General features: G+C 64.2%; 91 protein-coding genes, 4 tRNA genes, 2 pseudogenes and 2 CRISPR repeat arrays. Of the genes and pseudogenes, 54 read left to right on the top strand and 43 right to left on the bottom strand.

The window, feature by feature from the left end; genetic code table 11:
- The 3 genes from ACY3GB_RS20790 to ACY3GB_RS20780 form a co-directional block, all read left to right on the top strand.
- On the top strand, positions 1-3,246 hold a 3,246-nt coding region (locus ACY3GB_RS20790), incomplete at its 5' end, for a DUF748 domain-containing protein (RefSeq protein WP_463090400.1).
- Positions 3,247-3,411: 165 nt separating this feature from the next.
- The gene (locus tag ACY3GB_RS20785) at positions 3,412-6,267 is read left to right on the top strand and encodes an adenosylcobalamin-dependent ribonucleoside-diphosphate reductase (protein WP_463090399.1); all 2,856 of its coding nucleotides are present in this window, start codon (positions 3,412-3,414) and stop codon (positions 6,265-6,267) included.
- Between the two features lie 254 nt (positions 6,268-6,521).
- The gene (locus tag ACY3GB_RS20780) at positions 6,522-7,397 is read left to right on the top strand and encodes a hypothetical protein (RefSeq protein WP_463090398.1); all 876 of its coding nucleotides are present in this window, start codon (positions 6,522-6,524) and stop codon (positions 7,395-7,397) included.
- Positions 7,398-7,605: 208 nt separating this feature from the next.
- On the opposite strand, the gene ACY3GB_RS20775 is transcribed toward ACY3GB_RS20780, so the two are convergent.
- Positions 7,606-7,848 (bottom strand): hypothetical protein, encoded by a 243-nt coding sequence (locus ACY3GB_RS20775; RefSeq protein WP_463090397.1) that lies wholly within the window; start codon positions 7,846-7,848, stop codon positions 7,606-7,608.
- 107 nt (positions 7,849-7,955) lie between these two features.
- On the opposite strand from ACY3GB_RS20775, the gene ACY3GB_RS20770 reads away from it, so the two are divergent.
- Entirely contained in the window at positions 7,956-8,396 is a 441-nt protein-coding gene (locus ACY3GB_RS20770) for a hypothetical protein (RefSeq protein ID WP_463090396.1), read from the top strand.
- Positions 8,397-8,469: 73 nt separating this feature from the next.
- Here the strand turns inward: ACY3GB_RS20770 and ACY3GB_RS20765 are convergent, their stop codons facing one another.
- Positions 8,470-9,030 carry a murein L,D-transpeptidase catalytic domain-containing protein gene (locus ACY3GB_RS20765; protein WP_463090395.1) on the bottom strand — a complete coding sequence of 187 codons (561 nt, stop codon included), beginning with the start codon at positions 9,028-9,030 and terminating at the stop codon, positions 8,470-8,472.
- 258 nt (positions 9,031-9,288) lie between these two features.
- On the opposite strand from ACY3GB_RS20765, the gene ACY3GB_RS20760 reads away from it, so the two are divergent.
- Positions 9,289-10,413, top strand: a complete 1,125-nt coding sequence (locus tag ACY3GB_RS20760) for an MBL fold metallo-hydrolase (protein ID WP_463090394.1) — start codon at positions 9,289-9,291, stop codon at positions 10,411-10,413.
- A 229-nt stretch (positions 10,414-10,642) separates the two neighbouring features.
- On the top strand, positions 10,643-11,995 hold the full coding sequence (locus ACY3GB_RS20755; protein ID WP_463090393.1) for a chitinase: 1,353 nt from the start codon (positions 10,643-10,645) through the stop codon (positions 11,993-11,995).
- A gap of 60 nt (positions 11,996-12,055) precedes the next feature.
- On the opposite strand, the gene ACY3GB_RS20750 is transcribed toward ACY3GB_RS20755, so the two are convergent.
- From ACY3GB_RS20750 to aptA, 4 genes are all read right to left on the bottom strand, one after another.
- Positions 12,056-12,499, bottom strand: coding sequence for an SRPBCC family protein (locus ACY3GB_RS20750; RefSeq protein ID WP_463090392.1), 444 nt, complete (start codon positions 12,497-12,499; stop codon positions 12,056-12,058).
- Positions 12,500-12,554: 55 nt separating this feature from the next.
- Positions 12,555-13,127 carry a GNAT family N-acetyltransferase gene (locus ACY3GB_RS20745; RefSeq protein WP_463090391.1) on the bottom strand — a complete coding sequence of 191 codons (573 nt, stop codon included), beginning with the start codon at positions 13,125-13,127 and terminating at the stop codon, positions 12,555-12,557.
- Positions 13,128-13,211: 84 nt separating this feature from the next.
- Positions 13,212-14,705, bottom strand: coding sequence for a CoA-acylating methylmalonate-semialdehyde dehydrogenase (locus ACY3GB_RS20740; RefSeq protein ID WP_463090390.1), 1,494 nt, complete (start codon positions 14,703-14,705; stop codon positions 13,212-13,214).
- Between the two features lie 32 nt (positions 14,706-14,737).
- A complete protein-coding gene (gene aptA, locus ACY3GB_RS20735) occupies positions 14,738-16,078 on the bottom strand; it encodes an omega-aminotransferase AptA (RefSeq protein ID WP_463090389.1) in 1,341 nt (446 codons plus the stop codon).
- A gap of 98 nt (positions 16,079-16,176) precedes the next feature.
- Here aptA and ACY3GB_RS20730 point away from each other — a divergent pair, with 98 nt between their 5' ends.
- Complete coding sequence (locus ACY3GB_RS20730; protein WP_463090388.1) at positions 16,177-17,091, top strand: LysR family transcriptional regulator; 915 nt, start codon at positions 16,177-16,179, stop codon at positions 17,089-17,091.
- A gap of 307 nt (positions 17,092-17,398) precedes the next feature.
- On the opposite strand, the gene ACY3GB_RS20725 is transcribed toward ACY3GB_RS20730, so the two are convergent.
- A complete protein-coding gene (locus ACY3GB_RS20725) occupies positions 17,399-17,758 on the bottom strand; it encodes a DUF1304 domain-containing protein (RefSeq protein ID WP_463090387.1) in 360 nt (119 codons plus the stop codon).
- A gap of 128 nt (positions 17,759-17,886) precedes the next feature.
- On the bottom strand, positions 17,887-19,167 hold the full coding sequence (locus tag ACY3GB_RS20720) for a hypothetical protein (protein WP_463090386.1): 1,281 nt from the start codon (positions 19,165-19,167) through the stop codon (positions 17,887-17,889).
- A 525-nt stretch (positions 19,168-19,692) separates the two neighbouring features.
- On the opposite strand from ACY3GB_RS20720, the gene ACY3GB_RS20715 reads away from it, so the two are divergent.
- The 6 genes and pseudogenes from ACY3GB_RS20715 to ACY3GB_RS20690 all read left to right on the top strand — a co-directional run bounded on the left by ACY3GB_RS20715 (position 19,693) and on the right by ACY3GB_RS20690 (position 30,040).
- Positions 19,693-22,668, top strand: coding sequence for a type VI secretion system Vgr family protein (locus tag ACY3GB_RS20715; protein ID WP_463090385.1), 2,976 nt, complete (start codon positions 19,693-19,695; stop codon positions 22,666-22,668).
- A 49-nt stretch (positions 22,669-22,717) separates the two neighbouring features.
- Positions 22,718-24,004 (top strand): annotated as a pseudogene (locus ACY3GB_RS20710) (DUF6531 domain-containing protein); the annotation flags it as partial.
- An 87-nt stretch (positions 24,005-24,091) separates the two neighbouring features.
- Positions 24,092-27,256: an RHS repeat-associated core domain-containing protein gene (locus tag ACY3GB_RS20705; protein WP_463090969.1), complete on the top strand. Its 3,165-nt coding sequence runs from the start codon at positions 24,092-24,094 to the stop codon at positions 27,254-27,256.
- The gene (locus ACY3GB_RS20700; RefSeq protein WP_463090384.1) at positions 27,253-27,849 is read left to right on the top strand and encodes a hypothetical protein; all 597 of its coding nucleotides are present in this window, start codon (positions 27,253-27,255) and stop codon (positions 27,847-27,849) included. Before ACY3GB_RS20705 ends, ACY3GB_RS20700 begins: the two co-directional genes overlap by 4 nt.
- Before the next feature lie 166 nt (positions 27,850-28,015).
- On the top strand, positions 28,016-29,545 hold the full coding sequence (locus ACY3GB_RS20695; protein WP_463090383.1) for an RHS repeat-associated core domain-containing protein: 1,530 nt from the start codon (positions 28,016-28,018) through the stop codon (positions 29,543-29,545).
- Entirely contained in the window at positions 29,546-30,040 is a 495-nt protein-coding gene (locus ACY3GB_RS20690; RefSeq protein ID WP_463090382.1) for a hypothetical protein, read from the top strand.
- Positions 30,041-30,099: 59 nt separating this feature from the next.
- On the opposite strand, the pseudogene ACY3GB_RS20685 reads toward ACY3GB_RS20690, so the two are convergent.
- Positions 30,100-30,822 (bottom strand): annotated as a pseudogene (locus tag ACY3GB_RS20685) (IS3 family transposase); the annotation flags it as partial.
- Here ACY3GB_RS20685 and ACY3GB_RS20680 point away from each other — a divergent pair.
- The 10 genes from ACY3GB_RS20680 (at position 30,807) to ACY3GB_RS20635 (ending at position 39,958) form a co-directional block, all read left to right on the top strand.
- Positions 30,807-31,025, top strand: coding sequence for an RHS repeat-associated core domain-containing protein (locus ACY3GB_RS20680; protein ID WP_463090968.1), 219 nt, complete (start codon positions 30,807-30,809; stop codon positions 31,023-31,025). The pseudogene ACY3GB_RS20685 and the gene ACY3GB_RS20680 overlap by 16 nt on opposite strands.
- Positions 31,026-31,038: 13 nt before the next feature.
- The gene (locus tag ACY3GB_RS20675) at positions 31,039-31,338 is read left to right on the top strand and encodes a hypothetical protein (RefSeq protein WP_463090381.1); all 300 of its coding nucleotides are present in this window, start codon (positions 31,039-31,041) and stop codon (positions 31,336-31,338) included.
- 311 nt (positions 31,339-31,649) lie between these two features.
- Positions 31,650-33,041 carry an RtcB family protein gene (locus ACY3GB_RS20670; protein ID WP_463090380.1) on the top strand — a complete coding sequence of 464 codons (1,392 nt, stop codon included), beginning with the start codon at positions 31,650-31,652 and terminating at the stop codon, positions 33,039-33,041.
- Positions 33,042-33,212: 171 nt separating this feature from the next.
- Positions 33,213-34,130: a carbohydrate kinase family protein gene (locus tag ACY3GB_RS20665; protein ID WP_463090379.1), complete on the top strand. Its 918-nt coding sequence runs from the start codon at positions 33,213-33,215 to the stop codon at positions 34,128-34,130.
- 66 nt (positions 34,131-34,196) lie between these two features.
- Complete coding sequence (locus tag ACY3GB_RS20660; RefSeq protein WP_463090378.1) at positions 34,197-34,706, top strand: methylated-DNA--[protein]-cysteine S-methyltransferase; 510 nt, start codon at positions 34,197-34,199, stop codon at positions 34,704-34,706.
- A gap of 62 nt (positions 34,707-34,768) precedes the next feature.
- Positions 34,769-35,767: a DUF1176 domain-containing protein gene (locus tag ACY3GB_RS20655; RefSeq protein WP_463090377.1), complete on the top strand. Its 999-nt coding sequence runs from the start codon at positions 34,769-34,771 to the stop codon at positions 35,765-35,767.
- A 366-nt stretch (positions 35,768-36,133) separates the two neighbouring features.
- Positions 36,134-37,846 carry an ABC-F family ATP-binding cassette domain-containing protein gene (locus ACY3GB_RS20650; protein WP_463090376.1) on the top strand — a complete coding sequence of 571 codons (1,713 nt, stop codon included), beginning with the start codon at positions 36,134-36,136 and terminating at the stop codon, positions 37,844-37,846.
- 179 nt (positions 37,847-38,025) lie between these two features.
- A complete protein-coding gene (locus tag ACY3GB_RS20645) occupies positions 38,026-38,298 on the top strand; it encodes a hypothetical protein (protein WP_463090375.1) in 273 nt (90 codons plus the stop codon).
- The gene (locus ACY3GB_RS20640) at positions 38,291-39,199 is read left to right on the top strand and encodes a sensor histidine kinase (RefSeq protein ID WP_463090374.1); all 909 of its coding nucleotides are present in this window, start codon (positions 38,291-38,293) and stop codon (positions 39,197-39,199) included. Before ACY3GB_RS20645 ends, ACY3GB_RS20640 begins: the two co-directional genes overlap by 8 nt.
- Before the next feature lie 9 nt (positions 39,200-39,208).
- On the top strand, positions 39,209-39,958 hold the full coding sequence (locus ACY3GB_RS20635; protein WP_463090373.1) for a LytR/AlgR family response regulator transcription factor: 750 nt from the start codon (positions 39,209-39,211) through the stop codon (positions 39,956-39,958).
- Positions 39,959-40,075: 117 nt separating this feature from the next.
- On the opposite strand, the gene ACY3GB_RS20630 is transcribed toward ACY3GB_RS20635, so the two are convergent.
- The 7 genes from ACY3GB_RS20630 to ACY3GB_RS20600 all read right to left on the bottom strand — a co-directional run bounded on the left by ACY3GB_RS20630 (position 40,076) and on the right by ACY3GB_RS20600 (position 49,233).
- Positions 40,076-41,725, bottom strand: coding sequence for a methyl-accepting chemotaxis protein (locus tag ACY3GB_RS20630; RefSeq protein WP_463090372.1), 1,650 nt, complete (start codon positions 41,723-41,725; stop codon positions 40,076-40,078).
- A 119-nt stretch (positions 41,726-41,844) separates the two neighbouring features.
- Positions 41,845-42,276, bottom strand: coding sequence for a GNAT family N-acetyltransferase (locus ACY3GB_RS20625; protein WP_463090371.1), 432 nt, complete (start codon positions 42,274-42,276; stop codon positions 41,845-41,847).
- Between the two features lie 35 nt (positions 42,277-42,311).
- The gene (gene ggt / locus ACY3GB_RS20620) at positions 42,312-43,976 is read right to left on the bottom strand and encodes a gamma-glutamyltransferase (RefSeq protein WP_463090370.1); all 1,665 of its coding nucleotides are present in this window, start codon (positions 43,974-43,976) and stop codon (positions 42,312-42,314) included.
- Between the two features lie 119 nt (positions 43,977-44,095).
- Positions 44,096-44,839 carry a copper homeostasis protein CutC gene (locus tag ACY3GB_RS20615; RefSeq protein ID WP_463090369.1) on the bottom strand — a complete coding sequence of 248 codons (744 nt, stop codon included), beginning with the start codon at positions 44,837-44,839 and terminating at the stop codon, positions 44,096-44,098.
- 112 nt (positions 44,840-44,951) lie between these two features.
- Complete coding sequence (gene pflA / locus ACY3GB_RS20610) at positions 44,952-45,731, bottom strand: pyruvate formate-lyase-activating protein (RefSeq protein ID WP_463090368.1); 780 nt, start codon at positions 45,729-45,731, stop codon at positions 44,952-44,954.
- A gap of 121 nt (positions 45,732-45,852) precedes the next feature.
- The gene (pflB, locus tag ACY3GB_RS20605; RefSeq protein WP_463090367.1) at positions 45,853-48,180 is read right to left on the bottom strand and encodes a formate C-acetyltransferase; all 2,328 of its coding nucleotides are present in this window, start codon (positions 48,178-48,180) and stop codon (positions 45,853-45,855) included.
- Positions 48,181-48,450: 270 nt separating this feature from the next.
- On the bottom strand, positions 48,451-49,233 hold the full coding sequence (locus ACY3GB_RS20600; RefSeq protein ID WP_463090366.1) for a formate transporter FocA: 783 nt from the start codon (positions 49,231-49,233) through the stop codon (positions 48,451-48,453).
- Positions 49,234-49,323: 90 nt separating this feature from the next.
- On the opposite strand from ACY3GB_RS20600, the gene ACY3GB_RS20595 reads away from it, so the two are divergent.
- From ACY3GB_RS20595 to ACY3GB_RS20515, 17 genes are all read left to right on the top strand, one after another.
- Positions 49,324-49,623 carry a hypothetical protein gene (locus ACY3GB_RS20595; protein ID WP_463090365.1) on the top strand — a complete coding sequence of 100 codons (300 nt, stop codon included), beginning with the start codon at positions 49,324-49,326 and terminating at the stop codon, positions 49,621-49,623.
- A 711-nt stretch (positions 49,624-50,334) separates the two neighbouring features.
- Positions 50,335-51,633, top strand: coding sequence for an HAAAP family serine/threonine permease (locus ACY3GB_RS20590; protein ID WP_463090364.1), 1,299 nt, complete (start codon positions 50,335-50,337; stop codon positions 51,631-51,633).
- Between the two features lie 234 nt (positions 51,634-51,867).
- Complete coding sequence (locus ACY3GB_RS20585; protein ID WP_463090363.1) at positions 51,868-53,268, top strand: L-serine ammonia-lyase; 1,401 nt, start codon at positions 51,868-51,870, stop codon at positions 53,266-53,268.
- Between the two features lie 438 nt (positions 53,269-53,706).
- Entirely contained in the window at positions 53,707-54,759 is a 1,053-nt protein-coding gene (locus tag ACY3GB_RS20580; RefSeq protein ID WP_463090362.1) for a Gfo/Idh/MocA family protein, read from the top strand.
- Between the two features lie 17 nt (positions 54,760-54,776).
- Positions 54,777-55,892 carry a DegT/DnrJ/EryC1/StrS family aminotransferase gene (locus ACY3GB_RS20575; RefSeq protein WP_463090361.1) on the top strand — a complete coding sequence of 372 codons (1,116 nt, stop codon included), beginning with the start codon at positions 54,777-54,779 and terminating at the stop codon, positions 55,890-55,892.
- Complete coding sequence (locus ACY3GB_RS20570; RefSeq protein WP_463090360.1) at positions 55,889-56,404, top strand: NUDIX hydrolase; 516 nt, start codon at positions 55,889-55,891, stop codon at positions 56,402-56,404. The genes ACY3GB_RS20575 and ACY3GB_RS20570 overlap by 4 nt, the downstream gene beginning before the upstream one ends.
- On the top strand, positions 56,401-57,507 hold the full coding sequence (locus ACY3GB_RS20565; RefSeq protein ID WP_463090359.1) for a DegT/DnrJ/EryC1/StrS family aminotransferase: 1,107 nt from the start codon (positions 56,401-56,403) through the stop codon (positions 57,505-57,507). The genes ACY3GB_RS20570 and ACY3GB_RS20565 overlap by 4 nt, the downstream gene beginning before the upstream one ends.
- Entirely contained in the window at positions 57,488-58,846 is a 1,359-nt protein-coding gene (locus tag ACY3GB_RS20560) for an NAD(P)/FAD-dependent oxidoreductase (protein ID WP_463090358.1), read from the top strand. The genes ACY3GB_RS20565 and ACY3GB_RS20560 overlap by 20 nt, the downstream gene beginning before the upstream one ends.
- A complete protein-coding gene (locus tag ACY3GB_RS20555; RefSeq protein WP_463090357.1) occupies positions 58,843-59,529 on the top strand; it encodes an HAD family hydrolase in 687 nt (228 codons plus the stop codon). Before ACY3GB_RS20560 ends, ACY3GB_RS20555 begins: the two co-directional genes overlap by 4 nt.
- Positions 59,526-60,635: a fatty acid desaturase family protein gene (locus ACY3GB_RS20550; RefSeq protein WP_463090356.1), complete on the top strand. Its 1,110-nt coding sequence runs from the start codon at positions 59,526-59,528 to the stop codon at positions 60,633-60,635. The genes ACY3GB_RS20555 and ACY3GB_RS20550 overlap by 4 nt, the downstream gene beginning before the upstream one ends.
- Positions 60,628-61,521 (top strand): S-methyl-5'-thioadenosine phosphorylase, encoded by an 894-nt coding sequence (gene mtnP / locus ACY3GB_RS20545; protein WP_463090355.1) that lies wholly within the window; start codon positions 60,628-60,630, stop codon positions 61,519-61,521. Before ACY3GB_RS20550 ends, mtnP begins: the two co-directional genes overlap by 8 nt.
- Positions 61,522-61,534: 13 nt before the next feature.
- A complete protein-coding gene (locus ACY3GB_RS20540) occupies positions 61,535-62,131 on the top strand; it encodes an NUDIX domain-containing protein (protein ID WP_463090354.1) in 597 nt (198 codons plus the stop codon).
- 173 nt (positions 62,132-62,304) lie between these two features.
- A complete protein-coding gene (locus tag ACY3GB_RS20535; protein WP_463090353.1) occupies positions 62,305-63,483 on the top strand; it encodes an MFS transporter in 1,179 nt (392 codons plus the stop codon).
- 21 nt (positions 63,484-63,504) lie between these two features.
- Positions 63,505-64,200, top strand: a complete 696-nt coding sequence (locus ACY3GB_RS20530; RefSeq protein WP_463090352.1) for an HAD family hydrolase — start codon at positions 63,505-63,507, stop codon at positions 64,198-64,200.
- Positions 64,197-65,168 carry an ABC transporter substrate-binding protein gene (locus ACY3GB_RS20525; RefSeq protein WP_463090351.1) on the top strand — a complete coding sequence of 324 codons (972 nt, stop codon included), beginning with the start codon at positions 64,197-64,199 and terminating at the stop codon, positions 65,166-65,168. The genes ACY3GB_RS20530 and ACY3GB_RS20525 overlap by 4 nt, the downstream gene beginning before the upstream one ends.
- Positions 65,165-66,238, top strand: a complete 1,074-nt coding sequence (locus ACY3GB_RS20520; protein ID WP_463090350.1) for an aldose epimerase family protein — start codon at positions 65,165-65,167, stop codon at positions 66,236-66,238. Before ACY3GB_RS20525 ends, ACY3GB_RS20520 begins: the two co-directional genes overlap by 4 nt.
- Before the next feature lie 87 nt (positions 66,239-66,325).
- Positions 66,326-67,003, top strand: a complete 678-nt coding sequence (locus ACY3GB_RS20515) for an HAD family hydrolase (RefSeq protein ID WP_463090349.1) — start codon at positions 66,326-66,328, stop codon at positions 67,001-67,003.
- A gap of 194 nt (positions 67,004-67,197) precedes the next feature.
- On the opposite strand, the gene ACY3GB_RS20510 is transcribed toward ACY3GB_RS20515, so the two are convergent.
- Both ACY3GB_RS20510 and ACY3GB_RS20505 read right to left on the bottom strand, forming a co-directional pair.
- Positions 67,198-67,776, bottom strand: coding sequence for a LysE family translocator (locus ACY3GB_RS20510; RefSeq protein ID WP_463090348.1), 579 nt, complete (start codon positions 67,774-67,776; stop codon positions 67,198-67,200).
- A gap of 9 nt (positions 67,777-67,785) precedes the next feature.
- Positions 67,786-68,193 carry a DUF2000 domain-containing protein gene (locus ACY3GB_RS20505; RefSeq protein ID WP_463090347.1) on the bottom strand — a complete coding sequence of 136 codons (408 nt, stop codon included), beginning with the start codon at positions 68,191-68,193 and terminating at the stop codon, positions 67,786-67,788.
- Between the two features lie 101 nt (positions 68,194-68,294).
- Between ACY3GB_RS20505 and ACY3GB_RS20500 the strand changes: the two genes are divergently transcribed.
- Together ACY3GB_RS20500 and ACY3GB_RS20495 are read left to right on the top strand one after the other, a co-directional pair.
- Entirely contained in the window at positions 68,295-69,182 is an 888-nt protein-coding gene (locus ACY3GB_RS20500; protein WP_463090346.1) for a LysR family transcriptional regulator, read from the top strand.
- Positions 69,183-69,213: 31 nt separating this feature from the next.
- A complete protein-coding gene (locus ACY3GB_RS20495) occupies positions 69,214-69,534 on the top strand; it encodes a DnaJ family domain-containing protein (protein WP_463090345.1) in 321 nt (106 codons plus the stop codon).
- Positions 69,535-69,553: 19 nt separating this feature from the next.
- Here the strand turns inward: ACY3GB_RS20495 and ACY3GB_RS20490 are convergent, their stop codons facing one another.
- The 9 genes from ACY3GB_RS20490 to ACY3GB_RS20450 all read right to left on the bottom strand — a co-directional run bounded on the left by ACY3GB_RS20490 (position 69,554) and on the right by ACY3GB_RS20450 (position 79,916).
- Positions 69,554-69,862 (bottom strand): hypothetical protein, encoded by a 309-nt coding sequence (locus ACY3GB_RS20490; RefSeq protein ID WP_463090344.1) that lies wholly within the window; start codon positions 69,860-69,862, stop codon positions 69,554-69,556.
- A 2-nt stretch (positions 69,863-69,864) separates the two neighbouring features.
- A complete protein-coding gene (locus ACY3GB_RS20485) occupies positions 69,865-70,323 on the bottom strand; it encodes a hypothetical protein (protein WP_463090343.1) in 459 nt (152 codons plus the stop codon).
- 245 nt (positions 70,324-70,568) lie between these two features.
- Positions 70,569-70,847, bottom strand: coding sequence for a RebB family R body protein (locus tag ACY3GB_RS20480; protein WP_463090342.1), 279 nt, complete (start codon positions 70,845-70,847; stop codon positions 70,569-70,571).
- Between the two features lie 182 nt (positions 70,848-71,029).
- Positions 71,030-72,508: an acyl-CoA-binding protein gene (locus ACY3GB_RS20475; protein WP_463090341.1), complete on the bottom strand. Its 1,479-nt coding sequence runs from the start codon at positions 72,506-72,508 to the stop codon at positions 71,030-71,032.
- Complete coding sequence (locus tag ACY3GB_RS20470) at positions 72,501-73,775, bottom strand: MASE1 domain-containing protein (protein WP_463090340.1); 1,275 nt, start codon at positions 73,773-73,775, stop codon at positions 72,501-72,503. Before ACY3GB_RS20470 ends, ACY3GB_RS20475 begins: the two co-directional genes overlap by 8 nt.
- 498 nt (positions 73,776-74,273) lie before the next feature.
- A CRISPR array of direct repeats spans positions 74,274-74,608; the repeat unit is 29 nt; unit sequence CGGTTCATCCCCACACGCGTGGGGAACAC.
- 167 nt (positions 74,609-74,775) lie between these two features.
- A complete protein-coding gene (locus ACY3GB_RS20465; protein ID WP_463090339.1) occupies positions 74,776-77,028 on the bottom strand; it encodes a glycoside hydrolase in 2,253 nt (750 codons plus the stop codon).
- 75 nt (positions 77,029-77,103) lie between these two features.
- Positions 77,104-77,889, bottom strand: a complete 786-nt coding sequence (locus ACY3GB_RS20460; RefSeq protein WP_463090967.1) for a DUF2861 family protein — start codon at positions 77,887-77,889, stop codon at positions 77,104-77,106.
- Between the two features lie 25 nt (positions 77,890-77,914).
- Entirely contained in the window at positions 77,915-78,562 is a 648-nt protein-coding gene (locus ACY3GB_RS20455; RefSeq protein WP_345892752.1) for a response regulator transcription factor, read from the bottom strand.
- Positions 78,543-79,916 (bottom strand): ATP-binding protein, encoded by a 1,374-nt coding sequence (locus ACY3GB_RS20450; protein WP_463090338.1) that lies wholly within the window; start codon positions 79,914-79,916, stop codon positions 78,543-78,545. Before ACY3GB_RS20450 ends, ACY3GB_RS20455 begins: the two co-directional genes overlap by 20 nt.
- A 90-nt stretch (positions 79,917-80,006) precedes the next feature.
- On the opposite strand from ACY3GB_RS20450, the gene earP reads away from it, so the two are divergent.
- From earP to serS, 4 genes are all read left to right on the top strand, one after another.
- The gene (gene earP / locus ACY3GB_RS20445; RefSeq protein ID WP_463090337.1) at positions 80,007-81,152 is read left to right on the top strand and encodes an elongation factor P maturation arginine rhamnosyltransferase EarP; all 1,146 of its coding nucleotides are present in this window, start codon (positions 80,007-80,009) and stop codon (positions 81,150-81,152) included.
- A 62-nt stretch (positions 81,153-81,214) separates the two neighbouring features.
- Complete coding sequence (gene efp / locus ACY3GB_RS20440) at positions 81,215-81,778, top strand: elongation factor P (protein WP_463090336.1); 564 nt, start codon at positions 81,215-81,217, stop codon at positions 81,776-81,778.
- Positions 81,779-81,961: 183 nt separating this feature from the next.
- Positions 81,962-82,418: a CRISPR direct-repeat array (repeat unit 29 nt; unit sequence CGGTTCATCCCCACATGCGTGGGGAACAC).
- A gap of 320 nt (positions 82,419-82,738) precedes the next feature.
- Positions 82,739-84,070: a replication-associated recombination protein A gene (locus ACY3GB_RS20435; RefSeq protein ID WP_463090335.1), complete on the top strand. Its 1,332-nt coding sequence runs from the start codon at positions 82,739-82,741 to the stop codon at positions 84,068-84,070.
- Positions 84,071-84,072: 2 nt separating this feature from the next.
- Positions 84,073-85,356 carry a serine--tRNA ligase gene (gene serS / locus ACY3GB_RS20430; RefSeq protein ID WP_463090334.1) on the top strand — a complete coding sequence of 428 codons (1,284 nt, stop codon included), beginning with the start codon at positions 84,073-84,075 and terminating at the stop codon, positions 85,354-85,356.
- A gap of 48 nt (positions 85,357-85,404) precedes the next feature.
- Here serS and ACY3GB_RS20425 read toward each other — a convergent pair whose 3' ends face one another.
- The 6 genes from ACY3GB_RS20425 to phaR all read right to left on the bottom strand — a co-directional run bounded on the left by ACY3GB_RS20425 (position 85,405) and on the right by phaR (position 93,928).
- Positions 85,405-87,918, bottom strand: coding sequence for an EAL domain-containing protein (locus ACY3GB_RS20425; RefSeq protein ID WP_463090333.1), 2,514 nt, complete (start codon positions 87,916-87,918; stop codon positions 85,405-85,407).
- Positions 87,919-88,066: 148 nt separating this feature from the next.
- A complete protein-coding gene (rimO, locus tag ACY3GB_RS20420; protein WP_463090332.1) occupies positions 88,067-89,383 on the bottom strand; it encodes a 30S ribosomal protein S12 methylthiotransferase RimO in 1,317 nt (438 codons plus the stop codon).
- Positions 89,384-89,523: 140 nt separating this feature from the next.
- Positions 89,524-90,252, bottom strand: coding sequence for a class I SAM-dependent methyltransferase (locus tag ACY3GB_RS20415; protein ID WP_463090331.1), 729 nt, complete (start codon positions 90,250-90,252; stop codon positions 89,524-89,526).
- A gap of 478 nt (positions 90,253-90,730) precedes the next feature.
- Entirely contained in the window at positions 90,731-91,816 is a 1,086-nt protein-coding gene (locus ACY3GB_RS20410) for an RICIN domain-containing protein (protein ID WP_463090330.1), read from the bottom strand.
- A 165-nt stretch (positions 91,817-91,981) separates the two neighbouring features.
- Positions 91,982-93,274: a class I SAM-dependent DNA methyltransferase gene (locus ACY3GB_RS20405; protein ID WP_463090329.1), complete on the bottom strand. Its 1,293-nt coding sequence runs from the start codon at positions 93,272-93,274 to the stop codon at positions 91,982-91,984.
- A 93-nt stretch (positions 93,275-93,367) separates the two neighbouring features.
- Positions 93,368-93,928: a polyhydroxyalkanoate synthesis repressor PhaR gene (gene phaR, locus ACY3GB_RS20400; protein WP_463090328.1), complete on the bottom strand. Its 561-nt coding sequence runs from the start codon at positions 93,926-93,928 to the stop codon at positions 93,368-93,370.
- 188 nt (positions 93,929-94,116) lie between these two features.
- Here phaR and ACY3GB_RS20395 point away from each other — a divergent pair, with 188 nt between their 5' ends.
- Positions 94,117-94,671 carry a phasin family protein gene (locus ACY3GB_RS20395; protein WP_463090327.1) on the top strand — a complete coding sequence of 185 codons (555 nt, stop codon included), beginning with the start codon at positions 94,117-94,119 and terminating at the stop codon, positions 94,669-94,671.
- 133 nt (positions 94,672-94,804) lie between these two features.
- Entirely contained in the window at positions 94,805-95,941 is a 1,137-nt protein-coding gene (locus tag ACY3GB_RS20390) for a M14 family metallopeptidase (RefSeq protein WP_463090326.1), read from the top strand.
- Positions 95,942-95,999: 58 nt separating this feature from the next.
- On the opposite strand, the gene ACY3GB_RS20385 is transcribed toward ACY3GB_RS20390, so the two are convergent.
- The 3 genes from ACY3GB_RS20385 to ygfZ form a co-directional block, all read right to left on the bottom strand.
- On the bottom strand, positions 96,000-97,721 hold the full coding sequence (locus ACY3GB_RS20385; RefSeq protein WP_463090325.1) for a hypothetical protein: 1,722 nt from the start codon (positions 97,719-97,721) through the stop codon (positions 96,000-96,002).
- A gap of 162 nt (positions 97,722-97,883) precedes the next feature.
- A complete protein-coding gene (locus ACY3GB_RS20380; protein ID WP_021477061.1) occupies positions 97,884-98,189 on the bottom strand; it encodes an H-NS histone family protein in 306 nt (101 codons plus the stop codon).
- A gap of 98 nt (positions 98,190-98,287) precedes the next feature.
- The gene (ygfZ, locus tag ACY3GB_RS20375) at positions 98,288-99,322 is read right to left on the bottom strand and encodes a CAF17-like 4Fe-4S cluster assembly/insertion protein YgfZ (protein ID WP_463090324.1); all 1,035 of its coding nucleotides are present in this window, start codon (positions 99,320-99,322) and stop codon (positions 98,288-98,290) included.
- Positions 99,323-99,534: 212 nt separating this feature from the next.
- Here ygfZ and ACY3GB_RS20370 point away from each other — a divergent pair.
- The 6 genes from ACY3GB_RS20370 (at position 99,535) to ACY3GB_RS20345 (ending at position 102,104) form a co-directional block, all read left to right on the top strand.
- Positions 99,535-99,610: transfer RNA gene (locus ACY3GB_RS20370), tRNA-Asn, on the top strand.
- 33 nt (positions 99,611-99,643) lie between these two features.
- A tRNA-Asn gene (locus tag ACY3GB_RS20365) sits at positions 99,644-99,719 on the top strand.
- A 32-nt stretch (positions 99,720-99,751) separates the two neighbouring features.
- Positions 99,752-99,827 (top strand) — tRNA-Asn (locus ACY3GB_RS20360).
- A gap of 83 nt (positions 99,828-99,910) precedes the next feature.
- The gene (locus ACY3GB_RS20355; RefSeq protein WP_463090323.1) at positions 99,911-100,768 is read left to right on the top strand and encodes a DMT family transporter; all 858 of its coding nucleotides are present in this window, start codon (positions 99,911-99,913) and stop codon (positions 100,766-100,768) included.
- A 59-nt stretch (positions 100,769-100,827) separates the two neighbouring features.
- Positions 100,828-101,289 (top strand): large conductance mechanosensitive channel protein MscL, encoded by a 462-nt coding sequence (mscL, locus tag ACY3GB_RS20350; RefSeq protein ID WP_021477058.1) that lies wholly within the window; start codon positions 100,828-100,830, stop codon positions 101,287-101,289.
- 245 nt (positions 101,290-101,534) lie between these two features.
- Positions 101,535-102,104 carry a TMEM165/GDT1 family protein gene (locus ACY3GB_RS20345; RefSeq protein WP_070981002.1) on the top strand — a complete coding sequence of 190 codons (570 nt, stop codon included), beginning with the start codon at positions 101,535-101,537 and terminating at the stop codon, positions 102,102-102,104.
- Positions 102,105-102,155: 51 nt separating this feature from the next.
- Here the strand turns inward: ACY3GB_RS20345 and ACY3GB_RS20340 are convergent, their stop codons facing one another.
- From ACY3GB_RS20340 to ACY3GB_RS20310, 7 genes are all read right to left on the bottom strand, one after another.
- Entirely contained in the window at positions 102,156-103,955 is a 1,800-nt protein-coding gene (locus ACY3GB_RS20340) for a methyl-accepting chemotaxis protein (protein ID WP_463090322.1), read from the bottom strand.
- An 86-nt stretch (positions 103,956-104,041) separates the two neighbouring features.
- Positions 104,042-104,758 (bottom strand): methyltransferase domain-containing protein, encoded by a 717-nt coding sequence (locus ACY3GB_RS20335; protein WP_463090319.1) that lies wholly within the window; start codon positions 104,756-104,758, stop codon positions 104,042-104,044.
- Positions 104,659-105,036 (bottom strand): DUF1289 domain-containing protein, encoded by a 378-nt coding sequence (locus ACY3GB_RS20330; protein ID WP_463090318.1) that lies wholly within the window; start codon positions 105,034-105,036, stop codon positions 104,659-104,661. Before ACY3GB_RS20330 ends, ACY3GB_RS20335 begins: the two co-directional genes overlap by 100 nt.
- A 217-nt stretch (positions 105,037-105,253) precedes the next feature.
- A tRNA-Pro gene (locus ACY3GB_RS20325) sits at positions 105,254-105,330 on the bottom strand.
- A gap of 30 nt (positions 105,331-105,360) precedes the next feature.
- The gene (locus tag ACY3GB_RS20320; RefSeq protein ID WP_463090317.1) at positions 105,361-105,726 is read right to left on the bottom strand and encodes a MerR family transcriptional regulator; all 366 of its coding nucleotides are present in this window, start codon (positions 105,724-105,726) and stop codon (positions 105,361-105,363) included.
- Positions 105,695-105,997 carry an integration host factor subunit alpha gene (locus tag ACY3GB_RS20315; protein ID WP_011134908.1) on the bottom strand — a complete coding sequence of 101 codons (303 nt, stop codon included), beginning with the start codon at positions 105,995-105,997 and terminating at the stop codon, positions 105,695-105,697. Before ACY3GB_RS20315 ends, ACY3GB_RS20320 begins: the two co-directional genes overlap by 32 nt.
- 71 nt (positions 105,998-106,068) lie before the next feature.
- On the bottom strand, positions 106,069-107,205 hold a 1,137-nt coding region (locus ACY3GB_RS20310), incomplete at its 5' end, for a phenylalanine--tRNA ligase subunit beta (RefSeq protein ID WP_463090321.1).

Genomic DNA, 107,205 nt, shown 5'->3' with positions numbered 1-107,205 from the left:
CGCCGACCCCGCCGCTGGCTGCGCTGGCTCGCCGCCGCCTGCGCGCTGGTGCTGGCTTTCTGGGCCTTTCTCGGCCTGATTGCGCCGCACTTGCTGCAAAAGGCCGCCGCAGACTGGGCGCGCAAGCATGGCCGCCAGCTGGCGATCGCCGAAGTCCGCATCGTGCCGTGGAGCATGGAGCTGACGATGAACGGCGTGGCCTTGCGCGAGGGCGACGGCAAACCCTTGTTCCAGGCCCGCCGCGTCTACCTGAACGCCGCGCTGTACGCGGTGCTGATGGGCCGCTGGCAAGCCAGCGAGTTTCTGCTGGACAGCCCCGAGCTGTGGCTGGAGCGTAACAAAGACGGCGTGTGGAACTGGGCCCGCTTCGTCGCCGACGTTTCCGGCCCGCCCAAGCTGGAAGACGGCACCGCGCCGGAAAAGTTGCCGCGCCTCAAACTGGACGCGATCAATCTGCGCAACGGCCAGATCAGTATCAGCGATCACCTGGCCGGCCAGCATGGCAACTTCCGCCTGATGCCGATCAATCTCAGCCTGAACGACCTGACCACGCTGGAAGAAAACGGCCGCTACACGCTGCACGCCGAGATGGAAGGCGGCGGCCGCTTCGACTGGCAAGGCAGCATGCGGCTGCAGCCGCTGCAATCTAGCGGCGAGGCCCGCATGCAGGGCCTGCCGCTGGCATCGGTCTGGGACTATGTCCGCCCCCACTTCGCCACCGCCAAGCCTGAAGGCGAGCTGTCGGTCAATGCCCGCTACCAGTTCGACATGAGCGGCGCCTCGCCCGACCTCACCGTGTCCTCGCTGAGCGCCACGCTCAAGGGGCTGAAGCTGCGCGCGCCGGCCGGCGACGGCATGCTGGATCTGCCCGAGCTGCGCGTGGACGGCGGCGCGCTGGACCTGTCCCGCTCGCTGCTGACCGTGGCCAAGGTGGAGTTGAACCATGGCAAGCTGTCCGTCAGCCGCGACGCCGCCGGCCAACTGGACTGGCTGCGCGCGCTGCCGCCGGCGCCTGCCGAGGCCAAGCCGGCCCAGCCGGCCAAACCCTCGCCGTGGATCGTCAAGATAGACAATCTGCGCTTCAACGACTGGCACGCCGCCTGGCACGACCAGACCTTTGTTCGGCCGATGCAACTGGAAACCGCGGTGCCGCGGCTGCAAGGCAAGCTATCGCTGGATCCCGACCACGGCCTGAGGCTGGATGAAACCGGGCTTTCCCTCGCCGATCTCAAGCTCGCCGCCGCCGGCGGCATGCCCTGGCTCAGTCTTGCCAAGGCTGAGCTTAAGCCCACGCTGATCGACGTGAAGCGGCGCAGCGTCCAGCCCGGCGACATCTCGCTGGACGGCCTGCAAGTCGCCTTGCAGCGCGAGCGCAACGGCCAACTGCAACTGCAGCAGCTGTTGGCCCAGCGCCCGCGTCCCGCGGCGCCGCGCGCCCCCGGGAACGAAGGTCCGGGCTGGAAGCTGTCCTACCCGGAAGTTTCGCTGGAAAACGGCGCGGTCGGCTGGCGCGATCTCAGCCTGGGCAAGCCGCTGGAATACAGTCTGAAGCAGCTGGACGGCACGCTGGAGCTGAAGAGCGGCGACCAGCTGGCGCTGGACCTCTCCGGCCGCGCCGGCGCCGGCAAGCTCGCCGCCAAGCTGGACATCGACGCCGCCTCGCCCGCCGCCCGCGGCTCGATAAGGCTGGAGGCGCTACCGGTCACCCCGCTGGCGCCGTACGCGCTGGCCGGCACCCCGCTGAAACTGTCCGGCGGCGCGCTCAGCGCCGATCTCAAGCTCAATGCCGCCTCCGCCAGCCGCTGGAGCCTGGGCGGCCAGCTGAAAGTGGCGAAGATGGCCTTGCAGGAGCCCGGCGAGCCGCTGCCGCTGCTGGGCTGGAACACGCTCGCGCTCAGCCAGCTGCAGGCGCAAGGCATGCCGCTGAAGGTTTCCATCAACGACGTGCGCCTCGACCAGCCGCGCGCGCGGCTGATCCTGGACGCGCAGCGCAGCCTGAACTGGCAGAAGATCTTCGCCAAGCAGCCGTCCAAACCCGCTGGCGGCAAGAGCGCGCCGCTGCCGCAGGTGGACGTGCACAGCATCCACGTGCAGAACGGCGCGGTCGAATTCGCCGACCACGGCATGGCACCCGACTTCGCCACCCGCATGCATCATCTGCGCGGCAGCATCCAGAACCTGTCCACCCGCGCCGGCGGCCGCGGCCGCATCACGCTGGACGGCGCGGTGGACCAGTACGGCGAAGTCAAGGTCCGCGGCGCGCTATCGCCGATGTCGCCCACCGACAGCACCGACATCCTGCTGGATTTCCACAATCTAGCGCTGAACAACCTGAATCCGTACTCGATGAACTTCGCCGGCTGGCAGGTGAAGGACGGCAAGCTGTCGCTTGAACTGCGCTACTTGCTGGACCATCGCCAGTTGAAGGGCGAAAACCGCATCGTGATCGACTCCATCCAGCTGGGCGACGAGTTGAAGGGCGACAAGTCGCCGCACCTGCCGCTGAAGCTGGCGGTGGCGCTGCTGGAAGACAGCGACGGCCGCATCGACCTGGATCTGCCGGTGGCCGGCAGCCTGGACGATCCGCAGTTCAGCTACGGCCAGCTGGTATGGAAGGCCATCGTCAACGTCGTCACCAAGGTGGTCACCGCGCCGTTCCGCGCGCTGGGCGCGCTGCTGGGCGGCGACGGCTTCGACGACATCCGCTTCGTCGCCGGCGAGGCCCATGTCAGCCCGCCCGAGCGCGAGAAGCTGGACAAGGTGGCGGCGCTGATGGCCAAGCGGCCGAAAATGCAGCTGGCCATCTCCGGCGGCTACGCCGACGAGGACGCCAGGCAGCTGGCGCGCGCGCGCGTCGACGCCGCGGTGCTGGCCGCCGCCGGCCACCCGCCGATGGACGACGAGCCGCTGGCCACGCTGGACCTGAAAGACGCGCAGACCCAGTCGGCGATCAAGTCGGTCTACGGCCAGCGCATCGGCCGGCTGAAGCTGCTGGGCCACACGCTGAAGCCGGGCGGCCCGTCCGGTGAAGCGCTGGCCAAGCTGCTGCGCGATGAAATGCTGGCGGCGGAGAAAGTCGGCGCGGCCGACCTGGTCAAGCTGGCCAAGTTGCGCGGCGACAACGCCCGCAAGGTGATGCTGCGGCATCAGCCGGAACTGGCGGACCGCATCGCGCTGGACGAGCCGAAGAAGACCTCAGCCAACCGCGACGGCGTGGAGCTGGCCGTGAAAATCAGCGCGAAATGACCCGCCGGCGCCGTGTCGGGAGTACAATCAAAAACGGCGCCGGAACACAACAACTTGCGTTTCACCCCATAACGGCGTAACAACATATAGTGTGCTACGCCGTTTTTCATGCGCAGCCGGCCATGCCATCGTCGTTGAACACCGTTTCAGAAGGATGAGCGTTCCATGCAGCAGGAAAACATCGCCGCCATGGCGGAACAAGACATCTCCCGCGAGGTGTTGCTGGAGAAATACGCCAAGAACGGCGAACAAAGCGTCAGCGAAGTCCGCCGCCGCGTCGCCCGCGCGCTGGCGGAGCTGGAAAAAGATCCGGCGCGTTTCGAGCCGCTGTTCTTCGAGGCGCTGGACCACGGCTTCATCCCCGGCGGCCGCATCAACTCCGCCGCCGGCACCGACCTCAGGGCCACGCTGATCAACTGCTTCGTCCAGCCGGTGGGCGACTCGGTGTCCGAAACCGAGAACGGCAAGGTCGGCATCTACCAGGCATTGCTGCAGGCGGCGGAAACCATGCGCCGCGGCGGCGGCGTCGGCTACAACTTCTCGCGCATCCGCCCGCGCGGCGCGCGGGTCAAGGGCACCAACAGCCGCGCCTCCGGCCCCGTCTCCTACATGCGCGTGTTCGACCGCAGCTGCGAAACGGTGGAGTCCGCCGGCGCGCGCCGCGGCGCGCAGATGGGCGTGCTGGACGTCAGCCATCCGGACGTGGAAGACTTCATCCACGCCAAGGACCAGGGCGATCTGCGCAACTTCAACATCTCGGTCGGCGTGTCCGACGACTTCATGCGCGCGGTGGAGGACGACGCGGACTGGCAGCTCATCCACGCGGTGGAGCCGATGTCCGACTCCTTCCCCGACAGCTTCCGCCGCGAAGACGGCCTCTGGGTGTACCGCACCGTGCGCGCCCGCGAACTGTGGCGGCAGATCATGGAGTCCACCTACGACCACGCCGAGCCGGGCGTGCTGTTCATGACCCGCATCAACCAGGACAACAACCTGTCCTATTGCGAGGTGATCGAGTCCACCAACCCCTGCGGCGAGCAGCCGCTGCCCGACTACGGCTGCTGCGACCTGGGCTCGGTCAACCTGACCCGCCACGTGCGCGCGCCGTTCGGCGACAAGGCCCACTTCGACTTCAAATCGTTCGAGAAAGTGGTGCGCACCTCGATCCGGATGCTGGACAATGTGCTGGACCTGACCGTGTGGCCGCTGCCGGAGCAAGAGCGCGAGGCGATGAACAAGCGCCGCGTCGGCCTCGGCTTCACCGGCCTGGGCGACGCGCTGATCATGCTGAAGATACGCTACGACAGCGAGGAAGGCCGCCGCTTCGCCGCCCGCATCTCGGAGAGCATGCGCGACGCCGCCTACGACGCGTCGGTGGATCTGGCGATCGAAAAAGGCGCCTTCCCGCTGTTCGACGCCGAAAAATACCTGGCCGCGCCGCACTGCGCCAGCCGGCTGCCGGCCAAGATCCAGGCTCGGATACGCAAGCACGGCATCCGCAACTCGCACCTGTTGTCCATCGCCCCCACCGGCACCATCTCGCTGGCCTTCGCCGACAACGCGTCCAATGGCATCGAGCCGCCGTTCTCGTGGTTCTACACCCGCAAGAAGCGGATGGCGGACAACTCGCAGCAGGAATACCTGGTGGAAGACCACGCCTACCGCGTGTGGCGGATGCAGGGCGGCGACACCGCCAAGCTGCCGGACTACTTCGTCTCCGCGCTGGAAATGAGCGCGCTCGACCACATGCGCATGGTCGCCGCCGTCGCGCCCTATGTCGACACCGCCATCTCCAAGACCGTCAACGTGCCGGCCGACTATCCGTTCGAAGACTTCGAGAGCCTGTACCTGGAAGCCTGGCGCAACGGCCTCAAGGGCATCACCACCTACCGCCCCAACAATGTGCTGGGCTCGGTATTGTCGGTGGAGCCAGCCCAGAGCGCCGCCGCCGCGCCGGAAGACCTGTCCGGCGCCGCCAGCGACCCGGACCGCCGCGTGACGCTGAACACCGCCCCGACTCCGGCCTTGTCCAGCCTGAAATGGCCGAACCGCCCCAAGCTGAAGGAAGGCAACCCGTCGTGGACCTTCATGGTGGAAGGCGACGCCGGCGATTTCGCCGTGGTGGTCGGCCACATGGAAAACGGCCGCGCCCAGCCCTTCGAATGCTGGGTCAACGCGACCGATGAACAACGCGGCCTGTCCGCGATCGCCAAGACGCTGTCGATGGACATGCGCTGCCGCGACCGCGCCTGGCTGGCCGCCAAGCTGGACGCGCTGTCTCGCGCCAACGGCGACAAACGCTACCGCTTCACGCTGGGCGACAAGACCATACACGCCACCTCGGCCGCCGCCGCGCTGGGCCAGGTGGTGCGCCACCGCGTCGAGCAACTGGGCGCGCTGCGGCTGGAGGAAGGCGAAGCCACCCCGGTGATGGACGCGCTGTTCGCCCGCAAGGAGCCCAAGTCCGGCAGCGACGGCACCATGAGCTGGTCGGTGGACGTGGTCAACCCGCAGACCGGCGACGACTTCGTGCTGTTCGTCAAGGAACTGGTGCTGCCCAACGGCCAGCGCCGTCCGTACTCGGTGTGGCTGGCCGGCGCCTACCCGCGCGAGCTGGACGGCCTGTGCAAGATGCTGTCGCTGGACATGCGGGTGATCGACCCAGCCTGGATCGGCCTGAAGCTGCGCAAGCTGCTGAACTACGCCGAGCCGCAGGGAGACTTCTTCGCCCGCATCCCCGGCATGGAGAAGTCGCAAAGCTGGCCGTCCACCGTCGCCTACCTGGCGCGGCTGATCATCCACCGCTACGCGATGCTGGGCGTGCTGACCGAGGAAGGCGTGCCGGTCGAGGAAATGGGCGTGATGGCGCCGGAGCAGAGCGACCTGTTCGCCCAGGAGGCGCCCGCCGCGCTGAAGCAGCTGGCCGGCAAGGCCTGCCCGGAATGCGGCAACCACGCGCTGATCAAGAAGGACGGCTGCGAATTCTGCACCGCCTGCGGGCACGTGGGGGCTTGCGGCTGAGCCGGCAGGCGACAGCACCAAGGGCATCAAAAAGAGAGCGGCCTAGGCCGCTCTCTTTGCCCCCATGAACAGCCATGGGGGATGCCTGAAGATTTCGAAACATGCCACCATTGCCTTCAATGCATGCCACAATACGGCCAAACCGGCTTGTCATTTAAATGCGCCGCGCAAGATACCAACATCTTGATTTATTTGCATGAAAATCTTATAGCTGGCATATCGGCCCGCGATTCCCCTCTAACCTTGGACCTTCCATGAAGACAGCACCATCCATCCACCAGGCCCTGCTCCTGGCCTCCATCGCGTTGTCCAGTTCGGCGCTGCGCGCGGAAACCTTCAACCTGAATCTGGGTTCGGTCATCAAGGACGGCATCCATAAAGCGCTGCAGGGCGACAACGCCAACACCGGCGCTCCTGCCGTCGGCTACCCCGCCCCTGGCGAATACGATGGCTCCGACGCCGAGTTCGAGCGCGCCATCACCATTCAGGCGGACGGCCGATTCGAACTGGAAGTGCTGCGGAAAGGAAACGCCCTCCCGCGGCATGCCGGATCGGGAGCAGGCAAGCTGACTTCGACGGATGGCAAGCAATGGATCTACCGCGAGGATCGTTGCTCGCTGACCCTCATCCCGCAGGCGTCCGCCTTGCAACTCAAGACCGAACGCTGCGCCGGCGTCTTCGGCGACGTGCCTTTCGATGGGCGGTATCAGGCGGGCGCCAAAAAGGTCCAGGTCGCGGCCAAGGACAAGCGCCTGGCGGCGCAGCTCAATTGCCAACGGCTGAACTTCGGAGAAAACGGCATCGCCTCCCTGCTGGGCAAAGCGACCCGCCAGCCGGAAAACACGGTATGGGACCAGGAACTGTCCTTGCCTGGCGGCTATGCCTTTGGCGGCTTGCCGATCCGATCGGTCAAGCTCTCCGAAACCGATGGCGGCTTCCTGGCCCTGTTCGTGGACGGCGACGCAACGGCGATCCAGGCAGCGATCAAAAAGGCTCGGCTAAAGGGCGACTACACCGTGGCGATGCTGCGCACGGTGGGAGGCCCCACCGGCTACCCCTTCCCCGGCAAGCGGACCGGCCAGCCTTATGTGCATTGCCAGAGCAAGCAGGCGATGAGCGGAGAGTATTGAGCGGCCCCTCCCGCATCCATGCCGGGGCGTTCCGCCATGCCTATGCGCCCCGGCCCCCATTCAGTCCTCTTTCCCCTCGCCGATCCGGACCCGCCGACAAAACCCCTGATCCTGGGTTGCGCCTCCTTGTCGTACGGCGGCTACGGCCTGCGTCGGCGCGCCTTGGCTCAGGTTCTCCGCGGGGTTTTGTGAGCGGCTCTTAGATGTTTTACGTGCGAGCATGCCCGCGCCAACTCAAAAAACTGTCCTTAAGAACAGATGCAATCGCCAATTCGGCTTCTATATTGACGGCTATTCTATCCGTATCAATCAAAATATTCACATAAAATACTTTTCTTCTTGATACCAATCCGGCACCGCGCTCCTGACCGACGCGCGTTTCGCCGCCTCCGCGTTTCCGGACCGCCGCTTGCGGCCCCGCATCAGTTTGATGGCCCTGCCATTCCCTCACCGTCGCATCCCTGCGCGTCGAGCGCCATCGTCATGGCCCGCGCCAGAAGCGGGCTTGCCCAAACCATTACAACTTGATGTATCCGACACCTACTCAGGAGCAAAGTCATGAATACTCGTCGCATTTCTCGCTACACGCTGCTCGCGTCGGCCGTCATGGCCGCCGGCCTTTTGACCTCCACGGCGCTGGCGGCCAGCCAGCCCCCCTCCCGGGCCGCGCGGGCCGCCGCGACCGCGGCAGTCGCAACCGTCATCACCAAGACCTACAGCGTGATCGTCAACGCCGATGGCACGCTGGCTGTCGGCCCCGCCGGCGCCAGCTCCAACAACTTCGGCGGCAATTACGGCTACTTCGAGGTGATTTTCCCGAGCGACGTCTCAAAATGCGTGTATACCGCGACCCTGGGCGATCCCTCGCCGACCTTCCCCGCGCTGGGTTTCATCAGTGTGACCCTGCGCAGCGGCAATCCAAACGGCATTTTCGTGCGGACAGCCGATACCAACGGGACGGCCAACGACCACGCCTTCCACCTGCAGGTTCAATGCTGAACGCCGCGCCCTTCCGGCGGCTGAAGGCATAATCCGCTGAAACGCCGGGCCGCTCGCGCGGCCCGGCGCCGGCTCAGCGCCGGCTGAGAATGCAGTTGATGTAGGAACCGCCCTGCAGCATGTTGATCAAGCCGACGCTGTATTGCGGCTCCACCGCCAGACTGCCGTCGGAGCGCCACAGAACACCGTGCTCGGCCGCATATTGCGGAGTGACGTGGGGAGAGCCGTGCATCACCAGATTGCGCCGCCGCATATTGGAATTGCTTCGCTCCAGGCCGTCCAGCCATAGCGACAAGCCCTGGCTGCCGAAATAGGTGTCGGAGGCGCGGCACACGCCCAGGCAGGATAAATCCGAATCCAGCTCATTGGAGAAGGCCCCGGCCCTCAGCAGGTTGGCGTGCGGATCCCGCCCGCGGCCATGCGCGACCAGGAAACGCTGCACGCTGGCCTCCAGCGTGTCGAACACGAACAGCCGGCTTTCCGTCGACGGCAAGCCGTAATCGACCACCGCCCAGTACAGCAGGCTGGCGCGGGGATGCAGGCTTTTCTGCACCGCCACCATGTCCAGCACCGCCGAATCAGGCAGCCCCTCGCTCCGGCTCAATTGCAGCAAAATGTCTTCCAGCGTTCCCACATCTTATCCTTGCCTGCTATTGGACTGCCCGCGTCTTGTCCCGGTCGGACAGAATGATTATCACTTGGCGGACAGTTAATCCTAGGCGGGCCCGCATGGGGTGGCAAGGAGGCTTGACGCCTTGAATCCCGACGCTCAGCGCCCATCTTGTCAGGACCCGCCGCCGGAAAGCGGCGCGCCGGAAACCTGGCCGGCCACCATCCATATGGACCGTCCGCCGGCACCGTCCGCGCCGGCAACAATCAGGAAGGCAGCTCGATGAAGTCTCTCGGTAAGAAAGCGTCCGGCCCCAGACTGGAAAAAATGCAGGCGTCGCCGCTTTGGTCCGGCAGCGGTTTCCGCAACGTCTACCCGATCGATCCCGCCCTGCGCGCCCCATCGGCAACCATGCCGTCCTTGCGCGACTTCCTGTGCGGCGGTGAACGCAGGACGCCCTCCGCGCCGCTTCCGGCCGACAACCCGCTGGATGCCTGGCGCAAGCCAGCCCAGTCCGGCCTGCGCGCCACCTGGCTCGGACACTCCACCGTGCTGATCGAAATCGACGGCTTGCGCCTGCTGACCGATCCGGTCTGGGGTCCCCGCGCCTCTCCCACCCGGCTGGCCGGGCCCAAGCGCTTCCAGCCGGTGCCGATCAAGCTGAAGCAGCTGCCGCCGCTGGATCTGGTGCTGGTATCGCATGATCACTACGACCACCTCGATTACCCCACCATCCGCGAGCTGGCCAAGACCGACGTCCCCTTCGTCACCGCGCTGGGAGTGGGCGCCCACCTGGAAGCCTTCGGCGTGCGGCCGGAACGCATCACCGAGCTGGACTGGTGGGAAAGCTATCGCCATCCGGACTCCGAGCTGACCGTCACCGCCACGCCTTCCCAACACTTTTCCGGGCGCGGCCTGAAAGACCGCAACGCCACGCTGTGGTCGTCGCTGTCCATCCGCAGCGACCGGCATTCCGTGTTCTTCAGCGGCGACACCGGCCTGTCTGGGCAATTCGCCGAAATCCGCGAGCGCATGGGTCCGTTCGATCTGGTGATGCTGGAAGTCGGCGCCCATCATCCCGCCTGGGGCGACATCCACCTGGGGCCGGACAATGCGCTCAAAGCGCTGGACCTGCTGGGCGGCGGCGCCTTCCTGCCAGTGCATTGGGGCACCTTCAACCTGGCGATGCACGCCTGGGACGCGCCGGCCGAGTCCCTGCTGGCCAGCGGCGAAAAAGAGAATGTCCGGCTGATGATGCCGCGGCTGGGTCAAGCGGTAGAGCCGGCCCACGCCGAGCGCGCCCATCCCTGGTGGCGCGAAGTGGACAGCGTGGCGGCGCCGCCCGCGCCCAACGAGCCGGAAACCGACGCGCCGCTGCCGAAATCGATGCCCTGGCCGTTGGACTGAAGCCGTCCAGGCCGCCGCGGCCCGGCGGCCCGCCTGGCGCATTCATCCGCTGGCGGAATCCATTCCATACCTTTGCGCAAAGTCAAAAGCGAGCGACCATTTTCTATTGAGTTTTTACTCCACCTGGGTATATTTAGAAATCGCTGACAAATGTTGGCGTTTTTATAAACTATTTAATATGTTCAGCCATTCAAAGCATCAGAATGCTGCGCAGCCCGGGAGTCCGCTCATGATGAAAAGGTTTGCCGCCCTCTCCGCTCTAGCCGCCGCCGCGGCCGGTATCGCCAGTCCAGCCGCCCAGGCCGGCGTCTTCGCGCCCTATGTGGACATGACCTTGTGGCCGACGCCCCAAATCGACAAACTGGGCGTCAATCAGGGCATCCAGCAACTCACCCTCGCCTTCGTCGTCGCCAAGGGAGGCTGCGCGCCTTCCTGGGGCGGCGTGCTGGCCATCCCGGGCAGCGGTTCCGACCAGCAACTGAGCGCCATCCGCAACGGCATCAATAATTTCCGCGGCAAAGGCGGCGAAGTGATGGTGTCCTTCGGCGGCGCCAACGGCACACCGCTGCAACAGGCCTGCACCACCAACGCCAGCCTGCAGGCCGCCTACCAGACCGTGCTGGACACTTACAATCTGTCGCGCATCGATTTCGACATCGAAGGCGGCGCGCAAACCGATACCGCCGCCAACAACCGCAACTTCGCGGTGGTGGCCACGCTGCAGAAGAACTACAAGGCCAAGGGCAAGACACTGCATGTATCGCTGACCCTGCCGGCCATGCCCTTCGGCCTGACCCAGGATGGCCAGCGCGTGCTCGCGTCCGCGCTCGCCAACGGCGTGGCGCTGGACGCCGTCAACATCATGGCGATGGACTACGGCCAGTCCAATCCGAACATGGGCGCGGCCGCCAAGCAGGCCGCCCAGGCGCTGTACGGCCAGATCGATGCCGCCTACAAGGCCCATGGCCAGACGCTGACCGACGCCCAGCTGTGGCAAAAGGTGGGCGTCACACCCATGGCGGGCCTGAACGACACCCAGCCGGAAACCTTCACCGTGGACAACGCCAAGGACCTGTACGGCATGGCCAACAGCAATCGCTTCGGGCTGCTGTCGATGTGGTCGATCAGCCGCGACAAGTCTTGCCCGAATAACGGCCATTACGTCGACGCACAATGCTCCGGCATCGTGCAAACGCCTTACGCCTTCAGCAATGTGTTCAAGGGCTTCAAGGACCACTGGGGCAGCGGCGTCACCCAGGACCCCAATTACGGCGGCGGCGACAACGGCAATGGCGGCGGGCCGGTCAACGGCCAGCCATGGTCGTCGGGCCAGGTCTACAACACCGGCAATACCGTCACCTACTCCGGCGCCACCTGGAAAGCCCAGTGGTGGACCCAGGGCGATGTGCCCGGCCAGGCTTCGGTATGGCAGCAGCAGGGCGGCGGCTTGCAGCAATGGTCGGCAACCGCCGCCTATTCCGCCAAGGACTGCGCGCTGTACCAAGGCAAGAAGTACTGCGCCAAATGGTGGACCCAGGGCAATCTGCCCACCGCCGGCGATCCGTGGGCGCTGTCCAACTGAGCTGACGCTCTGCGCAAAAGCCAAGCCGGGCATGCGCCCGGCTTTTTGAATCCCGCCGATCTAGCCCGGTATCTCGGGCTCCACCAGCGCCGCCAGCTGCTTCAGCGACTGCTGCCAGCCCAGATAGCAGTTTTCCGGCGGGATCGCGTCCGGAATCCCGTCTTGCACGATGACGAGATCGCTACCGCAGGACAGCGGCGCCAATGTGATGGCGGTGGTCATTTCGCCGGGCAGGTTGGCGTCGTCGAAGCGGTCGGTGTAGCGGATGCGCTCGCCCGGAACCAGCTCCAGGTAACGGCCCCCGAATGCATGTTTCTGGCCGCTGGAGAACGCGACGAATTCCATCTGATAGCTGCCGCCGACGCGCGCATCATGCTCCAGCACCTTGCAGACGAACCCTTCCGGCGGCAGCCACTTGGCCAGGGCCAACGGATCGAGAAAAGCGCGGTAGACGCGCTCCGGCGGCGCGCTCAGCACGCGGTGCAGGCGTATCGTATTGGGCATGGCTGGCTCCTTGTCGGCGGGAAAGCTGGCCTAAGCAAGATAGCACAATGACATTTCACTGGCGCGCCAGATCGAACTCCATCTGCCAGTCGAATGGCTCCAGTTCGACCTGGGGGCCATGCAGCCAGCGCGCCGGCACGCAACCGCAGCGTTCGTAGAACGACACCGTCTCGATGGCCGAATGGGAGGAGACATACAGCCGGCGCGCGCCCATGGCCCTGCCGCCGGCGACGCACTCCCGCATCAGCTCGCGCCCCAGGCCGCGGCCGCGCCAGCGGGCGTCCACCTGCAGCTCCTTCAATTGCCGATATTCGCCATCCGGCCCCAGCGGATCCGGCGAGATGGCGGCGAAGCCGGCCAGGCTTTCGCCTTCCATCGCCGCCCATACCCGCCCCGCGTCCGCCATCGCGGCCAGCTCGCGGCACAGCGCCCGCCTCTCGTCCGGCGACCAGTCGTCGATGAAGGGCTCGGCCGCGATGCGCCTGTCGCCCGGCGCGCCGCGATACACCCGCGTCACCTCCTGCCGGCGCTGGAAACCATCCAGCCAATTCGCGCCGATATCGGCCGCGCTCTGACGGCGGATGAACCAAGGAGAAGAAACGACGATGGCAGAAGCGGATGGTTTCATGGCGGGGAAACAGGATCAGGACATTGCCATTATGCCAGCGAAACGGGCCGCCCTTGCGAGCGGCCCGACTGTCACGGCTGATATTTACAGGCTGGGGAAAGCGAACTGCGACGCCTCGTGGCTGGCGCGCTGCGGCCAGCGCTGGGTCACCGCCTTGCGCCGGGTGTAGAAGCGCACGCCGTCCGGTCCGTAGGCATGCAGGTCGCCGAACAGCGACCGCTTCCAGCCGCCGAAGCTGTGGTAGGCCACCGGCACCGGCAGCGGGACGTTGATGCCCACCATGCCCACCTCCACCGTGTCGGCGAACAGCCGCGCCGCCTCGCCGTCGCGGGTGAAGATGCAGGTGCCATTGCCGTATTCGTGCGCGTTGATCAGCGCGATCGCCTCCTCCAGGCTGTTCACGCGGACCACGCACAGCACCGGGCCGAAGATTTCTTCCTGGTAGACGCGCATGTCAGGCGTCACACGGTCGAACAGGCAGCCGCCCAGGAAGAAGCCGCCCTCGTGGCCCGGCACCCTGATGCCGCGGCCGTCGACCACCAGTTCCGCGCCGGCCGCCACGCCATCGGCGATGTAGCCGCTGACCTTGTCCAGGTGCGCGCGCGTCACCAGCAGCCCCATGTCCAGGCCCGGCGAAGTGCCCGGCCCCACTTTCAAGGCCTGGATCTGAGGCGTGAGTTTGGCGATCAGCGCGTCGGCCGCCTGATCGCCGACGCAGACAGCGACCGAGATCGCCATGCAGCGCTCGCCGCAAGAACCGTAAGCCGCGCCCATCAGCGCGTTGACGGTGTTGTCGAGATCGGCGTCCGGCAGCACCACCGCGTGGTTCTTGGCCCCGCCCAGCGCCTGCACTCGCTTGCCGCGGCGGCTGCCCTCGGCGTAGATGTATTCGGCGATCGGCGTGGAGCCGACGAAGCTGACGGCCTTGACCTCCGGCGCGGCCAGCAGCGCGTCCACCGCCTCCTTGTCGCCGTGCACCACGTTGAGCACGCCACGGGGCAAGCCGGCCTCGTGCAGCAGGCGGGCGATCAGCAGCGTGGAGCTGGGATCGCGCTCCGACGGCTTGAGGATGAAGGTGTTGCCGCAGGCGATGGCCAGCGGATACATCCACAGCGGCACCATCGCCGGGAAGTTGAACGGCGTGATGCCAGCCACCACGCCCAGCGGCTGGAAATCGCTCCAGGCGTCGATGGCCGGGCCGACGTTGCGGCTGTACTCGCCCTTCAGCAGCTCCGGCGCGGCGCAGGCGTATTCGACGTTTTCAATGCCGCGCTTCAGCTCGCCGGCGGCGTCTTCCAGCGTCTTGCCGTGCTCGCGGCTGATCAGCGGCACGATCTCGGCCTCATGCTGCTCCAACAGCTGCTTGAAACGGAACAACACTTGCGCGCGCTTGGCCGGCGGCGTGTCGCGCCAGGCCGGAAACGCCGCCTGCGCGGCGGCCACCGCCTGCGCCACGATGGCGGCGTCGGCCAACTGCACTTCGGCGATGGCCTCGCCGGTGGACGGATTGAAAACCGGCGCGCGGCGGCTGCCGCCGTCGCAGGCCTCGCCATAGATCAGATGCTGCAAAGTCGTCATTTCGGGATCTCGTTTTATTGGTGACAATCGTTTCAGGCCAGCTTGGCCAGCGTCTCGCCGACGGCATCGAATAGGCGATCCAGCTCCTGCGGCGTGGCGGTGAACGGCGGGCCGAACTGCAGCGCGTCGCCGCCATAACGGACGTAGAAGCCCTTGCGCCACAGCGCCATCGCCGCCTCGTACGGCCGCACGATGGCGTCGCCGCCGCGCGGCGCGATCTGCACCGCGCCGGCCAGCCCGCAGTTGCGGATATCGACCACATGCGGCAGGCCCTTCAGGCCGTGGATGCCGCGCTCGAAATGCGGCGCCAGCTCGGCGGCCTTCGCCACCAGGTTTTCGTTCTCCAGCACATCCAGCGCCGCCAGCGCCGCCGCGCAGGCCACCGGATGCGCCGAATAGGTATAACCATGAGCGAATTCCACTGCGTACTCCGGCGTCGCCTGCGCCATGAAGGCGTCGTAGATCTCGGACGTCGCCACCACCGCGCCCATCGGCACCGCGCCATTGGTCAGCTGCTTGGCCAGATTCATGATGTCCGGCGTCACGCCGAAGTGGTCGGCGCCGAACAGCGAGCCGGTGCGGCCGAAACCGGTGATCACCTCGTCGAAGATCAGCAGGATGCCGTGCTGCGTGCAGATCTCCCGCAGGCGCTGCAGATAGCCCTGCGGCGGCACGATCACGCCGGCCGAGCCGGCCATCGGCTCCACGATCACCGCGGCGATATTGGACGCGTCGTGCAGCTCGATCAGCCGCAGCAGGTCGTCGGCCAGCTCCGCGCCGTGCGCCGGCAGGCCGCGGCTGAAAGCGTTGGCCGGCAGCAAGGTGTGCGGCAAATGGTCCGCGTCCATCAGCGGGCCGAACAATTTGCGGTTGCCATTCATGCCGCCCAGGCTGGTGCCGGCGATGTTGACGCCGTGGTAGCCGCGCGCCCGGCCGATCAATTTGGTCTTGGACGCCTGGCCCTTCAGCCGCCAGTAGGCGCGCGCCATCTTCACCGCGGTGTCCGCGCATTCAGAGCCGGAGTTGGTGAAGAACACGTGGTTCAGCTCGCCCGGCGCCATCGCCGCCACCCGCTCGGCCAGCCGGAACGACAGCGGGTGGCCAAACTGGAAGCCCGGCGAATAATCCAGCGTCGACAGCTGGCGATAGGCCGCCTCGGCGATCTCCTTGCGGCTGTGGCCGGCGCCGCAGCACCACAGTCCGGACAGGCTGTCGAAGATGCGGCGGCCTTGGTCATCGACCAGGTAATTGCCCTCGCCGGCGACGATCAGCCGTGGATCGCGCTGGAAATTGCGGTTGGCGCTGAACGGCATCCAGTGCGCGCGCAGGTTCAGTTGGTCGAATTCGGAACGGGTGGTGAGCGGGTGGTTCATCACAAGCCTCGCAGACGGGAATATAGCTAAAGCATGCGCCGGACATTGCGTGAGTTAAATGCTATCTTTCTTACGTTCAGATTAAGAAATATCAAACTATGAACCGCAAACCGGCGCTGGGCCAGGTCAGCGATTTTGATATCCGGCTGCTGCGGCTATTCCGCGCGGTTGCCGAGTGCGGCGGCTTTTCCGCCGCAGAGGGCGTGCTGGGCATCAGCCGCTCCGCCATCAGCCTGCAGATGGGCGATCTGGAAAAGCGCCTCGGCATCCGCCTGTGCCAGCGCGGCCGCGCCGGTTTCGCGCTGACGGACGAAGGGCGCGAGGTGCTGCGCGCCAGCCAGACGCTGCTGGCTGCGCTGGAAGACTTCCGCAGCGAGGTGAACCTGCTGCATCGCCAGCTGCGCGGCGAGCTGAACATCGGCATCATCAACAACCTGGTCACATTGCCCAAGATGCGCATCACCCAGGCGCTGCGCGCGCTGGCCAAACAAGGGCCGGAGGTGCGCATCAATATCGGAATGATGACGCCCAACGACATCGAAACCGGGCTGATGGACGGCCAGCTGCACGCCGGCGTGGTGCCGCTGATCCAGCCCTTGTCCGGGCTGGACTACCTGCCGCTGTACGACGAGCGCTCCCAGCTCTACTGCAGCCGCGAGCATCCGCTGTTCAGCCAGCCGGACGACAGCCTGGCCGAGACCGACCTCGCCGCCGCCGACGCGGTCGCGCCCGGCTACCGCCTGCCGCCGCAGGCCCAGGCGCTGCAACAACGGCTCAAGCCCATCGCCACCGCGTCCGACCGCGAAGGCATCGCGTTTTTGATCCTCAGCGGCCGCTACATCGGCTACCTGCCCGATCACTTCGCTGCCGGCTGGGTGGCCCAAGGCCAAATGCGGCCGCTGCTGCCGAGCGCCTGTTTCTACGACGCGCCGCTGGCGCTGGCAGTGCGCAAGGGACGGCGCGCCAACCTGGTGCTGGAGCGCTTCTTGCAGGAGCTGGAGCGCACGAACTGACCCTGCGAAATCAAGGAATGCATTGGCAGATGCGCGCCGCCAAGCGCTCAAGGCCGTCATTCTTGAACGCCAGGCCGGACTGGGCATGGAATGCGCCGCCGCGGGACGCCACCACCAGCCACCGTCCTAGCGGGAACAAGCCGAACAGACGCCGCCCCGCATCAGGCGAACGGCGGCGATCTCCTCCAGCGGCACCCGCCACCGCGAGGCATCGCCGCGGAGCGCGGACACGATGCGCGCCGGCTTGAGCCTTCTGCCTGGAAACCGGCCCAGGATACTCATTTCCGCAACCATCCGCGCTCCCCGCTCAAGCCAGCCACAGCAGCGCGATGCCCAGCGCCGCCGGCAGCCCCTGCACAAACAAGATGCGTCGATTGACAGTCAGCGCGCCGAATATCCCCGCCGCCAGCACGCAACCCAGGAAAAACAGCTTGATCTGGAATCCAAACGCGCCCTGCCACAGCCCCCAGGCCAGGCCGGCGGCGAGGAAGCCGTTGTATAGGCCTTGGTTGGCGGCCAGCGTCTTGGTGTCGCGCGCCCGCTCCGGCGTCAGGCGGAAGGTCTTCATCCCCAGCGGCTTGTCCCACAAAAACATTTCCAGGATCAAAAAATAGAGGTGCAGCAGCGCCACCAGGGCGATGACGATGTCGGCGGCCAGGCTCATCATTTCTCCCCCGCCGGAATGCGTCGAAAACGGATATCGGACATGGTTTCCCCTAGAAAACAAAGCCGGACTCCGTTCGAGTCCGGCCCAAGTTACATATTGCGCCAACCATCGCGCCATGCCAACCGGGTTCACACGGCCTGGGTCGGCGCCTCCGGCGGCTTGGGGTTCACCTGCCGCGGGCGGCGGTAGCCGCTCTTCTGCTTCAGCGTGGAGAGCAGAAAACGGGTGTAGGGCTGATTGCAGATTTCACTGAACAAGAAGCGCACGGTCGCCTCGTCCGGCGCCGCACCTTCGCCGGCCTGCAAGCAGGCCGCCGCGTTGGCCACCGCTTTGTCAGCTTGTTCACGGTGCGGGTCGTCCTCCTTCAGTTCCAGCTTCTCGTTCAGGTTGAAAATCGCTCCCACGTCGGCCAAACCCAATCTGGCCAGGCTGGCGCCGTGGTCGCTGAAATAGCGCCAGACGATGGCCTGGCTGCTCAAACGCAGAATGAACTTGAACGGAAAGCCGGTTCGGATGGACAGCAGCACCGGATCGGTGCCGAGCAACTGCTCGATGGAATTGACGCCCTCGGCCGCCATTCCGGCGGCGATGTCGGCGGTCACGCCTTCCAGCTTGATCAGCTGGTCGCTGTTTTGATCCTGCTCGCTAACACCGAAGCTGCGCGACACCAGACGCCGCAGCAGTTTCATCAACACATCCATTGGAAAAGCGCCGATGGCAAAGGCGGCCATCGTCTGCGGAACAGAAACCGAGCTCTCATCTCCACCGGAGGCCGCGCTCACCGCCGCACCGATTGGAATAGCCAACGTCATACGCAGCGCATACCAGTAAACATCCGCTACGTTCAAGCTGCGCCGCCGTACCGCCGTCACCATATCGCTAACTACAAATAAATAGGCACCAGCGATAGACGCCGCAATGATCAGATTGTTAACCGGCAAAGCCAACTTGCACATTTCTGCGAACACAAACAAAGTAGTCATGAAAACAATAGCGACCTGCAGCAGAATCAACGGAGTGATGAACACCGAACGGCCATAGTGCTCTCGATAGATCTGCTCGAACAAACGCTCCGCTGCCGCATCCACTTCGGACGAATTCGGCGGCGGCCAGTCTTTCAGCCACGGTTCCTTATCCATCCGCGGTTGCCAAAACTGGCGCAAGTAGAAGACCAGCGCACCATTGTTAAGCCGGTTGCGAAACTCCTCGTAACGGGCCCCCCAACCGGTGACCAGAAAACGGACCAGCGGCGCAGCCGCAAGACTACTAGTCAGCAACAACAACGTGACATAACCACTTAGGTAGAGCTGAGAAAACTCGCCGGATGCCAATTGATAGACAATGCCTAGACCGAAGGCATCAAGTATCAGTACACACGGCCAAATGCCATAGTACTTTGGGTCTTTCATGGCCTCACCCTCCGCCGACGGAATCGGCTTTCAGATTAGACTCTGATGAAAAAATCTCATTTAGTACTAATAACTAGCGTGTTTCTTCAGGATGCGGCGCCAGCAAGGCCTGCATCCGGCGCGATCAGCCACCGCCGGCCGACGATGTCCCCGCCGTAGGGCTGGAAGCGCTGTTCGATATCCTCCCTGCCCGCCACCAGCGCGCTCCAGCAACGCCGCGCCTGTACGCCACCGACACCCAGGCGCTGTCCCTTGTCCGCGACGCGCTAAACGGAAAATGTGGATTCTCCTCGACGATTGCGCCCATAATGTCGAAACCTTCGCCTGATCAGCATTTCACCTGCCATCGCGCCACCCCTTGCCTCCCTCCCCGATGCCCAGTCATACCTGTCCTTTAGTTCAGGTACGCTAATGAAGCAGAATGTTCGCCTTGTTGACGCGATGCCTCCCACATAAAATACTGGTTCTTTTCGGTTTTCTCACTTTCAAGCCCTGCTTCAAGGGCGCTTTCGTTTTGGACAATCGATGGACCTTGACAGCCTGCTTTCCTCCTTCGCCTCCGCCTTCACCCAGGACCAGCGCCTGCTCACCCTGGAGCTGGGCAGCGGATCCGTCGCCGCCGAGCAGCTGCTGCCGCAAAGCCTGGATGGCGAAGAGGGCGTGTCCAAGGCCTATCGCTATGCCGTTACCTGCCTCTCCCCCGACGGCGCCATCGAACTCAAGACCCTGCTCGGCCAGTCCGCCCGCATCGGCATCGCCGACGCCCAGGGCCGGGAAACCCTCCGCTGCGGCGTAGTCAGCCAGGCCCGGCTGATGGGTTCCGACGGCGGCTTCGCCCAGTACGGCCTGACCATCGAGCCGCCGATCGCGCTGTTGCGCCACCGCCGCACCTCGCGCGTGTTCCAGGACCTGAGCGTGCCGGACATCGTCCAGCAGATCGTCCGGGAGCACCAGGCGGCCAACCCGGTGTTCGCCCGCGCCCAGACTATCGAGTTCAAGGTCGGCCCGGCGCAGCCGCGCAGCTACTGCCTGCAGTACCGCGAGAGCGATTTCGATTTCATCGTCCGCCTGCTGCATGAAGAGGGCTACGCCTGGCGCTTCGAGCATGTCGACGGCGACAGCCCGCAGGTCAAGCTGGCGGTGTTCGACGACGCCTACAGCCTGCCGCCGGCCGAGGTGGAGCGCGTCCGCTTCCACCGCAGCGACGCCACCGAAGAAGAGGACGGCCTCACCGACTGGAACGCCAGCCGCCAGATCGTGCCCGGCAACGTAGCGCTGGCCACCTTCGACTACCAGCCGGTGTCCACCCAGCACACCGGCGACAGCAGCCAGATCGACCAGGGCCAGGGCGGCCAGGCGCTGCAATCCAGCCTGCAGGACTACGATCCGCAGGGCCTGTATTACGCCGGCGATGCCGAGCAGCTGTCGCACTACGCCCGGCTGCGGCAGCAGGCGCACGACCTGCAGGCCAAGACCTTCGAAGGCGGCGGCTCCATCCGCGGCCTGACCGCCGGCCAGTGGTTCCGCCTGGACGACCACCCGGCGCACGAGGCCGACAGCCACGAGCAGCGCGAATTCGTCGTCACCGGCCAAAGCTTCCAGGTGCGCAACAACCTGCCGACCGATCTGCAGTCCATCCTGCCGACGGGCGACAAAGCCGACGCCCCGTTTACCACCCGCATCCAGGCGCAGCGCCGCGGCATCCCGCTGACCCCGGCCTACGCCGGCACCGCCTCGGCCAAGCCCACCAGCCTGGGCGTGCAGACCGCCACCGTGGTCGGCCCCGCCGGCGAGGAAGTCCACACCGACGCCCAGGGCCGCATCAAGGTGCAGTTCCACTGGCAGCGGCCGGACGAGCACCCGACCATCGGCGCCGGCCTCGACGACAAATCCTCCTGCTGGCTGCGGGTCGCCATGCCGTCGGCTGGCGCCGGCTGGGGCCACCAGTTCATCCCGCGCCTCGGCCAGGAAGTGCTGGTCGACTTCATCGAAGGCGACATCGACCGGCCGGTGATCACCGGCGTGCTGTACAACGGCAGCCACCCGACGCCCGACTTCAGCGGCGCCGGTTCGCTCCCCGCCAACAAGACCCTGTCCGGCATCAAGAGCAAAGAACACCAGGGCGGCGGCTACAACGAGCTGCTGTTCGACGACACCCCCGGCGAAGTGCGCGCCAAGCTATCCAGCGAACCGGGCAAGACCCAGCTCAACCAGGGCTACCTCGCCCACCCGCGCAGCAACGGCAAGGCCCAGCCGCGCGGCGACGGCTTCGAACTGCGCACCGACCACCACGGCGCCATCCGCGCCGCCCACGGCCTGCTGCTCACCACCGAGGCGCAGAACGGCGCATCCGGCAAACAGCTGGCGCGCGAACACGCGCAGAGCCAGCTCGACGCTGCGCTGAGCCTCTCGCAAGCGCTGGCCGAAACCGCCACCGGCCAGTTGGCCGACAGCATGGAAACCGGCCCCGACGAGATCGGCCCGGACAACGCCAAGGCCGGCAAGAAGACAAACGGCCACCTGCAGCACCACGTCGACGCGCTGAAAGCCTGGGAAGCCGGATCGAATACCGACAAGGACGGCAAAACGGCGAAAGAGCAAGCCGGCCAACAGCCGCTGCTGGTGCTGTCCGGCCCGGCCGGCATCGCCTCCCTGACCGAGCAAAGCCAAACCCTCAGCGCTGGCCAGAACCTGAATCTGGTCGCCCAGCGCGACGCCAACCACGCGACAGGACGGCGCTGGCTGCACAACGTCGGCCAGCACATCAGCCTGTTCGTGGCGGGGGTGAAGGACAAGGTGGCGCTGAAGCTGATCGCGGCGAAGGGCAAGGTGCAGGTGCAGGCGCAGAGCGACGCGATGGAGCTGACGGCGGATAAGGAGCTGACCATTACCTCCGCCAAGGGCAAAGTGCAGATCGCCGCCAGCCAGGAAGTGCTGCTCACCAGCGGCGGCGGCTACATCCGCATCGCCGGCGGCAATATCGAAATCCACTGTCCCAGCGAAGTCAGCGTCAAGGGCGCCAGCCATAGCTTGAGCGGCCCGGCCAGCCTCAGCACCCCCACTCCGGCATTCGCCAAGCCCGGCACCGGCAATCTGCAAGTGGTCCACGAGTTCGCCAACGGCTACTCGATGAACCAGGGCAAGTTCGTCGTCACCGACGCGCTGGGCGTCAAACATAGCGGCGTGCTGGATGAGGCCGGCAAGGCGATGGTGCACGGCTTGCCGGTGGGCCCAGCAGCAGTACAGTTCTTAGGTCGACCAAGCAAAGGTAAATCTGATGAATTCCCATTTATCGCAGAACCAGAAGCCGAACTACAAAAAATGGGAACTGCTGTAAAACAACAGGCCATGAACCAATTATCCAGCCTCATACCTCAACCTCCAGCCAGTCAGCTAATGCAAAATTTTGGCAAAGCAAAAAAAACTATAGATGAAGTTAAAGGTCTGGCTAGTCAAGCGAAAAACATCCTACAAAAAGCCAGAAATATTAAAATCGGCTAAAACCAATCATAATCAACCCTAATAAAATTCAGATAAAGTTATTGGAATTATGAGCTCTGCTACCACTGCCGCCCCCTCCAAAGCCATGCCTGTTGCCATGATAGCCGCTGATGCCAAAACAGCGATGAAAGTCCTTGAGCAATCTGGAAAAACTTTTGATCAATGGCTGCGCAGCATTAGCAACGGCTATCTCACTTTGGATAGCCTACATTCCATTGCAGCTTCCGTCCCAATCGTTGGAAATCTTATTTCTGCAGGGGATGTATTAGCTGACATTTTAAACATGGCAGAGAAAAATGATACCAAAGAAGGCATTGATGTCTTTGACTGGATGAGCTTAGGAATCGATCTGGTTGGCATCATACCCGCAGGAAATCTTTTCAAAGCTGGAGCACGTCCTATTATCAAGCTCACGGCAACAGAAGTCCGACGTATTGGAGGAGATTTCGCAAAAGCTGAATTTAAAGCAGGGTTATTGCAACAAGTTGCCAATATCGTACCCGAGCGGTATCGCACTATGCCTGACCAGTGGGCAACTGAGGTTGATGGAAAATTGGAAGCATGTCTGAAGGAATGTGGCAACAAAGGAAGTATATACATACTTCAGTTTGCCGATTTTATCGAGCATGCAGGCAGTGGGCGTTTTGAACAATATGTAAAAAAAAATGTTGCTTACGAACCCATACCCTATGATCTAAATAAAACTAACAAAGGAGGGATGTGGAGCACTATTGCTGCGGCAATGGACGAGGTAAAACATGCTGCACAAAATCTTTCCAACGAGGCTAAAGCAGGTGTAACAATTGCTGCTGCTCAAACAGTGGATAATGTATTAAGCAGAGCCAAACCCATTCAAGCATTACTTCTCAAACTGGCAGCACTCTTCAGAAGTTGGGCTAGCCAGCTATCTACTACTCTGGTCGGCCTTTATGCTACTCACCTAGGCCCTCTTTTAAGAAACCTTGCACGACAGCTTGCTAAAAAATTTATAAAAGTAGCTGCTGTGACAACAAAAAAAGTTAACAAAGCGAGAAAGGGCACTCCGCAGAGAAAAACTGAAGCAACTAGTCATTTTAAGGGGGAATTAAAACCTTCCCCGCCTTGTAGTTGTGCTACCTCAGGGAAAAACATCGGCTATGCATTAGGCGAGGAATCCTTACTTCATACAGACTTCTCCCTGCCGGGTACTCTCCCCATTATTTGGACTCGGCAATATCGTTCCAACTTTGATGGCCATGATCAGACTGGTATGCTTGGCGCTCGTTGGTCTACAACCTACACTGTGCGTATTGATATCGAAGATAAAGTACTTAAACTGCATGACCACACTGGCCGCACACTGGAGTATCCACTACTACCGGAAGGAGAACCCCTGAAAGACGAAATCGAAGGCTTCACCTTGATTCGTCTATCAGACAATCTGTTGTCACAAACTTTCGGCCACGACCTGATCCAGTTGTACGAGCGCCACGGCGACAGCTTCCGCCTGGCGCTAATCAAGGACCGCGCTGGCAACAGTATCGCGATGAACTTCCGCAATGGCCACCTCAGCCAGCTGGTCAGCAGCGCCGGCTACGTGGTGGATCTGAGCCATGACGCCATTGGCCGCATCACCCGCGTCACCCTGCAGAATCTGGAAACCGGCCTGCCGCAACGCACGCTGGCCGAATATCGTTACAGCGACATCCCTCAAATGGGCGGCGACGCCGGCGACCTGCTGTCGGCTACCGACGAGAACGGACAAAGCTGGAGCTATCAATACCAACACCACCTGATCACCCGCTACACCGACCGTACCGGCCGCGGCATCACGCTGGAGTGGGATGGTACGCATCTGGACGCCCGCGCCATCCGCGAGTACGCCGACGACGGCAGTCTGGATGTGCGGCTGGCCTGGGATAAAAACATCGACCTGACTTACGTCACTGATGCCTATGGCCGCACCACCGAGTATTACTTCGACGAAAAAGGCTACAACTACCGCATCGTTTACCCAGACTATAACGAAGAGTGGTTCAACTATGACTCTCGGAAACGACTGATCAGTCATATCCACCCCAATGGCTCGCAAGATAGTTTTGAATACGACAATAACGGTAATTTGATCTGGCACGAGCGCGCCGACGGTAGCGAAGTACACTTTACCTACGACGAGCAGGACAATCTGGTCGAGATCATCGACCCGATGGGCGAGAAATGGCTGCGCGCCTACGACGACAAGGGCCAGCTGATAGAGGAAACCGACCCGCTCGGCCACAAGACCAAATACGCGTACAACGAGCAGGGCCTGCCGGTGGCCATCACCGATGCCAAGGGCGGCGCCAAGAAGATCGCCTATCGTCCGGACGGCCTGCTGGAGAGCTATACCGACTGCTCCGGCAGCGCCACCCAGTGGCAGTATGACGAACGCGGCCGCCCGCTGCTGATCGTCGACGCGATGGGCAATGCCACACGCTATCAGTACGCCGCCAACGGCACGCTGCAGGCCATCGTCCAGCCGGACGGCCAGGCCACCCAGCTGGAGCATGACGCCGAATCCCGCCTGTTGAAAATCACCGACCCGCTGGGCCGCGGCGCCCACTACGAATACGACAAGGCCGGCCGGCTGCAAAAGCGCACCGACGCCAACGGCCACAGCCTGGGCTACCAGTACGACAAGCTGGGCCGCCTCACCGCGCTGCGCAACGAGAACCACCGCTACTACCGCTTCGACTACGACGACGGCGGCCGCCTGACGGCCGAAACCGGCTTCGACGGCAGCACCACCCGCTATGTCTACGACAACGCCGGCCGCCTGGCACAGCAGGTGGAAGGCAACGTCTCCACCGATTACCGCTACGACCGCGCCGGCCGCCTGATCGAGCGCAGCGCGCCGAACAGCAAGGAAAGCTTCGGCTACGACCCGGCCGGCCGCCTGTTCCAGGCCAAGAACCGCTATGCCAGCCTGCGCTGGGTGTACGACCCAGTCGGCAACGTCGTCGAGGAGCACCACGGCTACCACGTCGCCGGCATCAAGGAAACCTACCGCTGGCAGCATGAGTACGACAACCTGGGCAACCGCATCGCCACCGTCCGCCCGGACGGCCACCGCGTGGACGTGCTCAATTACGGCAGCGGCCACGTGCATGGCCTGCTGTTCGGCCAGCGCGACATCTTCAACCTGGAGCGCGACAAGCTGCACCGCGAAACCCAGCGCGTGCTGGGCAATGCGCTGCAGCAGACCCTGGCCTACGACAAGGCCGGCCGCCTGTCCAGCCAGCGGCTGATGGGTGCCACGCAGTGGAGCCGACAGTACCAGTACGACGCCGCCGGCCAACTCGTCGGCATCGCCGACAATCGCAGCGGCCAGCTGAGTTACCGCTATGATCCGGTCGGCCGCCTGCTGGAGGCCGCCACCCCCAAGGGCGTGGAAAGCTTCCGCTTCGACCCCGCCGGCAACCTGCTGGACAACGCCCCAGCCGCCGACGGCCATCAGAGCGACAGCCTGCTCGGCAACCTGCTCAGCCAGTACGCCGGCCGCCACTACCGCTACGACAGCCGCGGCAATCTGGTGGAGAAGCGCGTCAACGGCAGCCTAACCCAGCTGGAATGGGACAGCCACAACCGCTTGTCCCGCCTCACCACGCCGGACGGCCAGCGCACCGACTACCATTACGACCCGCTGGGCCGCCGCATCGCCAAGATCAGCCAGGGCCAGGCCACGCTGTACGGCTGGGACGGCGACGTGCTGGCCTTCGAAACCCGCGACGAGGAAGCGGTGCACTACCTGTTCGAGCCGGACAGCTTCGTGCCGCTGGCCCAGGTGCATACCAACGCCATTCGCGGCGTCAAAGTGCCGGCCTGGAGCCAGCACAACCCCTACGACCCGGACAAGGACCCGCTGCGCCAGGCTGGTCCGGAGCCACAAGAGCCGAAGGCGGTGTACTACTACCACACCGACCATCTCGGCACCCCGCAAGCGCTGACCGACGAGCATGGTTCGCTCGTGCTGGAAATGGACTACCAGGCTTGGGGCCAGGCGCGCGAAGTCATCGCCGATGCCGCCTCAAAAGCCGGGATCCGCAACCCCTTCCGTTTCCAGGGGCAGTATCATGACGAAGAGTCCGGGCTGCACTACAACCGTCATCGCTACTATGATCCGGAGATAGGGCGGTTTATTTCGCGCGATCCGATTGGGTTGATGGGTGGGTTGAACACTCATGTCTACGCTCCCAATCCCATAGAGTGGGTTGATGCTCTTGGCCTAACAAATAAAAAAGCTATCTGTTACGAAAAACTTGCAAAAATCGAAGTAAAAAATAAACTGTATGAGCACGAACTAGTTAAGTATGACCCAATTGAAGACTCCAAAGGAGGCCACACTCACGCCCATGGCATAACAAAACCTGGCGGCCACTACAAAGAAATTCGCGACATTCAACGTGGACTAAAAAATTCCCTAAAAGACTTTTCTGACAACGGCTGCACTTGCGAATGCTTAAAGATCAGAGCAAAACCGATTCTAGACAAAGCCGAGCGCTACTCTAATGCAGATATCCCTGTACCTCCAGGCCAAAAATTTATTCCTTTAGAAAGCAACCGAAAATGAATGGCGAAGACTTTATAAACATATTTGAAGCTGATGAAGAGCTAGCAAACGGGAGTGATGTTAAAATAAAAAAAGTCATCCCGCTCATTGAAGCTAATCAAGAAATTGATGGCACCCCCGTTCTTTTTATTGTTGCCGATGGCGAGAGTACACTTGAATATTTAATAAAAAACCATCCACTGCTACTTGAAAAAAAAGACATCAATGGGTGGACTTTACTACACGCAGCCACGGCAGGATTCTCAGACATATGCTTTGACAAAATATTAAACTTCTTCAAGAACTCCAAGAAACTAAACATAAAAGATAATGATGGGTTCAGCCCACTTAGCATCGCGGCAAAGTTCGGCAACACTGACAAATTGCAAAAGCTCATCGTTCATGGCGCAACCACCTCAACCACACCATTAGAAACAAGCCCACTATACCAAGCCATTATAAACATCAATGGTGAGGATGTAGCAATTTATTGCTTACAGATTCTATCCAACTACATCAAAAAAATCTCACCAGAGGAAAAACAAAGCCTAATAGAAGCATCACAAAAACTAAAAATGGCAAAATTAGAAAACTGGATAAAAGGAACATTATAATCAATTGAAAAATCTTCGCTCAAATATCAACCTATTAATCGTCCACAAGGAAAAATAAGATAAAGTCTATCTTTAGCCTATAGCTGTTAGAGCTATCCATCTCAAGCCGCACGAGCACGACAAGCTGGGCAACCGCATCGCCACCGTCCGGCCGGATGGACACCGCGTGGACGTGCTCAACTACGGCAGCGGCCACGTCCACGGCCTGCGGTTCGGCCAACGCGACATCTTCAACCTGGAGCGCGACAAGCTGCACCGCGAAACCCAGCGCGTGCTGGGCAATGCGCTGCAACAGACCCTGGCCTACGACAAGGCCGGCCGCCTGTCCAGCCAGCGGCTGATGGGCGCCACGCAGTGGAGCCGACAGTACCAGTACGACGCCGCCGGCCAACTGATCGGCATCGCCGACAATCGCAGCGGCCAGCTGAGTTACCGCTATGATCCGGTCAGCCGCCTGCTGGAGGCCGCCACCCCCAAGGGCGTGGAAAGCTTCCGCTTCGACCCCGCCGGCAACCTGCTGGACACCCCCCCGGCCGCCGACGGCCATCAGGACGACAGCCTGATGGGCAACCTGCTCAGCCAGTACGCCGGTCGCCACTATCGCTACGACAGCCGCGGCAATCTGGTGGAGAAGCGCGTCAACGGCAGCCTCACCAAGCTGGAATGGGACAGCCACAACCGCCTCTCCCGCCTCATCGCCCCGGACGGCCAGCGCACCGACTACCACTACGACCCGCTGGGCCGCCGCATCGCCAAGATCAGCCAGGGCCAGGCCACGCTGTACGGCTGGGACGGCGACGTGCTGGCCTTCGAAACCCGCGACGAAGAAGCGGTGCACTACCTGTTCGAGCCGGACAGCTTCGTGCCGCTGGCCCAGGTGCATACCAACGCCATTCGCGGCGTCAAAGTGCCGGCCTGGAGCCAGCACAACCCCTACGACCCGGACAAGGACCCGCTGCGCCAGGCTGGTCCGGAGCCACAAGAGCCGAAGGCGGTGTACTACTACCACACCGACCATCTCGGCACCCCGCAAGCGCTGACCGACGAGCATGGTTCGCTCGTGCTGGAAATGGACTACCAGGCTTGGGGCCAGGCGCGCGAAGTCATCGCCGATGCCGCCTCAAAAGCCGGGATCCGCAACCCCTTCCGTTTCCAGGGGCAGTATCATGACGAAGAGTCCGGGCTGCACTACAACCGTCATCGCTACTATGATCCGGAGATCGGCCGGTTTATCTCAAAGGATCCTATCAGACTAGTTGGTGGAACTAATATATTTGCATATGCAAGTAACCCTATCCATTGGATAGATCCGCTTGGATTGACCAAAACCACCTGCGATCTTTACGCATTTGGCAATGCAACAAAGCCTAGAGAGCCACGGGTATCAGGAGTCAATACAAAACCTGGTCAAAAGAGTGACTTGAATACTGATGTAGCAGGTAATGTGCACGCAACATATGAAGAGGGGGCATCTACCTTTAGCAACCCCGCAAAGGCACCAATTACTGGTACTTACTACAAGCTACCAGCAGGTACTGAGCTACCTGATGGGCTTGGCGTAATCGCCGACGGAAAGGATGTAGGTGGAACCCATGCGGAGACACATCATACAATTTGCCCTTTGAAGAAAATGCAGGGCAGTGAGTTTATTCAAAAATTCAACAACTTACCTTGGCAAAAAGCAGGAAAGAGATAAATGGAAAAAGACATAAAAATGGTTACTTGGGATAATCTACTAGAAAAGCATCATGAATTCATTAAAAGCAGAACAGCCATTACAAAAGAGATTAAAAATTACATCCCCATTATTAAAAAATCTCTATTAGGCAACTCAAACGAAACATCACTCGCTTTAAACATAATTACAAACCTTCCAGAAGAGATTAAGATAACCTTCCTAGAGGAATTAATTGCATGCGCAAGCTATGTAAATGGATTCACAGCAGAAGCACAACAGATAATATTATCAATAGATAATAATTGGCTTAGAAAAAATATTCACCCCTATATCGACAAAATTTTAAAAGATGGCACTTACGAAGAGTATGCTTCCATGATTAGTCTGTACTATGAATTTGACACAAACAAAGCCTTTGAGCTTGCATCTCTCGCATCTAAAAACGAAGACGAAGATATAAAAGATATTGGGAATGATTTTCTAGAGAAATTTGCAAAAACAAAGAACAATTAGACCACGTTCACACTTACGTTTTGACGTTGACCTCCACCCGGCTAACCGAGCGGTCTAGTCTAGCGATTTCCGGCTTCAAGGTGAGCAAGTCTGAACTCGCTCGGGATCTGGTCGCCCAGCGAACTGTGCGGCCTGAATTCGTTGTAATCCTGCCGCCAACGCTAGATCTTTTCACGTGCGTCATCCAGCGATAAAAACCAATGCACATTCAGGCACTCATCCCGCAGACTGCCGTTAAATGACTCGATAAAGGCATTATCCGTGGGTTTCCCTGGTCGTGAGAAGTCCAGCGTGACGCCTTGCTCATAGGCCCACTGGTCCAGCGCCAGGGAAATAAACTCGCTGCCGTTGTCGACCTGAATTCGTTGCGGCGTCCCGCGCAAGGCTTGCACATGCTGCATCGTCGCAACCACGTCCGCGGCTTTCAGCGCGAAATCCACCGTGATCGCCAGGCTCTCCCGGCTAAAATTATCCACCACAGTTAACGCCCGGATTCTTTGCCCGTTAAACAGCTGATCGGCGACGAAATCCATGCTCCAGCAGGCATTCAAACTGGAGACCGCCGGCCGGGCTTGCCGGTGCGCCGCTGCCGCCCGCCGCTTGGGACGTTTGCGCCGCAGGTTCAGGCCTTCTTCGCAGTAAATCCGGTAGGTCTTCTTGTAATTGATGTGCCAGCCCTCACGCCGAAGCAGGACGTAGATGCGGCGTGCGCCATAACGAATACGCGTGGCGGCGATCTCGAGGATGAGGGCGACGTCCCTCCGGTATTGAGCAGCATCATAACGACGAGTCCGGGCTGCACTACAAGCGCCATCGCTACTATGATCCCGATATTGGACGGTTTATTTCGCGGAATCCTATTGGTTTGATGGGCGAGATGAATTTTCATAGTTATGCATCGAATCCAATTGAGTGGGTAGGCACACTTGGATTAGCAAGTCAAACACCTGCAACTCGATTAGCCAAACCGAGTACAATAATTTAACAAGGAGATAGTTATGTTCTGGGGAATCAACATAAAAGACTGGCATGTCGCATATGATGACATCTCATTTTTAGATGCGAATTTTGATCCAGCCATACAACAAGATTATTTAAAAGAAGATATGCTTCAGCTTGAAAAAAAAGATCAGAATTTATTAATTGATGTATCATGGAGGCCATCATTTGACCCTGATGGAAGATTTATTATCGCATTGATAAAAAATCAAAACTGGGACAAACCAGCATCTCTTACAGAAACAAGATCAATACAAAAAACAAAAGAAGCGATTAGCGGAATAATCGAAAATACTTAGTAACAATATCAAGAAAAGCTGTCTCACCCCGTGATAATTTCTAGAAAACTACACATGCTTTTTAATCCAAAAGCAATAGGCTGTGCAATCAGCCTATTGCGGGCTAAAAGATTATCTGAGCAAGTATATCTGGAAGCGTACCCAAGCCAACTAGAGTCTGGGTACGCTACTGAAACATCCTACTCTATACCATTTTCCCCAGCACATCCTCATGCTATGATCGTCGCCTTTCCTCCTGGCGCTGCTGCTGGAGGTACCTGCCCATCCGGATGACCGGAGGGGATACTGTACCTATTGCATCAGATGCCATCATGACCTCCATTTCCCGCTTGAAAGCCGCCCTACAACGCCAGGGCATTCATGTTGAACGTACCAATAATGTTTACCAGCTGCGCACTGCCGACTCCGAAGCTACCGTACTGCTCCCGGATAGCCTCCCTCTGGAAGAAAAGGCCGTCAAACAGCTACTCGGTTTCGCAGCCACCCGCTCCGCCGATGGCCACCACGGCGTATGCAAAGCCTGCGCCACACCGGATTTCCACCCAGGAGGCATCGCGCCAGTTGGCGCCGTAGTGGCCACCGATCCGGAATTCGTCATTCCCGCCGCCATAGGCACCGATATCAACTGCGGCCTGCGCCTGGTGAGCACAGGCCTCCAGTATGAGACCATCGCCCCACACAAAGACGCGCTGCAATCTCGGCTCACCCATCTGCTGCTGGATAACGGCCGCAACCTGCCGGTATTCAGCCGCGGCTTTGCCGCGCTATTCGACGCAGGACCGGATGCCTTCATCGACCTGCTGCCGCGCGAAGGCCTGTGGGCCGGCGTAAACAGAACCCGCCTGCTGAATGAGCTGGCGGCCTGCGTCAGCCTGGATAGCTTTGACTCCGCAATCCGCTACGCGCCAGAGGCGCTGGTAGGCACACGCGAGCTGATACGCGACCCTAGCCTGGGAACCCAAGGCGCGGGCAATCACTTCGTTGAGCTCCAAGTCGTGGACCAAGTGCTGGACCGCCACGCGGCTTACGCCGCCGGCTTGGCCAAAGACGATGTGGTGTTCATGATCCACACCGGTTCCCGCGATGTCGGCTTCTATGTCGGTAAGCGCTGGATGGACAAGGCGCGCGCAACTTGGCCTCGCCAGATGAAATATCCGGAGCATGGCTTGTTTGGCCTATCCGGTCCGCTGGCGGATGAATACCTGATCGCGATGGGGACGGCGGCCCGCTATGCCTGGGCCAACCGCATGGCACTGACCGAAATGGTGCGCTCAGCCATTGAGGCAACGCTGGGCCAGTCCAATAGCCGCTTGGTGGTGGACGTGCCGCATAACGTGGTACTGCGCGAACAGGGCCTCAACATCCACCGCAAGGGTGCCACACCGGCGCGCGAAGGCGAGTTGGCGTTGATACCCGGATCCATGGGTGATTTCAGCTATGTCGCAGCCGGTCTTGGCCATCCCGACTGGCTATGGTCCTGCAGCCATGGCGCGGGCCGCAGCATGCGCCGCCAGGCGATGAGGCGACTTGCGACAGAGGTCACGCCCGGCAGTTGGCAATGCGTGACCCTGCGGGAGGAAAGGCGCATAGAAGAAGCACCGCATGCCTACAAGCCCGTCGGCCCCGTGATCGCCGCGCAAGAAGAAGCCGGACTGATCCAAGCCGCGGTTCGACTGCGCCCCTGGCTGACGTTCAAAGCCTGACCCAAAACAATGCGATATGCCGAATACAAGCTGGACAATGACGCTTCAAGCATTCACCATCATATCCGATACGATTTGGACCAGCCTTTTGACTTATATGCGCGCCAACTGGGTCTAGGCGCATCACCGTCTTAACCTCAGCACATCGCGCGTCCTGGAGAAGCATAGAAGATGACTCCCCCACAGTTCATCGCCTTTGGCGAAGCCCTGACCGACTTCATCCGCGTGGACAGTGATACCTGGCAGTCCCGCCCGGGCGGGGCCGGCTGGAATGTGGCCAGGGTGGTGGGCAGGCTGGGAGTGGGCGCCGCATTCGCCGGCGCGGTCAGCGACGATCTGCTGGGCCGGCAGTTGCTGGAAACCTCCGCCGCCGCCGGCCTGGATACCCGCTTCCTCCAGACCCTGCCCTATCCGCCGCTGCTGGCGATGGTGCCCTCCAGCCAGCCCCCATCGTATTTTTTCGTCGGCGACAATAGCGCCGACCTGCATTTCGACCCGGCCCGGCTGCCGCCGGACGGACTGGACGCGCTGCGCATCGCCTACTTCGGCAGCATCAGCCTGGCCAGACCGCCGCTGGCCGACCGGCTGCTGGAGCTGACGCACGAGTTGGCCGCGCGCGGCGTGGCCATTGCTTTCGACCCCAATATGCGCAGCGCGATGAGCGAGGCCGGCTACCGCCGCCGCTTCGAGGCGCTGGCCGGCCTGGCCAGCTACATCAAGGTTTCCGATGAGGACCTGCAGCAGCTGTTTCCGGCACGGGATCAAACCCATGCGCTGGAAGCCCTGCGCCGCCTCGCGCCCCAGGCGGCCATCCTGTTCACCCGCGGCGCGGACGGAATGAGCCTGATCACCCCGGACGGCGAACTGCAACAGCCGGCGCTGCCGGCCGCAGTGGCGGACACCATAGGCTGCGGCGATGCTTCCATCGGCGGCCTGATCGCCAGCCTGCTGAAACACCCGTCCCGGACAATGGCGGAGCATCTGCGTTTCGCCGCCGCCACCGCCGCCTGCGCCGCAGGCCAAGCCGGCGCCTATGCGCCGGATGAGGCGATGGTGAACGCGAAACTGGCGCTGCCGTCTGCCGCCTGATCCATATCGAATCCTCAGCAGGATGGCGCTACAATCGCGTCACCCCCCTGTTTCAAGGTAAGCCCCATGACCACCGCCGCCTGCCACGGCCTGATCGATACCCGTTTCGGCCCGGTGGCCGCCTGGCTGGACGCCCGCGGCGCGCTGCTGCGCTTGTTGTTCAACCCCACGCCCGAACAGCTGGCCGCCCACGCCTGCCCGCGCGACGACGCGGCGCTGGCCGAGGTGGCGCGCCAGTTGGCGGAGTACCAGGCCGGAAATCGCCAAACCTTCGATCTGCCGCTGGCGCCGCAAGGCACGCCGTTCCAGCAACAGGTATGGGCGGCGTTGCGCGAGATCCCCTATGGCCATACCGTCAGCTACGGCGAGCTGGCGCGCGCCCTGGGCAACCCGGACGGCGCGCGGGCCGTGGGCCGGGCCAACGCCACCAATCCCATCGCGCTGATCGTGCCCTGCCACCGGGTATTGGGCACGGACGGCAGCCTCACCGGCTATGCCGGCGGCCTGCCGCTGAAAGCCGCGTTGCTGCGTTTCGAGCTGGAGCGCAGCGCGCCGCCGGGGCTGTTCGGCGGATAGCCCGCGTTCTGCGGCAAACGACACGCGCCCATCATCCAGGCAATGCAAAACAAGGAACCCGCATGAAACGCACTCTGCTCGCTTCCGCGCTGCTGGCGCTGGCCCTGCCCGCCTCGGCCAAGGTTTTCCAGTTCAAGGACTGGGCCGTCGCCTGCGACAACATCCGCCATTGCGAGGCCAACGGCACCCAGGCCGAGGACGGCGACAATCCGATCAGCCTGTTGCTGTCGCGGGAAGCCGGCCCCGGCAGCCGCTTGAGCGCCCAGCTCTATATCGACGACCCGGATGGGGGCAAGATCGGCAGGCTCACGTTGAAGGTAGGCAAGATCAAATGGACCGGCATCGGCACCGAGCAGGTGTTCAGCGATGCGCAGACCACGCAGCTGCTGGCGGCCATGCTGGACGCCGACGAGGTGGCGCTGGCCGATGGCAAGCGTGAATGGACGCTGTCATTGGCCGGCCTGAAAGCCGCGCTGCTGAAAATGGACGATGTGCAGGGGCGGGTAGGCACCGCCGGCGCGCTGGTGAAGAAAGGCGGCAAGCCGGAATCCGCTGTGCCTGCCTCGCAGAATCCGCCCTTGCTGGTTCCGCAGCAGCCGCCCGCCGCCAAGCCTGGCGACCAGGCCTTGCTGCCCGCCATACTCAAGCAGCTGCGCATCGTAGACAAGGAATGCTGGGACGAGCTGCCAGACCAGGAGCATCCCAATGTCCAGCTGTACCGGTTGAGCGCCAGCCAGGTGCTGGTGCTGCGCGAATGCGGCCGCGGCGCCTACCAGGGCAGCTACAAGGTTTGGACCAGCGGCGACGCGCCGCCCTTCCGCCCGCGCGAGATCAAGCTGCGCGGCGAGGACGGCAAGGAGACCTTCCTGATGAACGCCGCCTTCGACAAGGGCGAGCTGTCCAGCTACGCCAAGGGCCGCGGCATCGGCGATTGCGGCGGCGGCGCCAGCTGGGCCTGGACCGGCAAGAACTTCCAACTGATGTCGGCTCAAGAAGCGCCGCAATGCCGCGGCATTCCCGGCGGCGTGTCGCTGCGCACCTGGGTCACCCGGCAGAAGTAAACACCGGCCCCAATCCAGCAAACCGGCAGAGGAAACAGAGCTGATTGTCAGCCAATGAGCGCCGCCATGCCCTGCCCCACGCCGGGCGCTGGCGGCCGCCCCCCGCGCTGGCTTATACTGCGCAATCCTCCACTCCTCTTACGTAAAGAAAGGAGGTAAATATGGTTTTCTCTGCGCGCCCATTCATGCTGGCTCGCCTGTACGGCACATTTGAACGCTCTTGCCTGCCATGCATCGCGCTGCGATAAGCGGGTTCGAGCAAAGCCATACTCCCATCCTTCAGAGTCCTTTCTCGACTCACCCCCGTTGTCGCCAGCGCTCCTGTTGACAGGGACTGCCACGTCCCGAGCAAGCGAGAGCACAAGCATGACAACCCTGATTTCCGCATTGTCCATCCAACTGGACGCCGGCCACGGCCCGCTGTTCCAGGACCTTTCCTTCACCGTAAAACTGGGCGACCGCATCGGCCTGATCGGCCACAACGGCTGCGGCAAGAGCACGCTGCTGAAACTGCTGTCCGGCCAGCTGGAACCCAACAGCGGGGAGATCCAATACGCGTCCGCCTGCCGGCTGCAGCATGTCGAACAGCATCTGCCCGAACGCCTATACGCGCTGAGCGCGCGCCAGGCCTTGCTGGAGGCGGTGGAGACAGACCAGCATTGGCGCGTCGACAGCCTGCTGGCCGAACTGGAGCTCAGCGCCCAGGCCGACGCGCCGGTATCCGGCCTCAGCGGCGGCCAGCATACCCGGCTGCTGCTGGGACGCGCCGCGCTGCGCCAGCCCAATCTGCTGCTGCTGGACGAGCCCAGCAACCACCTGGACCTGCCGTCGCTGCTATGGCTGGAGGATTTCCTCTCCCGCTGGCCGGGCGGCTTCATCCTGGTGTCGCACGACGCCAGGCTGCTGGACCGCGCCACCCGCCACAGCTGGGTGATGCGCGACGCGCGGCTGCACCGCTTCGAGCTGCCTTGCAGCCAGGCGCTGGCCGAGCTGGCCGAAACCGACGAAGCCGCGCGCGCCCGCCATGCCGGCGAGCAGAAAGAGATAGACCGCCTCGCCGCCAGCAGCAAGCGGCTGGCGATCTGGGGCCGCGAGCACGACAACGAAAAGCTGGTCCGCAAGGCCAAGTCCATGGAAAAGCGCATCGACAGGCTGAAGGATGAACAGACCTTCGTCAGCCGCGGCAGCCCATGGCGGCTCAGCCTGCAAGGCCAGGCGCTGTCGGCCGACAGCCTGCTGGCTTTCGAGTCGCTGCCGGTGTCGGCCGCGCCCGGCCTGCCGCCGTTGTTCGCCGCCGCCGAACTGTGGCTGCGGCCCGGCGACCGGGTGGCGCTGTTGGGCGCCAACGGCGCCGGCAAATCGTCGCTGCTGCGCCAGTGCTGGGCCGATTTTCAGGCCGGCGAGCCGCGCGCAGGCTGGCGCTGGCATCCGGCGGCCAGCATCGCCTATTACGACCAGTCGCTGCGGCAGCTGGCCGATGACGCGACGCTGATCGACGCGCTCTATCCGCTGGCGCCATTGCCGGAAGCCGCGCGCCGGCACGCGCTGATCGCCGCCGGCTTCGCCTATGCGCGGCACAGCCAGAAAGTCAGCTCCCTCAGCGGCGGCGAACGCGCGCGGCTGCTGTTTCTGGCCTTGTCGCTGGCCAGCCACCATTTACTGTGGCTGGACGAACCGACCAACCACCTGGACCTGGACGGCAAGCGCGAGCTGGCCGGCGCGCTGGCTGCCTTCCCCGGCGGCGCGCTGCTGGTTTCGCACGACCGGGAGCTGATCGAAGCCGCGTGCAACCGCTTCTGGGTGCTGAGCGACGGCCGGCTGCAAGAATGGCCGGATGCCGACAGCGCCTACGCCGCGCTGTTCACCGCGCCCGCCGGCTCGCCCGGCCGGCCGGCCCCGGCATCCGACGCGCCCGCGCCGGCGGAGCCAAGCGACGAAGACGCGCAATGGCAGCGGCTGTGCGAACTGGAGGCGCTGCTGGCGGCTGACCTTGCCCGCAAGCCCAGGCATCAGAAGCCGCAGCTGCAGCGGGCATGGCGCGGCGAAATGCGGGCGCTTGAACAAGCATTAGGCCTGTAACATCCTCCCCCGGCAGCCATGCGGCGCGTCGGGGGACTCTCTCTTACCTCTCAACCCGGCTGCGTTTCATCCGCGCCAAACGCGTTTCATCCCACGCTTTCGGCAGTCCGTCGCATGTCGATATCCTCCCTTGCGGCGCTCTCCTACAGTCACACCACAAACCAAACAGGAGAAACGCCATGAACCACCTCGACACCGCCGCGCTGTTGGACGCTCTGATCCAGCTCTGCCATCATATCCCGTCGTACTGGCTGCAATTGACGGACTGGGCGGGCAATATGGACTGGGGGCATCTGGTCTCGTCCGCGCTGCTGGCCATCCTGGCCGTCAATGCCGTGATCGTGCCCGCGGCGCTGGTCTGGCTGTCGCTGGACTTCACGCAGCCCAAGCGGCTGTTCCGCCAGGCGCATTTCAAGATTCCGTCGCAGCGCAAAGAGGTGAAGCATGGATAATCACAACCGCCCGGCGATGAGCCAGGACCACGCCGGCGCGATTCTGCAAACCGTGGAACGCGTCTGGTGGAGCTTCGTCGACAAGGTGGCGCGGCTGGGCTGGGGCCGGCTGGCGCTGGCCTCTCTGCTGGCGATGATCCTCGGCGGCATTCTGCAGCTTCACATGCTGGCGCTGACGCTGGTGCTGGTGTCGATCCTGGTGAAGATACTCGCCGGCGGTAAATACCAGGCCGAGCGCGCCGCCGACCAGGCCATCGCCCGCAGCGAGGAGGCCGAACAACAGGCCGAGCTGGAGACGCTGCAGCGCCAGCTGGCGGAAGCGCGGATGGGCGCGCTGCAGGCGCAGATCGAGCCGCATTTCTTGTTCAACACCCTGTCGTCGGTGTGCCAGCTGATGGAGGAATCGCCGGTCAAGGCGCTGTCGATGCAGAAAGCGCTGATCCGCTACCTGCGCTCCTCGCTGCCGGAATGGCGCGACTCGCCCGGCGAAACCAGCCTGGGCCAGCAACTGGAGCTGTCGCGCGCCTATCTGGAAATCATGCAGTTGCGGATGGAAGACCGGCTGCAGGTCCGGCTCAAAGTGCCCGAATCGCTGCTGGCCGCCCGCTTCCCGGTGATGATGCTGCAAACGCTGGTGGAGAACGCCATCAAGCACGGCCTGGAGCCCAAGGCCGAGGGCGGGTCCATCGAGGTGGGAGCCAAGGTGCTGGACGGCAGGCTCCGGCTGGAAGTGCGCGACGACGGCGCCGGCTTCCCGGAACTGCCCGGCCAGGGCATGGGCCTCGCCAATATCCGCGAGCGGCTGGCCATGCTATACGGACCGCAGGCCGAGCTGGCGCTGGAAGCGCCCGAGTCCGGCGGCACCCGCGCCACCATCGTCCTGCCCTTCGCCCTGAGCTGAAAGGAAACCATGAGCACGCTAACCGCCCTGATCGCCGACGACGAGCGCCTGATGCGCGAGCAATTGCGCGCCGCGCTGGAACGGGTCTGGCCGGAACTGGAAATCGTCGCCGAAGCCCGCGATGGCGGGCAGGCGGTGGAGCTGGCGCGCGCGCATCGGCCCGATCTGGCCTTTCTGGACATCACCATGCCGGTGCAAAGCGGCATCGCCGCGGCGATGGAGCTGAACGGCCTGTGCCCGGTGGTGTTCGTCACCGCTTACGACCAGTACGCGATCCAGGCTTTCGAGGAAGGCGCCATCGACTACCTGCTCAAGCCGGTGGAGGACGACAGGCTGGCGCGCACCCGCCAGCGCTGGCAGCAGCGCGCGCCGGAAGCCGCCGCGCCGGACTGGCAGTCCGCGCTGAAGCAATTGAGCCGGCAACTGGAAAAACCCGCCCACCTGCGCTGGATACGCGCGTCGGTGGGCAGTTCGATGCGGATGATCGCCACCGAAGAGGTGCTGTTTTTCCAATCCGACGAGAAATACACCCGGGTGCAGACCGCGGGCGGCGAAGCGCTGATCCGCATGCCGATCAAGGAGTTGCTGCCGCAGCTGGACCCCGACGAATTCTGGCAGGTGCACCGCTCCACCCTGGTGCGGGTGGCCGCCATCGAACAGGTGCGCCGCGACGAGCGCGGCATGCAGCTGCTGCTGCGCGGCTATCCGCAGCCGCTGGAGGTGAGCCGCAGCTACGCCCACCTGTTCCAGCGGATGTAAACGCCTCCCAACACGAAGGGGATGTCGGCCGCGCCGGCATCCCCTTCTCGCCGCCAAACTGTCCCGGCGCCGCAAGCCCTCATCCGCGCTGCGGATGCCAAGCCATGCCGCCCGCCCTTACTCCATCCGGAACGCCAGCGTGGTCTGCTGAAGCTTCTCCGCCACCATCGCCAGCTCGCGCGTCGCCTGCGAGAACACATCCACCGCGATGCCGTTTTCCTTGGACATTTCGGCGATGGCTTCCACTCGCCCCGCCAGCTCGGTGCTGGCCTGGCGCTGCTCGCCCACCGCCATCGCGATCTCGTTGATCGCCGACACCACGCCGGCGGCGCGCTCCTCCACCGTGCTGATGGTGGCCGACGCGTTCTCGGCCGCCACCACCACGTCGGCGACGATCTGGCGGCTGCTGCGCATGCCGTCCACCGCCTCGCGCGCGCCTTCCTGGATCTTGCCTATCATATTGGTGATTTCCTGCGCCGAACTGGTGGTGCGCTCGGCGAGCTTTCTCACCTCGTCGGCCACCACGGCGAAGCCGCGGCCCTGCTCGCCGGCCCGCGCCGCCTCAATCGCCGCGTTCAGCGCCAGCAGGTTGGTCTGATCGGCCACGTCCTTGATCACGGTGGCGATGCTGCCGATCTGCTGCGCCTGGTCGGACAGCGACTCCAGGCTGTCGGCCGAGCTGGTGACGCTCTCATTCACGCGCTTCACCCGGACGGTGGAGTCCTGCACGTCCTTGTTGCCGGCCTTGGCTTGCTGGCCGGCTTCCGCCGCCTGCGCGTTGGCCTGGCCGGCGTTGCTGGCGCACAGGTCTATGCTGACCGTCAGCTCCTCTATCGACGCCGCCGCGCTGGAGGTGGCGTTGACCTGCTGGCCGATGCTGGCGCTGACCTGCTCGGTAGACGCCGCCAACTCTTCCGAGGTGGCCGCCACGCTGGCCGCCGAGCGGATGATCTCGCCCACCGTGGTGCGCAACCGGTGCTGGGTATCGGACAAGGAACGCATCATCTCCGCGATCTCGTCCCGGCCGCTGACCCTGACCTCGCCGGTCAGATCGCCGCCGCCCATTTTCTCCATCGCCCGGCAGGCTTCTTTCAGGCTGCCGACGATGCCATTCTGGATCGCCAGACCCAACACGACCAGCACCACCAGCCCGACCGCCAGCACCGTGATCGCCATGGTGCGCAGCGCCTGGTACTTGCCCTGGGCGTCATCCAGCGATTTGTCGGCCAGCTTGATGTTGATATTGGAAAGTTCGGTCAGCACATCGTCGGCAGCGGTGAACAACGGCCGACACTGCTTGGACATGATGGCCAGCGCCTTCTTGTTGTTCTCGCCGTTGCCGGTATCGTTATAACTGAGGTCCCGCACCTGCTTGCACGGCCCCTCCATCGCCGCCCAGGCGGCGTCGAAGCGCTTCAGACCGTCCACCTCGGGCGGGGTCAGCTGGGTCTGGCGGTACTGGTCGATGAAACCCTTCATCGCCGCCTCGAACTTGTCGCGATTGATCTGCACCTGATCCATCTGCGCTTTCTCGGTCTCAGCGATGTAGCGGTAGTCGGCGCGGTTGACGTAAGCCGCCTGTTTGGCGGCCTGCCCCAGCAGATAGACCGGCTTGAGCGCGTTGTCGTGCATGTCCTTGGTCAGGTCGAACATGCTGGAGGCGCCGGAAATGCCATTGACGCCGATAATCAACGAAGCCAACACGCCAAGCACGATCAAGCCGAAGATCTTGGCGCGGATGCTGAATTGGGCGAGAAGTTGAATCACGCTATGCTCCCAACTGCTTAGTAGTTACACATAGCGTTTTAGTCGAGACTAGAACCAATCACCAGTCATGGTTCGATAAATTTGTCAATGCCAATGCCGGGGGCCGAAGCGCCCGGCCATCAGGATCCATCCCGCAGCGATTTCCGGTAGAAAATGCGGCTGTGGCCGGGCGGGTAGTCGTCCAGTTCGCCGAAGCGCTGGTAGCCCAGGCTTTCGTAGAAACGCGGCGCCTGGAAACTATGGGTGTCCACCCAGGCGCCGACGCAGCCGCGCGCCCTCGCCTCAAGCTCCGCCTCCTCCATCAGCCGGCGGCCCAGGCCCAGTCCGCGCGCGCCGGACGGCGCGGCCAGCAGCTCGGTGTACAGCCAGCCGTAACGGGTGTAGCCCCACAGGCCGCCGACCACCCGCCCCTCCTCGTCTTCCACCCGGATCACCAGCGGCCGGTGGCCGCCGGCGCCGACTTGCGCGTCGTTATAGGCAACCAGGGGCGCGGCGATCGCCGCCCGGGTTTCGGCTGCCGCCGCATCGCTCAACACGGTTTTGTACTGCATGTCTTTCTCGTTTCATCGCGGTTCAAGAAAATCGCTCACTCCACAACAATGCCCGCTCCGCGTCCGCGCGGATCGGACGCCGTCTCGGTCTTGCCGCCGCTCACCCTCACCGCCTGGATGTCGCCCATTCGCCAGCCCTGGTCCTTCAGCGTGTAGCCCATCGCCTTCAACTCCTGGGCGGCCTGGCCAGTCAGCGGCGCGTACTGGTCGTAGAAAATGGTGTCCTTGGGCAGCAGCTGGTGGTGGACGCGCTGCGTCGCCACCGCCTCCTTCAGCGGCAGCTTGTAATCGTACAGATTGTTCAATACTTGGAAGATGGAGGTGAAGATGCGCGAGCCGCCGGGGGTGCCGATCACCAGCTCCACCTTGCCGTCGCGGGTGACGATGGTGGGCGACATCGACGACAGCATGCGCTTGCCGGGCGCGATGGCGTTGGCGTCCTTGCCCACCACGCCGAAGGCATTGGCCACGCCGGGCTTGGCGCTGAAGTCGTCCATCTCGTCGTTGAGCAGGAAGCCGGCGCCCTTGACCACCACGCCGCTGCCGAAATCGAAGTTCAGGGTGTAGGTGTTGGCCACCGCGTTGCCCCACTTGTCGACGATGGAGAAGTGGGTGGTCTGGCGCGGGTCCAGCCCGGGCTTGATGTCAGGCGTCGGCGAGATGGCCGTCGGGTTGATCTCGGCCGCGCGGCGCGCGAGATAATCCGGGTCGATCAGCTGCGCCGCCGGCGTCTTGACGAAGTCCGGATCGCCCAGGTAATCGGCGCGGTCGGCGAACACCCGCTTCTCGATCTCCGCCAGCAGGTGGATGTAGCGGGCGGAGTTCAACGCCACGCCGGTGAAGTCCGACGCCCGCTCCTGCTTGATGCCCAGCAGCTGCGCCAGCGCCACGCCGCCGGAGCTGGGCGGCGGCGCGGTGTAGATCGTCCGGTCGCGCCAGGCGATCCGGATCGGCTCCCTCCACTTGGCGCGGTAGTCGTTGAGATCGTCGGCGGTGATCAGGCCCTTGTCGCGCTTCATCTGCGCCACCAGCAGTTTGGCGGTGTCGCCCTGGTAGAACTCGGCCGCGCCGTAGCGGGCGATGCGCTTCAGCGTGGCGGCCAGCTCGGGCTGGCGGAAGCTTTCTCCGCCCTTCATCTTGCCGAAATACTGGGCGAAATTGGTTTTGCCTTCAAACAGCTTCACCGCTTCGTCGCGGTACTGGTATTGGCGGGCGGCCACGGTGAAGCCTTGCTCGGCGTAGTTGATCGCCGGCTCCAGCAATTGCTTCCATTGCAGCTTGCCGAAGCGCTGGTGCGCCTGCCACAAGCCCATCACCGTGCCAGGCACGCCGGCGGCGCGCGCGCCGACCAGGCTCATGTCCGGCGCCACCTTGCCGTCCTTGTCCAGGTACATGTCGCGGCTGGCGGCCTTGGGCGCCACTTCGCGGTAGTCGAGGAAATACGGTTTGCCGCCCTGGTAGATGGTCATGAAGCCGCCGCCGCCGATATTGCCGGCTTCCGGATAGGTGACCGCCAGCGTGAAGGCGGTGGCCACCGCGGCGTCCACCGCGTTGCCGCCGGATTTCAGGATCCGCGCCGCGACTTCGGCGCCGTATTGGTCCGGCGAGGCCACCGCGCCCTGGCCCGCCAACGCCGGCAGGGCGATCAGCAGAAGGCCGCCGCCGGCCAGCGCGTTGCGGGACATGGAAACCAGTTTCATAGCTCACCTCCTCTATAGGCTGACATAGGATGCTTATGCCATTTGTTAAGAAAGTGTGCCACACATTTAAGGTAAATTCAGGCTGGCAATATTCCATTCCGGCTGGATAAGCCGGCCGCTCATATCCGTTCCAGCGCCTCCCGCAGTTGCCGCACCAGCGCCGCCGAGGTTTCCTGCCGCGCGTATTCATCCACGCCCGGCGCGCCCATGCCGACGCCGCCGCGCCGGTAACGCATGCCGCTCTCCGCCACGCCCCGCGCCGACGCGTGGAATTCCGCGCAGCCGCTCGCCGCCGCCAGTGCCGCGATATTGCCGGCGCGCACGCCGGCGCCGGGCATCACCGTCAGTCTCGCCCCGGCCTGCTCGCGCAGGCGGGACAGCAGCACCGCGCCCTGCGGCGCGCTCTGCGCCTGGCCGGAGCTGAGCAGGCGCGCGCAACCGGCGGCGATCACCTCCTCCAGCGCCCGCTCCGGCTCGCGCGCCAAGTCGAAAGCCCGATGGAACGTCACCCCCAGCGGCCCGGCCAGGCTGACCAGCTCGCGGGTGCGGGCCGCGTCGACGTCGCCGTCGGCGGTCAGCAGGCCCAGCACCACGCCGTCCAGCCCCAGGCTGCGGCAAACCTCGACATCATGCGCCATCGCGTCGAACTCCAGCGCGGAATAGAGGAAATCGCCGCCGCGCGGGCGGATGATGGCGTGCAGCTTGATGTCCAGTTTGCCGCGCGCCATCGCCAACGCGCCGTAGGACGGCGTGGTGCCGCCTTCGCCCAGGTTGTCGCACAGCTCTACCCGGTCTGCGCCGCCGGCTTGCGCGGCAACACAGGACGCCAGCGAACCGGCGCAAATCTCCAGAATCTTGCTCATTCCCGCTCCTTTTCCTTATTCCAGACCGCTCGCAAACGCCAAGGTGCCCCAAAAACGCAAAAACCGCCGGCGCGAAACGCGGCGGCGGTTTTGAAGGACACGCGCAGAAGCCTCAGGTGACTTTCATGCCGCGGCTGGCGAACAGCGCGCGCGCATGCGCGGCCTGCTCGGCGGTGGGGATAGGCGTGTCGTTCAGCTGGTACTCCATGCCCAGCTGCGCCCATTTGTCCTTTCCCAGTTGATGGAAGGGCAGCACTTCCACCCGCTCCACCACATCGCCGAGCGCGGCGATGAAATCGGCCAGGCGCTCGATGTCGGCGTCGCCGTCGGTCAGGCCGGGCACCAGCACGTAGCGTATCCACATCTTCTTGCCCAGCCGCTGCAGGCGCCGGGCGAAATCCAGCGTCGGCTGCAAGGGCTGGCCGGTCAGGGCCTGGTATTTTTCCGGATCGAAATGCTTGATGTCCAGCATCACTAGGTCGACATCGTCGAACCATTCATCCGGCACGCGCTCGTGCAGGAAGCCCTGGGTGTCCAGCGCGGTATGCAGGCCGAAGCGTTGCTTGATCGCATGGAACAACTCGCCGACGAACTCGTGCTGCATCAGCGGCTCGCCGCCGGAAATGGTGACGCCGCCGGCGAACTTGAGGAAGCGCGCGTAAGAAGCGACTTCGGACAGCGCCTGCTCCACCGTGACCTGGCGGCCGTTGTGCAGCTTCCAGGTATCCGGATTGTGGCAGTACAGGCAGCGGAACTGACAGCCCGAGGTGAAAAACACGAAACGCATGCCGGGGCCGTCGACGCCGGCGCCGCTCTCGGTGGAATGCAGATAGCCTATGGTTTCGGCCTTAACGGATGCTTCGGTGTGGTCTGCGGCAATAGGTGGGATCATGCCGTTTCTCCGGTGAATCTTGTGAAAAAGCGGGGCTTTCCTTCCGGACCGCCCCGCCATTGATGCGATGGTGTTTCCGCGCGGGCAAGCCTTTCGGTTGCCCGCCCTACCTTCTTTCAGCTTACATCTTGCCGTGGAAAGTGCGGTTGATCACGTCCAGCTGCTGCTCGCGGGTCAGCTTGATGAAGTTCACGGCGTAGCCCGACACGCGGATGGTCAGCTGCGGGTACAGTTCCGGATGCTCCATCGCGTCCAGCAGAGTTTCGCGCTTGAACACGTTGACGTTGACGTGGAAGCCGCCGCCGGCGATGTGGCGCTCGCCTTCGCAGTCGAATGGCGTGCAGTTGGCGCTGCTGAACTCGGTCGGGTGAGCCGAGCAGAAGCCGTCCAGGCAGTTGGCCAGGTTCAGGATGCGCTCTTCGGCGGTGTGGCCCAGCGCGTCCGGCGTGGCCGAAGCAGTCCAGCTGATGCCGTCCAGCGCCGAGTCGTACGGCAGCTTGGCCACCGAGGCGCCCGCGGCGACGAAGCCCTTCACGTCGCGGCCGTTCATCGGGTTGGCGCCCGGGGAGAACGGTTCGCCGGCGCGGCGGCCGTCCGGGGTGTTGCCGGTCTTCTTGCCGTACACCACGTTGGAGGTGATGGTCAGCACCGACTGGGTCGGCTTGGAGTCGCGGTAGAAGTACGGCTGGGCCTTGATCTTGTCCATGAAGGACTGGGTCAGCCACACCGCGATGTCGTCGACGCGATCGTCGTTGTTGCCGTAAGCCGGGTAGTCGCCTTCGATCTTGTAGTCGACGGCCAGGCCGTCTTCATTGCGGATGATGTGGACCTTGGCGAACTTGACGGCGGACAGCGAGTCGGCGGCCACGGACAGGCCGGCGATGCCGCAAGCCATGGTGCGGACGATGTCGCGGTCGTGCAGCGCCATTTCGATGCGTTCGTAGGCGTACTTGTCGTGCATGTAGTGGATGCAGTTCAGCGCCTTGACGTAAGTGGCGGCCAGCCAGTCCATCATCTTCTCGAACTTCGGCATCAGCTCGTCGTAGGTCAGCACGTCGCTGGTGATCGGCTCGAAACCGTGAGCCACCAGCGCGCCGCTCTTCTCGTCGCGGCCGCCGTTGATCGCGTACAGCATGGCCTTGGCCAGGTTGGCGCGGGCGCCGAAGAACTGCATCTGCTTGCCGATCTTCATCGCCGACACGCAGCAGGCGATGCCGTAGTCGTCGCCCCAGTAGGGCAGCATCAGATCGTCGTTTTCGTACTGGATGGCGCTGGTGTCGATGGACACCTTGGCGCAGAAGTTCTTGAAGCCTTGCGGGAAGCGGGTGGACCACAGCACGGTCAGGTTCGGTTCCGGCGCCGGGCCCAGATTGTACAGGGTGTTCAGGAAGCGGAAGCTGTTCTTGGTCACCAGAGTGCGGCCGTCTTCGCCCATGCCGCCGATGGATTCGGTCACCCAGGTCGGGTCGCCGGAGAACAGTTGATCGTATTCCGGGGTGCGCAGGAAGCGGACGATGCGCAGCTTGATCACCAGATCGTCGATCATTTCCTGGGCTTGCTCTTCGGTCAGCGCGCCGGCGGCTATGTCGCGCTCGATGTAAATGTCCAGGAAGGTGGACACGCGGCCGAAGGACATGGCGGCGCCGTTTTGCTCTTTAACCGCGGCCAGGTAAGCGAAGTACACCCATTGCACCGCTTCGCGGGCGTTGGCGGCCGGACGGCTGATGTCGTAGCCGTACTTGGCGGCCATCTGCTTCAGTTCGTCCAGCGCGCGGAATTGCTCGGACAGCTCTTCGCGCTGGCGCATCACATCATCGGTGAAGGTGGCGTTGTCCAGCTCGTGGAACAGTTGCTGGCGCTCGGCGCGCAGGAAGTCGGTGCCGTACAGGGCCACGCGGCGGTAGTCGCCGATGATGCGGCCGCGGCCATAGGCGTCCGGCAGGCCGGTGATCACGCCGGACTTGCGGCAAGCCATGATTTCGGGAGTGTAGACATCGAACACGCCCTGGTTGTGGCTCTTGCGATACTTTTCCCACACTTCCTTGATCATTGGGTCCAGCTTGAAGCCGAAGGCGTCCAGGCCGTTCTCGACCATGCGCAGGCCGCCGTTCGGCATGATGGCGCGCTTCAGCGGCGCGTCGGTCTGCAGGCCGACGATCACTTCATTGGCCTGATCGATGTAGCCGGCGTCGTGCGCGGTGATGGAGGAGCCGCGGTCGGCGGACACATCCAGCACGCCCTTGGCGCGTTCCTGCTTCAGCAGTTCGCCCAGGGTATCCCACAGCTTCTTGGTGCGATCGGTGGCGCCAGCCAGGAAGCTGTCGTCGCCTTCGTACGGCTGATAGTTCAGCTGGATGAAGTTGCGGACATCGACCTTGCTCTGCCAGTCGCCTGCGGCGAAGTCGCGCCACGGGTTGGCTTGGGTAGCATTTTGAGTGATGGCGTCCATCTGGTGCCTCCTTCTTGGCTGATCCAGTAAGTGTTAGATATTGAACACATCGTACATTCGGATTCGAAAATTTCGCTTGATCTTAGTCAAGTCAGCCATCGCTTTCGGCGCGTTTTCGATCCCGCGGCGCAACATGCCAGATGCGTCCAATGTCCTTATTTTCTCAATGGTTTATAGCAAAATCGGCGCGGTACGCCATGTACCGCGCCGACTACATTCGAAATCGAACATCCACATGCCGCTTTCTGGCCGGAATGTTTCCCTACAGCGTCAGACCGCCTGCAGCGTGTGGCGTTCCAGCCGGAACACCACCAGGCCGACGCCGATGGCACCGCCGACGATATTGCCCAGCGTGGCCGGCAGCATATTGTGCAGGATGTCGCTCCACTCCAGGCCGGCCATGCCTTGCAGCTTGGCCAGCGCGAAGAAGGCCATGTTGGCGATGCTGTGCTCGAAGCCGGAGAAGAAGAACACGAACACCAGCAACATGATGATCAGCAGGCGCGCCGCCTCGTTGGCCAGCCGCATCGGCACCCAGACCGCCAGACAGATCACCCAGTTGCACAGCACACCCTTCCAGAAGATCTCCAGCGAGGACGCATGCACCTTGTGCTCCACCACGCTGAACAGCAGATGGTTGGCGGGCAGCGCGCCCATACCGCCGGCGCCGGCCAGCACGGCGACGAACAGCAGCACGCCGATCAGGTTGCCGATATACACCACCGCCCAGCTGCGCAGCAGGTTGCAGGTGCGGCAGCGGCCGCTCAGGCGGCCGACGGTGAAGTACATCACATTGCTGGTGAACAACTCCACCTTGCAGACGATGATGCTCACCAGCGCCACGCCGAAAAAGCCGGAAGTGGCGATGTAATAGCCGGAATCGCCGGCGGCGAAAAACACCTGGCCCAACTTCAGGCTGACCGCCAGCACGACGGCGATCAGCGCGCCGGCCATGGCGGAACTGAGCAGATAGCGGCCGGGCTCGGACAGCAGCACTTCCTGCTTGCTGGCAGCCTCGTCGACCACGTAGGCGAGGGTGGAGGGGTGGCTCATTTCGTTTCGTCTCTTCAATAGTGGGTAAGCTGGCGCAGAGCGGACGCGGGCCGAAGCCGTTCGCATCCAGTGCGACTTCCCGCAAATTTTATGTTCGTTTTAGTAAATTTGTGTTTGATACCAATCAACACTGCATCCGGTCCCGCTCCACGCCTGCCCAGTCAGGGTCCGCCAACAGATGAGCATCCCACCCGCATCCGACCCAATCGCCGCACTGGACATCAAGCATTTGATTTAAAAAACAATCCGGCATCACCAGGCATCGTCTTCCGCAAGCGTCCCATCGCCATCCTTCTCCGTGCGCAAGCCCATGGCTCAAGCCCGAACGAAACCCAAGCACGCCCACAGCAGGGATTCACTTATTTCGAAAACAACAATGTTCATTTTTGATTATTATTTTTCGTATTCGAAAATTATTCAGCACATTGCCGACTAAAGATAGTACTGTTTCGAACAACTTCAATCACAATCGAACACTCAATCCCTCATGCCCAGGCCTTGCGTCAATGGCACAGCCGAGATTGCAATAAAATCTTTTTTATTCAATGAGTTGCAAAAACGCGCCCTGATCGGAGCCCGCTCATCCACAGCGCATCCGCAAGCATGACAATGCCGGTTTTCATCCTGACGCCCATCCCTCCAGCCTCTCGGACAGCGCAAATTTGTTGCCGAGCAATTACTCCATACGATAGTTGCTGCCAAGCAGGCCTCGCAGGATGCGCAAAATTTGAAAAGTTGAAATATTTAATGAAATAAACATTCATGTCGAAATTTTATTGCTTGAAAACTGAAATAATTAAAAATAGTGCCAATAAAACCCCAAAAGCATTCTTTTGAAATTCTGTTTTCACTCGCCAGACTGTGTTCATTTGTTCATTTGATGACAAATTTATCTTGATTAGAATCAACTGATGTTCTTAAATGTGTACCTTTCAAACTACAAAGCACTTACGATGAGCAGCAAGTCAACCGGATAGGCATCCACCGCTCGGGATCGCGCCGGTTAGAACAGCTTTCTCCCGATGGCCTGGTTTGAACGACAAGGGCCAGGACATCGGACCTAGTAATTGCGAATATTCGTTTTGTAAAAGGCACCTCATCATGTCTCAAGCAATCGCCTCAACCGCTCCCCGTTCCGGCTCGTCCGGATGGACCAAGCACGACACTACCTGGATGCTCGGCCTGTACGGCACCGCCATCGGCGCCGGCGTCCTGTTCCTCCCGATCAACGCCGGCATCGGCGGCCTCTGGCCGCTGATGCTGATGGCCATCCTGGCCCTGCCGCTGACCTTCTTCGCCCACCGCGGCCTGACCCGCTTCGTGCTGTCCGGCAGCAAGGAAGGCGCGGACATCACCGAAGTGGTGGAAGAGCACTTCGGCATCGGCGCCGGCAAGATCATCACCCTGCTGTACTTCTTCGCGATCTACCCGATCCTGCTGATGTACAGCGTGGCCATCACCAACACGGTGCTGTCCTTCCTCAATAACCAGCTGCACATCGAAGTGGGCAACGGCATCGCCACCCGCGCGGTGTTCTCGCTGGCGCTGATCCTGGGCCTGATGTCCATCGTGCGCCTGGGCGGCCAGATGATCGTCAAGGCGATGAGCATCTTGGTCTACCCGTTCGTGGTGGTGCTGATGCTGCTGGCGCTGTACCTGATCCCGCAATGGAGCGACACCGCCATCCGCCACGCCGGCAGCCTCTCCGACGCAGTGTCCAGCGGCGCCTTCTACAAGACGCTGTGGCTGGCCATCCCGGTGATGGTGTTCTCGTTCAACCACTCGCCGATCATCTCGTCCTTCTCCGTCGACCAGCGCAAGCTGCACGGCGATGACGCCGAGCCGGCCTCCAGCCGCGTGCTGATCCGCGCCCACACCATGATGGTGCTGACCGTGATGTTCTTCGTGTTCAGCTGCGTGTTCAGCCTGAGCCCGGCCGACCTGGCCGCCGCCAAGGCCCAGAACATCTCCATCCTGTCCTACCTGGCCAACCACTTCCAGAACCCGGTGATGGAATGGGTTGCCCCGATCATCGCCATGGTCGCCATCAGCAAGTCCTTCCTGGGCCACTACCTGGGCGCCAAGGAAGGCTTCAACGGCCTGGTGGTCAAGCAACTGCGCCAGAGCGGCAAGACCATCGAGTCGTCCAAGCTGGACCGCTACACCGCCGTGTTCATGATCGTGACCTGCTGGATCATCGCCACCATCAACCCGTCCATCCTGGGCATGATCGAAACCCTGGGCGGCCCGGTGATCGCGATGCTGCTGTTCCTGATGCCGATGTACGCGATCCAGAAAGTGCCGGCGATGAAGAAGTACTCCGGAGCCGCCAGCAACATCTTCGTGGTGCTGATCGGCCTGATCGCCATCTCCGCCATCTTCTACGATCTGATCGCCTGATCGTCAGCAAACGGGCCGCGCCGGCCTAGCCCCTCCTCCTCTCGCTCAACGAGACGCCCTTGCAGGACAAGGGCGGGAGGAGCGGGCAGCCGCCAGGCCGCAGCCCAAGCAAGGATATGGAGAAGCCCGGCCGCGCCGGGTCCTCCGAAATCGCTCCACTCACGTGTCGGCAGCCTGACAGGCCGCGGATCGCCCCCTGTCCTCCCGCCGCACCCGCTTCAAAGAGGTAGCATCATGTTCAGCATGAGCGACATCTACAAAATCGGCGTAGGCCCCTCCAGTTCCCACACCGTCGGCCCGATGAAGGCCGGACACCAGTTCCTCGGCGCGCTCAAGGAAACCGGCAAATTCAACCAAGTGAACCGCGTCCACGTAGACTGCTACGGCTCGCTCGCCCTCACCGGCAAGGGCCACTGCACCGACCAGGCCATCATCCTCGGCCTCGCCGGCAACCTGCCGGACACGGTGGATCCTGACGCCACCGCCGCGCTGATGGCCGACGTGGAGCAAACCGGCCAGCTGACGCTGGGCCGCACCCACCAGCGCGTGGCCTTCGGCATGGATTTCCACACCGCCAACCTGCCGCTGCACGAAAACGGCATGCAGATCCACGCCTACATCGGCGATGAGAAGGTTCTGACCAAGACTTACTACTCGATCGGCGGCGGCTTCATCGTCGACGAAGAGCATTTCAACCAGTCCAGCTGCAGCGACACCCCGGTGCCCTATCACTTCGTCACCGCCCAGCAGCTGATGGACATGTGCGAAGAAACCGGCCTGTCCATCGCCGCGCTGGTGATGGAAAACGAAAAAGCCTTCCACGAAGCGGGCGAGGTGCAAGCGCACTTCCGCCGCGTGTGGGAAGTGATGAAGAGCAGCGTCGAGCGCGGCATGCGCACCGAAGGCAATCTGCCCGGCCCGATGCGCATCCCGCGCCGCGCGCCGGCCCTGCACCGGATGCTGACCAGTTCGCTCACCGTGGCCAAAGACCCGATGAGCGTGATGGACTGGGTCAATATGTACGCGATGGCGATGTCAGAGGAAAACGCCGCCGGCGGCCGCGTGGTGACCGCGCCCACCAACGGCGCCTGCGGCATCGTGCCGGCGGTGCTGGCCTACTACAACCACTTCATCCAGCCGCTGGACGACGACAGCTGCCTGCGCTTCTTCCTGTCCTCCGGCGCCATCGGCTGCCTGTTCAAGCTGAACGCGTCCATCTCCGGCGCCGAGGTGGGCTGCCAGGGCGAAGTGGGCGTGGCCTGTTCCATGGCCGCGGCAGGCCTGACCGAACTGATGGGCGGCAGCCCATCCCAGGTATGCATGGCGGCCGAAATCGCCATGGAGCACAACCTGGGCCTGACCTGCGACCCGGTGGCCGGCCAGGTGCAGATTCCCTGCATCGAGCGCAACGCCATCGCCGCGGTCAAGGCGATCAACGCCGCCCGCATGGCCATGCACCGCGTCAGCAGCCCCAAGGTGTCGCTGGACAAGGTGATCGCCGCCATGTACGAAACCGGCAAGGACATGGACGCCAAGTACCGCGAAACCTCCTGCGGCGGTCTCGCGCTGCAGATCAAGGTGGAAAACAAGGCGGTGCCCACCCAGGCCATCCGCTGGGTCGACGACGCGGCCTGACCCCCGCGAGTTCCCATCGACGCCGCCGGCTTCCCGGCGGCGTTTTTGCATGTGGCGCGAATGGCAACACTGCGCGAGCCCCGCCGCGTCTGACATTCCACGCGCCCTGACCATTTCCGCCTGACAGTTCCGACTAAAACAGACCTGTCTTTTCTATCAGTATTCGCAATCTCCCTCGCCGACGCCGGCACATACTCGCCGCATAACCGGTTCGAAACCGTATCCCGCAAGGCCTTCAGAGCCTCCCCGCCCGCACCGGGCGTCGCCTCCCGCGAATCCGGATGCCAACGATAAAAACTCGCTACTGGCTGTGCCGCTTTTTCTCATTGGGGCATGACTCCGCCATGCGCTTGCCCGCGCAGGGCTGAGGCTTTTTCATCAATCCCGAGCAAGACAGGTTCGCCGCGCCCCGCGCGGGGACCGTCATGGAGATTCACAATGAGTTTGATCAAAGTTGGCCTTGTCGGCATCGGCGCGCAAATGCAGGAAAACCTGCTGCCGTCCTTGCTGCAGATGCAGGACATACGGATCGTCGCCGCCTGCGACAGCGACCTGGAACGGGCGCGGCGCATCCACCGCTTCATCTCGGACATCCCGGTGCACGACAACGTGCCGGACATGCTGAACCAGATCCAGCTGGACGCGGTGATCATGGCCGGCCCGCCTCAGCTGCACTTCGAAATGGGGCTGCTGGCGATGGGCAAGGGCGTCAACGTGTTCGTCGAGAAGCCGCCGTGCGCGACGCTGGAGGAGCTGGAAACGCTGATCGACGCCGCGAACCGCAGCGACGTGGTATCCGGCGTCGGCATGAACTTCAAGTTCGCCCGCCCGGTGCGCCAGCTGCGCGAAATGACCCTGGTGGACGAGTTCGGCGAAACCCTGCACATCCAGCTCAACCACTACGCCAACAAGCCCCGCGCCCCGCTGTGGGGCCTGGACTCCACGCTGCGCTCCTTCCTGCTGGCGCAGGCGATCCACACCATAGACCTGGCCATCACCTTCGGCGACGGCGAGCTGCGCCGGGTGCAGTCCAGCGTCCAGCGCCACGACGACGCGCTGATCGTCAAAGCCGACATGGCCTTCTCCTCCGGCGCCACCGCCAGCCTGCTGGCCGGCACCAGCTTCCCCTACTTCGAGTTCGACATGAAGCTGGTCAGCTCCACCTCCACCCTGGTGGAGCTGGACAACCTGTGGAACATCACGCTGCACGAGCCCGAACACGCCACCCGCCCCACCGGCGCCGCCAAGCGCTGGCGCGGCGCCTGGCAACCGGGGCCGCTCGACTCCGGCTATGAGCGCAGCGGCTACCACGGCGAGCTGCACCAGTTCTTTCAGGCGATACGCGAACACCGCCGCTTCGAGGCAGACTTCGCCAGCCTGTTGCCCACTTACCGCGTGATTGAGGAAATCTGCTCCGCCGACGCCGTGGCCCAAGGCCTGCAGAACGCCCACAGCCGGATACGCACCGGCATCGAATCGCTGTCGCTGTAATCGAACAGGAGCCTTTCATGACCGAAACCATCGCCGCGGCGCAAATCGTCGACCGCGTGATCTCCGACAAATACCGTCCGCAGTACCCGGACGATCTACCCGCGCTGGAGCGGGCGCTGCGCGGCGCGCTGTCCGGCACCAGCGATACCGTGGCCGCCTACGAGCAGGCGCTGGCAGGCTGGTTCGGCGCCGCCGAGGCTGTCGCCCTGTCCTCCGGCGGCGCGGCGGTCAGCGTGGCGTTGTACGCCGCCGGCGTGCGGCCGGGCGACGATGTGCTGCTGACCCCTAGTTGCCCGCTGTGCACCGTCTACCCCATCATCGCCGCCGGCGCCAACCCGGTGTTTGTCGATACCCGCGCTCACGGCTTCGGCGCCGACCCCGACTCGGTGTGCGACCGCGTCTCTCCCCGCGCCGCCGCGCTGATCGACATCCCGATGTGGGGCTACCCCACCGAGGTGGACCAGCTGCGCGAACTCGCCGACTCGCTGGACCTGAAGCTGATCCTGGACCTGGCCCACTCGCACGGCAGCACGCTGCACGGCAAGCACCTGTCCGCCTACGGCCACCTGTCTTGCTTCAGCACCCACGAGCGCAAGCCGCTGGCCACCGGAGAAGGCGGCTTCGTGCTGACCGACGACGCCGAGCTCGCCGAGCGCTGCCGCTCCTACAGCCGTTTCGGCAACCTCAACGGCGCGGATTTCGGGCTCAACTACAAGCTGGCCGCGCTGCCGGCGGCGCTGGGCCACAACCGGCTGGACAAGCTCGCCGAACAGATAGACTGCCGGCGCACCCATGCCCGGCATCTGCTGCAGCGGCTGCGCCATCCCCAAGTGCGGGAAAAACGGATCATCGAAGGCGGCAATCCCAATTACTACTTCCTGAACCTGGAATTGAGCTTCGCCGATAACCGCGCCTTCATCGACTACCTTGACGCCCGCGGCATCCCGTCCGACATCAAGCGCTATGGCTGCCAGGCGCTGTATCGCTTCCCGGCGCTGGCCGAATACCGCCTCGACTGCCCGAACGCCGAGACGCTGCTCGCCGGCATGACCACGCTGCCCGTGCATCCGGCGCTGAGCGAGGCGGAGCTGGACTACATGGCCGACGTCATCAACGGATACCAGGCGCCATGATCACAGACCGAGCGATGCAGCGCGCCGGGCTGGAGCGGCATTTCACCGCCTCGGCCTTCGTGCTCAACCCCCACCATGAAGTGCTGCTGCTGCGCCACCGCAAGCTCGGCGTCTGGCTGTACCCGGGCGGCCACGTCGAGCGGCACGAGACGCCGGACGAGGCGGCGCTGCGCGAGGTGCGGGAGGAAACCGGCATCCACGCCCGGCTGCTGGGCGAACGCGACCTAGCGCTGGAGGACGAAGAGGCCGACGTCTCCGCGCTGCATCGTCCGTACCGGGTGCTATGCGAATACATCGCCGATCCGAAAACGCCGCACTACCACCTGGACCTGATCTACTTGTGCGCCACGCCCGAACGGCGCTGTCCACCGGGCCGGGAGGCGGTGGAGGTCGGCTTCTTCCCGCGCGAGCGCCTGGAGCAGCTGCCGATGTTCGCCAATTTCCGCCGCATGCTGGAACGCCTGTACGACGACGATGCCGTGTGGCAGGCGGTACAGCAGGAAGTCCGATGATGAGCACGCTTGCGCTGGAAACCCGCCATATCGCCGAAACCTGCGTCCACGACACGCCGGACGACATCCCCGAGCTGGCGCGCGCGCTGCGCGGCGGCCTGTCCGGCACCTCTGACATCGTCGCCGAATACGAAGCGGCGCTGGCCGGCCTGTATGGCCTGCCGCACGTGATCGCCGTCTCCTCCGGCGCCGCCTCGGTCCACGCCGCGCTGGCCGGCGTCGATTTCGCGCCAGGCGACGAGGTGGTGCTGGCGCCCACCTGCCCGATCTGCACCGTGCTGCCCATCCTGGCACAAGGATTGGTGCCGGTGTTTTGCGATGTGGCGCCCGACAGCTTCGGCCTGGACCCGGACGATTTGCAACGCTGCCTGGGACCGCGTACCCGCGCGGTGATCGAGGTGCCGATGTGGGGCTATCCGGTGCGCTCGGACCGAACCTGGGTGCTGCTACGAGAGCACGGCATCCCGCTGATCCAGGACTTGGCGCACTGCCACCTGACCCGGCTGAACCGCGATTGGCTGGCCTGCATCGGCGAGATTTGCTGTTTCAGCACCCATGACTGCAAATTCATGTCCACCGGCGAAGGCGGCTTCGTCATGACCGCCGATCCGCGCCGGGCCGAGCGCATCCGCGCCTACACCCGCTTCGGCAACCTCACTGGCCACAGCGTGGGCATCAATCTGAAGCTGGGCGGCCTGCAGGCGGCATTGGGGCTGGCGCGCAGCCGCCTATTACCCCGGCATCTCGATATCCGCCTGCACAACCGCGAACGGCTGCTGGCCGCGCTGGACAACCCGGCGCTGCGCGAGCTGCCGCTGGTAGAACACGGGCAAGCCAATGGCTACGCGCTGCTGCTGCAGGCGGTGGGCCACGACGGCCGCCAATTGGTGCGCTACCAGATGACGCGCGGCATCCCGTCCGATATCGGCAAGTACGACAACCAGCCGCTTTACCAGCAGCCGCTGCTGGAACGCTACCGCCGCGACTGCCCCAACGCCGCCCGGCTGCTGCGCTCGCTGACCACGGTGCCGCTGCATCCCGACCTGACCAGCAAGGACCTCGACTACATCGCGAGGACATTGAATGACTACGCCCCGAGTTGAAAACGGCCACGCGGTGGTGCTGGGCGGCAGCATCGCCGGCTGCCTGGCCGCCGCCGCGCTGGCCCGCAGCTACGCCCGCGTCACCATCGTGGAGAAAAGCGATTTCCACGACGAGACCAGCGCGCGCCAAAGCGTGCCGCAAGAACACCACGTCCATCTGCTCTTGCAGCGCGGCAAAGAGATCATGGAGGCCATCTTCCCCGGTTTCCTGTCGGAGCTGGAGCAGGCTGGCGCGTTGGTCGCCGACCTGGGCCACGACGTCAAGTGGTACCAGGCCGGGCGCTGGAAAAACCGCTATCGCTGCGGCATCCACGCCCATTACTGCAGCCGCCGGCTGATCGACACCCATCTGCGCCGCCGCGTCTCGCGGCTGCCGCAGGTGACGGTGTTGTCGCGCACCCAGATGGAAGGGGTGGATTTCCGCCGCGATGGCGACAAGCTGGCGGTCGCCGGCGTCCGGCTGCGCAACGACGACCACGCCTGGACGCTGGAAGCCGACGCGCTGGTGGACGCCAGCGGCCGGGGCACCCGCCTGCCCGGCTGGCTGGAAACCGCCGGTTTCGGCGCGGTGGAAAAAAGCATGGTGAAAACCGACCTCGGCTACGCGTCGCGCATCTACCGGCGCCGCCCCGAGTTCGCCAGCCAATGGAAGGTGCTGCTGGTGCTGGCCACGCCGCCGCATCAACGCGCGATGGGCGTGATCAGCCCGATCGAGGGCGACCGCTGGATGGTGACCACCGGCGGCTGGTTCGGCCACTACCCGGACCGCGACCCGAACGCCTTTCTGAAAGCGCTGGCCGCGCTGCCCATGCCGGACATCCACCAGGTGATACAGGACGCCGAGCCGCTGTCCGACGTGTCGGTATTCCGCATGCCCGGCAGCCTGCGCCGCCATTACGACCAACTGCCGCGCTGGCCGGACGGCCTGCTGGTGGTCGGCGACGCGCTGGGCAGCATGAATCCGCTGTATAGCCAGGGCATGACGATGTGCGCGCTGGAGGCGGAATGCCTGGGCCAGAACCTGGACGCGCTGCTGGCCGGCGGGCTGGGCTTCCAGGCGCTGCAGGAAAAGCTGTGCCGGGTGCTGGACCCCGCCTGGCAGATGGCGGTCACCGAAGACCTGCGCTTCCCGGAAACCGAGGGCGAACGCGACTGGCGCACCCGCTTCCTGCACTGGTACGGCGCCGGCCTGACCCGGCTGTCCGCCTACCACCGCGGCGCGCTGGAAGCCCAGATCGGCGTCAGCAACCTGATCGTCAGCCCATCGCGGCTGTACGCGCCCCCCATCGCCGCGCGCATCGTGCTCGGCTCGCTGCGGCCCGGCGGAGGCCATCCATGAGCGCGGCATCGTGGCTGGCCGGGGTGCGCCATCTGGTCTTCGACTGGAACGGCACCCTGATCGACGATATCGATCTGGCGGTGGCGTCGGTGAACCGCTGCTGCGCGCGCTTCGGGGCGGAACCGGTCACGCGCGAGCGCTACCGGCGCGAGTTCGGCTTCCCGATCGCCGGGTTCTACGCGCGGCTGGGCTTCGACTTCAACTGCCATCCGTTCGCCGACATCGTCGCCGTCTACCTCGAGCATTTCGACGCCCATGTCGCGCGCTGCCCGATGCACGACGGCGTCGCGGAACTGCTGGAGCTCGCCGCCGCCCGTGGCATCGGCGCCTCGGTGCTGTCGGCGTCGCAACGCAACGTGCTGCTGCGCACCCTGGACGCCAAGCGGCTGCTGGGCAGCTTCCAGCACGTGATCGGCCTGGACCACACCCACGCCTCGGGCAAGCTGGATGAAGCCCGGGCATTGCAATCCCGGCTGGCGCTGCCGCCGGTGGACACGCTGTTCATCGGCGACACGCTGCACGACTGCGAGGTGGCGCGGCAGGTGGGCTGGCGCGCGCTGCTGGTGGAAACCGGCCACCAGGACCGGGACCGGCTCGACGAAGGCGGCGCCCCCGTCTGCGCCAGCCTGGCGGAGCTGCTGCCGGCGCTGTCCGCGCCCGCCGCGGCGGGAGAACCCTCATGAATTCGCTCTATACTCTGCTGGCGGTGCTGGCCGCCTCGCTGGCGATGCGTGGCATCGTCTACTTTTATTACCGCGACAGCGGACCGGTGATGCGCAGGCTGCGGCTGCTGCCGCGCGTCAACGACAATCCGGAAACCTATTACCGTCCGCTCGACAATTGGCTCGCGCCGCTGCCCTTTGTCTGGACCTGGCTGGACATCGTGGCGGCGGTGATGGCGGCCGCGCTGGCCGACTCCGCCGTGGGCTGGGCGCTGGTGACGCTGTGGAGCGGCGGCCGCATGCGCGCGCTGCAGGAGTTCGGCCACAACGCCGTCCATTTCGCGCTGTGCCCGTCCCATGCCTGGCAATGGTGGCTGAGCGACATCTTCTACCAATTCCCGGTGTTCAAGCGCGACATGCACAGCCGCCACAAAACCCACGGCGACCACCATCGCAAACCCAACCACCCGGAACTGGACCCCAACCGCGCCCGGGTGTTCGCCGGCGGCTATCTGGCCGGCCTGTCGGACGCCGCCTTCCTGGCCCGCCTGCTATACCCGCTGTGGCCGGCCGGCTTCTGGAACAATCTGAGCACGATGACCCGCAACAGCCTGCTCAACCATTCCCGAACCACGGCGCTGGCCCGCTGCGCGACGCTGCTGGCCACCGGCGCGCTGCTGTACTGGGTCGGCGGCTGGCCGGGCGTGGCCTTCGGCTGGCTGCTGCCGCTGTTCACCTCCTACCCGGTGTTCGCCTGGGTGTCGCTGCTCGCCGAGCATCGCTGGTTCATGCCCGGCTTCCCGCAGGAGCGGCTGGAGCTGGAATACCTGATGGGTCGCCCCACCGATTACTTCGGCGTCAGCGGCTGGCTGGTGCGGGTGTTCATCGCCCCCACTTCGGATGCCTACCATCTCGCCCACTCCTTGTATCCCGGCGTGCGCTGGAACTACCTGCCGGCGATAGACCGGCACCTGAAGATCCACGATCCGCGCTACACCGAGCATGCCAGCGAGGGCCTGCTGCGCTGTCGCGGCAACGCGCCGTCGGCGCTGTCCGAACTGCGCGAACGGCTGGTGGCCCCGCCGCTGGCCGGCCACCTTTCCACCCAAGGAATCCACCATGACTGAATCCCATCCGGCCCGCATCGGCATCATAGGCGGCAGCGGCTTCCAGCGACTGCTGGGCCTGACCGACGCCCGAACCGTTCACTGCGCCACCGCCTTCGGCGCGCCGTCCTCGCCAGTGGTCACCGGCTATCTGGGCGGCGTGCCGGTCGCCTTTCTGCAGCGCCATGGGCCGGGCCACGCAATCCCGCCCGCGTCCATCAACGTCAAGGCCAACATCGCCGCGCTGCGCAGCGTGGGCTGCGTCCAGATCCTATCGATGAGCGCGGTGGGCAGCCTGCGCGAAGACGTGCCGCCCGGCCATTTCGTGCTGGTCGACCAGTTCATCGACCGCACGCTGATGCGCGACAAGACCTTTTTCGGCTCCGGCCTGGTCGGCCACGTGCCCTTCGGCGACCCAATCTGTGGCCGCATGCGCGAAGCGCTGGCCGATAGCGCCGCCGCCACGGGCGTGCCGGCGCGCGACGGCGGCACCTATGTGGTGATGGAAGGGCCGCAATTCTCCACCCGCGCCGAGTCCCGGCTTTACCGCCAGTGGGACGGCACCGTGATAGGCATGACGGCGATGCCGGAAGCCAAGCTCGCCCGCGAAGCCGAGCTGTGCTACGCGCTGGTGGCCATCCCCACCGATTACGACTGTTGGTTCGAATCGCAGGAACCGGTCAACGCCGCGCTGGTGGCGGAGCGGATGGCCGAAATCGGCGACAGCGCGCGCCGGCTGGTGGAAGAAGCGGTGCAGCGCCTGGGCCGCCACGGCGGCGCCTGCCGCTGCGGCTGCGACCGCGCGCTGGACACCGCCATCATGACCGCGCCGGAACAGCGCGACCCCGCCATGCTGGCGCGGCTGCTGACCGTGGCGCCGAACGCAAGCCGATTGACGAACAAGTAAAAGGAAACACCGCATGAGCCATACCACCGCTACCCGGGAAAGGGTGCGCATCCAACGCGTGGAAGTGCTGTCCGATGACTGGTACGTGCTGCGCAAGACCACCTTCGACTACCTGCGCCGCGACGGCAGCTGGCAGACGCTGTCGCGCGAAACCTACGACCGCGGCAACGGCGCGGTGATCCTGCTGTACAACCGCGCCCGCCGCACGGTGATCCTCACCCGCCAGTTCCGCTTTCCCGCCTTCGTCAACGGCCACGACGGCATGCTGATCGAAGCCTGCGCCGGCCTGCTGGACCAGGACGACGCGGAAACCTGCATCCGCCGCGAAACCGAAGAGGAGACCGGCTACCGGATAGACAATGTGCGCAAGGTATTCGAAGCTTTCATGAGCCCGGGCTCGGTCACCGAGAAGCTTTTCTTCTTCGTCGGCGAATACCATCCCCGCGACAAGGTGGGAGACGGCGGCGGCGTGGAGGAGGACGGCGAGGAGCTGGAGGTGCTGGAACTGCCGCTGCGGCAGGCGTTGGCGATGGTGGACTGCGGCGACATCGCCGACGGCAAGACCATCATGCTGCTGCAATACGCGCAACTGCACCGGCTCTTGGATTAAGACAGGCAGGGATCGCCGCGGCGGGAAGGTCCGGAGAAGCCGGATCCAGCCACTGCCTTGGGCGATCGCGCCGAGACGCCAGCGGCGGAGTCTCCGGACGCATCGGGCCGGCCCATCAGCCGACGCGGCGTGCGTTCCGAAGCCTCCGCACCAACACCTCAGGATCAACCGCGATGACAGACAGCCCCCGATCCACCCGGCCATTCCGCCGCGACGGCCCCACCTGGTTCCTCTATCTGGTGTTGGCCGTGTTCGGCTTCCAGCAATCGGTGCTGGGCTCCACCCTGCCCTTCCTGCGCGCCGAGTTCGGCTACGATCCCATCCAGGTCGGCTGGCATTTCACCAGCTACGCCGGCGGCCTGGTCGCGTCGGGCCTGCTGGGGGGCTGGCTGCTGCCCAGGCTGGGCCTCGGCCCGCTGATCCGCGGCGCGGCGGTCGCCATGGTGCTGGCCGTGTTGTCCATCGCCCAGGCGCGCGGCTTCGCCGGCACCCTGGCCGCGGCCATCGCCATGGGTCTGACCGGCGGCGTGCTGCAATCAGCGGTGCAGGCCGGGCTGGCCTGGCATCAGGCCGAGCACCGCGACATGGCGATGGTGGAAGCCTTCATCTTCGCCGGCGCCGGCGTGTTTTCCGGTCCGCTGCTGGTCGGCCAACTGGCCGCGGCCGGCATTCCCTGGCGCTGGACGCTGCTGGCGGCCGCGCTGGCCCTGGCGCTGGTGCTGCCGCTGCCGGCACCCGCCGGCCGTCCTGCGCCGGCAGCCAAGCCAAGCAAGCCTTCGCGCGGCGGCGTGCCGCTGGCGGTGGCGCTGTGCTGGGGCTCGGTGCTGCTGGGCATAGGCGCGGAATGGGGCATAGGCTTCTGGGGCGCGCAGTTTCTGGAAAGCCGGTTGGGCCTGGGACCGGCGCAGGCGGTGAGCCTGATGTCGGTCTTCTTCGGCGGCACCGTGTTCGGCCGCATCGTCTCCAGCCGGCTGCTGGCCCGGTTCGACGGCCGCAACATGCTGATGGCGGTGATCCTGCTGGGCGGCGGCGCCATTCTCGCGCTGTGGGCCAGCGCGCTGCCGTCCGCCACCATCGCCGCGCTGGCCCTGGCCGGCATGTGTCTGGGCAATTTCTTCCCGCTGCTGATCAGCAACGCGATCCGGCTGGAGCCGGACCACGTCGGCCTGATCTCGGTGGGCGCCACCCAGGCGGTGGGCGTTTCCCTGCTGGTGGTTCCCATCGTATTAGGCTATATCGGCCAGGTGGCCGGCCTCGTCAATGCGATTGGCATGCTGGTGATTCTGCCCTTGCTGATGGCCGCGGCCTGCCTCGCCGCCGGCTACCGCCATGCGTTGCCGCACAAAGCCTGAGACTTGAGCAAAAGGAGAACAATGATGAGCCAAGCCGACTTCACGCTGCTGTTCGATCTGGACGGTACTCTGGTGGACACCGACATCCTGCATTTCGGCGCCTACCAGACGCTGCTGGCCGATCACAAGCGCAGCATCACCATGCAGATCTACAAAGAGCGGATCATGGGCGCGCCCAACGACGCGATCATGCGCGAGCTGTTTCCCGATCTGTCCCTGGACGCCCACCGCCGGCTGGCCGAACGCAAGGAGGAACTGTTCCGCGCGGCCATCGGCAAGCTGGAGCCCACGCCCGGCGCGCTGGCGCTGTTCGAATGGGCGGAGGCCCGCCGTGTGCCGATCGCCATCGTCACCAACGCGCCCCGCATCAACGCCGAGCGCATGCTGGCCGGGCTGGAGCTGCTGGGTAGGATAGACGCGCTGGTGATAGGCGAGGAGCTGCCGCGCGGCAAACCGGACCCGCTGCCTTACCTGACCGGGCTTCAGCGTCTGGGCGGACGCGCCGAGCGCGCGCTGGCCTTCGAGGATTCGCTGTCCGGCGCGCGCGCCGCCAGCGCCGCCGGCATCCACACCTTCGGCATCGGCACCTCGCTGCCCGCCGCGTCGCTGCTTGACGCCGGCGCCGACGAGGTGATCGCCGACTTCACCGCCGCCGAACTATGGCGGCGGCTGGACGCGCTGGAGCTCGGCGCGGAGGCAGAGGAGTCCGGCGCATGAGCCCCTTCCTTCCTCCGGCGGGACTGCCCGCCGACGCCGTCCGCATCGAAGCCGCCACCGGCAGCGGCGCGGGCGGGCATCTGGTGGCCTACAGCTCGTTCGAGCCCTATGAGCTGGCCGACTACCTCGAAGCGCTGAGCCGCCTGCTGCCCGATGTCGCCATCACCGTGTGGCGCATGCCCACCTCCAGCCTGACCGCCTTTCTGCTGTCCGACCCCGAGGGCGACCTGGTGCTGGGCTGGGCCGACACCGCCGCGCAGAGTCCGGGCATCGCCGCCCGCATCGCGCCGCCGGCGGCCGGCGGCTGCGACGCCGACGGTTTCTACCGTCCCACCGGCTTTTCGCTGGCGTTCGTCGCCGATCCCGCCTTGTTGCAGGCCCGCGGCGCCGAGCCGCCGACACGCTGGTCCGATCTGGCCGCGCCGGCGCTTCGCCAGGCGCTGCTATTCCCCGACCCCCGCCGCTCCGGCGCCGGCTACCTGGCCTTGACCACCATTCTGCAATATTACGGGCCGGAAGACGGCTGGCGGCTGATGGTGGAAATAGACCGCAACGTGATCGACTACCCCGGCTCCGCCTGGGAGCCGGCGGCCCGCGTCGGCCAGAACGGCGCGGCGCTGGGCATCACGGTGCGGGTGGCGGCCCGCCGCCGGCTGAGCGACAACCCGGCGTTGATCCAGGCTCTGCCCCAGGACGCGATAGGCGCGGAAGCGGAAGTCTACGGCGTCCTCGCCGGCAGCACGCAGCAAGCGCTGGCGCGAAGGGCGCTGGACTGGGTGATGTCAGACGAAGCCGCCGACCTGTTCCGCCATCACGCCAAGCTATTGCTGCGCGGCGAACGCGAGCCCGCCTTGTTTCCCATCAATCCCGAGCGGGCGAGCCGCGAGCGGCCCGCCGTTCTGCAACGCTTCGACGCGCTGATGCGGCTGCGCGCCGTCCGCGCGCCCAAATCGGAGGCCACCCCATGATTACCCGTTCCCCATTCGGCCTCCTGCCCGGCGGAGAAGTCGTCGAAAAGATAGAACTGGCGCTGAGCAACGGCGTCAGCGCCGCCATCCTGTCCTGGGGCGCCACGCTGCAGTCGCTGCGCAGCCCGGACCGGCACGGCCGTTTCGACTCGGTGGTGCTCGGCTATACCCGGCTGGACGATTACCGGCAGGCCGGCGGCCGTCTGGGCGCCACCATGGGCCGCTACGCCAACCGGATCGAAGACGGCCGTTTCCAGCTTGACGGCCAGTGGCACCAAGTGGACTTGAACGAAGGCCGCCATGCGATACATGGCGGACCGGAAGGCTTCGACCGCCGCCTGTGGCAAGTGGCCGCCGTGGCCGACCTTCCCGACCGGCCCGAAGTGCTGCTGCGGCTGGAAAGCCCGGACGGCGACCAAGGCTTTCCCGGACGACTGATCCTGACCGTCAGCTACGCGCTGAAACCGCCGGGCGATCTGGTGATCAGCTACGAGGCGAGCTGCGACCGGCCCACCGTGTTCAACACCACCAACCACGCCTATTTCAACCTGGCGGGCGAGGGCAGCGGCAGCGCGCTGGACCACAAGCTGGCCATCTTGGCCGACCACTTCCTGCCGGTGACGGAAGAGCTGATTCCCACTGGAGAGATCCGCGACGTGCAGGATACGGTATTCGATTTCCGCGAACCCAAGCCGCTGGGCAGGGACATCCGCGCCGACGACCCGCAAATCCGCCTGGGCCGCGGCTTCGACCATTGCTACGTGCTGTCGCGCGACGGCGCCGAACCCTATCCCAGGCTGGCCGCGCGGGCGGTGGAGGACTGCAGCGGGCGCCAGCTGGATGTGCTCACCACCGAGCCCGGCCTGCAGTTGCACAGCGGCAATGTGCTCACCGGCCGCTACCATGGAACGTCCGGCCGCGCCTACCGGCAATCGGACGGTTTCTGCCTGGAGGCCCAGCACTTTCCCAATACGCCCAACGTCTCCCATTTCCCCAGCGCCGTCTTGCGGCCGGAACAGCCGTACCGCAGCACCACCATCTACCGGCTGGGCATCGCCCCATCCCGCTAGGCGGAAACCGCCGGGCAGCGAAGCGGCGGCTTGCCCGGCGGCGACACGCCGCCTACCATGGGCGCGGAACCAGAACACGAATCCGCCATGTCCCAAGCCGACTTCATCCTGCTGTTCAATCTGGACGGCACCCTGACCGATACCGACGCGCTCCACTTCCACGCCTTCCGCACGCTGCTGGCCGAGCACGGCCGGGAGCTGGACCACGACAGCTATCTGCGGCACGTCCACGGCTCCACCAATGAAGCCATCATGCGGGCGCTGCTGCCTGACATCCCGGAGCGGCACCGGGAACTGGCCGAGCGCAAGGAAAAACTGTTCCGCGCCTCGGCCGGCCAATTGCGCCCCGCGCCTGGCGCGCTGCGGCTATTCGATTGGGCGCAAGCCAACGGCGCGGCCATCGCCGTCGTCACCAACGCGCCGCGCGCCAACGCCGAGCTGATGCTGGATGGCCTGGGCCTGACCTCGCGGGTGGATGCGCTGGTGATAGGCGACGAGCTGGCCTACGGCAAGCCCCACCCGCTGCCCTATCTCGCCGGCCTGGCCCGACTGGGCGGACGCGCCGAGCGCGCCTGCGCCTTCGAGGACTCTCCATCCGGCATCCGCGCCGCGAAACAAGCCGGGCTGCATACCTTCGCCATCGCCGGCATGCTGCCGGAAGCGGCATTGCTCGAGGCCGGCGCCGATGCCGTGATCGCCGACTTCAACGCGCCAGAGCTATGGCAATGGCTGGAGCGGGCTGACATCCGCTCGACTCAAACCTGAGCTTGGATACCGCCGCGAACACAGGGTGAGGCATCCTGACGCTGCGGAACAGGCGTTCCGCCCTTCTCAATCCTTGCAATAGAAAACAGACAACGCGCTCCGCCCTTGCATCCGCTCAAGGCACGCCAACGCAAGCAGTACCCATCCGTACGACAAGGAGGCGCAACGCAGGATCAGGGGTTTTGCGAGCGGATCTAAGCGATAGCGGAGCACAGCCCACAGACGATCAGGCAACAAGCGCCAGTCCGTTCCAGCCAGGCCTCTCCCCGCCCCCGCGCCATGCCGCCCAGCCAGCGCGCGGCGGCCGCGCACAGCAGGAGCACTGCCAGCACCGTCAGCAGGAACAAGGGCCCCAGCAATAGCATCTGCCGTCCCGCGCCCTCGCCCGGCCGGATGAACTGCGGAAAGTACAATGCCAGGAAAACGATGATTTTCGGGTTCAGCAGCGTCGTCGCCAGTCCGCTGCGGAAATTGCCCGCCCCCGCCCCGGACGCGCCTTTCCCCGCCATGCGCCACTGCGCCGCGCCCAGGTACAGCAAGTAGGCGGCGCCCAGCCATTTCAAGCACGACAACTCGGCCGGCGCCGCCTCCGCCAATATCCCCAAGCCGCCTAGCACCGCCAGCAGCAGAATGGCGTCCGCCAGCACCACTCCCAGCGTGACCGCCGCGCCCGCACGCCATCCGCGCTGCGCCGAAGCCCCCGCGATCAGCAGCAGCGAGGGTCCCGGCATCAAGGTGACCAGCGCCGTGGCCGCGATGAAGTTCCAGATCATGCAGCCCCCTCAGCGCAACAGGCCCAGGCTACCGGTCAGCTGCCGCACCCGTTTGCCCGGCCCGCACAGGGCCAGGCCCTGATACTGGATCGCCTCTTCCGGCGTGGACGCCAGCGCCGCCGCGTACTCCTGATAGCTGCGGGTGGCGCGGGTGGCGCTGGTCAGCTCCACCAGCGTCAGCTCCGTCGTGCAAGCGGCCGCTCGCAATGCTCGCAATTGATCCGCGCCGGCCTTCAACACCGGCATCGGCACCGTGGTGATGCCTGTCCTAGGCAGCCCGCGCGCGTCGGGCAGATCCTGCCCCACCAACTCAGGGTGGCGCTTGCCCAGCGACATCGCCAGCACGGCGGCGGTATTGGCGATGACGCCGGGCGGCAGATCGGGATCAATGATGATGGCGCAACGGATGTCATCCATGAATGGCTCCTGAACACGAAAAGAACCGGTCCACTATGCGCTGCCGCCAAATGATCCACAATTAAGTACAATTGAGATTCAATAATCTAAAAAACAGAACAATGATAGACGAACTGCGCGCGTTGGCCGTATTCGCCAAGACCACCGAAACCGGCTCTTTCCGCGCCGCCGCCCGCGCGCTGGGCCTGGCGCCATCGGTGATCAGCCATCACGTCTCGCAACTGGAAAGCCGGCTGGGAGTCGCCTTGCTGTACCGCTCCACCCGGCGGCTGTCGCTGACGCGGGATGGCCAGGCGCTTTACGGCCACGCCCAGGCGATGCTGCAAGCGGCGGAAACCGGACTCAACGAGCTGGCGGGACGCGCGGCCGAGCCCGCCGGCATGCTCAGGCTGAGCCTGCCCGCCTTCTTCGCCCGCGGCCCGCTCACCAGCAGCCTGGCGGCGTTCTCCCGATGCTATCCCAAGGTGGAGCTGGAATTGGATTACAGCGACGAGAAACGCGATCTGATCCGGGATGGCATCGACTTGGCCATCCGCATCGGCGAACTGCAGGACAGCGCGCTGAAATCCCGCCGCCTGTTCGACATGCCCCGCCTGCTGGTGGCCGCGCCCAGCCTGCTGGACGCGCGCGGCGAGCCCGCCTCTCCCGCAGAACTGGCAGACTGGCCCTGGCTGGGCATACGGATGCGAGCCAAACGCAAAACCCTGGTCGACGCCGCCGGGCAACGGCACGACTTCGCCATCCAACCGCGCATCACCGCCAACAGCGTCGATGCCGCCTGCCAGCTAGCCATCGCGGGCTGTGGCCTGGCCACGCCGCCAGCGTTCTTGGTGGCAAACGAATTGGCCGCTGGACAGCTGCGCGTCGTCCTACCCGACTGCCAGATAGAGGCGCTGGGCGTCTACGCCGTCTGGCCCGCCAACGCCGCACGGGAAAGCCTGACACTGCGGCTGGTCCGTTTCTTGGCTGCGCCCCCTCCGCGCCAATGACATTTATTCCAAGGTTATAATTCGGCATTCCATGTTCAGGGAGGCAAACCATGCAAAGTCCACGCGATCTCGCCGCGGCGAGCTGCGACGCGCGAAGGGATGGGGCAAGCCGCTGGAACTGGACGACGGCTATGCCGCCACGCCGGCCGAGCTGAGGATGTCGTACAAGATATTGAAGGACGCCGGCTGCGTGCCGGCCGAAGTGGAAGCGATGGGAGAACTCGCCGCCCTACGGGCGGAACTCGCCGAGCTGGAGCCGGATACCCCAGCCTGGCGCGGAAAACAGGCCCAGGTACAGCAAAAAGCGCTGGGCCTGGCCTTGCAATTGGAGCGCCTGCGCGGCGGCGCCTGACGCCGCGCCGCTGGCCGGGCTAAACGAACAGGAACCACAGCAGCAGGCCCAGACCCGCCGCCACGGTACAGCCCGCCAGCAGCTTCATCGGAACGTCGCCGCCCAGCCTGTCCGCCGCGCCGGCGCGGGCGAAGGCCAGTCCCAACAGGAAAAACACCGCCAGATCGAATAAGCCGTGGGTAGTCCAGTGATGGCCGGTCAGCGACGCCATCCAGCCGTTCAGCGCCGGCAGGCTGTCCTTCAGCCAGGCCAATGCGGTGTTGAACAGGATGGCGACGCAAGCCGACAGCGCGAAGCCGCCAGCCCAACGGTTAAGAGCCTTGTCCATCGCTAGCCTCCATGCTGCAGCAACGCCGCCTTGACGCCGAAGCTGATGATCGCTCCGCCGCCCTCCACCGCGAACGCGGTCAACGCCAGCAAAGCCGCGGTCGCCGCCGTCATCCGCCGCGCCGCGGCGTTCTCATGCAGACGCTCGGCTGCGGCGATGGGCAGGTAAAACGCCAGGATCAATACGATGAAGAACAGATGCTCCTTGGTCTCCATCACCAGATTGTGCGCGTAGGGCAGCGGGCCTTTCAGGATCAGCGCCTTGTCGTGTCCGTAGAAATGGACATACCAGTAGCCGCCCAATATCCAGGACAGGCCGATGCACAGCGCCGTCGCCCGCGACGCCAGCCGAATCCGCGCCGCGTTGCCCTCCGACGCGTTCAGCGTCTCCACCAGCACCCACACCGCCGCGATGATGCCCAGCGCGCCGAAAGTCGGGTGCGACAACAACAGATAGTCCATGCTCCGCCTCCTCCGCTTGCGCCGCCCCGTTCTCGACTGGCCGCCTCCCCAACATAGGCGATGGCGGCGGCCGTCGCCCGCGCTGAAAAAGCCAGGTTTGATCAGGAGCAAACCTTGTGCGCCAAATCCACTTCCTGCTGGATAAACAATGGGATAGCCGCACCAAAACCGCCGCGGCGCGCTGCCGGAAGCAGGCGCGCTATTGATCGCCGAAGCTGCGCAGCGCCGTCAACAAGCTGGCGAGATTATCGGCGGCCGGGCTGGCTCGCTTTCTCGGCAAACACCGCGCTCGCCATGGTGTCCACGCTGTAGATCTGCATCGCGCCGATGTTGGACACCGACTGGGCAAGCGTGGTCATCTGCTGCTGCGAGGAGACGGCATTCTCGTACAGGATGCCGGTGGAGTGGGCCATGGCCTGGTAGATCGACCCCATCGCCATGGCGGGCGCGTCTCCCAGCACCTTGACGTTGGACTGGGCGACGGCATCGGTGATCTGGCTGTTGACTGCGGCGGGGAAGGCCATCTTGCATCTCCTGCGCGGTTTGGGGCATTCAGACTGGCAGCCGCCGGGAAATGCTTCAATCAGTGACAGTACTTACTGGAGCCATGCGCCGCGCCCGCCCCCAGCGATGCCGGCGCAGGCCGCGCGCGGGCTCAAGGGACATGCGGCGCCCTTGAGCATGCCGGCGTCAGCAGGCGGCGGATTCAAGCCTTCTGGCTCTCGCCATCCTTCAAACGATTCACCAGCGCCACATACTCGGCCATCGCCTGCTCGCGGCTCATGCCGCGCCTGGCGGCCCAGGCGTCGTGCTTGGCCCGCCCCACCATGTCCATGGCGCCCGGCCGCTCTCCCGATGCGTCGCCTTGCGAACCCTGCTTGTACAAGGCATACAGCGCCAGCAAGGTGGCGTTGTCCGGCGTCTTGCGCAAGGTGCGCGACAAGGCGGCGGCGGCCTCGAACGCCTTTTCCTGCTCGCTGGGCCCGTCCGGCAACGGCTCGCCGCCGAAATGGCTGTCTTCGGCGCCCAGGTCGTCCGGAAACCACCTGGCCTCCAGCAGCTTGCCCTTGCGCATCTGCAAGGCCAGCACCCCGGGCGAGGCCAGGCCGCGATGCAGCAGCGTGGCGGGCTGCACCGCCATGCCGGCATTGATCACCGCCGCGCCGAAGGCGGAAAAGCTCGCGCCCTCGTCCGTCCACTGCCGCAGCCGACGCAGGCCCTTGCGCCCCGGGAACGCGCCGCTGCTGCGGTTGCGCCCCGGCTGCAGCCAGACGAAATCCGGGATGCCCAAGCTGTACAAGCCGGCGAAGTCGCCCTGCTCCAGCGCGCCCCGCGCCGAGGCCAGCAGCTCGGCCATCTCCGCCGGCGCCATTGCCGGATCGACCCTATTCATGCCGAAGCCGCCCGTCGCGCTGGCGTTGAAAAACTCCAGCACATGCTTGCCGACGACTTCCCTGTCGTTGTCCACGCACACCATGTGATAGCTGTCCTCCAGCACCACCATGCGCGCCTGGCCGGCGCGCTTGCCGCTGCCGATGCGCTCGACCAGGAAATGCGCCGAGCGCAAGCTGGTCAGCTCATCCTCGCGCGCATGCACCACCAGCGTCGGGCAGGCGATCTGATCCAGCCCCCGCATCGCCGCGGCGCGCAGCCGGTCCACCTCGCGGAGGCAGGCCAACGGCACCCAGCTGTAGTGGAAGTTCTCTCCGCGCTCGAACTTGGCCTTGACGATGGCCCTCAGTTGCTCGTTCTTGATGCCGTAGGGCTCCTCCTCCGCCACCTTCATCCGCTCCGGCAGTCCGGGAATCCGGTACAGCAAGGAACGCAGGCCCCGATACCAGGGCGTGGCCCAGCCGTCGATGTACACCGGCGGGGCCAGCGCCACCAGCCGGCCCTTGGCGTGACGCTCCAGCTTGGCCACCTCCAGCGCCAGCAAGGCACCCATGCACATGCCCATCACGTGCAGCACCTCATGCTGGCCGACGATTTCGCGGTACTTGGCGCGCGCCGCCTCCAGCCATGCCTCCATCTTGACGCCGGACAAATCTTCCGGCCGCGTGCCGTGGCCCGGCAATGTCAAGGCATGGGTGACGAAGCCCGCGTTCTTCAGCCGCTTGTGCATGGAACCCAGGTCGTATTGCGTGCCGCCCAGGCCGTGGATCAAGAATACGCCGGGCTCAGCCATTGCCGTTCTCCAGAGGCTCCGGCCTCAACATGCCCACCACCATCTCCACCTCGTCGTCCGCGCCGCGCACGCAGGCCAGGCGCTCCCGCACCCGCAACCGCTCCCCGTCCGCCTGCACCACGGTGTAGCTTTGCTCGCTGGCCCAGGTCTCGCCGCTGGCCACGCTGCTCCACGTGGCCTCCACCAATCCGCGCTCGTCCGGCTCGATCCGCTCCAGCCACTCCTCCAGGCTGGAGATGCGCGCGACGCCCTCGCCCAGCACCTTGTCCGCCCCCATGCCCCAGGTGGCGTGCCCGGTGGCCGCGTCGTACTCCACCGTCGCCACCCCCACCTCGCGCATGATGCGCTCGTAGCGCAAACGCCAGGCCTGGGCATCAACCAACGCCTGGCGGCGGCCGTCCGACAGCGCCCTCACCGCTATCATCACCGCGGCCCAGATCGCCACGAAGCCCTGCACCTCGATCACCGCCTCGCCGGAAAACCCCTCCGCCACCGCGAACGGTCCGCCACCATGGGCGGTTCGCCCAATGATCAGCAAGCCGCCCAACAGCAGGGCGACAGCGCCGCCGCGCGCGCCCCACAAGGCGGCGGCGATCAGCAGGAAAGGCATGGGCAGATAGGCCAGCGTGGCGGCCACCTGGCCGTAGCGCTCGCTGCTGTGATCGATGAAAACCAGCGCCACCGCGCATAGAAACAGCAGGAAAGCCGCGCCGCCGCCCAGGAACTGCACCATCGTCATGCCGCCGGACAGCTGCAGGTGAAAGCCCCGGAACGCGGTCACCACCGGCGTCAGCAGCAGGATGCCCACCATCGTGGACAACACCCACGCCACGCCCTCCAGCGTCAGATTCAGGTCCGGCCGCTGCCATTGCCACAAGGCCATGGCCAGCGCTCCGCCCAGGCAGGACGCCAGCGCCGCTCCGCACAGGAACAGCGCCATGCCGGCCGGGGTGTCCGGATCGTTGCGCCCCAGGCCGGCCACCCAACAGCCCATGGCGCCGCTGACCGCCTCGATGCAGGCGAAAGCCGCCGCGCCCACCGGATTCAGGCCATGCGCCGCCATGCCCCAGATCATCGACGCCAGCCACACGCCGGCGAGAATGGCCGGCCAGCGCCAGCGGGGGGAGATCAGCAGCGCGGAAAACGTCACTCCGCTGCCCAGCCAGACCGGCATGGTTTCCGTGACGGAACTGGCCAGCGATTTGGAAACAAAGGCCACCGCGAGAAACAGCGCGGCAACCAGCACGCCAATTCGTAACTGCTGCATGGCCACTCCTCTTGCCTCAACCATTGCAGCATAGAAAGCGCCCCCCAAGCGCCGCAAGCAGGGGAAAGACTGGATGGCAAACCAATCCATCCGCAGAAAACGCGCACACGCGGTCTTTGACAGGAAGCGGGATGGTGGCTCATCCCCACGTGAGTGGGGAACAGTTTTCGATCTGACAGCGGCAAACCTTGACGCGCGGTTCATCTCCACGTGCGTAGGGAACAGGCCTTCTGCCAACCGTCAAAACCAGGAGTTTTCGGTTCATCCCCACGTGCGTGGGGAACAGATGCCCAGCCCGCCAGCCCGGATCTGACCGCGCGGTTCATCCCCACGTGCGTGGGGAACAGAGGGGAGGGTTCCATGTATCGCGCTGTTCCGCCGGTTCATCCCCACGTGCGTGGGGAACAGGAAGTGATTGTTCGCCGTACTGTCTCTAACACGGTTCATCCCCACGTGCGTGGGGACACAGACTCTTCACGATCTAGCGCCTGCGCCAACGCGGTTCATCCCCACACGCGTGGGGAACACTCGATGCCGAGGCCGGCTTTGCCATGCAGCGGCGGTTCATCCCCACACGCGTGGGGAACACAACCCGGCCGGAGTCCAGCACCAGGCCGCAGGCGGTTCATCCCCACACGCGTGGGGAACACGCCGGGACTGCGGCGGCACGTTCATTCAATCCCGGTTCATCCCCACACGCGTGGGGAACACCCTGGTCTGCCGGTCGTCATCGACAAGTTCCACGGTTCATCCCCACACGCGTGGGGAACACACCTGGTACGTCAGCAGCAAGACCAGCGCCGGCGGTTCATCCCCACACGCGTGGGGAACACACCAATTTCAAGATGCTGATTTTTAAAGATAAAAACCCACTCCAAAAATCTACCGATTTTTCCGCTCAAAAAATCACCATCTCGATCGCTCGGCAATGCCGCTCCGCCGGCCATGGAAAACCGCCGCGCCATGGCCGAAGAAACGACATCAGCATTATCGCCGCCGCTTACTTGCCGGCGCAATCCGCCACCCGCAGCAGCCTGGGCGGCTGGCCGGCAAGCTCAGCCAGCAGACTTTGCGGCGGGAGGGTTTGCTTACCGTAACGAACCGGCGCGGAGTCGAAGTTGGCGGTGAGGCGGCTGCCGTCGGCGAAGCGGGTTTGCTGCAGCGTATGTTCGGCGTTCAACCAGGCGAAGCCGGCGAGCGCCTGACCTGCAAGCTGCTGATGCAGCGGGCGAAAGGCGCGGTCCGCGCATTGCAGCTGCGGCAGGCGGGCCTTGAGGCTGGCGGCGGACAGGTGGAACAGCGGCGGCACGTTATACAGCCATTGCGCCAGCAGGTTGTCGGCGTAGGCGTTGGAGAATTTCAGGTTGTCGTACAGCCAGTGGTTGGCGGTGATCACCGAACCATGGAACACCGCCTGGTACAGCGGCAAGCGGTACGGCGCGCCGTAGTAAAGATCGCGGTACGGCTGCTTCAGCGGCACTTTCTTGAAGAAGGTTTCCGGCTGGTCTGACGGATACCAGCGGCCCAGGAAGTACGGCGACTGCTTGTTTTTCTGCAGATCGGCGTCGCCCCAGCCCATCACCGGAACCTGCATGCCATGGGCGAAGGCGATGCCGCGGCTGGTGGCGGCGTTGCCCATTTCCGAGCCAACCGGCAGCCGATAGGCATCGACCACCCATTGCATAGACTTTTCATAGCCGGCGGCCATCTCCGCCTTGCCGGTCTGGCGGCCCGGGGTGTAGTCGTCAAACACCATCCCGGTGGCGTAGGCGTCCAGAAACCAGCTGTTGAAGCCGGCGGCGGCATGCAGCGCGCGGGTGCGCTGTTGCAGGGTGTCGCGCACGCAGTCAGGGTTGGTGTAGTAGCCGGACTGCTGGAAGCCCGCCTTTTTCTTGCCGCTGGCCAGCGTGACGCCGCATTGGCGATAGACGGCTTCCCCCTGCTGGGCGGTGAGCCAGTCTTCGCGATGACCCGGCTGCAGCGCGGTCTCGTAGGAGTCGTAGGCGGTCATCAAATAACCGGCGTCTACGCCGGCCTTCACCGCCTGCGGCTGCCACAGCCCCCCCTCCCAATTATCCGCGCCCAGCCACAGTCGTTTGAGGCCGGCCGCCTGCAAGGCATCGATGGTCTTGCGCGACAGGCCGCCGCCCCAGCGCGACGCGTCCGGCCGCAGCGCCGGGCCGAACAGCCGCTCCGCCAGCGCGCGCAGCCGCAGATAGGGCGCGGCCATCCGTTCCCAGTCCGGCTTTTTGCCCAGCCAGCCGGCGCGGGCCTCGGCGGTCAGCGCCTGGTTGACGGCCTCCAGCAGCGCGCGTTGCTGGTAATGATCCGGCTTGGCGCCGACCTGGCGCAAAACCTTGCCGGCCTCGGCGTCGAAACGGCCGCGCAGCCTGGCGGCCACTGGGTCCGGACCGCGCAGCAGCGTGAGGAAGGCCGGCCAGTCGCGCACGTCGGACGCATCCAGCAGATTATTGCCCCACAGATAGACGTGGCTGGCGCCGATCAGCTTGGCGGTGTCCGGCTGCGCCTTGATCTTGTCGGCCAGCGTTTGATAACGGCCTGCGTCGATCAGCCATTGCCGGTAACGCTGCGCGCCGGCCAGCAGATTGTCGTCGGCCAGCCGCAGCAGCAGCGTCATCGGCCGTTGCTGATTGAGCGGGTTGAATTCGTGGCTCAGGCTCAAGGCGAAGCCCTGGCCCTCGGCGCGGATGGCCAATTGATTGTTGAACGGCTCCAGCAGCAACCAGTGCAGGCTGCGGCGGCCATAGTCCATGCCCCACAACGGCAGGCTGAGGTTTTCCGAGGTATCCAGGCCATCTCCGGCGAATCCTGGCAGAAAATCGCGCCACAGCTTGCTGCCGGCCGGGATGTAGCTGCCCTCGGCCAAAGGCAGCAGCAGGCCCTTGCCCATCGCCGACGCCGGCTGGCGCAGCAGCTCCACCCTGCCCGGCGCTTTGGCGTTCAGGGTCAGCGTCAGATCTCTGCCGCTCAACCTGGCCTGCCAGCGGTAACGGCCGTCGTCCCATTGCCAGTCGGCTGATTGATCATCCTGGCGCAGCGCGGACACCTTGCGCGCCGGCACGCCATCGGATACCGGCCGCGCCGGCTCGCCCGCCGCCGCCACCTTCAGCGCCAGCGTGGCCGGCTCCAGCTCAACTTTCCACTCCGGGTTCTGCAACACCAGCCCGGCCCAGGCCGGCAGGGATATCCCCCACGCCGCGGCCAGCGGCAACATTTTGATCAGACGCGTCATTCCTTCTCCCGCAAATCAGTCATTTGGATAGGCCGCATTGCAGCGCAAAAGGAACTGGCGATTGTCAGGATAATGTCAGAACTGGCCCAAGGGCGCGGCCACGCGGTGGATCTGGCGGATGGCGACAGGGCCGCGGAACTCGGCGCGCAGCAGCGACACGCTGGCCCACAGTTTCTGGCCGCCAGCGTTGGCCGGCCAGCGCAGGGTCTGGCCCAGCTCGCGCCGCTGCCACCAGCGCAATTCGAAGTCCGGCTGCGACAGCAGCGCCTGTTCCAGCCAGGGCTGCGGGCAGGCGGATGGCTGGACAGGCGGACGCGGCGCCAGCTTGCGGCCGTCGCGCCGCAGCCAGTCTTGCGCGGCCATGCCAGGCAGCGACAGGTCCTGCCGCCAGGTCTGGCCGCCGCTTTGCGCGGTTAGCCTATATACGCCGGGCGGCAAAGCCGCGGACTGGTCTTCGCTTTCCAGCTCGAACTGGCGGCCATCGTAGCGCGTCATGACGCCGGCCAAGAGTTCGCGGCCGTCCGGCAGCCGCAGCGACCAGCGCAGGTCGCGCCGCGGGCTGACGCCGTTCAGCCTGACGTTGTAGACGCGGCTGAGCGGGATGTCGCGCTGGATCAGGTCCAGCTCCAGGTCGCCCAGCCAGGCCGGCGGCGCCGCCGGCGCGTCGCGGCCGCACTGGCCGGACGCCAGCTCGCGCTGCAGCGTGAGCCAGGCCTGGCGCTGCGCGGCGCTGGACATCGCGGCCCCCTGCGCGTCCAACTGGCGCCAGGCGCCGCGCGGTCGCCGGAAAGCAAGGCGTGATAGGCCGGCTCCAGCGGCGTGGCGGGCAGCAGCGGCGCGGCGGCCGCCGGCGCCGCCCAGGCCAGGGCCAGCCAGAACGGCGGCCTCACGCCCCGCCCCCGCTCAGCCGGTAGCCGACGCCGCGCACGGTTTCTATCGGGATGTCGGGCAGCTTCTGCCGCAGCTGCAGCACATGGGTGTCCACGGTGCGGGTGGACGGGAAATGCTGGTAGCCCCATACCTGGTTCAGCAGCTCGTCGCGGGTGAACACCCGGCCCGGCATCCGCGCCAGCATCGCCAGCAGGTCGAACTCGGTGCGGGTGAGCGCCACCTCGCCGCCGCGCCAGGCCGCCGCCAGCCTGGCCGGAAACAACTGCAGCTCGCCGCAGGCCAAGGCGCCCTCGCCCAGCGGCCGCAATTGGGCGCGCACGCGGGCCAGCAGCTCCACATGAGCGAAGGGCTTGGTCAGATAATCGCGCGCGCCGGCCTCCAGCCCGGCCACCCTGTCATCCAGCTCCACCCGGGCGGTGAGCACGATCACCGGCAGCGCCTTCAGCGCCAGCCATTGGGGCAGCAGGCGCAGCGAGTCGCCGTCCGGCAGCTGGCGGTCCAGTATCGCCAGTTCGGCTTGCCGCCAGTGAGCGGCCACTTCGCCGCCGTCGCGCAGCCACAGGCAGTCGTAGCCCTGCTGTCGCAGGAACTGGCGCAGTCCCGCGCCTAGTTCGGCGTCGTCTTCAATCAGCAATATCGTCACACGGCAACTCCAGCGCGAATGTCGTCGGCGGCCCTTCCAGCGTCAGCCGTCCGCCCAGCCTGTTCATCACCCGCCGCACGATGGCCAGGCCCAGCCCCATGCCGGCATCCGCGCCCAGCTCGCGCCGCAACAGCGACAAGCGGTAGCGCGGCAGCGCGCCGCCGTCGCTCACCGCCAGCCGCAGCCGGCCCTTCTCCCAACTGGCCAGGATGCGCACCGGCGGCCGGCCGTGCTGGCGCGCGTTGCGCAGCAGATTGTCCAGGCACAGGCCCAGCCAGTAGGCGGGCAGCTTCAAGTTTCTATCCTGATCCAGACAGTAAGCCGCGCCGTGGCGTTCCGCGAAGCTGTCCAGCCACGCGGACAAGGGCAGCGGCTGCGGCGTCTCCAGCCGGCTGTCCGCCGCCAGGTAATGCCGGCTGGCATCGGCCAGCTGGCGCAGCCGCAGCACGCCGTCGGCCAGCCGGCCGAAGCCTTGCTGCGCACCGGCCGGCAATTGATCGAAACCGGCGCGAAAGTCCTCCACCACATTGCCCAGCCCGGCGATGGGGGTGCGCAGTTCGTGGGTGAGCATCTGCAGCACGAAGCGCCGCTCCCGCTCCAGCCGGCGGCGCTGCAGCCAGCCGTAAGCCAGCACGCCGGCCGCCGCCAGCAGCGAGATGCCGGCCAGCGCCCGCCACCACCAGGGCGACGGCGGCAGCGGCCGCGCGCAGATCCGGCCCAACGGCTGCGGACAGGCGTCGCCATCGGCCAACGGGCTCAACGCCAGCCTGGCCGCGTCCGCCAGCGGCCGCCATTGTCCGGCGCCGTAGCGCCGCCAGGACGTGCCGTCGCGCCGCCACAGATCGCCGCCGTCCAGCAGCCAGCGCTCGCCGGACAGCAGCGCGGCCAGGTTGTCGTCGCCCAACCTGCCGATGCCGGAGAAGGCCGCCGGCCGTTCGCGCACATGCAGATAGGGCTGCAAGGCGGATGCGGAATCGGAATGGCGCTGCAGATAGTGCCAGGCATAGCTGCCGCCCAGCGGATGGATGGGATGGGCGGCGAACCAGGCCGGCGGCAGCGCCTCGCCATCGCACAGCGCGCGCTCGAAACGCAGCAGATCGGCCGGCAGCGCCGGCCACGGCGCGCGGCACTGCCCGCGGTGGCGGTACAGCGCCTGCAATTGGGCCAAAGGAAGCTGGCCCAGCGCCGGATACAGCGAATCCGGCCGCAGCAGCGCGGCGTCCAGCTGCTGCAAGGCGGCCACCGCCGTCTCCGCCTGCGAACGCGCGGCGCGCAGCGACGCCTGCAGCGCGGCGACATCGGCGCGGGCATGCAGGCTCAGGGCGATCAAAAACAGGGCGAGAAGGCGCGGCATGGATGGGATTATAAGGCCCGCCGCAGCCAGCCCGCAGCGCCGCGCTTCCGTGGTAAGCTGCCGGCGTTTGTTTCTCCATCGTTTCGCCTCATGCCACCTCGCAGCTGGGATATCTTCTGTACCGTCATCGACAACTACGGCGACATCGGCGTCGCCTGGCGTCTGGCGCGCCGGCTGGCGCGCGACTACGGCCACGCCGTGCGGCTGTGGGTGGATGATCTGGCCAGCTTCGCCCGCATCGCGCCGGGGCTGGATCCGGCGTCGCCAAGGCAGACGCTGGCCGGCATCGACATCCGTCATTGGCCCCAGGCTGGCTTTCCCGCCGACATCGTCCCCGCCGACGCGGTGATCGAGGCCTTCGGCTGCCGCTTGCCGGACAGCTTCGAAGCGGCGATGGCGGCGCGGGCCATCAAGCCGGCGTGGATCAATCTGGAATACCTGTCGGCCGAGGACTGGACCCTCAGCCACCACAAGCTGCCCTCGCCCCACCCCAGGCTGCCGCTGACCAAGCATTTCTTCTTTCCCGGCTTCGACGCCGCCAGCGGCGGGCTGATCTGCGAGGACGGGCTGATAGACGCGCGCGCCGCCTGGCAGGCGGACGAAGCCGCGCAAAACGCCTACTGGCTGCGCCGCGGCCTGCCGCCGCGCACGGCCGGCGAACTGCGCGCCAGCCTGTTCGCCTACCACAACCCGGCCGCCGCGCGGCTGCTGCAAGCCTGGGCCGACGGCCCGCTGCCGGTGCGCTGCCTGGTGCCGGAAGGCAAGGTGCTGCCCGATGTCGCCGGCCTGTTCGGCCGCGCGCTGCGCGCCGGCGACCACGCCCGCCTCGGCAATCTGGACGTTCACGTGCTGCCGCTGAGCGATCAGGACGACTACGACCGCCTGCTGTGGAGCTGCGATTTCAACTGCGTGCGCGGCGAGGACAGCCTGGTGCGCTCGCAATGGGCGGCGCGGCCCATGCTGTGGCACATCTACCCGCAGGACGACGACGCCCACCTCGCCAAGCTGGAAGCATTTCTCGACCAATACTGCGCCGGCCTGCCCGCCGGGATGGCCGCCGCGCTGCGCGCGCTGAACCTGGACTGGAACCGAAACGGCGACATCGCCGCCGCCTGGCGCGACGCCGCGCCCTGGCTGCCGGCATGGCGAGAACATGCGACAAACTGGCAACAGCATCTGCTGAAAGACGGCGATCTGGCGGCCAGACTGCTGCACTTCATCGGCGAAATCAGCTAGAATACCGCGTTTTGTCGGGAATTTTTCCCGGCTTCATTTCAAGAGTTTGGGATTAGACAAGCATGAAAACCGCACAAGAACTGCGCGCTGGTAATGTATTCATGGTCGGCAGCGACCCGATGGTTGTTCAAAAGGCTGAGTTCAGCAAATCCGGCCGCAACGCCTCCGTCGTCAAGATGAAGATGAAGAACCTGCTGACCGGCGCCGGCAGCGAAGCCGTATACCGCGCGGACGACAAGTTCGACGTGGTGGTGCTGGACCGCAAGGACTGCACCTACTCCTACTTCGCCGACCCGATGTACGTGTTCATGGACACCGAATTCAACCAGTACGAAGTGGAAGCCGACAACCTGGGCGACACCATCAACTACATCGTCGACGGCATGGAAGACATCTGCCAGGTCACCTTCTACGACGGCAAGGCCATCTCCGTGGAACTGCCGACCACCGTGATCCGCGAAGTGGAATACACCGAGCCGGCCGTGCGCGGCGACACCTCGGGCAAAGTGCTGAAGCCGGCCCGCCTGGTTGGCACCACCTTCGAAGTTCAGGTTCCGGCCTTCGTCAACACCGGCGAAAAGATCGAAATCGACACCCGCACCAACGAATTCAAGAAGCGCGCCTAAGCCTTCTGGATTGTTGTGCCGAAAAAAGCGCCCCGCGAGGGCGCTTTTTTGTTGCCGGGCTTGGGGTGGCCGGGCAAAGGGAGAGAGGAGCCAAACTTCCCTATGCGCCAACTGCTCAGCGCAAAAACTTCCCCACGTGCGTGGGGAACACTATCGATCAGGTGAGACATTGCCATTCCTCCTTGGTTCATCCCCACATGCATGGGGAACACCGCTCGATGGCGATGCGCAACCTGGAAGAGCACGGTTCATCCCCACATGCGTGGGGAACACTACCCGGCCGCGAACGTCGCCGACGACATCGCCGGTTCATCCCCACATGCGTGGGGAACACATCCAGGAAGATGTCGGTGCCCACCACGCCGGCGGCTCATCCCCACGTGCGTAGGGAACACGCTGTCTGCGCATGGTCCTTATCCCCTACCCCCGGTTCATCCCCACATGCGTGGGGAACACCATTCGGACGATTTGCAGCCCTGTTCCCTGCCCGGTTCATCCCCACGTGCGCGGGGAACACGGACACTGTCGATGGCACGCTGTACGACACTACCGGTTCATCCCCACGTGCGCGGGGAACACCGAAAATTTGGCGTACAGATCTGAAAGAAGAACGGTTCATCCCCACGTGCGCGGGGAACACACCATCTTCAAATCACTGATTTTTAAAGACAAAAACACACCCTGAAATTCTACCGATTTTTCCAGCCATAAAATACCGCTCAAATCGCCCGGCACGCCACCGCTCGGCCTTGGGAAATCGTTCTCCTCCAAGCGGGCCGCACGCTAGCCTCAAACCCGGGCCATCAAGTCCCCCAACCGCCAGGCTTTCGGCTCGGCCAGACGCCATAGCCTAACGCCATTTCAATGGCATGCAAGCAAAAAGCGCCTGACTGGCGCTTTTTTCATGCCCGCCCCCAGCTGGTATACTGTTTCTCCGCTCCATCCCGCCCAAATCGCGCCATGTCCGATCTTTTTTCCGTCGAACCGCAAAAACCGCTGGCCGAGGCCTTGCGTCCGCAGGCGCTCGATCAGGTGATCGGGCAGCAGCATCTGATCGGCCCGGGCAAGCCGCTGAGCCTGGCGGTGGCGTCCGGCAAGCCGCACTCGATGATATTGTGGGGCCCGCCCGGCGTCGGCAAGACCACGCTGGCGCGCATCCTTGCCGCCAGCTTCGACGCCGAATTCATTCCGATCTCGGCGGTGTTCGCCGGCGTCAAGGACATCCGCGAGGCGGTTGAGCGCGCCAACGCCGTGCTGCAGCGCTCTGGCCGACGCACCATCCTGTTCGTCGACGAAGTGCACCGCTTCAACAAGAGCCAGCAGGACGCCTTCCTGCCCTTCGTCGAATCCGGACTGATCACCTTCATCGGCGCCACCACCGAGAATCCATCGTTCGAGGTCAATTCCGCGCTGCTGTCCCGCGCCCAGGTCTACGTGCTGAACAGCCTGAGCGAGGATGAACTCAAGCGGCTGTTCGAGCGCGCGCAGGCGGAAGGCGCGCTGGACGGGCTGAATTTCGACGACGCGGCCATCTCCACGCTGACCGGCTACGCCGACGGCGACGCCCGCCGCTTCCTGAACCTGCTGGAGCAGACCCGCACCGCGGCGCAGACCCGCGGCGCGGCGGACGTCGACCCGGCGTTTCTGGAAGAGGTGCTGACGCTGAACGCGCGGCGCTTCGACAAGGGCGGCGACGCCTTCTATGACCAGATCTCGGCGCTGCACAAATCGGTGCGCGGCTCCAATCCGGACGCCGCGCTGTACTGGCTCAGCCGCATGCTGGACGGCGGCGCCGACGCGCGCTACCTGGCGCGGCGCATCGTGCGCATGGCCTGGGAGGACATCGGCCTGGCCGATCCGCGCGCGATGCAGATCGCCAACGACGCGGCGCTGACCTACGAAAGGCTGGGCAGTCCGGAAGGCGAACTTGCGCTGGGACAAGCAGTGATCTATCTGGCGGTGGCTGCCAAGAGCAATGCCGGATACAACGCGTATAATCAGGCCCGCGCCTTCGTCAAACAGGACAAATCCCGCCCGGTGCCGGTACACTTGCGCAATGCGCCCACCCGCCTGATGAAGGAACTGGGTTACGGCCACGCCTACCGCTACGCGCACGATGAGCCCCACGCCTACGCCGCCGGGGAAACCTATCTTCCGGAGGGGCTGGAAGACATCGAGTGGTACCGTCCGGTGCCGCGCGGGCTGGAAAGCAAGATTCAGGATAAACTGGCCTTTTTGCGTCAGCTGGATGCAGACGCCCAGCAAGATCCCGATAGTGAAAAACAGGAATAATCATGCTCGACATCAATCTACTTCGCAATGACATCGAAGCCGTCGCCGCCCGCCTGGCGGACCGCGGCTACACCCTGGACACCGCGGCATTCAATCAGCTGGAAGCCGAGCGCAAGTCCCTGCAATCCCGGATGCAGGAACTGCAAGCCAAGCGCAACGCCACCTCCAAGCAGATCGGCATAGCCAAGGGCAAGGGTGAAGACGTCTCCGCCATTCTGGCCGAAGTAGCCACCCTGGGTGACGAGCTGAAAGCCGCCGAACAGGCGTTCGACGGCGTGCAGGGCAAGCTGGACGCCTGGCTGCTGGTGATCCCCAACCTGCCGCACGAATCGGTGCCGGTGGGCAAGGATGAAAACGACAACGTGGAAGCCCGCCGCGTCGGCGTGCCGCGCCAGTTCGACTTCGAAGTCAAAGACCACGTCGACGTCGGCGCCCCGCTGGGCCTGGATTTCGACACCGGCGCCAAACTGTCCGGCGCGCGCTTCACCGTGCTGAAGGGCGATATCGCCCGCCTGCACCGCGCCATCGCCCAGTTCATGCTGAACACCCATACCGGCAGCCACGGCTATGAAGAGCACTACACCCCTTACATCGTCAACGACACCGCGCTGCTCGGCACCGGCCAGCTGCCCAAGTTCGCCGAAGACATGTTCAAGGTGACCCGCGGCGGCGATGAAGAAGCCGCGCCGCAATACCTGATCTCCACTTCGGAAGTGACGCTGACCAACACCGTCGCCGACACCATCCTGCAAGAGAGCGAGCTGCCGAAGAAGATGACCGCGCACTCGCCGTGCTTCCGCTCCGAAGCCGGCAGCTACGGCCGCGACACCCGCGGCATGATCCGCCAGCACCAGTTCGACAAGGTGGAAATGGTGCGCGTGGAGAAGCCGGAACACTCCTACGCCGCGCTGGAGGAAATGGTGGGCCACGCCGAGAACATCCTGAAGGCGCTGGAACTGCCCTACCGCGTGGTGACGCTGTGCACCGGCGACATGGGCTTCGGCTCCGCCAAAACCTATGACCTGGAAGTGTGGCTGCCGGCGCAGAACACCTACCGCGAAATCTCCAGCTGCTCGAATATGACCGACTTCCAGGCACGCCGCATGAAGGCGCGCTACAAGGACGAAAACGGCAAGAACCAGCTGGTGCACACGCTGAACGGCTCCGGCCTGGCGGTGGGCCGCACGCTGGTGGCCATTCTGGAAAACTACCAGAACGCCGACGGCAGCGTGACCGTGCCGAGCGTGCTGCGTCCGTTCATGGGCAAGGACAGGATCGGCGGCTGAGCTCCAGCCCTCCGATGAAGAACCGGCGTCTCCCGACGCCGGTTTTTTTTACGCCTCCGCCGCCTCGCCAACCGCGCTGCGCGCCAGCAACGCCTCGTAATCCGGGCGCGGCAAGGGTTTGCTGAACAGATAGCCCTGCGCGCAATTGCATCCCAGCTCCAGCAGGAAACGCCGCTGCGCCTCCTCTTCCACCCCCTCCGCCACCACGTCCAGCCCCAGGCTGCGGGCGATGGAGACGATGGCGCTGGTGATGGCGGCGTCGTCGCCGTCGCAATGCAGATCGTCGATGAAGGAGCGGTCTATCTTCAGTCCGCGCACCGGCAAGCGCTTCAGGTAGGACAGCGAGGAGTAGCCGGTGCCGAAATCGTCGATGGACAGATACATGCCCAGCTTCTGCAGCCGGAACAGCGTGTCCACCATGCCGCCGGCGTCCTCCATCACCACGCTCTCGGTGATTTCCAGCTCCAGCGCGCCGCTGTCCAGGCCATGGCGGGCCAGCGTCTGCTCCAGCTCGGCAACGAAATCGCCGTGCTTGAGCTGGCGGCCGGAAACATTGACCGCCAGGCGGCCCGGCGCCAGGCCGGCGTCGCGCCAGCGGCGGGCGTCGGCGCAGGCGGTCTCCAACACCCAGGCGCCGATCTGCGCGATCAGCGCGCTCTCCTCGGCGATGGGGATGAAACGGTCCGGAGGCACCAGGCCCAGCTCGGGATGCCGCCAGCGCAGCAGCGCCTCCGCGCCCACCAGCCTGCCGCTATCCAGCGCCACCTTGGGCTGGTACCACAACTCCAGCTCCTGCTGCGCCAGCGCGCGGTGCAGGCTGTACTCCAGCTTCAGCCGCTCCAGCGCGCGCGCGTTCATGTCCGGGGTGTAGAACTGGAAACCGTTCTTGCCGCCGTCCTTGGCGCGGTACATCGCGGTGTCCGCGTGCACCAGCAGCGTGTCGGCGTCGCGGCCGTCCAGCGGAAACATGCTGATGCCGATGCTGGCGGAGATGAACATCTGCTGGCCGGCCACGCCGGATAATTCCGTGACCGCGTCCAGCATCGCCTGCGCCCGCGCCGCCACCTGGGCTTCGCCGGCGGCGCCTTCCAGCAGCAGCGTGAATTCGTCGCCGCCCAGCCTGGCCACGGTCTCGGTGGGCAGCAGCCGCGACTGCAGCTGGCGCGCGATGTGGATCAGCAACTGGTCGCCGGCGTAATGGCCCAAAGTGTCGTTGACCAGCTTGAAGCGGTCCAGGTCGATGAACAGCAGCGCCAGTTGCTGGCCCGCCGCGCCGGCCCGGTCCACCGCGCCCTGCAGCCGCTCCAGGAACAGCGTGCGGTTGGGCAGGCTGGTGAGCGCGTCGTGGTTGGCCAGGAAATGCAGCCGCTCCTCGGCCTGCTTGCGCTGGGTGATGTCCGAGAATACCGCCACGTAATGCAGGCATTCGCCGTTGGCGTCGCGGATCGCGGTGATGCTCAGGTGCTCGGTGTACAGCAGGCCGCCCTTGCGGCGGTTGACCACCTCGCCCTGCCAGCGGCCGTCGCGCAACAGGCTGCTCCACAGCTGCTGGTAGAACTCCGGCGGCTGCTTGCCGGATTTCAGCAAGGCCGGCGTGCTGCCCAGCGCCTCTTCCCGGCTGTAGCCGGTGATGCGGGCGAAGGCGGGGTTCACCGACTGGATCACGCCGTTGCGGTCGGTGATGATGATGCCTTCCATCGTCGACTCGAACACCTTGTCGGCCAGCAGCAGGCTGTGGCGCGATTGCTGCAGCGCTTGGTCGCGCTGGCGCAGCGCCTCGTTCAGCTCGTGCAGGTATTCGTGCTCGATGCCCTGCACGATGTCGTCGAAACCCAGCAGCCGCAGCAACTTGCCGTCGTCGCCGAACACCGCCAGGTGGCGGATATTGTGTTGCTGCAGCAAACGCCTGGCCTGCAGCAGGCTGGCGAACTCCGGCACGCCGATCAGCGGCCGGCGGCAGCCTTCGCCCAGGGTGGCCGGTAACTGGTCCGACGCCAGCCAGCGCAGCACGTCGCGCTGGGTGACGATACCGTGCCCGCCCTCCTCCAGCGCCACCGCCAGCGCCGACAAGCCCTGCTCTCGCATCCGCGCCATCGCCTCGCGCGGCGTGGCCGCGGCCGGCAGCGATTGCGCCGACGGTCCGGGCAGGTCGCGGATGCGTTTGACCAGCAGAAAAGATTCCAAGCCCTGGTTGCGGACGATATCGGTCAGGGTCACGATGCCCAGCGGCTGGCCGTGTTTCCACACCAGCGCATGGCGCAGCTGGCGACGTCGGAAGGCCTCCACCGCGTCCTGCAACGACATGTCGTGCGGCAAGCTGGCCAGCTGCGCGCTGATCGCCCGCCCCACCGGCAGATCCGGATCGCGGCGCCCCAGCGACGCCTCCAGCGCGTCGGACTCGGTCCACAGCCCCAGCACCTCGCCTTTTTCATCGCGCACGACGATTGAGCTGCAGGCGGCGGCCATCATCCGGCTGGCGGCTTCCCGGATGGGCAAGGACGGAAGGCAGCACAGGAGGTCGCAGGAGGCGATGCCGGCCAGAGTTTGAATCGGATAGGACATTGACAAACATGGCCTCGTCATAAGCTGACAGCCATTATACCGTTAACCCTCTTGTCACAAGGGCTGGAATGTCAAAAAATCTATCCCATATGAAATAAAAAAACGCCGGGTCGAAACCCGGCGCTTTGCCCTGTCCGCGCGGCGCGCGTCAGCGGCGCTCGGCCCACAGGTCGTGCTCGCTGCAGTCGACGATTTCCACCTGGTAGAACTCGCCCGCCCGCATGCCGGCCGAGTCTTCGACAAACACCAGGCCGTCGATCTCCGGCGCGTCGGCATAGCTGCGGCATACCGCCGTGCCCTCGTCGTCGATCTCGTCCACCAGCACCTGCAGGGTCTGGCCGACGCGGCGCGCCAGGCGGCGCGCGCTGATCTCGGCCTGCACGGCCATGAAGCGCTCCTTGCGCGCTTCTTTCACGTCTTCCGGCACCGGATTCGGCAGCTCGTTGGCGGTGGCGCCTTCGACCGGGGAGTAAGTGAAGCAGCCGACGCGGTCCAGCTCCGCCTCGCGGATGAACGCCAGCAGCTCTTCGAAGTCTTCCTCGGTCTCGCCGGGGAAGCCGACGATGAAGGTGGAGCGGATCACCAGTTCCGGACAGATCTCGCGCCACTTCTTGATGCGCGCCAGCACGTTGTCGCTGTTGGCCGGCCGCTTCATCAGCTTCAGCACTTTCTGGCTGGCATGCTGGAACGGGATGTCGAGATACGGCAGGATCTTGCCGTCGCGCATCAGCGGAATCACCTCGTCCACGTGCGGGTACGGGTAAACGTAATGCAGGCGCACCCAGATGCCGTGGCGGCCCAGCTCCTCGCACAGCTCGGTCATGCGGGTCTTCACCGGGCGGCCGTTGTGGAAGCCCAGCTTGTACTTGGTATCGACGCCGTAAGCCGAGGTGTCCTGCGAGATCACCAGGATCTCTTTCACCCCGGCCTTGGCCAGGCTTTCAGCCTCGCGCAGCACGTCGTGGATAGGGCGGCTTTCCAGGTCGCCGCGCATCGACGGAATGATGCAGAAGGTGCAACGGTGGTTGCAGCCTTCGGAAATCTTCAGGTAGGCGTAATGCTTGGGCGTCAGCCGCACCCCGATGTCCGGCACCAGGTCGACGAAGGGGTCGTGCGGCTTGGGCAGGTGGGCATGCACCGCGGTCATCACTTCCTCGGTGGCATGCGGGCCGGTCACGGCCAAGACCGACGGATGCACATCGCGCACCACATCGCCCTTGGCCCCCAGACAGCCGGTGACGATCACTTTGCCGTTCTCGTTCAGCGCTTCGCCGATGGCGTCCAGCGACTCCTCGACGGCAGAGTCGATGAAGCCGCAGGTGTTCACCACCACCAGGTCAGCCCCGTCATAGGAGGGAGCGATTTCATAGCCTTCGGCGCGAAGGCGGGTCAGGATCTGCTCGGAATCGCTCGCGGCCTTGGGACAGCCAAGGGAGACGAACCCGACGCGGGGAGTCTTGTTCATATTCAACGTCTTGGGCGGAAAATCGCGCGATTATACAACGGTTGGCCTCGCGATACTCAATCTGGTTTAAAGCGGCGGCTTGCGCACGCAACCGGGACGCGAAAAGAGGCGCGGCGGACCGCGGCGCCACGCCTCTGCGCTTATTTCTGCGCGGAAACCAGCACCAGCATCGGACGCTCGGCCTCCTCCGCCAACGCCGGCTCCATGGCGATCTGCTTGGCGCTCGGCCCCCATTCGTCAACGTGCCGCAACGCGAAGCCGGCAGCCATCAAGGCGTTGAGCGTGGAGCCCAGCGTGCGGTGGTACTTGACCACGCCGTCGGCCAGCCAGTGGCTGACGCGTCTCCCCTCCGCCTGGTAGCCGTTGACCGCCCAGGAGCGGCGGCCTTCGCTGTCGCTCACCCGCTGCTGAAGGCTCGGGCAGGTATGGATGGGATGCTCCATCGAAAACACCATCCAGCCGCCGGGCCTCAGGGCGCGATGGACGGCGGCGAACAACGGTGCGAGGTCCGGCAGATAGTGCAGGGTCAACGAGCTATAAACCAAATCCAGCCCTTGCCCGGGCAGGACCAGGCGCTCGAGATCGCCCTGCTGGTAGCGGATATTGCCGCCGCGGGTCAGCTCGCGGGCGCGCGCCAGCATCTTCTCCGACAGCTCGACGCCCAGCACTTCGCCGGCGCCCGCCTCGCTGGCGTAGCGGCAGAACCATCCGTAGCCGCAGCCCAGGTCGGCCACGCTCTTGCCCCGCAGATCGGGCAGCATGGCGCGCAGCGCCGGCCACTCCGGCGCGCCGTCCAGGCCGAGTCGGGAGCGAGGCAGCTGCGCGTAGCCATCGAAAAATCCCTGGTCGTCGTAAATGTTCTGGGACATGGAATCATCCTTTCTGAAACACAATTCAAGTTAGTTCCGGATTCGAGCGGAAATGAAAAAAGCGAGCCGGTCTGACCCGGCTCGCTTGAAAAGACGCCATCGTTGATAGAATGGCGGAAACGATCAGGGCCGCGAATGAGTCATCATCCGCGGCCCTGCTTATATCGATCGCCACGTAGCACCCTGCCTCCCTTGGCGGGAAGCGTTCAATCTGCGTGGCGATGAATGGAAGGGGAAGCTCAGGCTTCCGTATCAGGCTCCGAACAATGCTTCATCGCTAGCGATTGCGCGGAGCGCGCTCGGGTCACTCTCTGATCCGAGGCGTAAAGGGCAGTCATGATTCGCCTATGGGTGGGTGGATTGCCAAAGGGCAAAACTTATCTGAATAAACAGAGGGTTGTCAAACATGCCGCCGCGGCCATCCCCCGCCCCAAAGAAGAGAATCCGGCCAGGCTCGGCCGGATCCGCGTCGCGTCCGTCAGCGCGTCGGCATGCTCCAGCTCTGATTGGCCGTGCCGCCGCACTGCAGCAGGCTGACCGGCTGCCCGGAACGGTTGGCGCTCAGGCACAGGCCGCTCTTGGCGCTGCGTATCGCGCTGCCGCTGCGCGTCCAGGCGGATGTCCCGCTGCAGCTACGGATGTCGACGCCGCTACCATGCTCTTCCAGGCAGTAGTTGTCCTCCAGCTGCAACGAGCCATCCTTCGCATGCACCCAGGCCTGATTGCCGCCGCCGTGGCAACCATAGGTAATCGCCGCCGCGCCCTCGCTCGCGCCGCCGCTGGCGTCCAGGCACTGGCCGCCGTTGGCGATCGGTCCTCGGGTGCTGTTGCCGATGCCGTTTTCCTGAACGCTGCTCTGGCTGTAGGCCGTGACCTTGGAAAATGCCGGGCAGGCGTCGCTGACCGAGGTGCCGCTGATGCTGGCCGGCACCAGCCTGCCGGCGACGAAGCCGGCCGGCACGCCGAATGTCGCCTTGCTATAAGGCTGGCCCAGGCAGGTGGCGCGGTCGCTGTTCCACTCGAAGTATTCGGCCCAGTTGACCATATTGTGCGGCGAGATCTTGCTCGCCGCGGTCTTGATGCTGCCCAGCTTGAACGACGCGCCGCTGGTCTGATCGGTGACGGTCACGCCCAGCCAGCCGCCGGCCTCGTAAGCGACGTGGAAGCGGTAGCTGTGCCCCTGCGTCCAGTCCACGTGGATGCGGCAGCTACGGCCGGTGCCTTCGCCGGAGAAAGTGGTGCAATAGCTGCCGGCGCTGCCCGCTTTGGCATCGGTGGTGTCCCAGGCGGAAAACAGGAAAGTGCGCTTGCCGCCGCCATTGCTCTGCATGCCGGTATAAGCGCCGGAGGTGCCGACCAGATCGAACTGGTTGGCCCAGTACACATTGGCGGAATAGCCCGGATCGCGGTCCACCTTGATGGTGAAGTCGACCGCGTCCATGCCCGCCGACGCGGCGGCGGGGAACCGGTAGTTGGTATAAGTGCCCGGGGTTTTGCCCAGCGCGTGGGCCAAAGGGGAAAGCGAAAGCAGCAACAGCAGGGGAAGCGTGGTTTTGGCGTGCATCGCGGTCATCCTTCATACGTTTGACGAAAAACATACGCAAGCGATGCAACTCGTCTGCGCATGGCGATGGCTTTATGAATATCCAAAATAGAGTAAATGATCAATATGAATTAATTACAAATACCGTTGAAATATCATGGCAATGTGTTGCGAATTCACCGCCGCCTAGCGTTTTCGCGCGCAGACAAAATCGCCCCATACCGGGCAGCCGGCCTCGTCCCTGACCGGCATCCGCGTTCTTTCCAGCACATCCCAGCCTTCTTGCAGCAAGCGGTCCAGATAGCGGACAGAATGGCGGTAGCGGCCGCTGTGATGCAGCCGGAAATCGCCGTCCTCGCCGTCGTCCAGGCTTTCGGCGCAGAACAGCAGCAGGCCGCCCGGCGCCGCGCGCGCGGCCAACAGCATGAACAGCTCGTCCAGATCGCCCAGATAAGGCAGCGTGTCCATGCAAACGATCAGCTGGTAAACCCCGCCCGCTGCCCGGAGAAAGTCACGCAGCTCCCGCTCGTCCAGGCTGTCGTATATTCCCTTGGCCCGGGCCCGCTCCAGCATGCCGGCGCTCAGGTCCACGCCATCAAGCCGGCTGGCGTAGGGGCGCGCCGCCGCGCCGACCAGGCCGGTGCCGCATCCCAGGTCCAGCGCGGACAGCGATTGCGCCTCGATGTCCTGACGGGACAGGCAAGCCGCCGTCCATTGCGGGCCCTGATAGCGCAGGCGCGCCAGATCCTGATCGAAGCTGGCCGCCGCGGCGTCGAAGGCGCTGCCGACGTATTCGGCGTCGCAGGCGGCAGGCACCTCTCCTCCGCCGAACGCCGCCAGCATGTGCCGGGCCACCGGGCTGTCGCCCCGTTCCCGCAACCAGTCCTGGGCGAGCGCTCTCGCCTCCTCATGCCGCCCCAGCTCGCACAGTGCCTGTCCCACCGCGATGGGCGGCATCGCCCCGGGCGGCTCGGCCAGCACGCCCAAGGCGTTGCAGCGCCGAGCCTCGCCGTGGCGCCCCTGCCGCAACAGCATGCCGGTCAACAAGTGGAAAGCGTCCGGACAATGCTGGTTCAGCGATACCGCGCGGCACAATGCCTGCTCGGCTTCGGCGTCGCGGCCGGCCCGCATCAGCTGCGCGCCCAGATTGGTCCAGTAGAAATAACGGGCCGGATCGAGCCGGACGGCCTCGCTCAGCGCGGCCACCGCTTCCTGGGCCAGTCCCGCTTGCGCGCGGGCCAGCCCCAGATTGAAATGCCACTCGGCATGGCCGCCATCCGCCGCCACCGCCCGCTCCAGCAACGGCAGCGCTTCATCCGCGCGGCCCCGCTGCATCAATAGGAAACCCAGCCAATGTCCGGCCGCGGCGCCCTGGGCCTCATCGTCGAGCAGATCGCGGTAGGCCGACTCCGCCGCCACTGCGTCGCCGGACAGGTGCAGCCGCTGCGCTCGCCGCAGGCGCTCGTCCTCAAGCGTCATGTTCGCTTTCCCCTGCCGCCCAATGCCGGCAAAAAACAAGGCCGGGGAGTTTCCGTCCCCGGCCCTTGATGATCCCAGCCGCGCGTCCGCCGCTCAGGATTTGTCCTTGTTCTCCGATCCCGGATAGCCCGGGAAACCGAATCCGCCGAACAACTGCTTGGTCTGCTCCTGCATGCGGTTCTGCATTTCCAGGAACATGCCGGTGCTCTGCTCCATGTAGTTGGCCATCATGTTCTGGATGGCAGGCCCCTGCAGCTTCATGAACTCGCCCCACATGGTGGTGTTCAGCATCGCGTTGTCGCCGTACATCGCGCGGGTCTGCTCCTGCATTTTTTGCTGCAGCTGCGAAAACAGTTGGAGGTTCTTCTCCAGGAAAGGCCCCATCATGCCCTGCATCGCCTGGCCGTAGTAGCGAATGAACTGAGTCAGCACCTCATAGCTGAACATCGGCATGCCGCCGTTTTCTTCTTCCAGAATGATCTGCAACAGCACGCTGCGGGTGATGTCTTCCTGAGTCTTGGCGTCCACCACTTGGATGTCGACATTGTCCAGAACCAACTGCTTGACATCACTCAAAGTGATGTAGGAACTCGTGGCGGTATCGTACAGACGGCGGTTCGGGTACTTCTTGATGACCCGTTTCTCAACACTCATTTATCGCTCCTGGTTTATCTTCGTGGTGTTGTGCGCTGGCAATCTAACATAAATACAACAGACTAGAGCAAATCTTCTACCACCCCTTTGCCCCTTGTGCTACATTTACGCGTCATTGTGCGGCGCACAATACCACTTCAACGGAACACAGTCGGACCCCATTTTCCACGCAATGGAGGTTTTACACCATGTCCTACAACAACGAACAGCTGAACAAGCTTTCCCTGACCGGCTTCGAATCCACGCTGCGCTTCGCCCAGATCGCGCTGGACAGCACCGAGCGCCTGGTCAAACTGCAACTGGAAGCGTCCAAGCAGTCGCTGGAAGACCATACCAAGGCCGCCAGACAACTGACCGAATTCAAGGACTCCCAGGAAGCGATCAACCACCTGAACAAACTGGCCACCCAGTCCATCGACAAGCTGGTCAGCCATTCGCGCGATCTGTACGAAGTGGTCTCCGGCACCCAAAGCCAGCTGAGCAAGCTGGTCGAGGACAGCGTGGGCCAATTCAACAAATCGCTGATCAGCTCGATCGAATCCGTGGCCAAGAACGCTCCCGCCGGCTCCGACGCCACCCTGAACGCGGTGAAGACCTCGGTCGCCGCCGCCGCCGCCGCGGTCAACACTTTCAGCAAGGCCGCCCAGCAAGTGGCCGAGTTCACCGACAGCAGCGTCAAGGCCGCCACCAGCGCCACCGCCGACGCGGTGAAGAACTCCGCCAAGCGCGGCGCCACCGTCTGAGGCCTGAGGGCCAGCGCCCTTCGCCGCAACCCCGCCTTCACGGCGGGGTTTTCGCATTAACGGATGCGCGCCCCACGCTGCGGCGGTACAATCCCGTTTTACCAGATTGAGCAAGCACGACAGGTTCCCCCGCATGAAAATCAGCAGCAACTTCGACGCCGGCAGCATCGAAATCGTCTCCGCCGACAGCCTTGAAGACATCCAACTGCGCATCCGCCGCGACAACGCGGCCGACTTCGCGCAGTGGTTCTACTTCCGCGTGCAAGGGGCTGCTTATCAACACTGCACCTTCCGCTTCCTCAACGCCGCCGAATGCGCTTACCCGCAAGGCTGGGTGGACTACCAGGCGATGGCCTCCTACGACCGCGTCAACTGGTTCCGCGTGCCCACCCACTACGAAGACGGCGTGATGGTGATCGAACACGTGCCGCTGTCGGGCAGCATCTACTACGCCTACTTCGAGCCCTATACCTACGACCAGCACCTGAACCTGATCGGCCAGGCTCAGGGATCCGGCCTGTGCCAGGTCTCCGACCTAGGCTCCACCGTGCAGGGCCGCGACATGAACCTGCTGACCATCGGCCACGAGGTGGAGTCGGACCTGAAGATCTGGATCACCGCGCGCCAGCATCCGGGCGAGACCATGGCCGAATGGTTCGTCGAGGGCTTCCTCAACCGCCTGCTCGATCCTCAAGACCCGACCAGCCGCGCGCTGCTGGACCGCGCCACCTTCTACGTGGTGCCGAACATGAATCCGGACGGCTCGGTGCTGGGCAATCTGCGCACCAACGCCGCCGGCGCCAACCTGAACCGCGAGTGGGCGAATCCCAGCGCGGAAACCAGCCCGGAAGTGCTGGCGGTACGCCAAAAGATGCTGGAAACCGGCGTCGACCTGTTCCTCGACATCCACGGCGACGAGAACATTCCTTATGTGTTCCTGGCCGGCACCGAAGGCGTGCCGTCATGGAATGCCGAACTGGAAAAGCTGGCGGACAGCTTCCGCCACCATTTCCTGCTGGCCAGCCCCGATTTCCAGACCGAGCACGGCTACCCGCGCAACGAGGCCGGCAAAGCCAATATGAGCATCGCCACCAACTGGGTATGCGAACAATTCGGCTGCCTCGCCTTCACGCTGGAAATGCCGTTCAAGGACAATCACAACCTGCCCGACGACGACTTCGGCTGGAACGGCCAGCGCAGCCTGCGCCTGGGCGAATCCGCCCTCAGCCCGATCTACGCGGTGCTCAATGATCTGGCACGCGGGGAATAATTCGCGTTCAGAATGAAAAAAGCCGGCGATCGCCGGCTTTTTTCATGTCCGCGCCCGCTCACATCGCCACGGGCAACTTGTCCAGCGCCTTCACCAGCTCCACCTCGGCCATGCACCAATCGCTGCCTTTTTCCAGCACCTTGCCCAGCGCGATCTGGAAATGCTTGCCCCGGGCAGTCATGTAGAACTGCTTGCCCAGCATGTACAGCGACAAGGGCAAAATCAACGCATTGATCACCTTGCCGGCGCGCCGATAAGGCATGAACAGGCTGATGTGGCCAGCCAGCCAGACCTGGTCCGGCGGCAGGGTGGGGTCGATCAGGCGAGCATCGGTCGGCCGCAGCGACGCCGCCAGCGGGCGCGTGCTCAGCGTCTCCACTCCCAGATAGATGCGCTCCCGGCCGGTGCGCTTGACGCGGCGGATGATGCCCAGGCTCCATCCTTCCTGCTCCGGCTCGCGAAAGCCGATCAAGCTGCCCAGGCTGACCCACTCGTTTCCCATCACATCCAGCGACACGCCCAAGCCCGTCTGGCTGACATTCTCCAGCGACCAACGTTGAAACTCCTGCGGCAGCCCCGCTTCCGCAGTCTCTCCGGACAATGACAGCGAGCTGGCGGCGGGCAACGGCGACAGCGTCTTGTCCCGCTTGCGGCTGGTGACGAAGCCATAGATGCGGATATTGGCGGCATCCTCGTAGCTATCCTTGTCCACGCCTCGCTGTCCCTGCATCTGCTCTTCGTCCGGCCTGCGAATCAGCTTGTGCAGCAGATGCAGGCGATGCGCGACCTCCACCTGCCGGTCGCTGACCGCCACCCGTTCCGCGCGCTCGAACAGCACCGGCTTGGCAGCCCATTCCCGAGTCAAGATGCGCAGCAGCGACGCGTCGATGCCAGGCTCGATCAGGCGTTTCAATTCGGCCGGAATTCGGCCCGCCTCCATCACGATCGCCCAGCCATGGAGGATTTCCACCAGCTCCGCCGTATTCCAGTAACGCGCCCACTCGCCGGCCTCCCCTTTCACCCGCGCGGCGGGCTTGGGCTCGGCCAAAGACACGCAGAAACTGGCGTCGGCGAAATAAGACTTGCTGATTGTCATGCGATTGCTGAGCAAGGCCAGCAACTCATAGGAGAAATTCACTTGCCGGGCGTTGAGATTGCCATTGCTCAGCACCGACATCATATGCAATGCCAGATACTGATCCTGAACCGTGGTCGCGCCGTTCTTATCGCCAAAAAGAAATACCGGCCGGCTATCCCAGCCGCGTTGCTCGGCAAATCGATACAGCTGATTGACATTCATCCAGAATACTTCGTCTGGCTGGTAATTTCTCACATACTGCCATTTGGCATACTCGGCAAGATAATAAAACATCCGCGCCAACACCAAAGGCAGATGCTGCTGCACCCTTAAGCCATTCGGATTATCAGACTCGACCGGCAATGCGTATTGGTAAAAATCAGTAAATTGCTTGCCGTAATTCAGGATTTGCGCGCGCAACTGAGCTTCCAGCACCTTGGGCATGCGGGCATTCATCAGGTATTGCACGCACAAGGTATCGTGCAACGGCTGTGTTTCCTGATTCAACGCCAGCACCGCCTCAAGCTGGTCTGCAGATAGTTCCAAAGAAGGCGAGTTCAAGCCCGCCAACAACTCGGCAACCTTGTCGTGCGCGCCAGAGCCGAACTCCTGTTTCAGCTTTTCCGCGTAGGCTTTCGCCGACGATGCGTTGGCCAAGGGATCCTGCTTGCCCTTGGATCCCCTTGCGAAGAAATCCAGCATGCTCTTGTCCAGTATCGTTAGACCCCCGAGCCGAGCGGTGCTCCGCCTGCGCAGGCTGCCATCACTATTTATAGCAAGCAGCGACGCTCGCTGCTTGCCGGGCAAGAAAACCATTAGAAAAAAAAAGCGCCGAGTCGGCGCTTTCTTTATATGTATCCAAACTTAGATAGCCAGGGCTTCCAGCTTTTTGCCGCTGTCGATCCAAGCCTGCACCCAAGCCGGCTTGCGGCCGCGGCCAGTCCAAGTCAGGTTGCTGTCGCTGGGATGGCGATACTTGGCCTCCACCGGCTTGCGCACCGCCACGGCCTTGCTCAACACGTCTTCCACGCTCAAGCCATAGGCGCGGGCCAGTTCGATAATCTGCTTTTTGGCCTTGGATTTTTCTTCCACTTCGCGACGCTTGATTTCGTTTTCTACGTCAGCCTTCAGTGCGACCAGCGCGGTGAATTCCAGCTTGGACAGATCCATGACATGTTCCCTTGATTATTGGTTTAACGATTTACAGGATGTAATGTAGCCAATCGAAATGGCGCAAGTCAAGAATTAAAAAGAAAATGGATTACCCATTATTCTGTTGCGGATTCGATGGCATACGGCAATTCCAACCGATGCAGCGCAATAGTATGCGCCTCATCGGCAAATATGCCAGCCTCCCAAGTCTGCGATTGCGCCACCGCCAAGCCCAGATAAGCGCGATCGTCCAACTGGCATATCGCCGCCAGCATGCCTATCGACTGATCCGGCAATTGCGGACTATAAAGCTTGGTGCCAACCGGCAAGGCGGTATCAAACGATACCTTGAACATCCTGCGCTTCATCTTGCCCAGATACTGGCTGCGCGCGACGATTTCCTGGCCCGGATAGCATCCCTTCTTGAAGTTGACCGCGCCAATCAATTCCATATTCGCCATTTGCGGCACAAACTGTTCCTGTGTCGCCTGCACCACCCAAGCGATTCCAGCCTGAATATCCCGCAATGCCCAGGCTTGCGCCAGCGCCGCCTGCAAACCGTCCGCGCGCGCGATGTCCGCGCCGATGCCGCAGCCATCTTTCAGCGCCAGCAAATAGCCGCCATTCGGCAAAGCCACCAGCGCGGCTTCAGATTGGGCCTCAACCTGCATTTTTCCCAGCGACTCCAGACCGGGGAAATGTTTTTGCAACTCACTCCTGGCCAAAATGCCGGACAGCCCCAATAACGACCAATCGCGATCCAGCGCCACTTTCACCTTGGAACGCAGCACAAACATGGCCAGCCTTTTTGCAACCGCTTCGGCGATATCCGCGGAAACCATCAGGCAGTAAGCTCCCTCATGCTTCCAGATCAGAAAACTGGCCAGCATGCGTCCCTTCGCGGTGGAATAGGTGCTGTACTGCGCGCAGCCCGGCGTCACTTCGCGAATATCATTCGACAACTGCCCCTGCAGAAACGCCGCGGCATCCTCGCCCTCCACTCTGATCAACACGAAGTTTTCCAGCGGGGCCAATACCGATCCGTTTTCCAAGGCCGAGATCTGCTCCCGATGGGATTCCAACGGCGCTTGTCCGTTTTCTCCGCGAACCACGCCCTTTTGCCTCAGCCATTCATCCCAGAATGCATCCATGTTCCATCTACTCCGCATTGATTTTCGATAGTTGATCTTACCGCCAACGGCCACCCCGTCGCCAGCGGCGACCGACATGACCGATGGAATACCATTGCATAACAAACACCTAAGTTATCCTTCCCCAGCCCGCCCATCCGCCGCCGTATTTTTTACCGCGACGGGCATTGACAAGGCTGTCTGGCTCCGTATATAGTTCGCCCTCACTCAATTCCCTGATAGCTCAGTCGGTAGAGCGACGGACTGTTAATCCGCAGGTCGCAGGTTCGAGCCCTGCTCGGGGAGCCACCACTTTCGTGGCTGAAATTTGAGTGCATGTGTTCCCTGATAGCTCAGTTGGTAGAGCGACGGACTGTTAATCCGCAGGTCGCAGGTTCGAGCCCTGCTCGGGGAGCCACACCGCCCACGGCGCCCAATTCAAAGTTTTGTTCCCTGATAGCTCAGTCGGTAGAGCGACGGACTGTTAATCCGCAGGTCGCAGGTTCGAGCCCTGCTCGGGGAGCCAGAATACGATAAGCCGCAGCTCACGCTGTGGCTTTTTCGTTTTGCCTTTCCCTTTTACAATCGTCTCCATCCACTGGAGAAACGATGTTGAACAAACCCATACCGCTCGCCATCGGCGCCATTCTGCTTTGGGCTTCCCTGGCCACGCTGGGCGCGCTGACCCGGAGCCTGCCGCCCTTTCTCGTCGTCGGCGTCAGCCTATGCGTCGGCAGCCTGCTGTCCATCCACCGCGTCCGCGACTGGAAAGTCCCGCCACTGACCCTGCTGGCCGGGATCTACGGCTTGTTCGGCTACCACTTCCTGCTGTTTTTCGCCTTCCGGCTGGCGCCGGCGCTGGAGGCCAACCTGCTCAACTACCTGTGGCCGCTGCTGATCGTGACGCTGTCCCCGCTGCTGCGCCCCGGCACCCGCCTGATGCGCCGCCACATCATCGGCGGCATTCTAGGCTTCATCGGCGCCGGACTGATCGTCACCGGCGGCACGCTCGCGCTGTCCCAGCAGTACCTGCCGGGCTACCTGTTGGCGATCGCCGCCGCCGTAGTGTGGTCGACCTTCAGCCTGCTGCTGGGGCGCTTGCCAGCTTTTTCCGGCAGCGCGATGGGCGGCTTCTGCCTGGCATCCGGCCTGCTGTCCCTGCTATGCCATGCGTTGTTCGAGCCCGCGGCGCAACCCAGCGCCGCGCAATGGGCGACGCTGCTCCTGCTGGGCCTAGGCCCGATGGGCGGCGCCTTCTTCCTGTGGGAGCGCGCGCTCAGGCTCGGCGATCCCCGCCAGATAGGCTCGCTCTCCTACGCCACCCCGCTGCTCTCCACCCTGCTGCTGACCGCCAGCGGCCAGGGCGCGCTCAATCCGCTGGCCGCTGTCGCCATCCTGCTGATCCTGGGCGGAGCGCTGCTGGGCACCATGCCGGATCGACGGGCGCCGCAGGTTCAACCCCAGTAGCTTTGCCAAAAACATGCACCAACAGTTAAAATAATCACTATCAAATAAAAGGAAAAGCCATGTCTGTTCTGAAGGAATTCAAGGAATTCGCCGTCAAGGGCAATGTGATCGACCTCGCCGTCGGCGTCGTGATCGGCGGTGCCTTCGGCTCCATCGTCAAGTCGCTGGTAGACGATGTGATCATGCCGCCCATCGGCCTGCTGATCGGCAACGTCGACTTCTCCAACCTGTTCTTCGTGCTGAAGGATGGCGCCAAACAGGCCGGCCCCTATGTCTCGGTCGCCGCCGCCAAGCAAGCCGGCGCCACCACGCTGAACCTGGGCCTGTTCATCAATTCGCTGGTCAGCTTCACCATTGTCGCCTTCGCCATCTTCATGCTGGTCAAGGCCATCAACCGGCTCAAGCGCGAAGAAGCCGCGCCCGCTCCCGCCGCGCCGGCCACCAAGGAATGCCGCTACTGCCTGTCCGCCATCCCGGAAAAGGCCACCCGCTGCCCCTGCTGCACCTCCCAGCTGGACTAGACACACCCCCGGCCGCGGCGTCGAAATCGGCGCCGCGCTTGCCCAGGCGGAGCGATTCCCCTACAATCGCTTCCGTTCTGGGGGAGTAGCCTCGGCGCGCGACAGCGCCGGCACCGGTCAACATACTTGGCATTCGCCATGGCCGCTGCGACGATCTTCCGTTTGGCAAGACCCATGACATGTTTGCGCACAGCGGGGCCGCGGCGCAGGCTTGTCATGGCGTATCCGCGGCCCCTGGAGTTCCCATGCAAGCCTTCATGATTTCCACCGGCGTGGTGGCCTTGGCCGAGATCGGCGACAAAACCCAATTGCTGGCCCTGCTGCTCGCCTCTCGCTTCAAGAAGCCGGTTCCCATCATTCTCGGCATTTTCGTGTCCACATTGGTGAACCACTTCGCCGCCGCCGCCGTCGGCCAATGGCTGATGAGCCAGGTGGGGCCCGACCTCATGCGCTGGGGCCTGGGCCTGTCCTTCGTCGCGATGGCCGTCTGGATGCTGATACCCGACAAGCTGGATGAAACCGACGCGCTGCGCGAACGCTTCGGCATATTCGGCACCACGGTGATCGCCTTCTTCATCGCCGAGATGGGCGACAAGACCCAGATCGCCACCGTGGCGCTGTCGGCGCGTTTCCCCGAACAACTCTATATGGTGGTGGCCGGCACCACGCTGGGCATGATGATCGCCAATGTGCCGGCGGTGCTGCTGGGCGAGGTGGCGGCGAAAAAGCTGCCGCAGAAGCTGATGCATGCGATCGCCGCCGCGCTGTTCATCGGACTGGGCATCGCCACGCTGATGACGCCGCTGTCGCTGTAATCGCGGACATCAAAAAGGGAGGCCTGGGCCTCCCTTTTTCTCATCCCGCGCTCACTCCTGCGTCAACAAGGCGTGGGGATCGAAGCCCACCCGCAAGGCGCCCCAATGACGGCCGCGCAGCTCCAGCGGCAGCACCACCTCGGACAACACTTCTCCGGTGTCGCGGCTGTAAGTCTGCAACAGGAAGGGCTGCACATTGCGCGCCGCGCGCAGGCCAGCGGCGTCGTTGAAGATGCGCTTGTCGCGGCTCTCGACCAGATCCTTGGCCGGATCGCCGCTGGCCGGCTTGCTGTACCAGCTGTTATGGGTCGGCGCGTAGCCGTTGCCATCCACCGCCACGCAGAACTTGCCGCCCGGAATCTGCCCCACCACGCCGTCCAGCATCGGCTGCAGCAGCTTTTCCAGCTTGGCGTCGTAAGCGGTGCGGTATTTCGCCGGCGCAGTGCCGGCGATCTGCTGGTAACGCTGATCAAACAGATCCAGACCACCTTGCAAGGCCTGCTGCAGCAGGCCCTGCACTTGATCGCGGACGTCCCGCGCCCGATTCACCGCCTGGTCGAAAGCGCCGTCGCCGATGACGAACTTGGAAACCAGCTCCTGCACCTGCTCCGCCGCCACCGTCAGCTCGGTCGCCGCTTTTTCCGTCTGCCCCAGGCGGCCGCTCACCAACTGCCCCAGTTGGTGGATTTCGGCCACATTCCGGTTGACCTGCTGATTGCTGTCGGCGAAACCGTGCATGGTGGAAGCGATCTGGCTCAATCCGCTGGATGTCGCTTCGAAATCGCCCATCATCTTGCTGAAATGCTCGGACGCGCGCGAAATCACGTCCCGCGCCTGATTGGTATCGGCGGTGATGGCCTCGGTTTCCTGCTGGGTGTTCGCCACCAGGCCCAGCATGCCGTCGATGTTGTGCGATATCTCGTCGGTGGCGGTCTTGACCCGCTCCGCCAGCTTGCGCACCTCGTCCGCCACCACCGCGAAACCGCGGCCGCTCTCGCCAGCGCGCGCCGCCTCGATGGCGGCATTCAGCGCTAGCAGATTAGTTTGCTCGGACACGTCCTTGATCAGATCGACAATGGTCTTGATGCTGGCCGAGCGCTGGCTCAGATCTTCCACCGTGTGGTTGAAATGGCCGACCTTGCGGCTGATGTCGTGAATGCTTTCCGTCACCAGGCGCAACTCCTGATACGAGTCCCGCGCCACCTTCAAATTCTCGGCGGTGGTGAAAGAAATAGCTTCGGTCTGCTCGGTGACCAGCCCTGCGCCGCGCGTCGAATCATCGCTGGCCTGCCTCACCTGCTTGGCCAGATCGTCCTGCTGGCGGGCGCTGCCCAGCGACTCGGTGACATTGCGCCGCGTCACCGCGGAGTCCATCGCGATCCGCACCGTCATCAGCCTCACCTTGCTGATGATTTCCCGCATCTTCAGCAAGAAGCGGTTGTAAGACAGCGACAGCTCGCGGATCTCGTCATAGGTGATGGTGGGAATCTCGCGCGACAGATCGCCGGCGCCGGCGCCGATTTCGTTGAAGATCTGGATGATCATGCGCAACGGCCGCACGATCAGATAGCGCAGATACCAGACCATGAAAGCGATGAAGACGAAACTCAAGGCCCACAGCCCTAGCGTCCAGTAGAGCGCGCTGTCTATGCTGGCCTCGACCCCGGCCATGATCTGCGGCGACACGCCGGCGCCGCGCAGGCTGTCGCGAATGTCGGACAAGGCATGGTAGCTGTAGGCCACCATCAGCAGCTGGAACAAGCTGATGAAGAAAAAACTGCACAACTTCTTGCCAAGCGTGTTCCAGAACGTCTTCTCGGAAAACGTGTACAAGCGCCAAAACCACTCCATTTGCTCTCCTCTTGCCGGCTGTGCCGCCGCTATTTTTTATTAGGACGTTATTTTTTCCGATGCGCGCCGCAATTGCCAGCCGATTCTCATCCGGAAACTTGATCCACATCAAACCCTCGCCGCCGCCATATCATCCAGCGCTCGCTATCGCGGAAAACCGCGACGCTCGACCCCAGCGCCTCATCCGCTTCCAGCTCGAACCACGGCGACAGCAGATCCGCCAGAGACTCGGCATCGATGCCGAATGGCGGCCCCCGCTCGGTGTCGGCGATGAAAAACACCCCGGCCAGCGCGCCGCCGGGACGGACCAGCGCCGCGACTCGATCAGCATATTGCTTTCGCATGCGGACAGGCAAGGCGCACAAAAAAGCCCGCTCGAACACGCAGTCGAAAACGGGCAGTTCTTGCAAGAAAAAATCGGCGAGCAATAATCGGCCAGCGGCTTCCGGCCACTGCCTGGCGGCGAGCTCGACCGCCGCCTCGCTGAAATCCACCGCCAGCACCTCGTGCCCCATGCCCAGCAAGGGCGACATGTCCGCCGCGCTGCCGCAGCCCGGCATCAACACCTGCAGCGGCGGCTGCGCGGCGAAAAACTCGCGCGCGGGCGGCGGCAGCTGCCCGCCCTCCCATGGCATCACGCCTTCACGGTAACGCTGCTCCCAGAAATCCGCCTTGGAACTGTCCGCCATACATTCCTTTCGATTCACCTCTCCCGCAGCCATGCCGCCACCCGCTCCAGCGACAGGCCCGCGCAATCGCACGCTTCCTCGCGCGTCGAAGCGGCGTCGCGCCAGCGCAAGCAACCCGCCTCGTCCAGCCGATAATGCCCGCCCCCGGGCAAACGCCCCCACTCGGCGCCATCCAGCTCATCCAGCTCCAGCAGCGCGCCGCAAGCCGCCGCCAGCTGCAGCAGGCGCAGGCGCGCCGGCAGGCGCAGCCATACCGCCTCCCGCTCATCGGCCGACATGAAGCACCACTGGCTCACTTCGGCGAAGGTGCGCGCGCAACCGCGGCAAACGTTGTCGCCCAGCGCGGTGGAACACAGGGCGATGCAGGGGGAATCGGGACGGGTCATGCTCATTCAGATGCTCGGCTCGGAAAAACAATGGCTTGAAAAACGGTCTGTCGCTCGCGACAAAACCAAAACGAGTATATCAGCAAGAGAAGGACAAACTGGCATCGGATAAAACCGATAACGGGAAGGAAAATAAAACCGCGCCGCGAATGGAGTCGGGAAATGGAAAACAAAAAAGCCAGCTTGCGCTGGCGTTTCAGTTTGATACGGCTTTAGATCTTATTGGTCGGGGTGAGAAGATTCGAACTTCCGACCCCCTGCACCCCATGCAGGTGCGCTACCAGGCTGCGCTACACCCCGACTCAAGAGAAACACAGTGTAACTGATTTATTATTTTTTGCCAATACCCGAATCCAGCCATTCAAGGATGGATTCCAATTCGGCGCGCACTTCCTGCGCGGTGACCGGACGTTCGCCATCATCGCCCATTCCCAGCCGCTGGCGAGCGCCCTGAATGGTGAAGCCATCGTCGTACAGCAATTCGCGAATGCGGCGCACCAGCAAAACTTCGTGATGCTGGTAATAACGGCGGTTGCCGCGCCGCTTCACCTGGCGCAATTGGGAAAACTCCTGCTCCCAATAACGCAGCACATGCGGCTTCACCCCAGCGAGTTCGCCGACTTCGCTGATGGTGAAGTAACGCTTAGACGGAATCGACGGCAGATCAGCCTTGCTTGTTAGCATGGTATTGCTCAACCATTCCCTTGAGTTTCTGGCTTGCGTGGAACGTTACCACACGGCGGGCGGTGATGGGAATCTCTTCCCCGGTCTTGGGGTTGCGGCCCGGACGCTGCGGCTTGTCGCGCAGCTGGAAGTTGCCGAAACCGGACAACTTAACCGAATCCCCAGATTCCAGCGCCAGCCGGATCTCTTCGAAAAACGACTCGACCATGTCCTTGGCTTCGCGTTTGTTCAGACCAACCTGGTCAAACAGCAAATCGGCCAGTTCAGCCTTCGTCAAAGTCATGACATTCCCCTCAAACTTCTAAACCACAATCGACGGGCGGACCCACCGGGATCCGCCCGCCCACATCTTGATCACACGCGCAGTTGCGCGCCCAGTTCCGACACCGCGTCCAGCAGGGCCTGCATCGCCGGCTCCACGTCCTCGTCGGTCAGGGTCCGGCTATTGTCCTGCATCAGCACGCTAAAGGCCAGACTCTTCTTGCCTTCGGCGACGCCCTTGCCGCGATAAACGTCGAACAAGGCGATATCGGTGACGATTTCAGCGCGCTTGGCATCGAACGCGGACAGCAGCTGCGCCACAGTCACAGCCTCGTCCACCAGCAGCGCCAGATCGCGGCGCACCGGCTGGAACTTGCTGACCGGCCGCGCCTTGATGCGGCTGCGCGCGGTAGCGGCCGCCAGATCCAGCTCGAACAGCACCGGCGCATTCACCAGGTCATAGGCCTGCACCCACTGCGGATGCAGCTCGCCGATCACGCCGACCGCCTTGCCGTCCACCAGCACCTCGGCGCAGCGGCCGGGATGGAAGGCCGGATGGACCGCCTTGCGGTACTCGGCCTTGACCGGATGCAGCAAGGCTTCGACATCGGCCTTGGCATCGAAGAAATCGACGCGCTCGGCCTTGGCGCCCCATTGCTCGGACAGGCGCGGACCCCAGGCCAGGCCGGCCACTCGCTCCGGCTGCTCGAAACCGTCAGCGCCGCGCAAGAACACGCGCGCCACCTCGAACAGCCGCACGCGCGGCTGCTTGCGGTTGATGTTGCCGGCCAGCACGTCGACCAGGCCGCCGATCAGCGTCGAGCGCATCACGCTCATCTGGCTGGCGATCGGGTTCTGCAGGCGGATCGCGTTGTCGTTGCCGGCGAAATCGCGCTCCCAGCGCTCGTCGACAAAGGCGTAGCTGACCACTTCCTGGTAGTCGCGGCCGGCCAGCAGGTGGCGCAACTGATCCACCGGTCGCTTCTCTTCCGGCTGCGCCAGCATGCGCATGCCGGAACGCGGCGCGTCGGCGGGGATGGCGTTGTAGCCGTAGACGCGCGCCACCTCCTCGATCAGGTCTTCCTCGATCTCGATATCGAAGCGGAACGACGGCGCCTGCACGGTGAAGACTTCATCGGCCAGCGTGTAGGACAGGCTCAGACGGGACAGAATGTCGCCGATTTGCTCGGCGGACAGCGCCACGCCCAGCACCTTGGCCACGCGCGCCAC

It is taken from the genome of Chromobacterium sp. Ag138 (genome assembly GCF_055181315.1).
Note: the sequence above shows the minus strand (reverse complement) of the source record. Positions and strands in the feature narration are given on the sequence as shown.

Coding starts and splice junctions, on each gene's coding strand:
- ACY3GB_RS20750 (WP_463090392.1), bottom strand. CDS start 12,499: ATGCCCAATACGATACGCCTGCACCGCGTGCTGAGCGCGCCGCCGGAG.
- ACY3GB_RS20385 (WP_463090325.1), bottom strand. CDS start 97,721: ATGCTGGATTTCTTCGCAAGGGGATCCAAGGGCAAGCAGGATCCCTTG.
- ygfZ (WP_463090324.1), bottom strand. CDS start 99,322: ATGGATGCATTCTGGGATGAATGGCTGAGGCAAAAGGGCGTGGTTCGC.
- ACY3GB_RS20475 (WP_463090341.1), bottom strand. CDS start 72,508: ATGGCTGAGCCCGGCGTATTCTTGATCCACGGCCTGGGCGGCACGCAA.
- ACY3GB_RS20740 (WP_463090390.1), bottom strand. CDS start 14,705: ATGACGACTTTGCAGCATCTGATCTATGGCGAGGCCTGCGACGGCGGC.
- ACY3GB_RS20500 (WP_463090346.1), top strand. CDS start 68,295: ATGATAGACGAACTGCGCGCGTTGGCCGTATTCGCCAAGACCACCGAA.
- ACY3GB_RS20395 (WP_463090327.1), top strand. CDS start 94,117: ATGTCCTACAACAACGAACAGCTGAACAAGCTTTCCCTGACCGGCTTC.
- ACY3GB_RS20560 (WP_463090358.1), top strand. CDS start 57,488: ATGACTACGCCCCGAGTTGAAAACGGCCACGCGGTGGTGCTGGGCGGC.
- mtnP (WP_463090355.1), top strand. CDS start 60,628: ATGACTGAATCCCATCCGGCCCGCATCGGCATCATAGGCGGCAGCGGC.
- ACY3GB_RS20505 (WP_463090347.1), bottom strand. CDS start 68,193: ATGGATGACATCCGTTGCGCCATCATCATTGATCCCGATCTGCCGCCC.
- ACY3GB_RS20575 (WP_463090361.1), top strand. CDS start 54,777: ATGACCGAAACCATCGCCGCGGCGCAAATCGTCGACCGCGTGATCTCC.
- ACY3GB_RS20755 (WP_463090393.1), top strand. CDS start 10,643: ATGATGAAAAGGTTTGCCGCCCTCTCCGCTCTAGCCGCCGCCGCGGCC.
- phaR (WP_463090328.1), bottom strand. CDS start 93,928: ATGAGTGTTGAGAAACGGGTCATCAAGAAGTACCCGAACCGCCGTCTG.
- ACY3GB_RS20640 (WP_463090374.1), top strand. CDS start 38,291: ATGGATAATCACAACCGCCCGGCGATGAGCCAGGACCACGCCGGCGCG.
- ACY3GB_RS20725 (WP_463090387.1), bottom strand. CDS start 17,758: ATGATGAGCCTGGCCGCCGACATCGTCATCGCCCTGGTGGCGCTGCTG.
- ACY3GB_RS20670 (WP_463090380.1), top strand. CDS start 31,650: ATGACCTCCATTTCCCGCTTGAAAGCCGCCCTACAACGCCAGGGCATT.
- ACY3GB_RS20660 (WP_463090378.1), top strand. CDS start 34,197: ATGACCACCGCCGCCTGCCACGGCCTGATCGATACCCGTTTCGGCCCG.
- ACY3GB_RS20525 (WP_463090351.1), top strand. CDS start 64,197: ATGAGCCCCTTCCTTCCTCCGGCGGGACTGCCCGCCGACGCCGTCCGC.
- ACY3GB_RS20390 (WP_463090326.1), top strand. CDS start 94,805: ATGAAAATCAGCAGCAACTTCGACGCCGGCAGCATCGAAATCGTCTCC.
- ACY3GB_RS20425 (WP_463090333.1), bottom strand. CDS start 87,918: ATGTCCTATCCGATTCAAACTCTGGCCGGCATCGCCTCCTGCGACCTC.
- ACY3GB_RS20520 (WP_463090350.1), top strand. CDS start 65,165: ATGATTACCCGTTCCCCATTCGGCCTCCTGCCCGGCGGAGAAGTCGTC.
- mscL (WP_021477058.1), top strand. CDS start 100,828: ATGTCTGTTCTGAAGGAATTCAAGGAATTCGCCGTCAAGGGCAATGTG.
- ACY3GB_RS20410 (WP_463090330.1), bottom strand. CDS start 91,816: ATGCACGCCAAAACCACGCTTCCCCTGCTGTTGCTGCTTTCGCTTTCC.
- ACY3GB_RS20530 (WP_463090352.1), top strand. CDS start 63,505: ATGATGAGCCAAGCCGACTTCACGCTGCTGTTCGATCTGGACGGTACT.
- ACY3GB_RS20595 (WP_463090365.1), top strand. CDS start 49,324: ATGTTCGTTTTAGTAAATTTGTGTTTGATACCAATCAACACTGCATCC.
- ACY3GB_RS20590 (WP_463090364.1), top strand. CDS start 50,335: ATGTCTCAAGCAATCGCCTCAACCGCTCCCCGTTCCGGCTCGTCCGGA.
- ACY3GB_RS20760 (WP_463090394.1), top strand. CDS start 9,289: ATGAAGTCTCTCGGTAAGAAAGCGTCCGGCCCCAGACTGGAAAAAATG.
- ACY3GB_RS20485 (WP_463090343.1), bottom strand. CDS start 70,323: ATGGACTATCTGTTGTTGTCGCACCCGACTTTCGGCGCGCTGGGCATC.
- ACY3GB_RS20715 (WP_463090385.1), top strand. CDS start 19,693: ATGGACCTTGACAGCCTGCTTTCCTCCTTCGCCTCCGCCTTCACCCAG.
- ACY3GB_RS20510 (WP_463090348.1), bottom strand. CDS start 67,776: ATGATCTGGAACTTCATCGCGGCCACGGCGCTGGTCACCTTGATGCCG.
- ACY3GB_RS20650 (WP_463090376.1), top strand. CDS start 36,134: ATGACAACCCTGATTTCCGCATTGTCCATCCAACTGGACGCCGGCCAC.
- rimO (WP_463090332.1), bottom strand. CDS start 89,383: ATGAACAAGACTCCCCGCGTCGGGTTCGTCTCCCTTGGCTGTCCCAAG.
- ACY3GB_RS20655 (WP_463090377.1), top strand. CDS start 34,769: ATGAAACGCACTCTGCTCGCTTCCGCGCTGCTGGCGCTGGCCCTGCCC.
- ACY3GB_RS20355 (WP_463090323.1), top strand. CDS start 99,911: ATGTTGAACAAACCCATACCGCTCGCCATCGGCGCCATTCTGCTTTGG.
- ACY3GB_RS20690 (WP_463090382.1), top strand. CDS start 29,546: ATGGAAAAAGACATAAAAATGGTTACTTGGGATAATCTACTAGAAAAG.
- ACY3GB_RS20555 (WP_463090357.1), top strand. CDS start 58,843: ATGAGCGCGGCATCGTGGCTGGCCGGGGTGCGCCATCTGGTCTTCGAC.
- ACY3GB_RS20770 (WP_463090396.1), top strand. CDS start 7,956: ATGAATACTCGTCGCATTTCTCGCTACACGCTGCTCGCGTCGGCCGTC.
- ACY3GB_RS20535 (WP_463090353.1), top strand. CDS start 62,305: ATGACAGACAGCCCCCGATCCACCCGGCCATTCCGCCGCGACGGCCCC.
- ACY3GB_RS20515 (WP_463090349.1), top strand. CDS start 66,326: ATGTCCCAAGCCGACTTCATCCTGCTGTTCAATCTGGACGGCACCCTG.
- pflA (WP_463090368.1), bottom strand. CDS start 45,731: ATGATCCCACCTATTGCCGCAGACCACACCGAAGCATCCGTTAAGGCC.
- ACY3GB_RS20465 (WP_463090339.1), bottom strand. CDS start 77,028: ATGACGCGTCTGATCAAAATGTTGCCGCTGGCCGCGGCGTGGGGGATA.
- ACY3GB_RS20315 (WP_011134908.1), bottom strand. CDS start 105,997: ATGACTTTGACGAAGGCTGAACTGGCCGATTTGCTGTTTGACCAGGTT.
- ACY3GB_RS20625 (WP_463090371.1), bottom strand. CDS start 42,276: ATGCAGTACAAAACCGTGTTGAGCGATGCGGCGGCAGCCGAAACCCGG.
- ACY3GB_RS20700 (WP_463090384.1), top strand. CDS start 27,253: ATGAATGGCGAAGACTTTATAAACATATTTGAAGCTGATGAAGAGCTA.
- ACY3GB_RS20450 (WP_463090338.1), bottom strand. CDS start 79,916: ATGCCGCGCCTTCTCGCCCTGTTTTTGATCGCCCTGAGCCTGCATGCC.
- ACY3GB_RS20470 (WP_463090340.1), bottom strand. CDS start 73,775: ATGCAGCAGTTACGAATTGGCGTGCTGGTTGCCGCGCTGTTTCTCGCG.
- ACY3GB_RS20585 (WP_463090363.1), top strand. CDS start 51,868: ATGTTCAGCATGAGCGACATCTACAAAATCGGCGTAGGCCCCTCCAGT.
- ACY3GB_RS20495 (WP_463090345.1), top strand. CDS start 69,214: ATGTTCAGGGAGGCAAACCATGCAAAGTCCACGCGATCTCGCCGCGGC.
- efp (WP_463090336.1), top strand. CDS start 81,215: ATGAAAACCGCACAAGAACTGCGCGCTGGTAATGTATTCATGGTCGGC.
- ACY3GB_RS20405 (WP_463090329.1), bottom strand. CDS start 93,274: ATGACGCTTGAGGACGAGCGCCTGCGGCGAGCGCAGCGGCTGCACCTG.
- ACY3GB_RS20780 (WP_463090398.1), top strand. CDS start 6,522: ATGAAGACAGCACCATCCATCCACCAGGCCCTGCTCCTGGCCTCCATC.
- ACY3GB_RS20580 (WP_463090362.1), top strand. CDS start 53,707: ATGAGTTTGATCAAAGTTGGCCTTGTCGGCATCGGCGCGCAAATGCAG.
- ACY3GB_RS20635 (WP_463090373.1), top strand. CDS start 39,209: ATGAGCACGCTAACCGCCCTGATCGCCGACGACGAGCGCCTGATGCGC.
- ACY3GB_RS20570 (WP_463090360.1), top strand. CDS start 55,889: ATGATCACAGACCGAGCGATGCAGCGCGCCGGGCTGGAGCGGCATTTC.
- ACY3GB_RS20615 (WP_463090369.1), bottom strand. CDS start 44,839: ATGAGCAAGATTCTGGAGATTTGCGCCGGTTCGCTGGCGTCCTGTGTT.
- ACY3GB_RS20415 (WP_463090331.1), bottom strand. CDS start 90,252: ATGTCCCAGAACATTTACGACGACCAGGGATTTTTCGATGGCTACGCG.
- ACY3GB_RS20480 (WP_463090342.1), bottom strand. CDS start 70,847: ATGGCCTTCCCCGCCGCAGTCAACAGCCAGATCACCGATGCCGTCGCC.
- ACY3GB_RS20675 (WP_463090381.1), top strand. CDS start 31,039: ATGTTCTGGGGAATCAACATAAAAGACTGGCATGTCGCATATGATGAC.
- ACY3GB_RS20345 (WP_070981002.1), top strand. CDS start 101,535: ATGCAAGCCTTCATGATTTCCACCGGCGTGGTGGCCTTGGCCGAGATC.
- ACY3GB_RS20565 (WP_463090359.1), top strand. CDS start 56,401: ATGATGAGCACGCTTGCGCTGGAAACCCGCCATATCGCCGAAACCTGC.
- ACY3GB_RS20730 (WP_463090388.1), top strand. CDS start 16,177: ATGAACCGCAAACCGGCGCTGGGCCAGGTCAGCGATTTTGATATCCGG.
- ACY3GB_RS20720 (WP_463090386.1), bottom strand. CDS start 19,167: ATGAAAGACCCAAAGTACTATGGCATTTGGCCGTGTGTACTGATACTT.
- ggt (WP_463090370.1), bottom strand. CDS start 43,976: ATGAAACTGGTTTCCATGTCCCGCAACGCGCTGGCCGGCGGCGGCCTT.
- serS (WP_463090334.1), top strand. CDS start 84,073: ATGCTCGACATCAATCTACTTCGCAATGACATCGAAGCCGTCGCCGCC.
- ACY3GB_RS20340 (WP_463090322.1), bottom strand. CDS start 103,955: ATGGAGTGGTTTTGGCGCTTGTACACGTTTTCCGAGAAGACGTTCTGG.
- aptA (WP_463090389.1), bottom strand. CDS start 16,078: ATGAACCACCCGCTCACCACCCGTTCCGAATTCGACCAACTGAACCTG.
- ACY3GB_RS20600 (WP_463090366.1), bottom strand. CDS start 49,233: ATGAGCCACCCCTCCACCCTCGCCTACGTGGTCGACGAGGCTGCCAGC.
- ACY3GB_RS20490 (WP_463090344.1), bottom strand. CDS start 69,862: ATGGACAAGGCTCTTAACCGTTGGGCTGGCGGCTTCGCGCTGTCGGCT.
- ACY3GB_RS20435 (WP_463090335.1), top strand. CDS start 82,739: ATGTCCGATCTTTTTTCCGTCGAACCGCAAAAACCGCTGGCCGAGGCC.
- ACY3GB_RS20645 (WP_463090375.1), top strand. CDS start 38,026: ATGAACCACCTCGACACCGCCGCGCTGTTGGACGCTCTGATCCAGCTC.
- ACY3GB_RS20745 (WP_463090391.1), bottom strand. CDS start 13,127: ATGAAACCATCCGCTTCTGCCATCGTCGTTTCTTCTCCTTGGTTCATC.
- ACY3GB_RS20540 (WP_463090354.1), top strand. CDS start 61,535: ATGAGCCATACCACCGCTACCCGGGAAAGGGTGCGCATCCAACGCGTG.
- ACY3GB_RS20330 (WP_463090318.1), bottom strand. CDS start 105,036: ATGAGCATGACCCGTCCCGATTCCCCCTGCATCGCCCTGTGTTCCACC.
- ACY3GB_RS20550 (WP_463090356.1), top strand. CDS start 59,526: ATGAATTCGCTCTATACTCTGCTGGCGGTGCTGGCCGCCTCGCTGGCG.
- earP (WP_463090337.1), top strand. CDS start 80,007: ATGCCACCTCGCAGCTGGGATATCTTCTGTACCGTCATCGACAACTAC.
- pflB (WP_463090367.1), bottom strand. CDS start 48,180: ATGGACGCCATCACTCAAAATGCTACCCAAGCCAACCCGTGGCGCGAC.
- ACY3GB_RS20785 (WP_463090399.1), top strand. CDS start 3,412: ATGCAGCAGGAAAACATCGCCGCCATGGCGGAACAAGACATCTCCCGC.
- ACY3GB_RS20380 (WP_021477061.1), bottom strand. CDS start 98,189: ATGGATCTGTCCAAGCTGGAATTCACCGCGCTGGTCGCACTGAAGGCT.
- ACY3GB_RS20665 (WP_463090379.1), top strand. CDS start 33,213: ATGACTCCCCCACAGTTCATCGCCTTTGGCGAAGCCCTGACCGACTTC.